The organism is Pseudooceanicola pacificus (assembly GCF_009789075.1).
Taxonomy (GTDB): domain Bacteria; phylum Pseudomonadota; class Alphaproteobacteria; order Rhodobacterales; family Rhodobacteraceae; genus Pseudooceanicola; species Pseudooceanicola pacificus.
In genome coordinates this window covers 112035-226287 of the sequence record NZ_WNXQ01000003.1, presented here as the reverse complement: position 1 = coordinate 226287, position 114253 = coordinate 112035, and the positions used below count along the sequence as shown (strand labels likewise).

Here is a 114253-nt window from a genome sequence, read left to right as displayed (position 1 = left end):
TGTCTTGCCGCCCTTCTGCTGACCCTCGCCCCGCTGGCCGCCCAGGCCGGCGACATCGTGATCGAGGACAGCTATGCCCGCGCCGCCACCCCCATCGCCCGGTCCGGCGCGGCCTATATGGTGATCCGCAACACCGGGTCCGAGGACGACCGCCTGATCGGTGTGAACACCCCGATGGCCGAGGTCGCCCAGTTGCACACCCATGTGATGGAAGGCGGCGGCGTGATGCGCATGCGGCCCGCCCCCGACGGCTTTGCCGTGCCGGCCGGGGGCACCGCGCTGCTGGAACGCGGCGGCGATCACGTGATGCTCATGGGCCTGACCGAGGCGATGCAAGACGGCAGCAGCTTCGAGATGACGCTGACCTTCGAACATGCCGGGCAGATGACCATCGAGGTCCCGGTCGACATGAAGCGCATGCCAGACGGCTGACCGCCCGCCCCGCGCGGCAGCCCGCCCGCAGGGCGTCATCCGGTCGCGCGCGCGCTCCACGACACATGCAAAAGGGCACCGACACCCGCCGGTGCCCTTTGACCTTTCCCCCGGCGGCCGGCTCAGGCGACCGCGTCGAGCCCCCTGCCCTTGAGCAGCGCCTCGACCCCCGGCAGGCGGCCGCGGAAGCGGGTGTAGAGCACATCGGCCTCCTCGGACCCGCCCTTGGACAGGACGTTCTCCTCCAGCGCCCTGGCCGTGGCCGCATCGAAGGCCGATCCCGCCTCCTCGAAGGCGGCAAAGGCGTCGGCATCCATCACCTCGGACCACATGTAGCTGTAATAGCCCGAGGAATAGCCGTCGCCCGAGAAGACATGCGCGAAATGCGGCGTGGCGTGGCGCATCACGATGGCCTTGGGCATGCCCAGCCCGGCCAGCACCTCGGCCTGCATGGCCATCGGGTCGGCCGGCGCGGCGCCGTCGTGGAATTCCAGATCCACCAGCGCCGAGGCGACATATTCCACAGTCTGGAACCCCATGTCGAAATTCGCGGCCTGCAGCACCTTGTCCAGCATCTCCTGCGGCATGGCCTCGCCGGTCTCGGCATGGGTGGCGAACCGGGTCAGCACCTCGGGCACCTCCAGCCAGTGCTCGTAGAGCTGGCTGGGCAGTTCGACGAAATCGCGTGCGACCGAGGTGCCGGAGTAGCGTTCGTATTCGACATCCGACAGCATCTGATGCAGCGCATGGCCGAATTCGTGGAACAGGGTGCGCGCGTCGTCATAGCTCAGCAGCGCCTCCTGCCCCTTGGGCGGCTTGGCGAAGTTGCAGACGTTGATCACGATGGCCGCCTGCTCTTCGGGCGCATGGGCCTGGCTCTGCATGGCAGAGCACCAGGCGCCGGAGCGCTTGGACCCGCGGGCGAAATAGTCGCCGATGAAGACCGCGACATGCTCACCGCCGCGCGTCACCTCCCAGGCCCGGCAGTCGGGGTGATAGAGCGGCAGGTCGAGCGGCCGGAACTCCAGCCCGAACAGCCGGTGCGCGCAGTCAAAGGCGGCCTCGATCATCTTTTCCAGCCGCAGGTAGGGTTTCAGCGCGGTTTCGTCGAGGTCATGTTCGGCCTTGCGGCGCTTCTCGGCATAGTAGCGCCAGTCCCAGGGGGCCAGGTCGCCGTTCACACCGTCGGCATGCATCATCTCTTCCAGCACCGCCTGGTCGGCCAGGGCCTGGGCCTTGGCGGGCTCCCACACCGCGTGCAGCAGTTCGCGCACCCGGGCGGGGGTGCCGGCCATCTCGGTTTCCAGCTTGTATTCGGCGAAATTGCCATAGCCCAGCAGGTGGGCGCGTTCCTCGCGCAGCTTGAGGATCTCGGCGGCGATGGCGGTGTTGTCGGTCTGCCCGCCATTTTCGCCACGCATCGACCAGGCCCGCCAGGCGGTTTCGCGCAGGTCCCGGCGGGGCGAGAACTGCAGGAACGGCGTGATCAGCGAGCGTGACAGGGTGATGACCGGCCCGTCCTGCCCCTTTTCCTCTCCGGCTGCGCGGGCGCCGTCGATCACGAATTGCGGCAGGCCCTCCAGATCGGCCTCGGTGAGGGGCATGAACCAGCTGCGCTCATCCGCCAGCAGGTTCTGGGTGAACTCGGTCCCCAGCACGGCCAGACGGGATTTGACGGCCTTCATCCGCTCTGCCGCCTCGCCCTCCAGCGCGGCACCGGCGCGGACGAACCCGCGATGGGACAGGAACAGCAGGCGCTCCTGCGCGGGGGTCAGGTCCAGGCTGTCGCGCCGGTCCCACAGTGCCGCCACGCGGGCAAAGAGCGCGGCGTTGGCGCTGATCGCGGACCAGTGGGCCGCCAGCCTGGGCGAGAAGTCGCGCTGCAGCGCCTCGCGCTCGGGGTTGGAGTCGGCGCCCGCCACGGTGAAGAAGACCGACAGCACCTTGTCCAGCGCCTTGCCCGAGGTTTCCAGCGCCTCGACCGTGTTGGCGAAAGTCGGGGCCTCGGGGTTCCCGGCGATGGCGTCGATCTCGGCATCATGGGCGTTCAGCGCCGCATCCAGCGCGGGGGTGAAATCGCTGTCGGAAATCCTGTCGAAGGGCGCCAGGCCATGCGGCGTGGTCCAGTCGGCGAGAAGCGGGTTGGTCATTGGCATCTCCTTTGCACCGAACCTATGCCCGGGGGCCGGGGCTTTCCAGAGGCTTGCGGCGTCAGGGCGCGCGGGCGGCTCAGTGCCCGCCGCAGACCGGGCAGTCGGCGCGCCGTTTCAGACCGATCTTGCGCGTCTCGGACCAGAGCGCGTCATAGATCAGCATCTCGCCCCTGAGCGGCGCGCCCGCCCCGGCGATCAGCTTGACCGCCTCGACCGCCATCATGGCGCCGACCACGCCGGGCAACGGGCCCAGCACCCCGGCTTCGGCACAGCTGGGCGCCAGCCCCGGCGCGGGGGCCTCGGGGAAAATGCACTGATAGCAGGGCGCGCCATTGGCCGGGTCGAAGACGCTGATCTGCCCCTCCCACTGCGACAGGGCGCCCGAAATCAGCGGCTTGCCCTGCGCCACGGCGGTGCGGTTGGCCAGATAGCGGGTGGCGAAATTGTCGGTGCCGTCGAGGATCAGGTCATAATCGGCAAAGAGATCCGCCGCGACCGCCTCGTCCAGCCGCCGCCGATAGGGGCGCACGGTCACATGCGGGTTCTGCGCCAGGATCGCCTGTTCGGCGGAAAACACCTTGGGCATGCCGATGTCGCCGTCGCGGTGGATCACCTGCCGCTGCAGGTTGGCGTTTTCGACCGTGTCGTCATCGACGATGCCGATGGTCCCCACCCCCGCCGCGCCGAGGTAGAGCAGCGCAGGCGCGCCCAGCCCGCCGGCGCCGATGACCAGCACCCTGGCCTGTTTGAGCTTTTTCTGCCCCGGCCCGCCCAGTTCGCGCAGGACGATGTGGCGGGCGTAACGCTCCAGTTCCGTGGCCGAGAAGGTCCCGGCGGGCGTCTCTTCCGCCGTCGGGGCGGCCCTGGCATCGGCCCGCTCCTTGAGGTGGCCCAGCCCGTAGCGGTAGGCCAGCACCAGCGCCACGGCCAGTGCCAGCAACGCCCAGGCGGCCAGCGATCCGCCGGTCGCCTCGCGCAGGGCATGGCCGTCGGGCAGCACCACATGGGTCAGCAGCACCATGCCGAAGAGCAGCGCCAGCAGCACGCCGCGCTTGCGCCTGTCGACCTTGAGAAAATGCCCGGCGATCCAGATGACCGCCGCCAGAAGCAGAACCGCCAGCATCGCCTAGCCCCGCCCGGTGGAGCCGAAACCGCCCGCGCCGCGCGCGGTCTCGTCCAGGGTTTCGACCTCGTCCATCCGGGCCTGCACCACGGGGGCCAGCACCATCTGGGCGATGCGGTCGCCATGCGCGATGTGGAACGGCTCCTGCCCCGCATTCATCACGATGATGCCAAGCGGGCCGCGATAGTCGCTGTCGATTGTCCCGGGGCTGTTGGGCAGGGTGATCCCGTGTTTCAGCGCCAGGCCAGAACGGGGGCGGATCTGCACCTCGAACCCTTCGGGCACGGCCAGGGCCAGCCCGGTCGGCACCAGCACGCGCGCGCCGGGGTCCAGCGTCACGCCCGCGCCATCGGGGAAATTGGCCCGCAGGTCGGCCCCCGCCGCCCCCGCCGTGGCATAGGAGGGCAAGGCGACATCCCGGTCGAACCCGTCAAGGCGCAGGACGGCAAGGCGCACAGGGTCCTTCATCGGGCCAGAACGCTCCCGCCGAGGGCCAGATCGTCAGACCAGCGCATCGGCCACCCTTTGCGCAAGCCGTTCGGCGACCGCGTCCTTGGCCATCCTCGGCCATTCCTCGGCCCCTGCATCCGAGATCAGGACCACCGCGTTGTCGGTTCCGCCCATGATGCCGGTGGCGGGGCTGACGTCATTGGCCAGGATCCAGTCGCAGCCCTTGCGCTGCCGCTTGGCGGTGGCATGGGCGACCACATCGTCGGTCTCGGCGGCAAAGCCCACCACGAGGGCGGGCCGCCCCGCGCCCATCTGCGAGACGGTGGCCAGGATGTCGGGGTTTTCGGCAAATTCCAGCACCGGCAGGGCACCGGCCTTTTTCTTGATCTTCGAACCCGAGGCCGAGGCGACGCGCCAGTCGGCCACCGCCGCGGCAAAGATCGCCGCATCCGCGGGCAGCGCGGCCTGCACCGCTTGCATCATCTGGGCCGCGGTTTCCACCTGCACCAGACGCACGCCCGCGGGCGGGGCGACGCTGGCCGGGCCGCTGACAAATGTCACCTCGGCCCCAAGCGCCACCAGCGCCCGGGCGATCGCCGTGCCCTGCGCGCCGGACGACCGGTTGGCGATATAGCGCACCGGGTCGATGGGTTCATGCGTGGGGCCCGAGGTCACCACGACATGCCGCCCCCTGAGCGGGCCATCGGCAAAATGCGCCTCGATCGCCGCGACGACAGCGGCGGGTTCGCTCATCCGCCCGGCGCCGTATTCGCCGCAGGCCATGTCGCCCTCGTCCGGGCCGACAACGCTCACGCCATCGGCGCGCAGGGTCGCAAGGTTGCGCTGCGTGGCCGGGTGCCACCACATCCGCACGTTCATGGCCGGCGCGATCATCACCGGCGTGTCCGTCGCCAGCAGCAGGGTCGAGGCCAGGTCATCCGCATGCCCCTGCGCCATCTTGGCCATCAGGTCCGCGGTGGCCGGGGCAACCAGCACCAGATCGGCCGAGCGCGAGAGCTGGATATGCCCCATCTCGGCCTCGGAGGTCAGATCGAACAGCTGGTCATGCACCTTTTCCCCCGCCACGGCGGCCAGGGCCAGCGGGGCCACGAATTCGCCCGCCGCGCGGGTCATCACCGGGGTCACCGCCGCGCCTGCGGCCCGCAGCTTGCGGATCAGGTCGGGCGTCTTGTAGGCCGCGATACCGCCGCCGACGATCAGGAGAATTCGTTTGTCTGCCAGCATCCCGGATCCGTCCAGCTTGTCCCGGGCGACACTAGGACAGGCCCGGGGGACAGGCAATGGCAGGTGATGCGCCGGCCGGGGGCCATGCCGACCCCGCAGCCCCCGCGCGGCGCGCGGGGCGGAACCGGATGGCCGACAGGAAAACGCCGCCCCGGGGGCGGCGTCTTTCAGTGCAGCAGGGCCTCGGCCTCGGGCCCCTGTTCGGACAGGCGGCGGCGCATCTTCTTGAAGGCGGCGGCCTCCAGCTGGCGGACACGCTCCTTGGACAGGCCAAGCTCCTGCCCCAGGCTTTCCAGCGTGCGCGGGTCGTCGCGCAGCTTGCGCTCGCGCACGATCAGGCGTTCGCGGTCGTTCAGTGCGGCCATCGCCGCGGCCAGCCAGTGGCGCAGGGCGCTGCGGTCGTGATCGTCGGCGACGATCTCGGCCGCCTGCGCCCCGTCGTCCTCCAGCGCCTCGATCCACTCGCGGCCCTCGTCCTCGGACGACTGGGTGGCGTTGAGCGAGAAATCAGAGCCGGACAGCCGGCCCTCCATCATCTCGACATCGCGCAGCGGCACGCCGACCTCGGTGGCGATCATCTGGCGCAGCTGGTGGCCGTCCAGTTCCTCGCCACGCCCCATCGCCTCGCGCTCCAGCCGGGCCTGGACGCGGCGCATGTTGAAGAACAGGGATTTCTGGGAAGAGGTCGAACCGGTGCGCACCATCGACCAGTTGCGCATCACGTAATCCTGGATCGAGGCCTTGATCCACCACACCGCATAGGTCGAGAAGCGCACCCCGCGATCGGGATCGAACTTGTCGGCCGCCTTCATCAGGCCCAGCCCGGCCTCCTGGATCAGGTCGTTCATCGGGGCGCCGTACCGCCGGTATTTCGAGGCCATCGAGATCGCCAGCCGCATATAGGCCGTCACAAGCCTGTGCAGCGCGGCCTCGTCCCGGTCGTCTCGCCAGGCATGGGCGAGCCGCAATTCGGTTTCGGCATCCAGCAATTCCGCCTTCATCGCGCGACGCGATAGGGACATGTCGTTTGCAGCATCAAGTGCCATTTTCACCCCCTGTCGGATGGTGCATCTCGTACACCTCTTCTCTAGTCTCCCACCGAGACATACGCATGAACACCCGTTTGGGTTCACTGGAAGGTAAAGAAAAAATGTCTGGACCTTTGACGCTGGTCATCGGCGGCGCGGCCTCGGGCAAGTCGGCCTATGCTGAGGATCTGGTGATAAACTCAGGTCTTCCAATGGTTTACATCGCCACGGCCGAGGCCGGAGACGGCGAAATGACCGAACGGATCGCGATTCACAGGGCCCGGCGTGGCATCGGGTGGGAGACGCGCGAAAATCCGCTGACCCCGGGGGAGGAGCTGGCGGCCTTGCCCCCTGATCGCGCCGTCCTGCTGGACTGCGCCACAATGTGGCTGACCAACCAGATGATGCGCGGAGACGATCCGGCAAGGGCCGAGGACGAATTCCTGGCAGCACTGGCCGCTTGCCGCGCCGAGGTCGTGGTGGTCACCAACGAGGTGGGCCAGGGCATCGTGCCCGAACACGCCCTGTCGCGCCGGTTCCGCGAGGCGCAGGGCCGGCTGAACATCCGGCTGGCCGCCCAGGCGGATCGCGTGGTGCAGGTGGTGGCCGGGCTGCCGCTGGTGCTGAAGGGGGGCGCGGGATGAGCCGGTTCTGGTGGGTCCGCCACGGGCCGACGCATTACAAGGGCATGGTCGGCTGGTCCGACCTGCCCGCGCATCTGGACGACACTGCACAGATCGCCCGGCTGCACGACTTCCTGCCCGAAGACGCGCTTGTGATCTCGTCGGACCTGTCGCGGGCCGTGGCCACCGCCGATGCGATTGCCGGCGCGCGCGACCGCCTGCCCCATGATGCGGGCCTGCGCGAGATGCATTTCGGCGACTGGGAGCTGAAGACCAGCGCCGAGATCATGCAGAGCCATCCCGCGCTCAGCCGCGCCTTCTGGACCGACCCGGGCGCGGTCTGCCCGCCGGGCGGGGAATCCTGGGACGATGTCACCCGCCGGACCGGCCAGGTGGTGGAGCGGCTGATGGCCGCCCATCCCGGACGCGACATCGTGGCGGTGGCCCATATCGGCGTGATCCTGACACGGGTCGGCGCGGCGACCGGCGAGCCGGGCCGCGTGGTGATCGGGCAGACGATCGACAACCTGTCGGTGACCCGGATCGACCATACGTCGGGGGGCTGGCGCGTGGAACTGGTGAACCACCTGCCCTGAACGCCACCCCGCCGGATCACGATCCGTGATGCGCAACCGCGCGATTTGTCGTTTCCGGCGGCGGGAGAGGCCGGTGTAGCCTGCGCGAAACCCGTCTCAACCCCGTTCCAAGGCACCGGAGACCCGCATGACCTACGATCTTTTCATCGGCGACCAGACGTTTTCCAGCTGGTCCCTGCGCGGCTGGCTGATGTTCGAAAAATTCGGCATTCCGGTGCGGGTCAACATGGTCGGGCTCTACGCGGGCACCATGGCCGCCGATCTCGCCCCGCTTGCCCCGGCCCGGCTGGTGCCGGTGATGCGCCTGCCCGACGGCGTGGTGGTGGGCGACACGCTGGCCATGGCCGAGACCCTGGCGGAGCGGCACCCGCAGGCCGGGCTCTGGCCCGCCGATCCGGCGGCCCGCGCGCTGGCCCGCTGGATGGTGGCCGAGATGCATTCCGGCTATGGCGCGCTGCGCGCAGCCTGCCCGATGCAGCTGCTGCACCGCTACGAGGGATTTGCGCCCCCGGCCGAGGTGCTGGCGGATCTGGCCCGGATCGAGGAGATGTGGACGCTGGCGCGGGACCGTCACGGGGCGGATGGCCCCTGGCTCTTTGGCGCCTATTCGCTGGCCGATGTGTTCTTTGCCCCGGTGGCGGCGCGGATCGCCGGCTATGGCCTGCCGGTCGGCCCCGGGGCGGCGGCCTATGTCGCGCAGGTGCTGGAGGAGACGGCGTTCCGCCAGTGGCGGGCGCAGGGGCTGGTGACGCGCTATGACCCGGTGCCCTATGCGATGGACCTGCCTGTCGCGCCCTGGCCCGGCCCGGTGCCGCTGGAGGCGCGGGCGGTCGCGGGGACCGAGGCCGAGAATGCGGCCTGCCCCTATTCCGGCAAGCCGGTGACGGATGTGCTGGAGATCGGCGGGCGGCGGATCGGGTTCTGCAACCCGGGGTGCCGGGACAAGACGGTGAACGACCCCGGGGCCTGGCCGAAATTCATGGCGCTGCTCGGATGACCCGGGGATGCGCCGGCTGAGCCGTCGCGCCGCGGGGGCTGTCTGCCCCCGCACCCCCGAGGATATTTCCGGCCAGAGGAAGCAGGGGAACCAAGCGGTTGAGGGCCGGGTCCTGCGCCTGGCCGGAGGGGATCGGATCGCCTGCGCGATCCGACCGGGCGGGGGCTGGCCCCTTGGGACCTGCCGGGGTTTGCCGGCGCGAAGCGGCTTGGTGGCGGGGAGTCCCGAGACGGCGCCCCCGCCGCATCGGGCTGCGGCGGGCGGTGGCCTCGGGTCCCCGGTCCCGGGTCAGCGGCGGGCGGCGTTCAGCGCCTCCCAGACGCGGCCGGGGGTGGCGGGCATGGCGAACTGGCTGACGCCGGCCTGGGCCAGGGCATCGCAGACAGCGTTCATGCCCGCGGCAAGGCCCCCGACCGAACCGGCCTCGCCCACGCCCTTGACGCCGAGGGGGTTCTTGGCGGTCTGCACCTCGTAGAAATCGCAGTTCAGCATCGGCAGGTCGGCCGCGCGGGGCATGGCGTAATCCATGAACGATCCGGTCAGCAGCTGGCCGTCACCGGCGCTGTAGCGCATCTCCTCCAGGAAGATCTGGCCAAGCGCCTGGACCACGCCGCCGTGGATCTGCCCCTCGGCCATCTGCGGCTGGATCACCCGGCCGATATCCTCGATTGCCGAGTAGCGTTCGATGGTGGTGCGGCCGGTCTCGGGGTCGATCTCGACCTCGCAGGTGTGGCAGCCGTTGGGGAAGGTCGGGCCATCGGTGACGAACTCGCCCTTGGCCATGAGCGGGGTGCCGCGGTCCGCGGCGATGCGGGCGATCTCGGTGATCTCGACCTCGCGGTCGGTGCCGACGATGCGGAAGGTGCCGCCGGAATATTCGATATCGGCGGCGTCGGCCTCCAGCGTCTCGGAGGCCAGCTCCCTGGCCTGGGCCAGCACCTTGGTCACGCCGTCGCGCACGGCCGAGCCGACCTTGATCGTCGCGCCCGAGCCGCCCATGCCGCCGCCGCGCTCCATCTCGTCGGTGTCGCCCTGGACATAGGAGACCCGGTCGACGGGCAGTTCCAGCCCCTCGGCGGCGAGGTCCGAGAGCAGGGTTTCCAGCCCCTGCCCCGCCGAGAAGCCGCCGCCGCCCAGGCGGATCGTGCCGTCGGCCTTCATCTCGACATCGGCGAAATCGCGGCCAGGCTGCCCCCAGAGCCCACCCGCCGTCTCGATGCAGAGCGCGAGGCCGAAACCGCGCAGCCTGCCCGCCGCCTCGGAGGCGGCCTTGCGGGCCGGGTAGCCGGCAAAATCGGCCTTGGCGAGGCCCGCGTCGAGCACCTTTTCGAAGGCGCCGCAGTCGTAGTCGAAAATGAAGGGCGACGTCCACGGCATCGCCTCTTCGGGGATCAGGTTGCGGCGGCGCAGCGCGACCGGGTCCATGCCCAGTTCCCGCGCCGCCATGTCGATGGCCTGTTCGATGGCAAATGTCGCCTCGGGCCGGCCCGCACCGCGATAGGGGGCGACGGGGATCGTGTGGGTCAGCCAGCCCTCGATCCGGCCGGCGATCAGGGGCGTGCGGTAAACCCCCGCCACGCCGCCGAAATTCAGCACCGGCGGCAGCGAGCGGGCCGAGGCATAGCCGCCGACATTCAGCTTCATCGTGACCGCCTGGGCGAGGAACATGCCCTCGGCGTCAAGGCCCAGCTCGACCTCGATCTCCATGTCGCGGCCCGCCTCGTCGGAGAGGAAATCCTCGGACCGGTCGGCGCGCCAGCGCACGGCGCGGTTCAGCCGGCGCGCGGCCCAGAAGACCATCGTCTCTTCGCGCAGCGGACCGGATTTCATGCCGAAGGCACCGCCGACATCCCCCGCGACGCAGCGGATCAGGGCCGCGTCCATCTGCATGAAATGCGCCAGAGAGGCCCGCATGGCGACCGGGTTCTGGTGGCTGGCATAGAGGCAGAAACGCGCGCCCTCGGGCCGGGCCAGGGCATTGCGCGGCTCCATCGCCACGGCAGTGACGCGGGTCACGGGGACATTGACCCGGATGTGATGCGCCGCACCGGACAGGGCCGCGCGTACCGCGGGCCAGTCGCCCTTTTCCCACAGCGCGGCCAGGTTGCCGGGGCGGTCGTCATGCACCAGCGGGGCGCCCTCGGCCGTGGCCTCTGCAATCGTGGTGATGGCGTCGCGCTCGTCGAATTCGGCCTCGATGGCCTCGGCCGCATCCATCGCCTGGGCGCGGGTCTCGGCGATCACCATCGCCACCGGCTCTCCCAGGTGGCGGACATGGGTTTCGACCAGCAGGGGGCGCGGCGTGGCGGTCCAGAGATGCTTGTCGGGGCCTTCCAGCTTCATCGGGGTGATGACCGAACCGATGCCGTCATCGGCCAGATCGGCATGGGTCAGGATGGCCACGACACCGGGCATCGCGGCCGCGGCGGCGGTGTCGAGCGAGGTCAGCGTCGCCGCCGCATGGGGCGCGCGGAAGAAGACAGCGGTCAGGGCCGAGGGATCGGCCATGTCATCGGCATAGCGGCCCGCGCCGGTGATCAGCCGGCGGTCCTCGATCCGGCCCTTGCGCACAGTCTCGTTCATCTCGGCACCTCTCTGGCCGTCGCGCGGACGGCTTTCACGTCATCAGCCCATCGGGCGGGACACCCGGATCGCCGCAGCGCCGCCCCGTCCCGCCGCACCACGCCGCCCGTGCGATGTGGCAGATGCAGAAAGCCACCCTGCCGGCCGGATTGCAACCGCTGCCACGCAGCATGCAGATATCTGTCCGAGCGCGGGGTGGCGCGGCCGGATTTCCCCGACCCGCGCGCCCCCGGCCAGGTCGGTGCAACTGGCCAGCCCCTCGCGAAAGGCCCCGGGGGGTGTCGCAGATCCTGGGCGTGATGCAGGCCACCGCCCCGGCCCCGCGCGCAGGCCGCGACAAAGGCGATTGCGAATGGCCCGTCATCCCGTCGACGCACAGCGGATGGCGAGGCCCAATACCTCGGCCAGGCGGGTGCGGAAGTCCGCCGGATGCACCTCAGCGCCCCTTGAACACCGGCTTGCGCTTCTCGACGAAGGCCTTCATCCCCTCGGTCCGGTCCTCGCTGTCCAGCACGATGGCGGCGTTCAGCCGTTCGTATTGCAGCCCTTCCTCGATGCCGACATTGATGCCCGCGTTCACCGCGGCCTTGATGAAGCTGACCGACAGCGGCGGCTTGGCCGCGATGGTGTCGGCCAGGGCGCGGGCGGTGGCCATCAGATCGGCCATCGGGACAACCTGGTTGACCAGCCCGCGCTGCAGCGCCTCGGCGGCGTCCATGTGGCGGCCGGTGAACATCAGCTCCTTGGCGGCGGGCACACCGATCAGGCGGGGCATCCGCTGGGTGCCGCCGGCGGCGGGAAAGGCGCCCAGGTTGACCTCGGGCAGGCCGAATTTGGCATGATCGGCCGCGATGCGGATATCGGCGCAGAGCGCGATTTCCATGCCCCCGCCCAGGGCATAGCCGTTGATCGCACCGATCACCGGCCGCTCGAAGGTTTCGATCAGCCGGGTCAGGTCATGGGTCGCCTTCTGCTTGGCGTAGTATTCGGCGGCGGGCAGGCGGTTGCCGGCGCGTTCCTTGATATCGGCCCCGGCGCAGAACGCCTTGTCCCCCGCCCCGGTCAGGATCACGCAGCGGATGTCACGGTCGAACAGCATCTCGCGGCCGAAGACATCGGTCAGGTCGGGCTTCATCGTGCCGCCGAGCGTGTTCATCCGGTCGGGCCGGTTCAGGGTGACAACCGCCACCCCGTTGTCGTGTTTCTCGTAGAGAAGCGTTTCGTACTGCGGCATCTCAATCCCTCTGGAAGATATGGGCAATGGCAATGGTGCCCAGCCCGATCATGTGGGCCATCGCCGTTTTCGCGTCGGGCTGCTGGCGCGGCCCGTTCTCGTGGCGCAGCTGGTGCACGATCTCGTGGATCTGGCCGATCCCGGTCGGCCCCAGCGGATGACCCTGCGCGATCAGCCCGCCCGAAGAGTTCACGCAGCACTTCCCGCCGATGGCCGACCCGCCGTCGCGCAGGAACAGCTGCCCCTCGCCCTTGGGCGCCAGGCCGAAGGTCTCGGTGTACAGGATCTCCTCGATGGCGAATGCGTCGTGCAGTTCCACCACATCCAGCTGGTCCGAGGTGATCCCCGCCTCGGCATAGGCCTTGTCCGCCACGGTCTGCGCCACGGTGACCGAAGGCAGTTCGCGCCCGACCTGCGGCTTTTCCGACTGCAGGACGGAGGACAGCACCCGGATCGGCTTGCCCCCCGCGATGCCGAGCCGCCTGATCCCTTCCTCGGAACAGACGATGGCCGCCGCCGCGCCCTCGCCCCGCGGGGTGCACATGAGCGAGGTCGTGCTGCCCGCCACCAGGGTCGAGGCCAGGATCTGCTCCACCGTGCGCGGTTTCTGGAACTGGGCGAAAGGGTTGGTCGCGGCATTGGTGTGGTTCTTGGAGGCGACCAGCGCCAGGTCCTCCTGCGTCAGGCCCTTGGCCTTCTTCAGGTGCTCGGCCATGATCGCGTAGCGGATCAGCGGGATATTGGCCGTGTCCGACAGCTTGCCCACGCCTTCCTTCCCCGCCGCGCGGACCTGGTCGCCGTATTTGTCGACGCCAACCGCGATGGCACAGTCACGCAGGCCCGCCGCGACCTCGAAACAGGCCAGCTGGAACGCCGATGAGCCGGAGGCCGAGGCGTTTTCCACCTGCGTCACCGCCAGCCCGGTGGACCCGATGTGGTTGAACATGATCCGCCCGGCGGCCAGCCCGATGCCGGTGCAGCCGACATAGGCGCTTTCCACCGCGTCAAAGGCAATGCCCGCATCGGCCAGCGCGCCGCGCGTGGCGGTCAGGCCCATGTCGATGTAATTGGTATCGCTGGCGAACTGGTAGCGGTGCATGCCGACACCGACGACATAGACGGGGCGCAGGTCCCTGAGAACGGCCATCACGACACCTCCGTCGCGGGAACGAAGCGGCAGCCGATCACGGGGCCGTCCTTACGCGCCAGTTCGACAGGCACGGCGACGATCTCCATGTCGTCGGCAAAACGCTCCTCGCCGCCCTCCAGCATGATCTCCTGGATCGCGCCATTGGCCAGCCGTGCCTCGCCCACCACGCAGGGCGCGGTGATCGTCGGCACCAGCTTCTGATGGATGGTGATGAAGGTCAGCAGCTGCGCCGCGCCGGCCATCGCCTCTTCGCGCACTCGGTCGGCGGGGGCGCCGCAGGCGGTGCAGCCATAGGGCGAGATTGGAAAGGTCAGCGCGTCGCAGGCACCGCAGCGCGCGGCGCGCAGCACCAGGGTGCGGCCATCCTCCGCCAGCCTGTAAAGATCAGGTTTCTCAAGCTGCAAAACGGTCTCCTCCGTTGTCGTGCCGCCGGCCAGAGGACCGGATTTTTACCGAAGAGTAGAATTTACACCCCGCAATCGCAATCGAATTGATTGCGATTTTCAGGGGTCCGTGCCAATTTCCTGTCCAACGAGTAAGTTTCCGAGACGGGAGGACAAGATGGATCTGGGATTGACGGGCCGCGTGGCGGCGGTCACCGGCGGCGGCGGCGCGATCGGGCGCACCACGGCGAAACTTCTGGCAGCCGAGGGCGCATCCGTCGCGCTGCTGGACCTCAGCGACGAGGCCGCCACGGCGGCGCGCGCCGAGATCGAGGCCGAGGTGCCCGGCGCAACCGTCTTCGCCACCACCTGCGACGTGGGCGACAAGGACAGCGTGACAGGGGCCTTTGCGGCGGTGGAGGCGGCGCTTGGCCCGGTGGACGTGCTGGTCAACAACGCCGGTTTCTCGCGCGACAAGTACCTGACGAAGATGTCCGAGGACGACTGGGACGACGTGCATCAGGTCGTGCTGAAGGGCACGTTCCATTGCTGCCGCGCCGTGCTGCCCGGGATGATGGAGCGGAACTGGGGCCGGATCGTGAACACCTCGTCGATGGCCTATCTCGGCAACCGGGGGCAGACGAACTATTCCTCGGCCAAGGCCGGGCTGATCGGCATGACCAACGCGTTGGCGCGCGAGGCGGGGCCATTCAACATCACCTGCAACGCGGTGGCGCCGGGGCTGATCGCCACGCCGCGCCTGCGCGCCCGGCCGGATTTCGGCAAGCTGGAACAGCGCTCCCTTGCGCTGACCCCCCTGCCCCGGCTGGGCACAGTCGAGGACGTGGCCAAGACGATCCTCTACTTCACCTCGGCCCTGGCGGATTTCATCACCGCGCAGACGATCCACGTCAGCGGCGGACGCTAGGCGCTGCCGCCCCCCGGCCCTGCGCCGGGGGCTCACCGGCCCGATGCGCCGCGCGACGCGTTCAGTTCGGGCACCGGCGCCGTGATCCGGCGCATGCCATTCAGGCGCACCGGAAAGGGCGTGATCGGTCCGGCGGGGCTGTCCTCGATCAGGCCGCGGGCGGCAAAATGATCCGACGCGGCGGCCTCGGCCGGCGACAGGACCGGCGAGGCCGGAACGTCACCCGCTTCGAACCGGGCCAGCAGATCGGCCAGCGGCTGCCGCGCCACCTGGTCGGCGATGCGGGCGTTGATCGCCCCGGCCTCCTCGCGCCGGGCCGCGGCGGCGGCATAGGCCGGATCGTCGAACCGCCCCATGTCGAGCGTCGCGCAGACCGCGCGCCAGAAATGATCCTCCAGCGCCGCGATGGAAACCGCGCCGTCGGCGCAGGCAAAGACCCCGTAGGCCGGGCGCACCAGGGCGATGCGGCGCTGTCCGGGCAGGTCCTCGACCCCGGCGGCGTCATAGACCGCGCGGCGGGTGTTGACCCAATGCGCCAGGCAGTCGGTCAGCGACAGGTCGATGAACTGCCCCTCGCCCGTCCGGTCGCGCTGGATCACCGCCGCCAGTACCGAGCTGAGCCCGTAGAGCGCCCCGCCCAGATCCGCCACCGGCAGGCCAAAGCTGTGTTCCGGCGGCCCGTCCGGGCGGCCGCAGAGCGCCGTCACCCCGGCCAGCGCCAGGTAGTTCAGGTCATGCCCCGGCGCCCCGGCCATCGGCCCCGTGGCGCCATAGCCGTACATGCCGATATAGATCAGGCGCGGGTTCACCGCGCGGCAGGCGGCATAGCCCACGCCAAGGCGGTCCATCACCCCGGGGCGGAAGCCGTCGATCATCACATCCATCCCGCTGACCAGGTCGAGCGCCGCCGCACGGCCGGCGTCGTCTTTCAGGTTCAGCGCCACCGAGCCCTTGCCGCGATTGACCAGCCGGAACAGGCCGGGGGAGGCGCGGCGCAGCCCGTCGCCATGTGGCGGACGCTCGACCTTGGTCACCTCTGCCCCCAGCTCCACCAGCGCCATGCTGAGGAACGGGCCGGGCAGAAGTTCCGAGAAATCGGCAACTTTCAGGCCGTCGAGCGGTGCGCTCATGCGCGCACCACGATCACGGCGTCCAGCGCCAGCGCGCCCTCGCCCTCGGCGCCGACCCAGACCGGATTGATGTCCATCTCCTCGATCCGTTCGGCATGCGCCACCACGTGATCGGACACCCTGGCCACCAGCAGGGCCAGGGCCTCCAGATCACGTGGCGGCTGTCCGCGATAACCGGTGAGCAGCTTCGCGGATTTCAGACGGCCGATCATCTCCATCGCCTGCGCCTGCGAGACGGGGAGCATGGCGCGGGTCACATCCTTGAACATCTCGACATAGATGCCCCCCAGTCCAAAGGTCATGACATGGCCGAAAACCGGGTCGCGGGCGACGCCGACAAAGGCCTCGACCCCGCCGGGGCGGGCCATCGGCTCCAGCAACACGCCGTCGAGCGGCGCATCGGGGACGGCCTGCCCGGCATTGGCCATGATGGTGTCGAAGGCCGCGGCGGCGTCCGCGGGGGCCACGTTCAGCATCACCCCGCCAATATCGGACTTGTGGGTGATCCGGGCCGAAACGATCTTCATCGCCAGCGCGCCGCCCATGCGGGCCGCGATCTCGCCAGCCTCGGCGGCGCTGGTGGCGACCTCGGGCGCGGTCACCGGCACGCCCGAGGCAGCCAGTTCGCGTTTGCCCTCGGCCTCGGTCAGGGTGCGGGTGCCGGTGGCGGGCGCCGCCACGCCCTGATCGACGATGAGCGGGGTCCAGGCCATGTCGAATCCCGACCGCCACGTGCCCCAGTCGATCCAGCGCCGCACCGCCTTGCCCATGTTCCTGAGCGAGCGGAACGGAACCAGCCCGCCCTCGGCCAGAGTGTGGTAGCCCTCGCCGGTGCGCTCGGAGAACCAGATCGGCACGATTGGCGTGTCCGTCGTCTTCTGCGCCTCCAGCATGGATTGGGCCCCGCGCGCGGTGTAGATCCCGTAGTCCATCGGCATCGGTGCCAGCACGATATCGGTGTTGGGGTCATTCGCGCAGGCGATGATCGCATCGAGGAAGGCCTGCGGCTGCGAAATCGAGATCGAGGTCGTGTCGATCGGGTTCGAGATCGCGGCGTAGGAGGGCAGCACCTCGCCCAGCCGGGCCAGCGTCTCGGGCGCGAAGTCCGACAGGGTCAGCCCCGCCGTGCCCACGTTGTCGGCGCAGAGCGAGGCCGCACCGCCGGAAGAGGCGAAGACGGCGACCTTTTCGTCCCCCCTGGGGATGGCGCGGGTGAAGAGCATGGCGACATCCATCGCCTCGTCCAGGTCGTCGACCTCGATCACGCCCAGCTGGGCGAAGACGGTGGAATTCACCTCGGCCGAGCCGGTGATCGAGGCGGTGTGCGACTGCGCCGCCGCCGCGCCATAGGCAGAGCGCCCCACCTTGAGCCCGATGACCGGCTTGCCCATCTCGGCCGCGCGTTTGGCGGCGGCGGCAAAGCGGGGGCCGTCCTTGAAACCCTCGACCAGGATGCAGATGACCTTCACCTCGGGGTCGCCGGCCATGTAATGCACGAAATCGGCGACCTGCAGGTCGCATTCGTTGCCCGAGGACGACCAGATCGAAAAGCCCATGCCGCGCGCGTTGTGCTGCAGCATGTTGCGCCCCAGCCCGCCGCCCTGCGTCGCCAGCGCTACCGAACCGGGGACCAGATCGTCCTTGTAGGCGGGCGAAAAGCTCATGCCGAGGGGGATGTTCAGGTTCACCAGCCCGGGGCAGTTCGGCCCGTAGATGCGGATGCCGGTGCGCTTGGAGATCTCGACCAGCGCCGCCTCTTCCGCGCGGCCCCAGTCGTCGGCCTCGGAAAAACCGCTGGTCAGGATCACGGCAAAGCCGCAGCCCTTTTCACCCGCCTGTTCGATGGTGCTCTTCACGAACTGCGCGGGCACCACGACGATCACCACGTCGACCGCTTCGGGCAGCGAGGCCATGTCGGGATAGGCCTTGTGGCCCATCACCATGTCCTGCTTGGGGTTCACCGGGTAGATCGTCCCGGCGAATCTGGAATGCTCCACGATGTTCTTCATCGTGTGATTGCCGATGGAATGTTCCTTCTCCGACGCGCCGACCACGGCGATGCTTTTCGGATTGAACAGCGGCGTCAGGTCCTGGAACCGGTAAGGTTCGAACATGTCCTTCATCGCCTGTCTCCCTACTTGAATGCCGAAAGGCCGAGGATCTCGCGGCCCGCGATCAGCGTCTGAACCTCGACCGTGCCCTCGGGGATCATGCCGCCCTTGGTGTCGCGAAAGATCCGTTCGATCGGGTATCCCACGGCGTAGCCCAGCCCGCCGTGGACCTGCATGGCCATGTCCGCGACCTCGAACGCCGCCTGGGTGGAATAGAGCTTGGCGATGGAGCAATCCTCGCGCGCCTCTTCGCCCCTATCCAGCCGCTGTGCGGCGGTATACGATAATGCGCGGGCCGCTTTTACCCGGATCGTCATGTCCACGATATACTTCTGGACGAGCTGGAATTCCCCGATCAGCCGCCCGAACTGCTCACGCGTCTTGACGTAGCCGGTCGAGATATCCAGCGCGGATTGCGCAGCGCCCACAGCGCCCATGGCGATGTTGACCCGGGCGGTGTTCAGCCCGGCCAGGGTGCCCGACAGGGCCTTGCCCTCGGGCCCGACCATATGGTCGAGCGGGACCTTGACGTTGTCGAAACTCAACTCGGACGTGCCGGTGGGGCGCAGCACCATCTTCTCGACACGCCGGGCCGCATACCCCGGTGTGCCGTCTTCCACGACAAATGTAGACAGCTCTCCGTCGCAGGTATCGGAATAGGTGCGCGCGACGATCAGGGCGATGTCGGCATTGATGCCGTTGGTGATCCACAGCTTGGAGCCGTTGATCAGCCAGTGGTCGTCCTTCTTTTCGGCCCGGCATTCGATGCCGCGCACATTGGACCCGACATTGGGTTCGGACAGGCCGGTGCAGCAGCGCAGCTTGTTCTGCAACAGGGGCTGAAGCCAGCGTTCCTTTTGCTCGGGCGTACCGAAGCGGCTGAGCTTCTGGATCGAACCGTTGGTGATGTTCACCATCGTGCGCAGCGAGCCCCAGCAATAGCCTGCGCTTTCCATCAGCGCCCCCCAGGTGACATAGGGCAGGTCGAACCCGCCGTCCGCCTCGGGGATCTTGCCGCCCAGATAGCCGAAGTCCTTGAGGTCGTCGAAGATTTCGAAGGGAAAGGTGCAGTCCCGCTCGTGCTTGTCGATGATCGGGGTGACGTTGGCTGCCAGCCACTTGTCGACCTGGTCCTTCAGCATCTGTTGTTCGGCGTCGAGATAGGCGTGCATCAGATCATGGCCTCGTAGAGCTTGGTGATGGCAGCCGCATCCAGCGGGCGGCCATTGCGATGCGTGGCCTGGCTGAGCAGGGCCATGTCCGTCAGGCGCGGGATGGCCTCGGCGTCCAGCTTGTAGGCCGCGATGGACTCGGGGCAGCTGGTCAGGGCCTGCAACCTCATCGCCGCGTCGAACATCGCCTTGCAGGCGGTGGCATCGTCGGCGCTGGCGGTCAGGCCCAGGCGGCGGGCGGCGGTGGCGTAGCGCGCGCCCAGGGTTTCCATGTTGAAGCGCAGCATATGCGGCAGGATCGTCCCCAGCACATGGCCATGCACGGCGGCGTGCAGGCTTTCGATCGGGGTGCAGAGCCCGTGGATCCCGTCGACCCCCTTCTGCCCGATGCAGAAGCCGCCAAGGTAGGAGGACATCATCACCCCCGCCCGCGCCTCAAGATCGGACCCGTCGGTGACCGCGCGTTCCAGGAAGTCGATGGCATAGCGCATCGAAGCCAGCGCCAGCTCGTCCGCAATCGGGTTCACCTGGTTGTTCGCATAGGCCCCGATGGCATGGCAGAAGGCGTCGAACCCGGTCGCTGCGGTCATCGCCGGCGGCAGCGACAGGGTCAGCTCGGGGTCCATCACCACGGTCGCGGGCTGCAGCAGCCGGCCGCGGATGACAAATTTCCGCTCGGGCGATTTCAGCACCGCCCCCAGCGAGGATTCCGATCCCGTGCCGCTGGTGGTCGGCAGGGCATAGAACGGCGGCACCGGCACGTCGGATGTGTCGACGTCCTTGCCGAAGCTGGCAAAGCTGTCCGTGCCGGTCAGGATCTCGGCCAGCGCGCCCTTGGCGGTGTCGATGGAGGACCCGCCGCCAAGCGCGATCAGCGCGTCGTAGCGGCCCGCCTGCCAGGCCTGGCGCGCGGCGGTGACATTGGCGGTGGTCGGGTTGGGGCTGACCTCGGCATAGGCCGCGTGGCTCACCCCTGCCCTGTCCAGCGCGGCCTCGATCCGCCCCAGCACCCCGGCCTGTTTCAGGCCGGGGTCGGTGACGATCAGCGCGCTGGTCTGTCCCCGCGCCGCAAGCAGCTCTCCCAGCCCGTCGCATCTGCCGGCGCCAAACAGGGCGTCGCCGGGCCAGTTGAGGGTGAAAGCTGCGGCGAGGGTCATTGTCATGGCTCCTAGTTGTAGAAGAGGTTCGGCAGGTAGAGCGCGATCCCCGGGAAGAGCACGATCAGGAACACGCCGACCAGCGTGACGATCACGTAGGGGATCACCGAGGTGTAGATGTCGCCCATCGTCACGCCCTTGGGCGCCACCCCCTTCAGGTAGAAGAGGTTGAAGCCGAATGGCGGCGTCATGTAGCCGACCTCCATCATGATGATGAAGAGGATCCCGAACCAGATCGGGTCGAACCCCGCGGCCTGCACCACCGGCAGGAAGACCGGCAGCGTGATCAGCATGATGCCGACGGGGTCGAGCACCATCCCGAACAGGAACAGGATCAGCAGCATGAAGATCAGCGAGCCCCATTTCCCGCCCGGGATATAGGTCATCAGGTCCTGGATCAGGCTCTGCGCGCCAAGCGCCGTATAGGCGGTGCTGAAGGCATGCGCGGCAAACAGGATCCACATGATCAGCGCCGTCAGCTTGAGCGTCGAGAGCGAGGCATCGTGGATCACCTTCCACGACAGCTGCCGGTTGACGGTGGTCGCGAACATGGCGCCGAAGACGCCGATGGCCGCGGCCTCGGTCGGGGTGGCGAAGCCGCCGAAGATGGCGCCCAGCACGATCACCACGATGGCGATCGGCAGGATCACCGCCTTGAGCGAGCGGAATTTCGGCCCCCAGCCGGCGCGTTCCTCCTTGGGCAGGGCCGGTCCCAGCTCGGGCTGGATGAAGCAGCGTACCCCGATGTAGATCGACACCAGGACAAAGAGCAGCAGCCCCGGCCCCACGCCCGCGGCGAAAAGGCGGCCGACCGAGACCTCGGTCAGCAGGGCATAGAGAACCATCAGGATCGACGGCGGGATCAGGATGCCCCAGCCCCCGCCGGCGTTGATGGCCCCGAGCGCTAGCTTCTTGTCGTACCCCCGCTCTAGCATCTTGGGCAGGGCGATGGTGCCCATGGTCACCACGGCCGCGCCGGAAATGCCGGACATGGCGGCAAAGATCACGCAGATCAGCACCGTGCCGATGGCCAGACCGCCACGCAGGCCGCCCCACCAGACGTGCATCATGTCGTACAAGTCATTGGCCACGCCTGACTTTTCCAACAATATCGCCATGAAGACGAATAACGGGATCGCCATCAGCGTGGGGTTCGCCATCGACTCCCACATCTTCGAGGCCAGCAGGTAGAACCCGATGGACCCCATTTCGAAGTAAAGGAAGATGACCGAGACGCCGCCAAGGACGAAGGCCAGCGGCGTGCCGAGCAGGACAAAGACCAGCAGCGCGCCAAAGAACAGAAGGGTCAGGAGTTCGACGCTCACAGCTGCACCCCGCCCGCTTCGCTTTCATCCGGGATCTGGACGCCAAAGGTTTCCTCGTCCACCGGCAGGCCCATCAGGATGCGCACATCGGCCCAGAGGCGGATCAGCCCCTGCAGCAGCAGCAGCGTCGCCGCCACCGGGATGAACGACTTGGTCGGCCAGAGCGGCGCCTTCCAGACGGAGTTCGACCGCTCCATGTCCTCGATCGCCTCTTTCGCGATGTCAAAGCCCTGCCACAGCAGGACACAGACGAAGAGCGCGAAAAGCGGCCAGGTCACGATGTCGATCAGCGCCTTCCGCTTCTGCGAGAAGGAGCCGTAGATGATGTCGACGTTCACATGGCCGCGCTCGGCCAGAAGGAAGCCGCCGCCGATGATGGCGTAGACGCCAAAGATCAGCGTGGCCAGTTCGGCGGTCCAGATCGCCGGGCTGCCGACGAGATACCGCATCACCACATCGGCGAGCAGCAGGACAAAGATGATAAGGACGGCCAGGCACACCCACCGTCCTATGAAGCGGTTGAACCGCGTGATGGCCCTTGCGAGGTTCTGCATGGTCCGGGACCCCTTGTTACGGCAGGACTCAGCCGTCCCGTTCCCCGCTCACCGGGGTCCGGGCGGCCGCGCCGCCGTGCGTTTGCTGGTAAAGGGGCCGCGGCGGCCTGTGCGGACGCCGCGGCCCAAGGGCATCGGCCCGGATCAGGTGTAGCCGAGGTCTTTCATCAGACCGGTGTAGACATCGGCGGCCTTGGTCGCGATCTCGCCCCTCTCGGCTTCGGTCGCCAGGATGTTGCTGGAGGCTTCGGCCAGCATGGCCAGCACGTCGTCCGGCAGGGTGATCACCTGAACGTTTTCGTTGGCGATGCCCTCGGAAAGCGCGATGGCCTCCTTGTGCATGTACTCGGCCGAGCGGCGGAAGAAGCGGATTTCCATCAGGTCGGTGATCGCCGACTTCATGTCGTCATCCAGGTCTTCCAGCTGATCGACGTTCACGATGAACGCGTCGATGGTGAAGCCGAGCGCGGGTTTGCAGTGGTATTTGCAGACCTCCCACAGCGACATCGACTGTGCGCCGACCGCCGCACCCCAATGCGCGCCGTCCACCACGCCCGAGCTGAGCGACTGGTAGAGCTCGGAGCCGGGGATGTACTGCGGCGCCGCGCCGGCGGCGGCGAGGTAGTCCAGCATGGTGCCCGACGAGCGGATCTTGAGGCCCTGGAAATCGGCCGCCGACTTGATGTCCTTGGACACCACCATTTCGGTCGGATAGGCCTTTTCCGACATCAGCAGCACGCCATCGGGGATCAGCTCTTCGTTGACCATGGCTTCCAGCCCGAGGTTCTTGGCCGCATGCTGTGCTTCCCAGCTTTCGCGGAAGGTGCCCGGAATACCGTAGAGGAAGCTGGCCGCCTGTGCCTTGTCCTGGATGTAGGACGGGCTGAGCGTGCCCATCGGCACAACGCCCTTGCGGACCAGGTTGTAGATGTCCGGCCCCTTGGCGAATTCGCCCGCGCCGAACAGTTCCAGTTTGAACGCGCCGTCGGTGCGCTCTTCCAGGGCGGCGGCAAGCACACCCAGGCTGTCGGTGAACGAGCTGGACGCTTTCGGCCAGTGCGACTGCACCCGCCAGTTGACGGCACCCGCTGCGATACCCTTGCCGATGATGGCCGGGGTGGCGACGGTTGCAATCGCCGCGCCACGCAGCATCGAACGACGGTTAATGTTCTTGATCGTGGTCATGAAATCCTCCCTGACGAATGACCTGACCCGGATTCTGCGATGCCGTGGCCACAAGTTGCAAGGAGTTACGACCTCTCGACGGGCCGGCCTCCCCTCCGCAAGACTTAAGAGAACATAGTTGTACTGACGCGTCAATAAACGGCGTCGCAGAGATCGCATCAGGTCCTCGACACAGATCTGTTGCAGGACCCCGCCACGCGCCCTGAAAATGTTTGCTCATCCAAGCGCAGGCGGCGCAAACCACAGTCAGACAAGGCCGATCGCACCCCTGGCCACTGTCTTGGCATGAGCAAACACTTACTCATCAGTAAACAAAACTTGCCCCTGGTGAAAAACGATCACCCCGTCGTGATCGGACGCCAGAACCCGGATGCCGCGGCGCGGCTTTCGGGATACGGGTATTTCTGACTGGCAAAATCATCTGCCGCTTCTCGGAAATAGCTTTCCGATTCGCGCCGCCGCCGTGGATGCCTGGCTCAGGTTGTGGCGCCCGGCGGACCTGCGGCAAGCCGATCGCGGTGGCATGTGACGCAAGGTCAGGCCCGCTATTCGCCCGCCGGAGCGATTTCCCTTTGCCGTCCCGTCAGCACATCCTTTTACTGGGCCGTAACCAACGGCCCGGAAAATTGCTTTGGGCCGGAGATGGCGGAGTGGTTGCATATTGGTGCTGCAGTCGCATACATTCCGCACAGTGGAAAATGGACGCTTCATGGCTAGCTGGAACGGCGCTGTCGCCTCGCGCGAGGAAATTCGGGAACTGAAACGGCGGGCCGCGCTGCGGGTCGCCGCGCGTATCTTCAACGAGAAGGGCTATCACGCCACCTCGCTGGACGAGATCGCGGATGAGATCGGGGTCACCAAGACCGCGCTCTATTACTATTTCAAGAACAAGGAACAGCTGCTCTACGAGTGCCTCAAGCTGACCTATGACTGCGGCCAGAACGCCCGGCTAGAGGCCGAAAAGCTGGACGGTTCCTCCTTCGACAAGCTGCGCGCGCTCTACCGCCGGTTCATGGAGAACCTGATGGAGGAACGCGGCGCCTATACCACGATGGCCAATATCCGCGCCCTCCCGCCCGAGCATCAGGCCGAGCTGCTGGAACGCCGCCGCCACCTGGACCGCTATTCCCGCATGCTGCTGGAAAAGGCGATCGAGGAAGGGTCGGTGCGCTCCGTCGATGTGCGGCTGACCTCGAACTTCTTCCTGGGCGCGGTGAACTGGATCCTGCGCTGGCATACCGAGGATGACGCGATGAAGCCCTCGGATGTGGCGAACCACTTCCTCGACCTCTTCATGAACGGCATCGCCGAAAAGGGCTGAGGCTCAGCCCCCCGACGGGATGGTGTCGATCTCGAACTGCAGGAAGACGGGCACCGGGTCCGCCTTCTTCTTTCGGCTCGACAGGCTGACCGCGCCGCGCGTGGTCTGGCCGAACCCGGCCTCGTCCAGCAGACCGCGGATGCCCTCCTGCGCCCCGGCGTCGCGGGATATCTCCAGCGGGTTCTGCTCCAGGAACGACAGGTCCTCGACGTCGGACTGGGGCGCGGCGGGGGACAGGATGACAATCAGCCGGTCGCGGCCGAAACTGTCGTCGGTCACCAGCACGTAGTCGTCATCCAGCGTCGAGCCCGGCTGCAGCCGGCCATTGCCCATGAAGGTGATCGCGTAGTCGGAGCCGACGTAGAGCAGGTTGAAATCCACCGGATCGGTGCCCGAATTGGTCAGCCGCACTCCGATCACGTCGTCGGGCACCATGCGCGGGACCTCGGCCCCCGCCACCGGGATCCGGCTGTCGGCGACGACCTCCTCGGCCTGCGGGTCGAAACGGCCGGTGACCAACGCGGCCTCGACCGGCAGGCTGGCGGATGCGGTGGCGGCGCCGACCTTCAGCAGGTTCAGCGCCTTGGCGATGGTGGCGAAACTGTCGGCCATCAGCGCCGAAAGCTCCTCTGCCGAGCGTCCCCCGGTTCCGATCGAGGGCGTGTCAGCGTAATGCGCCGGGTCGACCAGCCCGGTTGCGGGCAGGATCCAGATCGCATCGGGGCGCGGGCTGTCGGGGATCACGGCGAGGCGCAGGTCGGCCTCCTCGGCCCCCGCCGGAACGAAGGAGATGCGCGCGGCCACCGCCGGTTCGCGCATCATCTCGGCCATCGCCGCCTGCAGGGCCTGTGCCGGGGCGCTGCCTTCGGGCGGCAGGGCGACGGTCAGGGAAAAGTCGATGCCTGCCGAGATCTTGCGCAGCACCGCGCCCGGCGGCACCTCGGGCGCCGTGCCTTCGGGCAGCGCTTCGGCGCGGAAGGTTGTCGCGCTCTCGACCCTGTAGGTGGCCAGCGCCGCCTCGTCCGGATCGGCCGGCGAGGCAAGCAGCGCCAGCTCGGTTCCCGGGGTCAGCCCGTGCAGCGTGCCCGCCGGAACCGACAGGCCGGCATTGCGCCGCTCGGCCACCCATTGCAGCACGCGCCCCGCCCCGCCGGCGCCAAAAACCGGCTGGTCCAGGTCCCCCTCGAACAGCGGGGTCGAACGGGCGAGGTTCAGCACGGCATATTTGCGCAGCACCTCCTGCGCCAGCTGGCGGTAGGTGATGCCGGGGCGTTCGGCCATCGTTTCGAACAGCGTATAGGTGAACACCCCCTGCGGGCGCCGCCCGGGCTGGCCGCGCGGCATGTTCTTTTCGGGCGTCGTCTCGTTGGTCTGCGCGGCGAAAAAGGCAACCAGCCGCCCGGGTTCGCCCCCGGCGGGGGCCTGCGCCTCGACCGGGGCGGCGGGGCGGTCGCGCGGATCGGCGGGAACGGTGACCTCGGCCCGGGCCATCGCCGCCTCGGGGATGCCCAGGGCGGCGGGCAGCAGCTTGCGCTCGCGCACATCGTCCCCGCCCGTGGGTGCGGCGCGGGTGGCGGTGCCGGAATGGCAGCTGTCGAAGACCACCCAGACATCGGCCCCGGTGGCGCGGATGGCGTCGATCATGCGCCCGATCTCGTCATCCACCAGCCCGTTTTCCACCGTGCCCACGGTGTCGTTCCAGGGCCCGATATCGACCGGCAGAAACAGCTCGTCCAGGCCGTCCAGCTCGCTCGCCGGATCCAGCGCCGGGGCCTGGGTGCCGTGGCCCGAGAAATGCAGATAGACAAAATCCCCGGGGCCCGACACCGCGGCCAGCGCGGCCATCCGGTCGCGGATCGCCTTGAGGGTCGCGGGCTCTGCGCCCTCCAGCCCGTCGGCCAGGACATGGATATTGGCGGGGGCAAAGCTCAGCACCGGATTGGCGGTCAGATAGCTTCGCACCAGGTCGACATCGTTGCGCGGGCCGTTCAGCCAGGCGCCCTTGTCCAGGTTCACGTACTCCGACGCGCCGATCAGCAGCGCCCGCGCCTCGCCCGCCCGTCCGGGCAGGCCCGGCAGCAGGGCAACCCCGGCCAGCAGCAGGGCCGCCACGCCCCGGCGCGGCCCGGTCATCGCGAATGTCATCATCTCTCCCCCCTCGCCCGGTTCAGTTGGTGATAAGAGTGTAGGACGTGACGGTCGCCCCCCTGTTCAGGATCACGACCGAGAACACCTCTTGGGTCGCCGGACGCCAGCCGCAATAGGCGATGGCGCTGATATCCGTGTCGGTGCAGACCACCCGCCCGGCACTGTCATAGACCATCAGGTTGAGGTCCACGCCGGACTGCCCCTCGACATAGACCTCGGCATAGCTGTTGCCTTCGTATTCCAGCGGGCGATAGGTGTCGCGCCCGCCCGCGCGGATGCGGCTGATGGAATAGACCTGCCCCGAGACGACGCCCTTGGTGCGCATGGCGCGCTGATCCTCGACCAGCCCCGCGATCAGCGGATCGCCGGGGGCAAGCGCCAGGGCGGTGTCGAGCATGTCCTCGGCGCTGACCGGGCCGGCGGGGGCGGCGTCCTGGGTCGCCGCCTCGTCCGCCGGGGCGGGGGACGCGCCGGTCATCGCTCCCTCACCGGCCTTGGCCGAAGGGGCGTCGCCCTGCCCGGCCTGCGGGGCGGGCGCGGTGCCCTCCCCCGGTGCCGCCTCGGCCATCGGGTCCGCCATGCGTGACGCCGCACCCGCCCCGGGCGCAAGCGCGGCCATCGGGGGGGCGTCACGCTCGGGCTCGCGCGCGATCCGCTGGCCGAACAGCTCTCCGCGGATGCGGGCGGCGGCGATGGCCAGCAGCGGGTCGCGGTCCTCCAGCGCCAGCTCGTAGAGGCGGGCGGACAGTTCGGCGCGGCGGGCGGCGCTGTCCTGCGCGGCGGCGGGCAGCGGAAGGATGGCCAGCGCCAGACAGGCGATCAGGATGCGGGTCATGCGGGTCTCTCCTCGGAACTCCACCCCGATAATGCGGGGCGCGGCGGCCATCATCAAAGCGTTTTTCGCCCCGAATTCAAAGATGAACGGACTTGTCATGTGATCCGCGCCGCGCCCGCCGCTATCACCGGGAACGGCTCTTGCGAAAGGATACGCCATGACACCGACCCTGACCGGACTGCGCAGAACCCTGCGCCGCGCGCCGCTGGTGGCGCTGATCCCGCTGGCCGCGCTGATGCTGCTGCTGGCCACCGGCCCCGGCCCCCTGCGCGCCGCCGCCGCGCCTGAAACGGTGCTGAACCGCGGGCTGGACGCCACGCTGGTGGTGCTGAGCGACGATGACGACGCGGCCTTCCTGGGCTCGGCCGTGCTGTGGGGCGACGGGACGGTGATCGTGACCGCCGACCATGTGCTCAAGGGCCGCCGCCGGGTGCTGGTGCAGGACCGGCACGGGCGCTTTGTCAGCGCCGAGGTCACCGCCCGCGACCCGGTGCGCGACATCGCCATCCTGCGGATCGACGAGCCGGTCTTTGGCAAGGGCCTGACGCCCGCCGACGTGCTGCCCGGGCTGGGGGACGAGGTCTATGCCATCGGCGCGCCGCTGGAGATCGAATACACCGTCACGCGCGGCATCGTCTCGGCCACCGCCCGCCAGGTCGAGGCGCATGTGCCCGTGCTGCTGATCCAGCACGACGCGGCGATGAACCCCGGTTCTTCGGGCGGGGCGCTGATCGGGTCCGACGGGCGGCTTTACGGGATCAACACGCGGATCGCCGACGGATCGCGCCTGTTCGCCGGGATCTCCTACGCCATCCCCGCGCAGGTCATCGCCCGTTTCATCGCGGGCGAGCTGGCTCCGGTGCGCGACCTGGGCCTGACGGTGCGCCCGGTGACGGCGCGGATCGCCCGGGCGCTTGGCCTGGACACCGCCGCCGGCGTGCTGGTCGACGACGTGGCCCAGGGCGGGCGCGGCTGGCGCTCGGGGGTCGAGGCGGGGGATGTGCTGATCTCGCTCGACGGGCAGCCGATCCGCCGGCCGGGCGACCTGTCGCTGCTGCTGGCCGGGGTTTCGGGCGACAAGGCGCAGCTGGTGATCCGCCGCGACGGTGTCGAGGTCTCGCTCCTGCTCGACCTGACCGACACCACGCCGCGCCTGTCGCTCTCGGACGGGGCGCGCATGGCCGCCAAGGTCGATCATTACACATGGGAAAAGCTGGGCATCTTCCTTGACGACGCCGGGCGCCGCGTGGTGCGCGTCAGCCGCTCCAGCCCCGCCTATCGCGCCGGGCTGGCCGACGGGGACGAGATCGTGGCAGTCAACGGCGAGCCGGTGCGCGAGGGCGTGATGCCCGACACCCGCATCGACGGCCCGGTGCTGCTGCTGGTGCGTCGCAACGGCGGGCGCACGATGCATGTGATGGTCGACCCCTGGACCAACGTGTTGCCCGATGTGCCGCTCGGGGGCGCGAATGCGCTTGACCCGGCGGTGTCGGTGTTCTGATCTCGGACCCGAGGAGACCCCCATGACCGACCAGCCCCCCCGCATCCTGATTGTCGAGGACGATGCCGAGGCCGCCGAGGCGCTTGCCGCCGCGGCGCGCGAGCTGGGCGCGCAGCCCGAGGTCGTCACCACCTATGACGCCGGGCTGATCGCGGCGGCGGGGACCGATTACGCGGTGGTCGTCTTTGACCGGATGCTGCCGGGGGGCGACGGGATCGACGCCATCGCCCGGATCCGGGCCGCCGGGTCGACCGCGCTGGTGCTGGTCGTCTCGGCCCTGGGCCGGGCCGCGAACAAGATCGAGGGGCTGGAAAAGGGCGCCGACGACTACCTCGCCAAACCCTTCGACCCCGACGAGCTGCGCGCCCGGCTGCGCGCGCTGCTCAGGCGGCAGGCGATGCAGGTGCTCGACAACGACATGGTGGTGCTGGGCCCGGTGCAGATCCGGATGAAGGCGCGCACCGTGCATGTCGGCAACCAGCACGTGCCCGTCAGCCCCAAGGAGTTCGAACTGATCGCCTATTTCGCCCGCAACGCAGGCGAGACGGTGACCCGCACGCAGCTGCTGGAAAACGTCTGGAACCTGCATTTCGACCCCCAGACCAATGTGGTGGATGTGCATGTCGGGCGGCTGCGGCGCAAGCTGGAACAGGCGGCGGGGCGCGGGGTGATTCACACCGACCGGGGCGCGGGCTATGTCTTCGACCCGCAGCGCGCCCCGCAGCCCGCCGATGACGGGGACGCGGGGTGAGGCCACGCCTCCCCCTTCTCGGGTCGGCGGCGCTCAGGGTCACGCTGGGCGTGGCGGCGGGCATCATCCTGCTGTCGGTCGGGGCGATGGCGGTGCAATACCGCATCACCGCCAGCGCGCTGGAGGACCGCCAGGGCGAGCTGATGGCCGCCGAACTGGCCGGCTTTGCCCAGTTCTACGAACAGCGCCGCATCCCCGGCCTGCGCGAGGCGATCGAGGCCCGCGCCACGGTCACCGGGCCGGACGAGGCGCTTTACCTCCTGCAGGATCGCAACGGGCAGCGGCTCGCGGGCAATATCGCCAGCTGGCCCGAGGGGGTGGTGCCCTCGGGCAGCCTGTTCGCCGCCGCGCCGATGGTCGAGGTTCCGGGCCCCGCCGGCGCCTATCGTGGCGTCGCGCGCGAGCTGCCGGGCGGCTTCCCCCTGCTGGCCGCCCGCGCGATGACCCCGGTGACCGAGACGCTGCGCGAGCTGCGCGGCACCATCCTGCGCGTCGCGGCGGGGCTGTCGGCGCTGGCGCTGCTGGCGGGCTGGCTGGTGGCGCGTGCCGTGGTGGGCCGGATCGGGCGGCTGAACGCCCTGGCCGACCGCGTGGCCGGGGGCGAGCTGTCCGCCCGCCTGCCCGGCCCCCGCACGCGCGATGAATTCGGCGCGCTGGAGACCCATTTCCACGCCATGCTCGACCGGATCGAGGCGCTGAACCGGGCCACGCACCGCCTGTCGGACACCATCGCGCACGAGCTGCGCACCCCCCTGAACCGCATCCGCCAGCGCCTGGGGCGGATCGAGGGGCAGGCCGACGAGATCGCGGCGCTGCAGGCCGAGATCGCGGGCACGGTGCGCATCTTCGACAGCCTGCTCGACATTTCCAGCGCCGAGGCGGCCTCGGGCCAGCGACCCGGCCTGGTGCCGGTGGATTTCTCGACCCTCGCGGCCGAGGTCTTCGACCTGTACGCCCCGCTGGCCGAGGACCGGGGCCTGCAGGCCGCCGCCCGCATCGCGCCCGACTGCTGGGTGCTGGGAGAGCGCAACCTGCTGGCGCAGTTGGTGTCGAACCTGCTGGACAATGCGATCAAGTTCACCGCGCCCGGCGACCGGGTCGAACTGACGCTGGCGCCCGAGGCCGACCGGCACCTGCTGGTGGTCAGCGACACCGGCCCCGGCCTGCCGGAGGAGCTGCGCGGCGAGGCCTTCGACCGTTTCACCCGGGCGGACCGAGATCGCGACCGGCAGGGCCACGGGCTGGGGCTGGCGCTGGTGCAGGCGATCGCCGCCCGCCACGGCGCACGTCCCACCCTGCCCCCGGTTCGAAGGGGTTTCAGAATCGAGATCGCATGGCCTAAGCTCTCCCGACCCTGAGGGGGGACGGGGACGAGATGAAGCTGCTGATGTCGCTGGCGATTGCCGCCGGTCTTGCCGGGTGCGGTGTGCTGAACACGCCGCGCAATGCGCCGCTTACGGCCGGGGCCAACGCGCCGCTGGTCACGCCGCTCGCCGGCGACGAGGATGGCGAAATCTACGTCGGCCTGGCGTTTTCCGGCGGCGGCATGCGCGCCTCGGCCTTTGCCCACGGGATGCTGCTGGCGATGCGCGAGGCCACGGCCAGCGCGGGCGATCCCGACGGAATGCTTTCGGATGTGCGGCTGGTCACCGGGGTTTCGGGCGGGTCGGTCACCGCCGCCTATTTCGGGCTGACCGGGCCCGCGGGCGTCATCGGCTATCGCGACAGATACCTGATCAGGGATGCCGAGCGCTACATGGCGACCTCGGTCTTCAACCCACTGACGCTGATCAACGGGCTGTCGGGCGGCGCCAACGGGCGCGCCACATTCGGCCGGTTCCTTGACGAAACGCTGTTTCACGGCGCCACCTTCGGCGATCTGCGCAAACGCTCGCGTGTCCGCACCTGGATCAATGCCAGCGACGTGGCGAACCAGACGACGTTCCTGTTCTCGCCCGAAACCTTCGATGCGCTGTGCTCCGACCTTGCCTCCTATCCGATATCGGATGCGGTGGCGGCCTCGGCGGCCTATCCGCTGGTCTTTGCCCCGATCACGCTTGAGACCCATCGCGGCAAATGCACCTATCGCGAACCCGACTGGCTGACCGCCGCGCGCTACAACCCCGAGGCCTCGGGCGCGATGAAGGCCCATGCCGCCGCGCTGGAAAGCTATGCCGGCGCGCCCGACGTGCGTTACGTCAAGCTGCTGGACGGCGGGATCACCGACAATTTCGGCACCACCGGGCTGGCCGTGGAACGCGCCCGCGCCCAGGTGCCCTATGCCCCCCTGACCGAGGTCGAGGCCGTGCGCCTGCGCCGCCTGCTGTTCCTGGTCGCCAATGCCGGGGTGCAGAAGGATTATTCCTGGACGCAGAAGCTGCGCGGCCCCGGCGGGGTGCAGTTGGCGACCTCGATCGCCAGTTCGGCGATGGCCGCCGCCTCGCGCACCGGATATGACGCGATGCGCCTGCAACTCGACAAGTGGCAGGCCGATCTGGTGGAATACCGCTGCGCCCTGCCCGCCGCCACGGTGCGCCGCCTGCGCGGAACGCTGGCGGGCTGGGAGTGCCGCGATCTGAAGTTCTTTGTCGGCGAGGTCTCGTTCCGCGCCCTGCCCGGCCCGATGCAGGACCGGCTGGACCGAATCCCCACCCGACTCAGGCTGGACGAGTCGCAGGTCGACCTGGCCATCGAGGCCGGACGCCGCGCGACGCTGGACAACGCCGAGTTGAACGGCTTCCTCCGGGCAACCAATCGCTATGGGGGCAACCCCCTGATCGCGGGGGCGCGGGGCGGTATTTCGGGGGCCAGACGGATCACGCCCGTCAAGAACTGATGACAAATCCGGTCATCTGGCCGTTTCACTTGATCGGGGGCCAACCCCCTGCAATCATTGAAACCTGGAGGAGCCGGAGAGGCCAGATGACCCGTTTAGACCCACGCATTGCGCGGCTTGTCGCCGTCGCGCTGACCCTGACTTTCGCCCCCCAGCCGGGGCTGGCGAAGGTGCTGGGCCTGGTGGTCGGCGTGTCGGATTACGAATATCTGGACGCCGATCTGCGCGGCCCCGCCAACGATGTCGGACTGGTCGCGCGGATGCTGCTGGCGCGCGGCGCCGCCCCGGCGGACGTCACCGTGCTGGCCGCCCCCGACGCGCCGCTGCCCGGGGGCCTGGCCCCTGCCGCCCAGCCCCGGCGCGCGGCCATTGTCGCGGCGCTGGAAGGGCTGGCGGCGACCGCCCGGCCGGGGGATACGGTGGTGTTCTACTTCTCGGGCCACGGTTCGCAGATGCCCGATGCCTCGGGGGACGAGGCGGGCGGGTATGACGAGATCCTGCTGCCCTCGGACGCGCGCGACTGGAAAGGCGCGATCGGCGCGGTGGAAAATGCCCTGGTCGACGACGAGCTGGGCGTGATGATGCAGGCGATCCTCGACACCGGGGCCGAGCTTGTCGCCATCCTCGACGCCTGCCATTCCGCCACCGGGTTCCGCGATATCGCGGGCAATGGCGCCGCGCGCTATGTCGACCCGGCCCTGCTGGGCGTGCCCGATGCGCAGGCCGGCGATGCCGAGGCCGGACAGGTCGCGCCACCGCTGAACGGGCGGTTCGTCTTCCTCTATTCCTCGCAATCCGACCAGCGGAGTTTCGAATATCCCCTGGGCGATGCCGGGGATCCGGCCAGCTGGTACGGCGATTTCACCGGCGCGCTGATGCCGGTGCTGACCGCCGGACAGGGGCTGAGCTGGGCGCAGGCGCTGATGGCGGCGACGGATGGCATGTCGCGCAGCGGGCCTGCCGCGCAGACGCCCGATGCCGAGGGCACGCTGCTGGAGGCCCCCGTTTTCGGCACCGGCACCGGGCAGGCGCTGTGGCGGACGGAGGGGCGCAGGGTCGCCGCCGGGCTGCTCGCCGGGCTGGGCGCAGGGGCGCAACTGGCAGTCTACGCGGATGCCGCCGCAAGCGGGACCCCCGTGCTGGCCGAGGTGGCCGAACTGCGGGCCGACAGCGCCATGCTGGCCGGGGGCGAGGGGCTGCCCGCGCAGGGCTATGCGCGCCTGAACCGCCCCGCACCGCCCGCGCCGCTGGCGCTGGCCGCCCCGGTGGCGGCGGATGGCGGGGATTACGCCGCGCTGGCCGCGACGCTGGCCGAGGTCACGGCCAATCTCGACGGGATCGCCCCGGCGGACGCGGGCCGGGCCGCTATGACCCCCTATTTCACCGGCGGCACCCTGGCGCTGGCCGGGCGCGACGGCGTGCTGGACGGGGCCGGCCCGGGATCGAGCCCGCGCCTGTCCGGCGGCGAGACCGGGCCGCAGGCCGTGGCGGCCTTCCTCGACCGGGCGGCGCGGGCCCATGCCCTGCGCACCGCGCTCGGCATGGCCGAGGGCGGCGGCCTGTCGGCCTTTGCCCTGCCGGGCGTGGGATTGCAGGTGGCGCTGACGCAGGTCGGCGGCGGCGCAGAGTGCGACGGCTCGGGCGCGGAAACCCCGGTCACCGGCGCCGCCACGGTCCAGGATTGCGATCAGCTGTGGCTGAGCGTCACCAACGGCTCGCGCACCGCGCGCGACATCACCGTGCTCTACCTCGACCGCGACCTGGCGGTCACCGCGCTCTGGCCCGAGGGCGGGCTGTCCAACCGGCTCGGCTTTGGCGAGACGCAGGAGATCGGGCTGCAGATCACCAACCCTTCGGACCTGCCCGGCAGCGAAGAGTTGATCGTCCTGTCGGCCCCCGCCGTCCAGGGCGCCCCCCGCACCGTGCTGACCGCGCTGGCCGATCCGGTGCAGATGCGCGCCGCCGCACCCGAATCCGGGCCGTTGGCGCAGTACCTGATGGCCGCCGCCGACCCGTCGGCGCAACAGCGCAACCTGCCGATGCCGGGTGCCGTGCCCCGGCTGGAGGTCACCCGTTTCCGTATTTCGCTGGCCCCTGCCGGCATCCGCTGACTTCACCATGTCATTGCAACAAAGGACGATCCAACGATGACCTTTCTGAAACAACTGACCCTTCCCGCGATTGCGGCGCTGGCCCTGAGCGGACCCCTGGCGGCGCAGTCGTTCGAGGCGCCGATGGCCGACCCTGCCGTCGCCTCGCCCTTTGCCTTTGCCGACAGCGCGAAAAAGGCCGAACAGGCCAAGGAGCAGCGCGAGGCGGCCGCCTCGGCCGGGGGCCGCGTGATCGGCGGCGAAGTGGCCGCAAACGGCGCCTGGCCCTGGCAGGTCGGGCTGGTGATCGCGGGCCGCGACGTGGGCCCCGAATCGCATTTCTGCGGCGGCTCGCTGGTGCTGGACACCTGGGTGCTGACCGCCGCGCATTGCGTCTACATGCAGGACGACAAGGGCTATTTCCAGCTCGACCCGCGCCAGCTGAACGTGGTCGTGGGCACCAACAAGCTGGCCCCCGGCATGGGCGACGTGATCCCCGTGGCGGGCGTCTTCCGCAACACCGCCTACAATCCCGACGGGTTCGACAGCGACATCGCCCTGATCAAGCTGCAGCGCGCGCCCAATGTGCCCTACAGGACGATCAAGGTGCCGGATGCGGATTTCGGCAACCAGATCGACGTGTCGGGCGTGCCCACCGTGGTCACCGGCTGGGGCCTGATCAACGGGGGCGAACATCCCTCGGACATGTATCAGGCGGAAATCCAGATCCTCGGGCGTGACCAGTGCAACGGCGCGCTGATGGAGGCACGCGCCCAGGGCGCGGTGCAGCCCTTCGTGCAGGCGCTGGAAATCTTCAACATCAAGGGCGACGATGCCCAGGCCGCATGGTCGGAACTGGTGAAACGCGCGCCCCTGCCGATGACTGAGAACATGCTGTGTTCGGGCACCTACGAGGGCGGCAAGACCTCGTGCCAGGGCGACAGCGGCGGGCCGCTGGTGGTGCCGATGAACGACGGCTCTTACGTGCAGGCCGGTGTGGTCAGCTGGGGCCTCGCCTCGGGGCCCAAGATGACCTGCGTCGAAACCGCCCTCTTCTCGGCTTACACCAAGGTGTCGAACTTTGTCGGCTGGATGGAACAGACAATCGCCGCGAACTGAGCGGGGCCAACGGGCGGGGGCCGGACAGCCCCTGCCCTGCCCTGTTGCAGCAGCCGGGCCGCGGGATCGTTCCGCGGGCCGGCTGCGCCGCGTCGCGCGCCGGTGGCCCGCCTGCCCCGGGGCGCTGCACCGCCTGCTGGTCGCGGCGGCCCTTGTGCTGGCCCTGTGCCCGGCGATAGTCCCCGGTCCGCTCCGCGCGCAGGACGACCCCGCGCCCCTGACGGAGGACGAGATCCTCGACCTGTCGGACGAGGGGCTGGACCTGGCCGAAGCGGGCGATCTGGACGGCGCCTACACGCTGATCGCGCGCGCCAACGCGGCCACGTTCAAGGGCGACTATCCCCCGCTGGTCACGCATTACCCCAACGTCGCCTTTGCCCGGTACTACTACATCCGCGAGAACTGGTCCGAGGTGCAGCGCTTTGCCGCCTCGGTCGCCTCGGTCCTGGACAAGCCCGAGACCGAGAACCACCCATACCGGATCGAGGCGACGATCCTTCAGGGTGTCGCGCTCTACGAGACCGGACGCACCGGCGAGGCCGAGGTGCTGTTGCGCGGCGCGATGGCCGACAGCGCGGACACCCCCGAAATCGACGACCTGAACGAGCTGGCGCATTACTTCCTGGCCCTGGCCGCCAGCCGGAACGACTCCGCCGATGCCTCGGACCTGCGCGAAAGTTTCATGGACCGCTACACCGAGGGGCAGCTGGTCACGCCGTCGCAGTTCCTCTATCTGCTCTACGTCGCGCTCGACAAGGTCGCCGTGGCGATGGAGGATCCGACCCAGCTGCTGACCCAGTCGGGCCAGATCATCGCCCTGGCCGACGTGACCGAAGGGGTGAGCGAGGGCTATCGCACCTTCTACCGGGCCTATCACGCCCGCCTGCTCTACCGCGTCGGCCGGTACGAGGAAGCCCTGCCCTATTTCGAGGAACGCCAGGCCTATCTTGAGGGCAACGACAACATCGCGCTGGATTACGCGATCAACACGATCCGCATGGCCAACACCATGTCCCGGGTGAAAGGGGTCGAGGCCGCCGCCGAATTCCTGGCCCCGATGCCGGAAAAGCTGCGCAGCCACGGCCGCGCGCCCGGTTACATGATCGCCGATATCCTGACCCAGCTGGGGCTGTTCGCCCAGTGGCAGGACGACACGGCGCTGGCGCAGGATTATTACCGGCAGGGCTATGCCGAGGCGCGCCGCACCGCCCGGGTGACCGACAACCGGGTCGCCGCGATTGCCGAGCTGATCGACCGCGACGACCCCGGCATGGCCGATTTCCCCCTCGCCGCCGAACTGGGGGTGATCGCGGATGGCGATTTCACCCTCTCGGGCCGCGGAGAGGACGCGATCCGCATGTTCCTGGCGGGCGATTACGTCGGGCTGGAGCGCATGCTGGATGCCTATGTCACCGCCGGCAAGGACAGCTCGCCCGAATTCCTGGTGAACCTCGCGATCTACAAGGCGATGCTGGGTGCCCATGACGAAAGCCAGGAGGCGCTGAGCGCGGCGCGGCGCAAGGCCCGCACCACCATCGGCAGCACGATCCCCGCCAACGATCCGATCTTTGACATCATCGACCTGATCGCCAAGGTCTGGGGGTCGAGCCACGCGCCCGAAAAGGCCGCCGACGCCATCGCCCGGCTGAAGGCGCGCGAAAGCACCCTGCCCCCGGATCTGCTGAGCCTCTACCTCGCGCTGGCCGCCAATGCGAGTTACCAGGCCAGCCAGATGACCGGGCTGAAGGCCGAGGTGCAGCGCTGGATGGACCTCCAGCCCGCCGACCGCACCAAGCCGCTGAGCCTTTACGAGGAGTGGGCCTTTGCGATCATGGCCGAGGTGATCTACACCGTCATCGGCCCCGAGGAAGGCGACGCCTGGCTGAACGACGCCCTGCTGCGGGTGGACGAAAGCCGGGGTCTGAGTCTGATCCGCGACACGCTGTTGTTCACCCGGATCTTCAACTCCACCGCCTATAACGGCGCGGACGAGGCGGCCTCGGAACTCGGCGGGCTGGCCGGAGAGATCGCAACCCTGGTGCCGCCCTATCACACCATCGTCGCGGGCACGCAGTTCAACACCGCCAATGCCTTTGCCGTGCGCGGGCAGATGGACACCGCGCTGCGCTGGATGCAGGCGGCGACCGACACCTGGCGCCAGCATCCCTTTCACCGCAAGGACACGCTGGCCTTCCTCGTGGCGCAGCAGGCGAACCTGCTGATGAACATGGGCCAGGCCAACCTTGCCGCCACCCTCGCGCGCGAGGCCTATGACATGATCGACCCGATGGAGGCGCGGGCCGATCTCTCCGCCGGGGTGATCACCACCTATGCCTATGCGCTGCGCACCCGCAACGAAGACAGCCGGGCCGCCGCGGCGGTGCTGCAGACCTATGTCGAGGACCCCGCCTTCATGAACCGGCTGGAGCCGAAGGACGTGATCCGCATCCACACCGCCTATGCCGACATGCTGTCGAATTTCGCCGGGCTGGAGGAGGTGCTGGTCCAGCTGGACCTGGCCGAGGCGGCGGTGCCAGACGACGGTTTCGACTGGCGCCAGGATCGCGCGCAGATCGCGATGACACGGGCGATCTCGCTCTACTGGGGCGAGCGGCGCGAAGAGGCGTGGGAGGACATGAAACGCTCCAACGACCTGAAATCCGGCTGGCGCCGCGACGTGGTGGCCGATGGCGAGGGCGAGACGCTGAACACCTCGGACGTGGTCAACCGCGCGGTGTGGGAGGCGCTGATCGGCTGGGACACCGCGCAGGGCCTGCCGGAATGAACGGCCCGGGCTGACGGCGGGCGGCGCGCGTCGTGCCGCAGGCCAGGCGTTTGAGCAGAGCCGCCAGCCCCGGCCCTGGGTCTTGTCGCACGACGGCCAGAGGCATGAAGCGGCCTGTCCGGACCCGCCCGAGGCGTTCCGGCAGGACCTCGTCAGCCCATTCCGGCACGGGACCGGGGCCACAGCTGATCCAGTGGCGGGCGGGGTACATCGGCCCGTCCAGCGACGGACCGGGGCGATACCTCATTCAAAGTTCAACCGGGGCGTCGGCCCGTCCCCCGGCGGATCGGAGCATCGTCCGATCCAGCGTGGAACCGGGGGCGTCAGCCCATCCAGCGGCGGACGGGGGCGTTGGCCTCTTCCAGCGGCTGGGTGACCACGTCGACCAGCGTCGGGCCGTCATGGGCGACCGCCTCGCGCAGCACGCGCTCCAGTTCCGCCGGATCCTCGACCCGCCAGGATTTCACGCCATAGGCGGCGGCGACGGCGGCCTGATCCACGCGGTTGAAATCGACGTTGTAGTAGCGCGACCCCTTGTCGGCCATCTGGCTGGCCTTGATCCAGCCGAAGTTGGAATTCGAGAACACCACGAAGGTGATCGGCGCCTTGGCCCGGCAGACGGTTTCCAGCTCGCCCACGGTGAACCCGAAGGAGCCGTCGCCCATCAGCGCAACCGTCTTGCCCGCCGGCCGCCCGTGCCATGCGCCAAGCGAGGCCGCCATCGAATAGCCAAGCGCCCCGTGCGCGCGGTTGGTGATGAAATACCGCCCCGCCAGCTGCTGCTGGTAATAGGCCGAATAATAGGGGCAGGAGGTGCCCGGGTCGGACACCACGGTGGCGTCGGGCGGCAGCACCTTCATCAGGTCCGAGATCACCCGTTCGGGCCGGATCGGGCGGTCGTCGCCGGCGGCGATCCGGTCGAAAATCTCGAACTTGCGGCGCTTGATGTCGGCCACGGCGGCGGCGCCCCCGAATGTCGAAAGGCCCTGCCCGCGGCGGTCCAGCTCGGCGTTGACCATTTCCAGCGACATGCGCAGGTCGCCCACCACGCCGACCTCGGTGGGCAGGTTGGCGCCGATCACCATCGGATCGACGTCGAAATGCACGATACGCGTGCCGACGCTGGGGGCCTCCCACCGCGCGGTGGTGGTGGACCCGGCGCGGCAGCCCATGAAGACGATCAGATCGGCCTGCTGCATCATCTCCCATGTCTGGTCGGTGCCGCCGTTCGACCCGACCACGCCAAGCGCGTTGGGATGGCTGTCGGCCAGCGAGCCCTGCCCCGAGATCGAGGTCGCGACCGCGATGTCCAGCCGCGCGGCGATCCGGTCGAGTTCCGCCATCGCGCCCGAGACGACCACCCCGCCGCCGCAAACGATCAGAGGCGTCTTCGCCGACAGGATCGCATCCACCGCCGCCTCGACCGATCCGGCGTCAGGGCCGGTGGGATAGGCGGGGTAACTGGCGGTCCGGGGATCGGCCCAGATGTCGGTGGGGTCCACGCTGTCGTACTGGATGTCATAGGGCAGCCCCAGATGGGCCGAGCCCGAGCGCCCGGTGGTCATCGCGCGAAAGGCCGCGCGGACCATGCGGGGGATATGGGCGGATTGCCGGATCACCGTGTTCCATTTGGTCAGGGGCCGCATCAGCGCCTCCTGATCCACCTCGGTCAGGGGATATTTGCCATAGGTCGACACCGAAATGTCGGTGGTGATCGCAAGGATCGCGTAAGAGCTTTCCGAGGCCTCGATCAGCCCCGGCAGGATATAGGTCGCCCCGCCGCCCGAAGGCCCCTCGCAGACGCCGGGCTTGCCGGTGACCCGGGAATAGCCGTCGGCCATATAGGCCGCGCTGCGTTCGTCGCGGGTCAGCACGTGATTGATCTTGTGATCCAGCAGGTGCATCGCGTCATAGAAGGGCAGCGTGGTGTCGCCGCATAGGCCAAAGATATGATCCACGCCCTGCGCTTCGAGCATCCGCACCATGGCTTCGGCGCCGTTCAGCGTGTTTTCCATGACAATGTCTCCCTGTCCTGCGCGGATCATGCGCCCGGGCGGGCGCGTTTGTATTTAAATTTGTATACAGATGCGTCGACATTGCGCAATGCCCGAAATGCCCCCGGGCGCGGTTCGGCGGCGACCGCCGCAGCGCCGGCGGGGATCAGAGCGTCAGGCCGCCGTTCACATGCAGGCACTGGCCGGTGACATAGCCCGCCGGTTCCGACAGCAGAAAGGCCGCGGTGGCCGCGACCTCGGCGGCCTGGCCCAGCCGGGCCATCGGGATGGTCTGCGTGACCTCGCCCCATTGCGCGGGCGTCAGCGAGGATGGCGTGCCCGCCTCCTTGGCGATGAACCCGGGCACCACCGCGTTCACGGTGATCCCGCGCGGGGCGAGATTGGCGGCAAAGACCCGCACCTGCGCCTCCAGCGCGGCCTTGGCCGGGGCCGTGGGGGCATAGCTGTGGGTCTTGGCCCGGTGCGCGCCGAATGCGCTGACACACAGGATGCGGCCCCGGCCATCGGCCAGCTTGGGCGCGACAAGCGTGCAGAGGGACTGGAAGGCCACCGGCATCGCGTTCAGCGCCGCGCGCAGCGTGGCCGGGTCCGTCGACTCGACCGTGCCCAGCCGGGCGTATCCGGCGGCAAAGGCAAAGCCCGCCAGCCCGTCGCGCGGCAGCGGGTCGCGCGGCAGCGGGTCGAGCCAGGCGGCCACCCGGTCCAGCAGGGCGGCATCCTCGGTCATGCCGAGGCAGGTCGACACGCGCGCGCCCGCCTTTTCGCAGGCCGCGGCGACACGGGCCAGGCGTTCCTCGTTCGACCCGGTGTGCAGCAGCAGCTCGATGCCGGGCGCTGCCAGATGCCGGGCCAGCGCCGCGCCGATGCCGGATCCGGCGCCGATGATGATGTACCGGGTCATCGCAGGTCTTTCAGGGTTGCGTCCCCACGGCCGGACCCGTCACCGGATCAGGCAGAGGACAGGGTGTAGACATGGCCATAGGCCGCCTTGATCGCCTGCAGGATATCCTCCTTGCGGTGCAGGATATGCCCGCGCATGCCGGCGATGGCCGCGGCGGTGTCGCCGGCCCGGATATGGTCGAGGATCTCGCGGTGCTGGCTCTGGGTGCGCTCACGCCGCCCCTCCATCGCGACCCAGCGGACCAGGTGAATGCGGTCGTTGAGGTTCGACAGCATCTGCCGCAGCACCTTGTTGCCGGACAGCTCGGCAATGGTGTCGTGAAACCGGATGTCCAGTTCGATCAGCCGGTCGACCGAGGCATCTGGGGATTCCGACATGCTTTCGTCGAGGAAGGCCGACAGCGCGTCCAGCTCCGCGGGCCCGGCCAGTTCGCAGGCCATCCGGACGGTGGCGCATTCGATCTCGACCCGCGCCTGGAACAGGTCGAAGACCACTTCGGGTTCCAGCCCCGGCACGGAAAATCCACGCTCGCGATCCAGCAGCAGGCCCTCGGCCACCAGCCGGTTCAGCGCCTCGCGCAGGGGGGTGCGGCTGATCTCCAGCTCGTTGGCCAGCGAGACCTCGTTGATCTTCTGACCGGGCAGGAACTTCGAGCGCAGAAGCTGTTCGCGCAGCTGCGCATGGGCCCGGTGGGACGAGGACATATGCGGGGTTGCTGCGGCGGGCTTCTTGTCTTTGTTCATCAAGTGGAGCCTCGGATCGAACTATGTATGCCGGATTGTATGCATTGATGCGGCAGAGCGTCAACGGACACACTGCCTCAGGCATCCGGGGCCTGGGCCAGCACCGCCGCAAGCGCCGAGACATCGGGCGCGTGGTACAGCCCCTCGGCCGCTTCGGCCAGGGCCGCGCGCCGCACGGGTGAGCAGACGGTGGCGGTGACATCGTCGAATTTTTGGGCCAGGTCCGCTTCGCTCAGCGGCTGTTCCGGGTAGCCCCGCGCGACTTTCGAGGTGGCCGAGAGGGTGCGCCCGTCGGCCAGGGTCAGGATGATCTCGCCCATGTAGAACTCGGGAAAGGCGTCGTTGAACGCGCCGTGGTCGCGGATCACCTCGGCACTGGCGGCCAGGCGGGCGACCTCGGGATCGCTCTCGCGCCGGTCGACGAAGAGGTCGAGGAAGGACAGCCGCCCCAGAGCCGCCCGCACCGGCAGGATATATTGCGCGGAATGCCCCTTGAGCGGGTTGTCGTCGACGCAATGCGCACCCGAGTCGGCAAACCGCAGCCCGATTTTGGCGATCTGCCCGGGCGTCAGCGCGTGCTCTTCCAGCAGCGCGACCAGCGCGTCGAGCGCCGGATGCAGGAACGAGACCGAGGCATAGGGCTTGATCGCCAGCTCCATCACCCCGTCCCATGCCACACCCAGATCCGCGATCAGCGGCGCGGGCGAGGCGACGGCGGTATAGGCATCCAGCACCACATGGCCGCCGTCGAAGATCCGGTCGGGCGCGCCAAAGCCGCGTTTGGCCAGCATCGCCGACATCACGCCGTTGCGCGCGGCCAGGCCCATCTGGAACGGGCGGGCATCCTCGCGCGGGTCGTCCTGCCAGGCCAGCAGGCCCGAGGTCTGTAACCCGGCGAGGCCCAGGGCGCGCACCGTCTGCTCGGCGTCCAGCCCCAGCAGATAGGCCGAGGCGGCGGCAGAGCCGAAGCTGCCCACGATGGCCGAGGGGTGGAAGCCCCGGTCGTAAAGGGCGCGCGGGTTCATCGCCATCGACACGCGATAGGTCACCTCGCAGCCCAGGGCGATGGCGGCCAGCGCCTCGGCCCCGGTGCGGTTCTGCGCCTCGGACAGCGCGATCGCGGTCGGCAGCATCACGGCGATCGGATGCAGGATCGCCTCGGGGTGATGCGGTTCGAAATCGGCGGCATAGCCCAGCGTGCCATTGGCCAGCGCCGCGGTCACCGGGTCCACCTTGCGGCCGCGTCCGATCAGCGTGCAGGGGCCCTGGCCCGCGACCTCCTCGGCGAAATCGCCGATGCCCTGGGCCGCTGTCACGCTGCGATGCGTCGCGGCGCAGAGCACCCCGATCCCGTCCTTGGCCAGCTTGCGGGTATAGGCCATGACCTCGTCGGGCAGCGCGGCGGGCGTGAACCCCGATATGAAGGCCGCAAGACTACGGGTGACGGGGGCACGGTCGCTCATGGCTGGTCCTTCGGGCTCGGCGCGGAGTTTTCGTTTGCATATTTTTCTGTATACATGACAGAGTACAGCAACCAGTCAAGACAATCGTGGGATGGCAGGGGCATGGCAGGCGTGACGCGGATCGTACTGGGCGGATTTGGCAACGTGGGGCAGCAGATCGCCGCGCGGGTCGCCTCTGGCCAGGCCGATACGCTGGAAATCGTCGCCATCGCGGCGCGGGACACGGCGCGCGCCGCCGAAAACGCAGCCCGCTACGGGCTGGACGTGCCCGTCATCTCGGCCAACGAGGCACCGCGATACGAGGCGATCCTGGTCGAATGCGCAACCTATGACGGATTCCGCGACGTGGTCGAACCGACCCTGCGCGCGGGCGGTCACGTGGTGGCGGTCAGCGTCGGCGCCCTGGCGGTGAACCTGGACCTGATCGACATCGCCGAGGCCGCGGGCGGCACCTTGCAGATCGCGGGCGGCACGCTGCCGGGTCTCGACATCATCCGCGCGGCCCACGAGGACGAGATCGCCTCTGTCATCCTGACATCGCATATCAACCCGGCCTCCTTCGCCCATGAGAGCTATATCCACGACAACGGAATCGACCTGGCTCCCGCCGCCCACGGCCCGGTACCGGTCTTCGAGGGATCGGCGCGTGCGGCGGCGGGGCATTTCCCGCGCCATTTCAACGTCGCCGTGACGCTGGGGCTGGCCGGTATCGGGCTGGACCGCACGCAGGTCAGGATCATGGCCGACGGCACCCTGCCCGGCGCCCGCCATACGCTGACGGTAGAAGCCAGCTCGGTCTCGCTCGAAATGACGTCGCAGAACTACCCCTCGCCGCAGAACAACCGCACCAGCATGGTGGTCGCGCTCAGCATCCTGGCCGCGCTGCGGCGCGAGACCGCCACGCTCAGGATCGGAAGCTGACCGATGAAGCTGTCGGACCGCGATCTTGCCCTGCTCGACGGTGCCGAAGGCGGGGCCGCGCGGCAGGCGATGGCGGCGCTGGTCCAGCTGGGCGAGGCCTATGACGCCCCCGACATGGTGGATATCGGCTATGCCCATGTCCATGCGGGCATGGCGCTCTACAAGGGCGATGTCGAGCTGATCGAGGCCACCGCGGACCAGGGCGCGCGCATGGTGGTGCCCGTTTCGACCAATATCGCCAATGCGGACATGGGCAACTGGCAGGCCACCGGCGCGCCCGAGTCGCTGGGCCTGCTGCAGAAACGGGCCGAGGTGGCGCATCGCCTGATGGGCAGCGCGACCTCCTTCACCTGCACGCCCTACTGGGCCGGGCACTGGCCGACCTGGAACATGCATATCGCCTCGATCGAAAGCGGGGTCACGGTCTTTGCCAATTCCGTGCTGGGCGCGCGGTCCAACCGCGACGGGTTCTTCGCGGTCTATGCCGGGATGACCGGGCGCTATCCCCGCTTCGGCCTGCACCTGGATCGCAACCGCCAGCCCACGCATCGCGTCACCGTGACCGCGCGGCCCCGGGGCACGGCGGATTTCACCGCGCTTGGCTATGTCATCGGCACGGCGGTCGGCAGCGGGGTCCCGTTGATCCGGGGGCTGCAGGCCCGCCCCTCGCCGGACGAGCTGGATGCCTTGGGTGTCGGCATGGCGACCTCGGGCGGGGTGGCGATGTTCGTGGTGCCGGGCGTGACACCGCCCTATCCGGACGAGGCCGACGCCCCCGGCCTGCCCGAGGCCGAGGTGGGCGAGGCCGACATCGCCGGGGTCTTCGACGCCTTCTGCACCGGGGCCGAGACCGGGTTCGATCTGGTGCATCTGGGCTGCCCGCATGCCTCCTTCGAAGAGATGAAACATTACGCCGCCCTGCTCTCGGGCCGCCGCGTCGCACCGGGGGTCGAGCTCTGGGTCACCACCAGCCGGGCGGTGCGCCGGATGGCGCAGGATGCGGGCCTGATCGCGCCGATGGTCGCGGCCGGGGCGCGGGTGGTCAGCGACACCTGCCCGATCTCGTGCCATTTCGCCTGCAGCTGCTCGCCCGATCCCAAGCTGGGCGTGGTGCCGCCCAGGCTGCGCACCATCGTCGTCGACAGCGCCAAGCAGGCCCATTACGTGCGCGACATGATCCAGTGCCCGACCCTGTTCACCACCAGCGAACTGGCGGTGGAAACGGCGGTCACCGGGCAGTTCCAACCCCGGAGACGGCACAATGGCTGAGGCCTCCTGGCAGGCGCGTGGCGTGGTGAAGGGACAGGCGACCGGGGCCGCCATGATCTCGCGCACGGCGCTGTCGTTCCTGGGCGATCTCGACATCCGGTCGGGCAAGGTGGTCGGGCGCTCCAGCGACCTGCTGGGCGACTGCGTGGCCGGGCGGGTGCTGGTCCTGCCCGCCAGCCGGGGCTCGGCCGGGGCCTGGCGGTTTCTCTACCAGCTCAAGGTGCACGGCACCCATCCGGCGGCGCTGATCCTGAAAGAGCTGCCGGACCCCTCGGTCACCCAGGGCGCGATCCTGGCCGGGGTGCCGATCGTGGTGGAGCCCGCGGCGGCCTTCTGGGACGAGCTGACCAACGGAGACATCGTGCAGGTGGACGGAGACAGCGGATGCATCACGCGGCGCTGAGGCGCGGGCCCGGCATGGCGGGCCGCGCCCGGAACAGATTGGCGGGAGAGGCGGAATGAAGGCAGACGTGACCGTCATCGGTGCGGGTATCATCGGGGTCCAGACGGCGGTGCAACTGGCCGAACGCGGGCTGAAGGTCGTGCTGGTCGATCCCGGCCCCTCGGGCGGGCAGCAGGCCGCGAGCTATGGCAATGCCGCCTGGCTGTCGTCGCATTCGGTCACCCCGCCCTCTGCCCCGGGGGTCTGGAAACAGGTTCCGAAATGGCTGCGCGATCCGCTGGGCCCGCTGAGCCTGCGGCCCGCCTACCTGCCCCGCGTGCTGCCCTGGCTGCTGCGCTACCTTGCCGCCGGCAGCACCGAGGCCAAGCTGCGCCAGATCGCCGCCGACCTGCGCACGCTGCTGGCCGACGCGCCCCGGCTGCATGCCGAGGTGGCCGCGCGCGCCGGTGTGCCCGGGCTGATCGACGCAGAGAGCGGGCTGATGCATGTTTATCGCAGCCGGGCGGCCTATGAGGCCGAGGCCCTGGGCTGGCGCATCCGCCGCGACCTGGGGATCGAATGCCAGGAGATCGAGGGCGACGCCCTTGCCCTGCGCCAGCCGGACCTGTCGAGGGACTACCGCTTTGGCGTCTTCGTCCCCGAGGCGGGCCAGTGCCTGGACCCCGGCGCCTATTGCGCGGCGCTGCTGGCCCATGCCGTGACGATGCGGGCCCGCCACCTCGCCGCGCGGGCGACCGGGTTCCGGGCCGAGGGCGGCAAGCTGGCGGGCGTGCTCACCTCGCAGGGGGAAATCGCCTGCCCGGCCGCCGTGATCGCCAGCGGCGCGCACTCGGCCCCGCTGGCGAAACAGGCCGGCGACCGGCTGCCGCTGGAAAGCGAGCGCGGCTACCACGTGACGGTCGAGGGCGGCTCGAACCTGCCGGGGCCCACGACCTCGGTCATGGTGAGCGACCGCAAGGTGGTGGTCTCGCGGCTGGCCACCGGCGTGCGCTGCGCCGGGCAGGTCGAGATCGCCGGCACCGATGCCGCCCCCGACTGGCGCCGGGCCGAGATCATGCGCACCCATCTGGGCGCGCTCTTCCCCGGGCTGGATGTCAGCGAGGCGCAGGTCTGGATGGGCCACCGGCCCAGCATGCCCGACGGCAAGCCGGTGATCGCCCCTGCCGGGGGGATCTCGGGCGTGGTGCATTGCTTTGGCCACGGGCATGTGGGCCTCGTCTCCTCGGCCCGCAGCGGGCGGCTGGCGGCGCAGCTGGTGACCGGGGAGGCGCCCGAGATCGACCTTGCCCCCTTTGCCGCGACGCGGTTCCGGTGATGGGCGATCCGCTCCGCCCCTTCGGCGCCCCGGGCGAACATGTGGCGCGCGGCGGCAAGGCGCTTTACGGCGCACCGCTGGGTATCCTGATGCTTGAGGCGCGGTTCGCCCGGATTCATGGCGAGATGGGCCATGCCGGGACATGGCCCTTCCCGGTGATCTACCGCATCGTCCGGGGCGCCAGCCCCGACCGGGTGGTCTGCGACAGGGCGCGCGGGCTGCTGGACGACTTCATCGCCGCCGCACGCGACCTGATCGACCTGGGGGCCGAGGCGATCACCACCAACTGCGGCTTCCTGTCGATCTACCAGCGCGAACTGGCGGCGGCGTTGCAGGTGCCGGTGGCGACCTCGTCCATGATGCAGGTGCCCTGGGTGCAGGCGACCCTGCCGCCGGGCCGGCGCCCCGGGATCGTGACGATCAACGCCGCCGGGCTGACGCCTGCGCATCTGGACGGGATCGGCGTGCCCCGCGACACGCCGGTGACCGGCACGGAAGGCGGGACCGAGTTCTTCCGCACCATCATCAAGGCCGAAAAGGACGACCTGGACCCGGCACTGGCCTGCGCCGATGTGGTCGCGGCAGCGCAGGCGCTGGTGGCCCGGCACCCCGAGGTCGGCGCCATCGTGCTGGAATGCACCAATATGTCGCCCTACAGCGCGGCGGTGCAGGCGGCGACGGGGCTGCCGGTCTATGACATCTATTCGCTGATCACCTGGTTCCACGCCGGGTTGCGGCCACGCCGGTTCGCACCGGAGCGCTAGCCGCGGGCGGGCTGGAACAGCCAGACCCCGGGGCCGAGCGCGGGGCCGAAGGGCACCACCAGCGCGCCGTCGGCCCGATGCCCCCCGATCCCGTCGGGCAGGTCCGCAAGATCCGCCATGCCGATCCGCAGGCCGACGAAACACGGGCGGCCCGGATCGACCGCCTCGCCCACCAGGGCCGTTGCCGCGTCCTCGGGCAGGAACTCCAGCGCACCCCGGTCCAGCGCGATCCGCAGCCCGCTGCCATGCGCCCGTGCCGGCCGGCCGAGGAACCGCGCGAAACGCGCGGCGCTTTCGGCCGGGTCGGGTGCCGAGAGGACAATCGCGTCGAGCGCGCGCGCCCCGTTGGCATGGGTCGTCCAGCGCGGCTGCCAGAGGGCGCTTTCAGTGTGATGGGTCAGGCATTGCACCCGCCCCTCGGGCATCTCGCCCGCCGCGATGCGCGCGACGGTAAAGGCCGCCGTCTCGACGCCGGTCTCTGTCCCGACCTCACGCGAGAAATGCACCAGCGGCCGCATGTCGAGCCCCGTCGCCACCAGCTCTGCATGCCGCGCCCGGGTATCGGCCAGCCCGAAGGCGGCAAGGTGCAGCCCGGCGCGCCGGTCCAGCGCCGCCTGGAACTCGCGCCCGATGGCGGTGTCGGCGGTATGGACCAGAACCTCCAGATAGCCCTGCGGCAGCATAACGCAGATATTGCCGGTGCCGGTCAGCCGCATCTGCCCGGTCGCCGGGTCCGGCTGCACCTGGGCCGAAAACGGCGTGACGGTGAACCCCAGCCGGTCCAGCGCCTCCCGTGCGGCATCGGCGTCCGCCACGAAATGCCCGCAGTGATCCAGAACGACCTCGCCGGTGCCTGGCAGATTGCCTGTTTTCATGGTCGTTCTCCCGTCATTCATCGCCGCCCACAATGGGCTGAGGGAAAAACCGTTGCAATGCACTCCAACCTGCATATTGTTCTGTATACAAACTGGAGGCTGCTCCGGCAGGCACTCCACACCACGGCGGGCCCGGGTTTTTCGGGACCTGCCACATGCAACAGAGAGGTCCCACCATGACTTTCGCAAAGGGTCTTCGCAGCGCCTTGACCGGCGTCGCGATCATCGTCACCGGCACTCTGGCCGCGGGCGCGCAGGATTTTCCCGGCAAGGATATCACGCATATCATGCCCTGGAGCGCGGGCGGCGGCACCGACACCGTGATGCGCACCTTTCTGCAATATGCCGAGAAACCGCTTGGCGTCGGGGTGCGCACCCAGAACGTGACCGGCGCGCAGTCGGGCGTCGGCACGCTGCGCCTGATGAAGTCGCGCCCCGATGGCTATACCATCGGCACGCTGACCTGGGACAGCATGATCACCGTGCCCTACAAGGCCCTCGTGCCGGGCTATGACACCTCGACGCTCAGCTATCTGGCCAATGTCACGCTCTACCCGACCGTGCTGGCGGTGAATGCCGATACCGGCTGGACCACGCTGGACGATTTCATCGCCGCGGCCAAGGCCGCCCCGGGCGAGGTCACCGTGTCGGATTCGGGCATCGGCGGCATCTGGCACCTGCATGCGCTGGACATGGCCGACCAGTTGGGCGTGACGCTGAACCACGTGCCCTTCCCCAACGGCTCGGCCGAACAGCGCGAGGCGCTGATCTCGGGCGAGAACGACGCGGCGAGCCTCAGCTACGCCACCGTCGCCTCGGCCGCCGAAGCGGGCCAGGTCAAGGTGCTGGCGGTGATGGGTTCCGAACGCGATCCCAGCCTGCCGGATGTGCCGACATTCACCGAACTGGGCTATGACGTGATCTGGGGCGGCATGCGCGTGCTGGCCGTGCCCGCGGACACCCCGCAAGAGGTCAAGGATACCCTGATCACCGCGCTCAAGGCCGCCTTTGACGATCCCGAGTTCCAGGAAAAGGCCGCCGCAACCGGCATGAACGCCTACTGGATGGATGGCGAACAGACCGAAGCCTATGTCGAGCGCACCCAGACCCGCGCGCTGAAACTGCTCGACAAGCTCAAGGCCGAGGGCGTGCTGGAATAGGCCGACCCACGGAGCGACAAGGACAAGCAGCCCGGCCGTGGTCGACGGCCGGGCTGCCCCGTAACGGAACGACCCGAAAGAGGCGTGTCCCTTGACGATGAATCGCCAGGCGCTGTTTGCGCTGCTGATCCTCGCGCTTGACGCGGCCTATCTGCAGCAGGCCCTGCTGCTGCCCCTGCCCTTTGCCCGTGGCGAACCCGGCCCGTCGCTGATGCCGCTGGTCCTTGTCGCGGCGCTTGCCATCGGCGCCCTGGGCGTGCTGGTGCAGGAACTGCGCGGCACCGCGCATCATGAGGATGACGAGGATGCCCGGTTCGGCCTGCGCACCATCGCCCTGATCGTGCTGACCGGCGCCTTTGCCTGGGCGTTCGAACCGCTGGGCTATGTCTATGCGACGCTGGGCTATGCCTTTGGCGTGGCCTGGCTGTTCGAGCAGGAGCGGCTTGGCCCGCTGAAGGCGGTGCTGTCTTCGGCCCTGATCTCGGCAGGGATCACGGGGGTCGGCTGGCTGTTCTTCGTGACGCTGTTCGATCTGTTCCTGCCCTCGGGGAATTTCTGATGCTCGCCGATCTGCTGGGCGGTTTCGCCGCCCTCGCCAACCCCGAGACGTTCCTTTACCTCGTCGGCGGCTTCCTGATGGGCCTCGTCTTCGGCGCCATCCCCGGCCTGACCGCGACGCTGGCCATCGCGCTGCTGCTGCCCTTTACCTTCGCGATGGAGCTGACCAATGCGCTGGTGATGGTCATGGCGATCTTCATGTCCGGCATCTATGCGGGATCGGTCACCGGCATCACGGTGAACATCCCCGGCGCCGCCTCGGGCGCGATCACCACGATGGAGGGTTATGCGCTGATGAAGCGCGGGCACGGGGCCAAGGCGCTCAGCCTCGACGCGCTGGCCTCCTCCATCGGCGGTGTGCTGGGCGCGGCGGTACTGATGTTCGTCGCCGTCCCGATGAGCCAGTTCGCCCTGATGTTCCGCACGCCGGACAAGTTCGCGCTGGTCTTCATGGCCGTGGTGACGGTGGTGATCGTGGCCAAGGGGTCGATCTGGAAAAGCCTGGTGACCGTCACGCTGGGGCTTATGATCTCGACCGTCGGCTTTGACAACATGGTGGCGCAGGGGCGGTTCGATTTCGGCAGCGCCAACCTGATCGAGGGGGTGCAGCTGCTGCCCGCCGTCATCGGCCTGTTCGCGATCTGCGAACTGCTGCTGCAGGGCGGAGCGAAAGCCCGCGCCGCCGCCGACAGGCCCGCCTTCAAGGTGCGGCACCGGGATTTCTGGCCCGACTGGAAAGACGTGCGCGACATCGGCTTCTGGACCTATGTCAAAAGCTCGGTCATCGGCGTGCTGATCGGGATGCTGCCGGGCGGCGGGGCCTCGATGGCCTCTTTCGTGGCCTATGCCGAGGCCAAGCGCGTCAGCAAGAAGCCCGAGGAATACGGCAATGGCTCGCACGAGGGGCTGGCGGCGGCAGAAACCGCCAACAACGCCATGTGCGGCGGGGCGGTGGTGCCGCTGCTGACCCTGGGCATCCCGGGCGACTCGGTCACCGCGATCATCTTCGGCGTGCTGCTGATCCACGGGCTGGTGCCCGGCCCCGGCCTGCTGACGAACGAGATGGCCACGATTGCGCCGATGTTCGCGGCGCTGATGGTCGCCGCCGTCTTCGTCTTCCTGTCGGTGCTGATCTTTGGCCCCTATTACATCTGGCTGTCCCGGATGAACCGCGGGGTGCTTTATGCCTTCATCGGGATGATCGCGATGGTGGGCACCTATGCCTCCACCTATTCGGTGTTCCAGATGTGGATGGCGCTGGCGATCGGCATTTTCGCCTGGTTGCTGCGGCTGATGGCCTATCCGCTGGTGCCCATGCTGATGGGCATCATCCTGGGGCCGTATCTGGAGCTTTACATGCGGCGGACGCTGATCACCGCGAACGGTGACGCGATGGCCTTTGTCACCAACCCGATCAGCATCGGGCTCTATGCGATGACCGCGCTCTTCATCTACTTCCTGCGCATCAAGGCGCCCAAGGTCGCCTGACCCGCCCGGGCCGGGCCGGGCCGCCCGCCCCAGCCCATGCAGATGCCGGGGCCGCAACAAAAAAGGCCGCACCCCCGGGGTGCGGCCTTTCGATTTCGTATCCGGCGCAGGATCAGTTCTGCGCGTAGAATTCGATGACGAGGTGCGGTTCCATCATGACCGGGTAGGGCACGTCCGACAGGGCCGGGGTGCGCACGAAGGCGGCGGTCATCTTCGAATGGTCCACTTCCAGATAGTCCGGCACGTCGCGCTCGGGCAGGCCGGCGGCTTCCAGCACCAGGGCCATCTGCTTGGACTTTTCGCGGACCTCGACGACATCGCCTTCCTTGACGCGGTAGGAGGGGATGTTCACCCGCTTGCCGTTCACCAGCACATGGCCGTGGTTCACGAACTGACGGGCGGCAAAGACGGTCGGCACGAACTTGGCGCGGTAGACGACGGCGTCCAGGCGGCGCTCCAGCAGGCCGATCAGGTTCTCACCGGTGTCGCCCTTGACCCGCTCGGCCTCGGCGAAGATGCGGCGGAACTGCTTTTCGGTCATGTCGCCGTAATAGCCCTTGAGCTTCTGCTTGGCGCGCAGCTGCAGGCCGAAGTCGGAAATCTTCTGCTTGCGGCGCTGGCCGTGCTGGCCGGGGCCGTATTCGCGGCGGTTGACCGGGGATTTCGGACGACCCCAGATGTTTTCGCCCATCCGGCGGTCGATTTTGTACTTGGCAGAGGTGCGTTTGGTCACCGTCTGATCTCCTTCAGGTATGTGGCCGCAGACATGCGGCGATGAAGGGCGTTGTCCTCTGTACCGGTATGAACCGGCACTGACAGGCATCCCCTTGCGGGGGCCACCAACACCAATGAAGGCGCGCTTATACGGGGGCGGGGCGCAGAGTCAATGCCCGGCGGCACCGGAACGCGCCGCTCAGAGCTTTTCCCCCGGCAGGCGGGCGGCCTGCCGCAGCCAGTCGGCAAACTGGTCTTGGTCCAGAACGCCGTCCTCGCCCACATGCAGATACCGCACCTCGGGATGTTTCGAGCCGACGGGCGGAACCGGATCCAGCCGCGCGCCCCGGAAGAACGAGACCTTCACATAGCGGGTCAGGCAGTGGAACCCCATGATCCACTCGCCCTCGGTCACGCCATAGAAGGGCGTGTTCCATTTCACCATCCTGCGCAGGTCCGGCAGGGTCGCGCCGGCGATATCGTCGATCCGGCGGCCGACGTCCCGTTTCCATCCGGGCATGGCGGCGATGTAGTCCTGCACCGGGCCCTCGCCCATGCCCTTGGGGATCTGCGGGTTGCCGCCCGACAGCAGCCGGGGGCCATCTGCGTTATCGCTGCTGCCGGTCATCTGACTGCTCCTCCGCTGGCCCGCAGGGTGGCGCCGTTTCAGCGCGGGTTCAAGCCTGCGGCGCCAGGCGTGCCCGCCCGCCGGTCAGGCCGCGTCGCGCAGCAGGATCGCCGCCTCGGGCGCGCTGAGGTTGCGGCGCGCAAAGCCGCCGTAGCTGGCCGGATCGCGCCCCAGCGACGGCATGCCCGACAGCAGCCGCGCGCGGTCGCCCGCGCCAAGCTGGTCGAGCGCGGCATTGGCGGGGTGAAAGCTTTCCGTCTCGATCCCGTTGGCCCAGATGATCTGATGGGCGGGCAGCAGCAGGTGGATATAGGTCACCTCGGGCAGGGTCATGTCGCGGGCGACGGCGCTGCCCTGCAACAGGTCGCGCGCGGCCACCAGCACCTCGGAGGTGTTGAAGAGCGCGCGTGCCACCGGCCCCTGCACCAGCAGCCGGTGTTCGGGCGAGACCATGAACGCCCGGTCGGGCCGCGCCACGCCAAAGGCCCCGGCAGAGATGCGGATCGGGCGCAGCCAGGGCATGGCATGCAGCCGCGCGCCGGTCAGCCGGCGGCTGCCGGTCCACAGCACCGGCTGCGCGCCGCAGTCCTTGGTGTCGACGTAATCGCCCTCCTGCAGCGCCTCGACCGGGCGCAGGCCCATCGGGGTGCGGATCAGCGTGCCGGGGGTGAAGCAGATGAACCCGCCCTGCCCCGCATGGTCGGGCTCGGGACGGCGGCGGCCCAGCATGGTGCGCACGACCCACAGCTCGGCATTGCGCGGCGGCAACTGGTCCAGGAACATCAGCAAGGGCGGCAGGCCGCGCCCCAGCTCGATCATCGTGGCAAAGAAGCTCTGCGGGCCGTTGGTCAGCAGGAAGCCCCGCTCGCGCACCGTGGAATCGTCGGGCAGATCCTCCAGCCGATGCGCCTGGCCCAGGGCCTGCCCCGCCAGCCGCCGCACCTTGGATGCCGCGCGTTGCCTGATTTCGGTCACTTCGTCCGACTGTCCCAGCTGCAGCAGATCCGACGGCCCGTCGATCCGCACCGCCTCGCCCGACCAGGCCCAGCTTGCGCCCGCGGCGAGCACATCCAGCGGTGCGCCCTGTAAACCGTCAACTTCTGTCTGCGACCAGGAGATGACGAACGTGCCGCGAAAGCCCGTTCCCATGCCTGCCTCGTGCTACTGCTCTGCCGGCGGTTCTGTCCCGCCTGTTCTGGCGACAGGGTACCAGATGCGATTCCCCTGGGGAAGCCCCGCCAGCCCGATCAGAAGTCGATGTTCAGACGGACCGATCCGACAAGCTGCCCTGTGCGCTGGCCGGTGAATTCCGGGCCCAGCCAGGTCAGGCCGTAAAAGCCCCGGGCGCGGCCGGTGTCCCAGTGAAATCCCGCACGCAGGCGGCTGCGGGTGTCGCGCGGCGTGACGGCCCCGGGCAGGAAGATGCTGTCCGACACCATCGCCACATCGCCGCCCAGCACAAAGGCCGTGCCGCGCGCGGGCTGGCGCACCGTGCGATAGCGCTGGCCGGTCACGGCGTCGCGCACCAGCAGCTCCCCGGTCCCGATGCGGCCGATGGTCAGGTCGGCCCCGGCGCGGATCAGATCCTCGACCCCGTAGCGCCCTTCGACAAAGGGGCGCAGGGTCACCGCCTCTCCCAGGTGCAGGCTGTGGGCCGCCTCGATCACCATGCGGGCGTGCAGCCCGTCGCCGATGGCCCGGGCGCGCACGGCGCGCGACGGCCCGGCGATGCCAAGCGCGTCGTGCAGGTTGTCCTGCAGCCAGGTCAGCCCGGTCTGTTCGCCTGTCATCACCAGATCGGCCCCCGCCGCGACCTCGATCCCGCGGAACTGGTAGTGCGTGTGCAGGCCCGCCGAGAGCGCGTTGGCATAGGGCCGGTCGCCGCGCGCCGGGCGGGTCAGGCTTTCGGGCGCGATGACCTGGCCCTGCAGGCGCAGTTCCAGCAGCGGGCCGGGACGGTCGGGGGCGGTGCCGGTCCAGGCCGGGCCCCAGACCCGGCTGGACTGGATCGACCCGGTCTGCCAGCGGTCCTGCCCGTCGCCCAGAACATCGTTGGTGATCAGGCGGCCATAGCCCAGTTTCTGCCGCTCCTGCGCGGCGGCGGGCAGGCCCAGACACAGGCAGAGGAACAGGCTGAACAGACGATGCATCGTTACGCTCCGGATTAACGGGGCGTGCTTATCCGGTTCGCGATCCCCGATCCAGCAATCCCTGCGCAAAGCGGTGCCCCGGGCACGCAAATCGCCCGGGCGCGGCAGAACTGTCACGCCGGCAGGGATCGGTCCGCCTCGGCCTCCAGCCCGGGATATTTCCACATCAGGGTCGCGCCCCGGGCGATGAACGAGATATGGAAGGCCAGCCACAGCCCGTGATTGCCCAGCAGGGGCAACAGCGCCAGCACGGCGGCAAAATAGACCAGCGCCGAGATCACCATCATGTTGCGCATGTCGCGCGAGCGGGTGGCGCCGATGAAAATGCCGTCGAGCATCCAGCTTGCCACCCCGGTCAGTGGCGCGGCAACCATCCACGGCAGATACTCGCGCGAGACCGCGCGCACGTCCGGCGCGGTGGTCATCAGGTCGATGATCGCCCCGCCCCAGATGGCAAAGGCCAGCGCCATCACGATGCAGGACAGCCCGCCCCAGGCCGAGGTCAGCACCGATGCCCGCCTGAGCGCCCCGCGCGAGCGCGCGCCAAGCGCCTGGCCGACCAGCGCCTCGGCCGCGAAGGCAAACCCGTCGAGCGCATAGGCCGTGATGTTCAGAAACTGCAGCAGCACCTGGTTCGACGCCAGCGTCACGTCGCCGAAGCGCGCGCCGAACAGCATGAACGAGGTGAAGATCGACAGCAGCAAAAGCGAGCGGATCAGGATGTCGCTGTTCACCAGCGCCATGCGTTTCAGCCGCTGGCGGTCGAAGACGCGCGCCCAGTCCTTCCAGGCCGGGGTGCGGAAGACGTCACGGCAGAACCAGATGCCCACGGCGGCACCCACCCATTCCGACAGGAAGGTGGCAAAGGCCACCCCGGTGACACCCCAGTCGAGCCCCAGCACGAACCACAGGTCCAGCACGATGTTCATGCCGTTCATCACGACCTGGATCACCAGCACGGCCCGCGTGCGCTCCTGTGCGATCAGCCAGCCGGTCAGACCGTAGACGGCGATGGCGGCGGGGGCCGAATAGATGCGCACCCGCATGTAGTCGCGGGCGAGCGATTCCACCTCGTCCGACGCGGGCGAGAGGGCGAAGCCGCCCCAGAAGATCAGCCCCTGGAGCGAGATCAGCAACAGCCCGGCCACGGCGGCGATCATCAGCGCGCGCATCAGCAGGGCGGCGACCTCGGCCCGGTCGCGCGCGCCGAGCGCCTGGCTGGTCAGCCCGGTGGTGCCCATGCGCAGGAAGCCGAAAACCCAGTAGATGGATGTCAGGATGATGGCCCCGATGCCCACCGCGCCGATGGGTTCGGGCAGGCCCAGCTGGCCGACCACGCCGGTATCCACGGCCCCCAGGATCGGCACTGTCGCGTTCGACAGCACGATGGGGATCGAAATCCGCAGCACGCGGCGATGCGTCAGGGGACCCGCGGCGGCAAGGTCCATGATCTGGGCGTCGGGCTGGCTCATGTCTTGTGCGGATCCTGCGGCATGACGAAATGGCCGGTGCCCTGGGCGATCGGACGGGCGCGGTTGTCCTGCCAGGCCTCGGCCCGGACACTGGCATAGCGGCGGCCCGACCGCGTGACGATGGCGCGGGCATAGGCGTCGCGCGGCAGGCCGGTGCGCAGGAAGTCGACGGTGAAATCTGCGGTGCGCGGCAGACGCAGGGTATCCGGGCCAAAGGTGCCGCTGTCGGGGCCGAAATGTTCGATCCCCTCCCACAACAGGGTCCAGCTCAGCCCGACAATGGCCGTGACCTCAAGGAAGGCCGCCGTGGCCCCGCCATGCAGGGCCGGCAGATGCGGATTGCCGATCAGCACGGGCCGGTAGGGCAGCACCGCCGTCAGCTCGTCCCCGCGCCGCTCGAAGGTCACGCCGAGGAAGCCGATGAACGGCACCCGCGCCACCAGCCCGGCCAGGGCACTGTCGCGCCGCTGCTTGACGACCTGCACGGGTTCGGGGGGCCGATGCGTCATTCCCCGTCCACCGTGAAGGCCCCGTTGGCCATCGCGACAGGCGAGGTGCTGTCCTCGTCCGTTGCGACGGTGCGCACGAAGGCGACCGAGCGTGTCACGTGGTGGCAGGTCGATACGGCGGTGATCCTCTGGCCCGGGGTCGCCGGGCGCATGTAGTCGATGCGCAGGTCCAGCGTGGCCGTGCTGCGCCCGCCCGCCGGATGGCTCATCACCGCGGCGCCCGAGCAGGTGTCGAGCAGCGCCGACACCGCCCCGCCGTGGATCACCCCGGTGGCCGGATCCCCGATCAGGCGGGTGTCGTAGGGCATGGACATGGTGGCCTGGCCCGGCAGCAGGTCGTCCATGCGGATCGACAGCTCCTTGCCGTAGGGCAGCCCGGCAAAGAAGCCGCGCACCAATTCCAATCGTTCCGCCTGATCCATTCCGCCTCGCTTTCTCCGGCATTTCACCCGCATTGCCCGCCAGCCGCAAGACCATGATCGCCGCCACATGCCCCCGCGCTGGACAGTTGCCCGCAACGCGACATATGCCTAACCTCGGGTCAAGAACAGGGAGGGCCTGGCATGACCGACAAGCTGACCTTCAAGGAGATGTGCGACCACTTCGACGTGACGCCGCGCACGCTGCGCTACTACGAGTACATCGAACTGCTGCAGCCGGAACGCCAGGGCCGGGCCCGCCACTACGGCAAGCGCGAGATCGCGCGGATGAAGCTGATCCTGCGCGGGCGCAAGTTCGGCTTTCCCCTGGAAGACATCCGGCAGTGGCTGATGATCTACGACCAGGAGGGCAACGAGGCGCAGATGCGGGTCTGGATCGAACAGGCCGACGCCCAGCTGTCGGAACTGCGCACCCGGCGGCACCAGATCGACGAGGCGATCGAGGAACTGCGCAACCTGCGCAACGACGCGGCGCAAAGCCTGGGCATGGAAACCGTCGGGGACTGATTCCCCGGGTTGCCCTTGCGGCATGACCCAGGGGCACTCACGCTGCCTCACCCGCGCTCACGAATTCGTTTGTGTGCTAACAAAATTTCAAATTCCCCTAGGGCAACTTGCTTTATCTTACGTCACCGCCGAAGTGACGTGACGTAGCGGTTACGTCAACTTGGTTTTCCGTTGTATCCATAGGTCAACGAGGGCATTTCCGACCAACCGGTAAAAATTTGACCAAATGGTCCGCCGGGTTCTGAACGAGTGAGTGGAACGAGGAAATGACCCAGGACACCATGACTATCCGCGAGATGTGCGACCTCTTCGAGGTGACCCCGCGCACCCTGCGGTTCTACGAAGCAAAGGAGCTGCTGTTCCCGATACGCGAAGGCCAGAAGCGGCTGTTCACCCGGAGCGACCGGGCCCGACTGAAGCTGATCCTGCGCGGCAAGCGCTTCGGTTTCAGCCTTGAGGAAATCCGCCAGCTTCTCGACCTCTACAACATGGGCGACCAGCAGCAGACGCAGCTGCGCAAGACCTACGAAATCGCCGAGAAGCGCCTGGCCGACATGGAACGCCAGCGCGACGAGCTGGACGAGGCCATTGCCGAGCTGAAGGAACAGATGACCTGGGGCGCGCAGATGATCGCCTCGGTGAACGAAAGAAAGAACGCGGCCGAGTAATCCGCCCGGCCGCTGCCATGAGCAAGCACTTCGGGAGAGAGACATGCCCAGCTATACAGCCCCTGTGAAGGACATGCAGTTCATCCTGCACGATGTTCTGAAAGCCTCGGAAAGCGACATCCCGGGGTATGACGAGCTGGACCGCGATTTCACCGCCGCGATCCTCGAAGAGGCCGGCAAGATCTCCTCCGAAGTGCTCGCGCCGCTGAACGCGGTCGGCGATGTCGAGGGCTGCCGCCTGGAAAACGGCGTGGTCTATACGCCCACCGGGTTCAAGGAAGCCTTCGAGCAGATGCGCGAGGGCGGCTGGACCGGCCTGGACTGCGATCCCGACTACGGCGGCCAGGGCATGCCCTATGTGCTGGGCGTGGCGACCGGAGAGATGTTCACCGCCGCCAACATGGCCTTTACCATGTACCAGGGCCTGACCCACGGCGCCTATTCCGCCATCCATGCCCACGGATCGGATGCGCAGAAACAGACCTATCTGCCCAAGATGGTGACCTGCGAATGGACCGGCACCATGAACCTGACGGAGCCGCATTGCGGCACCGACCTGGGCCTGATGCGCACCAAGGCCGAACCGCAGGACGACGGGTCCTACAGGATCACGGGGCAGAAGATCTTCATCTCGGCCGGTGATCACGACATGTCCGAGAACGTGATCCATCTGGTGCTGGCCAAGATCCCCGGCGGCCCCGACGGGATCAAGGGCGTCTCGCTCTTCATCGTGCCCAAGTCCATCGTCAGGGAGGACGGCACCCCGGGCGAGCGCAACGGCGTCTCGGTCGGCAAGATCGAAGAAAAGATGGGCATCCACGGCAACGCCACCTGCGTGATGAACTACGACGGGGCGACCGGCTGGCTCCTCGGCGAGGCGCACAAGGGCATGCGCGCCATGTTCACCATGATGAACGAGGCCCGCCTGGGCGTCGGCATGCAGGGACTGGCCGTGGCCGAGGCCGCCTATCAGAACGGCCTGTCCTATGCCCGGGAACGCCTGCAGGGCCGTGCCGTCACCGGCGCCGAGAACAAGGACGGCCCCGCCGATCCGCTGATCGTGCACCCCGACATCCGCCGGTCGCTGATGGACCAGAAGAGCTTTACCGAGGGCGCGCGCGCCTTCGTTCTCTGGGGCGCGCAGATGATCGACCAGGCCCACCGGATGGATGACAAGACCGCCGAGGGCGCGATTTCCCTGCTGACCCCGGTGCTCAAGGGCTTCCTGACCGATCAGGGGTTCGACATGGCGGTGCTGGCCCAGCAGATCTGGGGCGGGCATGGCTATATCGAGGAACAGGGCATGTCCCAGTTCGCCCGCGACGCCCGGATCGCGATGATCTACGAAGGCGCCAACGGCGTGCAGGCGCTGGATCTGGTGGGCCGCAAGCTGGCCGCCGAGGGCGGCAAGCCGGCGATGGCCTTCTTCGAGATGATCAAGGGCTTCTGCAAGGAGAACGCGGGCGACGAGGCCTTTGCCAGGGACTTCGTCGAGCCGCTGAAGACCGCGTCGAAGCACCTGCAGGAGGCCGCCATGTTCTTCATGCAGAACGGCATGAAGAACCCCAACCACGCGCTGGCCGGGTCCTATGACTTCATGCACCTCTTCGGGCATGTCTGCCTTGGCCTGATGTGGTCGAAGATGGCGCTGGCGGCCCAGGCGAAGCTGGCCGAAGGCGATGGCGACACCGCCTTCTACGAAACCAAGATCGCGACGGGGCGCTATTACATGGCCCGCCGCCTGCCTGCGACGGCCATGCACCTCGCCCGGATCACCTCCGGCGCGGATACGGTGATGGCGCTGGACGCGGCCAACTTCTGAGCCCGGGATCAACCCGGGCCTTGAACGACCGACAGGGTGGGCCTTACATCGGCCCCACTCACGGATTGGCGGCCTGTGCGGGGATGCACGGGCCGCCAGACCCGCCGGGTGACACCGGCACGCGGCGCCCCACGGGGCGGCCCGCAGGACGGAGAGGAGGAGTCATGAGCACCGACTGGCGCGACAGACCCGAGGCCACAGGCGGCTGCCAGTGCGGCGCCGTGCGCTACCTCATCGCCGCGGGCCCCGCCCGGGAGACCGTCTGCGGCTGCCGCATGTGCCAGCGGGCCAGCGGCAACTTCACCTCCGCCTTCTACGAGGTCGACGCGGCGCGCGTCACCTGGACCGCTGCCCCGCCCGCCACCTGGGCCTCCTCCGACGTGGCCGACCGGGGGTTCTGCGCCCGCTGCGGCACACCGATCTTCTTCCGCGCGAACGGCTCCGGCACGATCGAACTGCTCGCCGCCACCCTGGCCACCGGCACGCCATTCGAGCCGGTCTTTCAGGTCCGCCCCGAAGGCGCGCCCGGCTGGGCCATGCATCTGGCCGACATGCCCGTCCGCCCCGCCGAGGGCCGCGGCCCCACCCGCAGCAACCAGGCACCGGAGGTCTGAGATGCCGAAACGATTCCGCCTGACCCGCCGCCTGCCGGTCGCCATGACCGAGGACGCCTACCGCCGCCTGAAACGCTTCGCCCAGGAAGCGGGGCTGGACGAAGGCGAGGCGCTGTCCTTCCTGTTCGAGAATTTCGACAGCGTCACGCATGAGGACAACCTCACCCACCGGCTGCGGCTGTTCAACTCCGAGCTGGACGCGAGAAAGCGGTGAGACTGGCACCCGCAAGCCCCGGCCGCGCGGCGGCGGCACAGGTCCAACGCCTCCGGCGGGAGTATTTTGGACGAGATGAAGCCGGGGTACGCGAGAGATCCACCCCGTCCCGCGCCACCGGATTGGCTACCGGATATGTCGAGACGGGGCTTCACCTCGTACGTCCATCGGCTCTCCAGCCTGTAACGCGGGGCCAGCCTAGGCGCGTTAACCTTAATGCGGGGTGAAGATCATCTTCATCTCGTCAAAAATACTCCACGGGGGTCCGGGGGTGTGAAACCCCCGGTCCGGCACCAGCAACGAGGACCGACATGACCGCACAACTCTACTGCTTCGGCGAAAGCGGCAATGCCTACAAGGCGGCGCTGACGATGGAACTCTCGGGTTATGACTGGGAGCCCGTCTGGGTCGATTTCTTCGGCGGCGCGCAGCGCAAGCCCGAGTTCCTGGCGATCAACGAGATGGGCGAGGCGCCGGTCATGGTCGAGGGCGATCTGACGCTCACCCAGTCCAGCGTGATCATGCTGCATGTCGCCGGGAAGACCGGCAAGTTCCTCGACGGGGACCGCAACGAGATCCTGCGCTGGCTGTTCTGGGACGGACAGAAGGGCACCGGCCAGCAGGGAGCGCTGCGCTTCCTGATGAATTTCATCCCCGCCGAGAAGCGCCCGCAGGAGGCCATCGGCTTTCTCAACGGCCGGGTGCAGGCCGCGCTGAAGACGCTGGAGGCGCATCTTGCGGGCCGCAGCTGGATGGTGGGCGAGACCACGACCCTCGCCGACCTCGCCTGCTGCGGTTACCTCTATTATCCCGAACCTTTCGGCTTTGACCGCAAGGATTTCCCCGCCATCGACGCCTGGCTCGACCGCATCGCGGCCCTGCCCGGCTGGAAACACCCCTATGACCTGATGCCCGGCCGTCCTTCGGACCGCGGGCTCTGAGCGAAAGGAGCAGTCATGACCGACGCTTACATCTACGACGCCGTGCGCAGCCCGCGCGGCAAGGGCCGCCCGGACGGCTCGCTGCACGAAGTCACCGCCGTCTCGCTCGGCAAGCAGATGCTGAACGCGCTGAAGGACCGCAACGGGCTGGAAGGCCACGCGGTGGAGGATGTGATCTGGGGCAATGCCACCCAGGCGATGGAACAGGGCGGCTGCCTGGCGCGGACAACCGTGCTGGCCTCCGAGCTCGACGAGTCGATCCCGGGCCTGTCGATCAACCGGTTCTGCGCCTCAGGCATGGAGGCGGTGAACCTCGCCGCCAACCAGGTGCGCGGCGGCGCGGGCCAGGCCTATATCGCCGGCGGGGTCGAGATGATGTCGCGCGTGCCCATGGGCAGCGACGGCGCCGCGGTGGCGGTGGATCCGACCGTGGCGCTTGACCGCTATTTCGTGCCGCAGGGCATCAGCGCCGATATCATCGCGACCGAATACGGTATCACCCGCGATCAGGCCGACGAATTTGCCGTGCGCTCGCAGAAGCTGGCCAAGCAGGCCTGGGACGAGGGCCGGTTCGCGAAATCCATCGTCACCGTGCGGGACGTGAACGGGCTGCCGATCCTGGCCTATGACGAATTCATCCGCCCCGGGACCGACATGCAGACGCTTGGCGCGCTCAAGCCCAGCTTCAAGGACATGGGCGAGGGCATGCCCGGCTTCGACAAGGTGGCCCGGCTGAAGTACCCGCATCTGGAGCGGATCAACCACATCCACCATGCCGGGAACTCCTCGGGCATCGTCGACGGCTCGGCCGCCGTGCTGGTCGGGTCCAGGGAATTCGGCGAGGCGCATGGGCTGAAGCCCCGTGCCCGCATCCGCGCCACGGCCAAGATCGGCACCGATCCCACGATCATGCTGACCGGCCCGGTGCCCGCCACGCAGAAGATCCTGGCCGAGAGCGGGATGCAGATCGGCGATATCGACCTGTTCGAGGTGAACGAGGCGTTTTCCTCGGTTGTCCTGCGCTTCCTGCAGGCCTTTGACGCCGATATCGACAAGCTGAACGTGAACGGCGGCGCGATCGCCATGGGCCACCCGCTGGGGGCCTCGGGCGCGATCATCATCGGCACCCTGCTCGACGAGCTGGAGCGTTCGGACAAGGAGGTCGGCCTGGCCACCCTCTGCGTCGCCTCCGGCATGGGCGCGGCCACGATCATCGAGCGGGTGTGACACCGCCCCGCCCTGCCCCGGCGCCCCGGCGGCGCGCGGCCCCACTCCCCGCACCGGGGACGGGGTTGGGGACAGGGCGGCGGACACCCCGCGCCCGCGCCACCAGTGGCGCGACAGATATCACCCCTGCGGAAAGGGAAGAGAAATGACCGATTTCACGATGGACAAGGGCGCCGACGGCGTCGCCGTGATCACCTGGGACCTGCCCGGGAAAAGCATGAACGTGCTCACCATGACCGGCGCGCAAGAGCTGTCGGACCTGATCGACGATGCGCTGGCCGATGATGCGGTCAAAGGCATCGTCATCACCTCGGGCAAGGAGACGATGGCCGGCGGCATGGACCTGAACGTCCTGCAGGGCATGAAGGCCGAGGGCGCCCAGGGCGTGTTCGACGGGGTGATGACCCTGCACGGCCTGCTGCGCAAGATCGAGCGCGCGGGCATGGAGCCCAAGACCAACAAGGGCGGCAAGCCGATCGCCGCCGCCGTGCCCGGCACCGCCATGGGCATCGGCTTCGAGCTGCCGCTCGCCTGCCACCGCATCTTTGTCGCCGACAATCCCAAGGCCAAGATCGGCCTGCCGGAAATCCAGGTCGGCATCTTCCCCGGCGCGGGCGGCACCACCCGCCTGGTGCGCAAGCTGGGCGTGATGATGGCCGCCCCCTACCTGCTGCAGGCGCAGATGAGCGACCCGCACAAGGCGCAGAAGGCCGGGCTGGTGGACGAGGTCGTGGCCGATCCGGTCGCCGCCGCAAAGGCGTGGGTCCTGTCCGAGCCCAAAATCGTCAAGCCCTGGGACGACAAGGGCTTCAAGCTGCCCGGCGGCGCGCCCTATCACCCGGCGGGCTTCCAGACCTTCGTGGGCGCCAACGCGATGATCAACGGCCAGACCTGGGGTGCCTTCCCGGCGGCCAAGGCGCTGCTTTCGGCGGTTTACGAGGGCACGCAGGTGCCCTTTGACACCGCGCTGAAGATCGAGGCGCGCTGGTTCACCAGCGTGATCATGAACCCCTCGTCGGGCGCGATGATACGTTCGCTCTTCCTGAACAAGGAGGCGCTGGAAAAGGGCGCGAACCGCCCCGAGGCCCCCGACCAGAGGGTCAGGAAGCTGGGCGTCATGGGTGCCGGCATGATGGGCGCGGGCATCGCGCTGGTCAGCGCGCAGGCGGGCATCGAGGTGGTGCTGATCGACCAGAAGCAGGAGGCCGCCGACAAGGGCCGCGCCTATACCGAAAGCTACCTGGACGAGGGCATCAAGCGCAAGAAGACCACCCCCGAGAAGAAGGACGAGATCCTCGGCCGCATCACCGCGACCACGGATTACAGCGCGCTGTCCGACGCCGATCTGATCATCGAGGCGGTGTTCGAGGATCCGGGCGTGAAGGCCGAGGTGACGAAGAATGTCGAGGCGGTGATCCCCGCCGACTGCATCTTTGCCTCCAACACCTCGACCCTGCCGATCACCGGGCTGGCCAAGGCCTCCTCGCGCCCCGAGCAGTTCATCGGCATCCACTTCTTCTCGCCCGTGGAAAAGATGCTGCTGGTCGAAATCATCAAGGGCAAGCAGACCGGGGACCGGGCCGTGGCCAAGGCGCTCGACTACGTGCGCCAGATCCGCAAGACGCCCATCGTGGTGAATGACGCGCGGTTCTTCTACGCCAACCGCTGCATCATCCCCTACCTCAACGAAGGCGCCCGGATGGTGGCCGAGGGCGTGGCCCCTGCCCTGGTGGACAATGCCGCACGCATGCTGGGGATGCCGGTCGGGCCGCTGCAGCTGATCGACGAGACCTCGATCGACCTGGCGGTCAAGATCGCCAAGGCCACGAAAGAGGCCTTGGGCGATGCCTATCCGAGCGATGCCAAGCCGACCGACGAGCTGATGTTCTGGCTCTATGACGAGGGCCGTCTGGGCCGGAAATCCAAGGCGGGCTTTTACAGCTACGACGAAAAGGGCAAGCGCACCGGCCTGTGGGAGGGGCTGGAGGCCCGCTATCCCCACAAGGTGCCGCAACCCGATGTCGACACGGTGCAGGACCGCCTGATGTTCGCCCAGGTGCTGGAGGCCGTCCGCGCGCTGGAGGAAGGCGTGCTGGAGGACATCCGCGAAGGCGACGTCGGCGCGATCCTGGGCTGGGGCTTTGCGCCCTGGTCGGGCGGGCCATTCTCGTGGCTCGACATCATCGGAGCGGACGAGGCGGTGAAACGCTGCGACGCGCTGACGGCGGAGTATGGCGTGCGCTTCACCACGCCGAAGCTGCTGCGCGAGATGGCCGCGAAGGGCGACACCTTCTATGGCCGTTTCGGCAAGGCGGCGGCCTGAGGACCGCGCCCCGGGGTCCGCGCGCGGGCCCCGGACCCCGCAAGCCATGCAAAAGGCCCCGCCCAGGGGGCCCGGACGAAAAACAGCCGCGCTCGGCGTCCCGAAGCGCGGCTGAAAAGGAAAGACCGGGTCGGATGCGTCTCACGACCCGGGCAAAGTTGACTCAGGCAGCTCCTCCAAGCACACCTTCGTCACAGTCGTTCATCCAGGTCTCCTCGATCTCCTCACGGATTGAATTGATGAGCTCACGGTCGATATCTTCCGAGAGCATATGATAATCCCGGTCCGCCGCGTCCCAGGACACGCGGGCCAGGATGTCGCCGACCGCAGGGCACACGCACAGCGCGCCGTGGGCGGTGAACACGATCTGGTCTTCGTCGAATTGCAGCAGGTAGACATTTGTCGGCATCGTCGGTTCGGACCGACGGATACCGCAGATGCCCACGAGGGACTCGGCCCGGACCAGGGCAAAGGGATCGCCGGTATGTGACTCGGCGAGATCGCTTTCGATCAGCACGCCCTGGCGCGGCAAAAGGGTCATCGCATGGCTGTTGCCCAGCACGCCCTGCGGCACATGTACCGGGCGGAAATGCGCCGGGCAGCGCCCCACGCCCGCCCACATCGGCGCACACTTGATCGCACGCACCGTGCGCAGGCCGGCATCGAAGGTCAGCACCGCGTCTCCGGCGGCGATCCGTTCAATGGCAATCCAGCCGACAGAGGTGGCAACCCGCGTACCGGCAACGATACCCGTCGTCGCGCCGCTGGATTGGTCATCCAGCATCTCCGCCATCAGATCGGCGTATTGCGCGCGTTCCCAGTCGTTCGCAATCTCATCGAGCATCTTAGAAATCCCGTGTTTTGACCCATGAACACGCATTCAACGTGTTTCAGTAACAATAAGAGGCCCGAGCACCGCGACGCTGACGGGCCGAAAATGCGGCAGACTGGAGGCAATTAACTATTTTTTCGAAACAGCGGCCAAATTCTGCGGAATTTAGGCACCATTCGGTGGCGAATTTTCCGATCAGAAAATATATCGGAATTTCTTGATATCTTCGGCGCAATCCTGCGCGATCAACTCGGCGTCACTATCGCTATAGTAGCGCCGAAAGTCGTCGCTCCTTGGCGACACGTTGACGCGATCCAGCGACAACCGAAAGCCGAGATGTCGCCAAAGAGGTTCAGCATCTGATTCGTGCGATTCGAGCCTTATGAAAAGGTTGCATAAATCCTCTCCTCCGGGGCCACAAACATAACTGCTGGCCGGCCCGGCCCTGAATGCGGCGCGGGTCTGCGGGTGGCGGATGAAATCGGCGAACGACAACGTACGGGCGAGTGCTACGGCCGGGTGGTCGAACCGCTGCAGTTGCAACCAGTGATAGTAACTCACGGCCCGGTCCCAGGGATTGCGGACAAGTGTAAAAACGAAAAATTGCCGCATCTCGTCAATTGTGGCGAGGCCCGCCACATCTGCCAGGCGGGAGTGTTTCCATAACCGACCCAGTGCCGCCGATGTATCGACCTTGCCGCGGCGGCGTTTCGCCTTGGGCGTGTCGCCCAGCATGATGTCGTCCTTCATGGCGCGGCTTTCCAGCGCCAGCGCCATTGCGGTGCCGCCCGTCTTGGGGATGTGAATGAAGATGTAGCGCCGGCCGCGTGACAGGATCATGGCGCCAGATTACCCGGAACCAAAGGGCCCGCAAGGCGCGCATCGCCGCGCGGCTCCGTTCCCTGTTTCCCTTGCCGCGCGCGCTGCTATAACCACGGCACGACGGCACATCATTCGGGAGGGATCACATGGGCTGGCTGGCAGACGAGACCGGGTTGGACAAGAACGCGGCCAACCATGTACCGCTGACACCCCTGTCGAACCTGACACGCGCCGCGCGCATCTGGCCCGACCGGCTGGCCGTGGTCTATGGCCCGCACCGCAAGACCTATGCCCAGTATTTCGAACGCGTGACCCGCCTCGCCTCGGCGCTGTCCAGGCTGGGCGTGGAACCGGGCGACGTGGTCGCCACGCTGATCCCCAACCTGCCCCCCCAGGCCGAGGCGCATTTCGGTGTGCCCGCCTGCGGCGCGATCCTCAACACGATCAACACGCGGCTTGAGCCGGACACCGTGGCCTATATCTTTGACCACGGCGGGGCGAAGGTGGTCCTGGTCGACCCGCAGTTCCTGCCCGTCGTGGCCGAGGCCGTCGAGCGGATGGAAGGCCCCGCCCCCAAGATCATCGAGGTGCCCGACGACCATGCCGGGGTGCATGCCAGCGGCCACCACATGACCTACGAGGCGCTGCTGGCCACCGGCGATCCCAAATTCGCCTGGATCCTGCCGCAGGACGAATGGGAAAGCATCGCGCTCAACTATACCTCGGGCACCACCGGGCGGCCCAAGGGCGTGGTCTATCACCACCGGGGCGCGCATCTGAACGCCATGGGGCAGATCCTGTCCTGGCGGATGCAGCTTTATCCCCGCTACCTGACCATCGTGCCGCTGTTTCACTGCAACGGCTGGTGCCACACCTGGATGATCCCCCTGCTGGGCGGCACGGTCGTGTGCTGCCGCGACATCGCCGCCAAGCCGATGTTCGACGCCATCGCGGACGAGAAGGTGACCCATTTCGGCGGCGCGCCCATCGTGCTGAACATGCTGGTGAACGCCCCCGACGACCAGAGGCGCGACTTCGACCATGTGGTCGAGGTGTTCACCGCCGGGGCGCCGCCTGCCCCCTCCACCCTCGCGGCGATCGAGCCGATGGGCTTCAACGTCACCCAGGTCTACGGCCTGACCGAGACTTACGGCCCCGCCACCGAATGCACCTGGGACGACGACCTCTGGGGCGACCTGCAGGGCGAGGCGCGCGCCGCGATCAAGGCGCGCCAGGGTGTCGCCATGCCCGCCTATGAGCACATCACCGTCATGCAGGCCGATGACATGACCCAGACCCCGATGGACGGCAAGACGCAGGGCGAGATCATGATGCGCGGCAACGGCGTCATGAAGGGCTACCTGAAGAACCCAAAGGCGACCGAGGACGCGTTCCGCGGCGGCTATTTCCACACCGGCGACATCGCGGTGCAGCACCCGGACGGCTATGTGCAGATCCAGGACCGGGCCAAGGACATCATCATCTCGGGTGGCGAGAATATCTCCTCCGTCGAGGTCGAGGGCGTGCTGATGGCCCATCCCGACGTGCTGCTCTGCGCCGTGGTGGCCAAGCCGGACGACAAATGGGGCGAGGTGCCCTGCGCCTTTGTCGAGCTCAAGGACGGGCGGACCGGGGACGCGGACGCGCTGGTCGCCTTTGCCCGCCAAAGGCTGGCCGGGTTCAAGACGCCCAAGACGGTGGTGTTCTGCGAATTGCCCAAGACCTCGACCGGGAAAATCCAGAAATTCGAACTGCGCAACACCGCCCGCACCCTGTGATCCGCCTGCCGCTGCGGCAGCCTTGACCTTGCGGAATTGCCGCCGCGAGTCGCGGAGTGTATACTCCTGGCAAAAGAGCCAGGCAGGCCACGGGCAGGAATGACCGCACTCAGCGAATATCAGCGCCTAGAGGCGACCGGCCTGTGGTCCGCGTCGCCCGATGCGCAACGGCGCGAAGTCGTGGTTTCGCTGGGCGACGCCTCGCTCACCATGTCCGACATGCAAAGCCGTGCGCTGGCGCATTGGTCGCTGGCCGCCGTGCAACGGATGAACCCGGGCGAGCTGCCAGCGATCTACACCCCCGACGGCATGATGGACGAGGTGCTGGAACTCGACGCATCCGAGGCCGAGATGATCGCCGCCATCGAACGCATCCGCGGCGCGGTGGAACGCCAGCGGCCAAGGCGCGGGCGGCTCAGGTGGACGCTGCTGCTGGCCTCGGCACTGGGGGTTGCGGCGCTTGGCTTCTTCTGGCTGCCCGGGGCGCTGCAGCGCCAGGCGCTGGCCGTGGTGCCCGATGTGCAGCGCGTCACGATCGGCGAGGCCCTGCTGAACGAGATCGAGCGCGTCACCGGCCCGCCCTGCGGCGATCCGCAGGGGCTGGCCGCGCTGGACCGGCTGGCGCAACGCCTGCCCGGTGTCGACGGGCCGCCCCGCCTGCATGTGATGCGCGAGGGGGTGCGCGGCGCGGTGCACCTGCCCGGCGGGATCATCCTGCTGAGCCGCACCGTGGTCGAGGATGTCGAAGAACCGGATGTGGTGGCCGGCTACGTCATTTCGGAACAGCTGCGTGCCAGGGCGCAGGATCCGCTGGCGCTGCTGCTGCGTGCTGCCGGGCCTGCCGCCACCTTCCGCCTGCTGACCACCGGCAGCCTGCCGGACGGCGCGCTGGACGACTATGCCGAAACGCTGCTGACCCGCCCCCGGGGCCGGCTGGACGACGCCACCCTGCTGCCCGGTTTCCGCGCCAGCGGCGTGCGCTCGACCCCCTATGCCTATGCACTGGATGTCACCGGCGAAAGCGTGCTGGGCCTGATCGAGGCCGATCCGTTCCGCACCGACGCCCCCTCGCCCGTGCTGCGCGATGCCGACTGGCTGCGGCTGCAGGCGATCTGCGGCGGCTGATCCCCCGGCGGCACGCCCGTGCCGGGCCGCGACCCCGGCGGCGCGGGTCCCGTTCGCTGGCACACGATCCTGCGGCGCAGGCCCTCAGGGCGGGGCAGGCTCCGGGCCGCACGCCGGCAAGCCACCCTACGATTGCGACCCACTGGGCCACGGCGCCTCCGCCGTCACTTCCAGATATGACAACGCCCCCGCAGGGTGCTGCGGGGGCGTTGCGATGTGGTAACCGGCGCATCGGCCTGCCAGGGGGCGGTTCAGCCCCCGATCAGCGCGTGAACGCGTCGCGGAAGCCCGAGCGGCGGGCCGTGTTCAGCGCGCTGGACAGGGCGCCCGCATCGTTGAAGGGGCCGGCCAGGATGATCTGGTACTCTTTCCCGCCCTTGGTATAGCGCGACTTCGCCACCGGCAGACCCGAGGCCTGGAGCCGGGCCACCGTCTTGTTCGCATTGTCCGCCACGCCGAAGGTGCCGACCTGCACGTAGCGATGACCGCTCGGCGCCGCCCGGGGGGCCGGGGCCGCCGTCGGGGTCGCCGCCGGGGCCCTGGGCTTGGCCGCAGGCGCGGCGCGGAAGGCCTTGCGCGTTGCACTGCCCGACGATGCCGCCTTGGGCACGGCGCCGCTGCTGGAGACGGTCGGCGGCACGAGGTTCGCGATCATCGCGGTCACGTCCTGCCCGGTGTCGCGCCGCACCAGGCGGCGCGGCACGGTGTTGGTCCAGATCAGCTCGGTCTGGGCGATGCCCTGCATGGTCATCTCGGCCCGGTGCGGGTTCAGTCGGTCATCCTTGAACGCCCGGCGATAGCCCTTGGGAATGCTGTTGCCGACGCGGGTGTTCTGGCGGTTCTCGTAGACATGCTTGGGCAGCACGCGGGCGACCTGATCCAGGCTGCCCAGACGGGTCGCGACCATCGAGCCATCGGGCTGCGCGGCAAAGCGGAACACCTGCTCGCCCACGGCATAGCCGATCAGGGCGCCATCGCCAGCACGGCGCACCGGGCGCACCGAGGGCGGTTCCGCCTGCGGGCCGCAGCGCACGGGATAGGAATCCTTGGACTGCACATATTGCTGGCCCACGGCCGACAGACCCGGGCAGGCCACCCCGCCGGTCGCCGCCGGGCGGCCGCCCTGACGGTTCGGCTCATCCGTGATGATCGTGGGCATGGGACGCACCACCTGGCGCGGCGCGGGGGCCGGGGCGGCCCGGACCACACGCTGCGTCGTCCGCGGCTTGGGCTTGGGCGCGACCACGGTGCGCTGCACGGGTTTCGGTGCGGGCTTGGGCGCGGCCTTGGGCGCCGTCACCACACGCTGCGCCGGTTTCGCGGCAGGCTTGGGCTTGGGCGCGGGCGCGACCGCCGCGGCCTTGGGCGCGGTCTGCTTGGGGACCTCGGCGGGCTGGATCTGCACCACGCTCTTGTCCAGGGGCTTTTGCACCTCGGTGGGGGGCGCCTCGGCAAAGGTCGGCTGGAAGCCGCAGACCACCTGGCGGTTGCGCGCCACATGCGGCACCCAGGTCACCTGCCCGCCCACACCCGCGCGGATGTAGACACAGCCCCGGCTGTCGACATATTGCGTGCCCTTGAACGACGCAGGCGGGAATTCCGCCGGCCCGTCGTTCTTCTTCAACGTCTGCGCTTGTAGTCCGGGTGCCGCCAACACCAAGGTGATGGCAGCCACCGCAATAAGTCTGCTCAACATGGATCTGTCCCCACAGGATGTTGCGGGACAGTCTGCCCTAGCTGTGCCCCCGAGTAAACCGGGTAGATCGGCTATTTTGTGCCGAACATCCGGTCACCCGCATCCCCTAGTCCGGGTACAATATATCCATGGTCATTCAGGTGCTTGTCTACCGCTGCTGTGACAATCGGCACATCGGGATGGGCCTCCTTCATCCGCTGGATGCCCTCGGGCGCGGCCAGCAGGCAGAGGAATCGGATATTCGTGGCGCCTGCCTCCTTCAGCAGGTCGACCGCCGCAGCCGAGGAATTGCCGGTGGCCAGCATCGGGTCCACCGCGATCACCAGCCGGTCCGACAGGTCCTCGGGCACCTTGAAATAGTACTGGATCGGCTGCAGCGTGCGTTCGTCGCGGTACAGCCCGATGAAGCCGACGCGCGCCGCCGGCACCAGTTCCAGCACCCCGTCCAGCAGCCCGTTGCCCGCCCTGAGGATCGAGATCAGCGCCAGCTTCTTGCCGTCCAGAACCGGCGCATCCATCGGCTCCAGCGGGGTTTCGATCCGCTTGGTGGTCATCGGCAGCTCGCGGGTGATCTCATAGGCCAGAAGCTGGCTGATCTCGCGCAGGAGTTGGCGGAAGGACTTGGTCGAGGTCTCCTTGTCCCGCATGATCGACAGCTTGTGCTGCACCAGCGGGTGGTCCACGACGGTCAGATGTTGGCTCATGTCAGCTCCATATCCTTGGCGATCCGGTCCCGTGTAGCCGTATCGCAGAAGGCCGCGTCAAGGGCGTTGCGGTGAATTTCGGCAAAGATTGCCTCGTCCCAGCCGAAAGCGCGCTCCAGTTCCTCGTATTCCCGGGTCATCGTGGTGTGAAAGAACGGCGGGTCGTCGGTCGAGACGGTGACCTTCAGCCCCCGCTCGCGCAGGGTCTCGATCGGGTGCTTGCGCCACGCCGGGTAGAGGCCAAGCGCGACATTCGATCCCGGGCAGACCTCCAGCGTGATGGCGCGTTCGCCCAGCTCGTCGACCAGGGCCAGGTCCTCGATCGCGCGCACGCCGTGGCCGATGCGCTCGACGCCCAGATCGCGCACCGCGTCGCGCACCGATTGCGGCCCGCCCCATTCCCCGGCATGGGCGGTCAGGCGCAGCCCGGCCTCGCGCGCGCAGTCGAAGGACCAGAGGTAATCCCCGGGCTTGCCGATCCCCTCGTCCCCCGCGATGCCGAAGCCGGTGATGAAATCGCCCGCCGTCTCGGCGGCGCAGAGCGCGCTGGCGCGGGCCTTGTCGGGGCCGAAATGGCGGATGCAGGTGACGATGCCGCGGGCGGTGATGCCCAACTTTGCCTCGGCCTCGGCGGCGGTGGATTGCAGAGCCGCCAGGTAGTCGCGCCAGGCCGCCACGTCCGAGCCGCCGCAGAAATCGGGCGAAACGAAGAGCTCGGTGTAGATCACGCCGTGTTCGGCGCTTTCCTGCAGCACAGCCTGCAGCAGGCGGGCGTAGTCCTCGGGCGTCTGCAGGACCGAGGTCGCGGCCTCGTACACCTGCAGGAAATGCACGAAATCGCGATAGGCATAATGGCCGCGCTCGTCAAAGGCCCGGTGGATGTCGATCTTCTTCTCGGCGGCGAGGCCCCTGATGAAGGCGGGGGGCGCGGCGCCTTCGAGATGCAGGTGCAGCTCGATCTTCTTCATCTGCTTCAGGCTCATGCGAAGGCCCTCCCCGGCCCCTGAGAGGGCACGCCCAGGTGCCGTGCCACGGTGGCGGCCACATCGGCAAAGGCCACGACGCCCGCAGTGCCCTGCCCCTTGCCGGCGATCAGGACAGGCACCCGCTCGCGTGTATGGTCGGTGCCGGTCCAGGTCGGATCGTTGCCGTGATCGGCGGTGATCACCAGCAGGTCGTCGGGGCGCAGCATCGGCAGCAGGCGTGACAATTGCGCGTCGAACCATTCCAGCGCCCGGGCATAGCCCGAAACATCGCGACGATGGCCGTAGAGGCTGTCGAACTCCACGAAGTTTGCAAATGTCAGGGACAGGTCCTTTGCAAACTCCACATGGTGCAGCAGTGCCTCCATCAGATCGGCATCCGCCCCCTTGGCCACGTCGTCGATCCCCCGCATCGAGAAGATGTCGCCGATTTTCCCAACCGCGTGAACACCTTGCCCGGCATCCTTCACCCAGTCGCACAGCGTGGGGGACGGCGGGGCGATGGCATAGTCGTGCCGGTTGGTGGTGCGGGTGAAGCCCTTTTCGACCGACCCGACAAAGGGCCGTGCGATGACGCGGCCGACCTTCATCTTATGCAAACCGGGGGCCACGGCTTTGCAAAGATCCAGCAAAGCGTCGAGGCCGAAATGTTCCTCATGCGCGGCGATCTGAAAGACGCTGTCGGCCGAGGTGTAGCAGATCGGCCAGCCGGTGCGGATATGCTCGGCCCCCAGCCGGTTCACGATCACGGTGCCCGGGGCGTGGCAATTGCCGAGGATCCCCTCCGTCCCGGCGGCGCGGCAGACCTCGGCGATGAGATCGGGGGGGAAGCTGTCGGTCTTGTCGGGGAAATAGGTCCAGTCCCAGGGCACCGGCACGCCCGCCAGTTCCCAGTGGCCCGAGGGCGTGTCCTTGCCCGGGCTGACCTCTTGCGCCGCGGCCCAGAAGCCCGTCGGCTCGGCCTCCAGCCCCGGGGTCGCATCGCCCGCGGCGCAGCGCATCGCCGCCCCCAGACCAAGCGCATCCATGTTCGTCAGGCGCAGCGGGCCAGAGCGCCCCTCTTCGGCCCGGCCATCGGCGCAGGCCTGGGCGATATGGGCCAGGGTATTGGCCCCGGTATCGGGCGTCGTGCCGTTGAAGAAGCGATCGGCATCCGGCGCACCGCCACAGCCGACGCTGTCGATCACCACAAGGAAGGCGCGCGGCATCAGTCGATCCTTTCGCGGATCAGCGCGGGCACCTGCGGCGCGGTGCCTGCGATGTTCACCGCCGCCAGCACCGCCCGCGCCGCCTTGTCCGCCGCCTCGATCCGCGAGGCATGGACGCGCGCCAGGGGCTGGCCCTTTTCGACCCGGGTGCCAAGCGGCAGGATGTCCGACAGGCCGACCGCCGGGTCGATCACGTCGCCCTCCACCTGCCGCCCGCCGCCGAGGTCCACCACCGCCAGGCCAAGCGCCTCGCCGTCGAAGCCCGCAACAAACCCCGCCTCGGGCGCGGCGATCTCGCGGATCACGGTGGCCTCGGGCAGGAAGCGGGCCCATGTCTCGACAAATTGCACCGGGCCGCCCATGGCCGCGACCATCAGGCCAAACCGCTCTGCCGCCGCGCCCGAGGCGATGGCCTGCGCGATCGCCGCCTCCCCCGCCCCGGCATCCGCCGCCAGGCCGCCGTTTGCCAGCAGCACCCCGCCCAGGGTCACGCAGATCCCCGCCAGCGGGCCCGAAGCCTCGCCGGTCAGCACGCGCATCGCCTCGGCCACCTCCAGCGCGTTGCCAAGCGCGGGGGCAAGCGGCTGGTTCATGTCGGTCAGCACCGCCGAGGTCGGGCAGCCGGCGGCATTGGCGGTCGAGACGAGCGCCTCGGCCAGCGACTTGGCCTCGGCCTCGGACTTCATGAAGGCGCCCGAGCCGGTCTTGACGTCCAGCACCAGCCCGTCGAGCCCCGCCGCCAGCTTCTTGGACAGGATCGAGGCGGTGATCAGGTCCATGCTTTCCACCGTCGCCGTCACGTCGCGCACGGCATAAAGCCTGCGGTCGGCCGGCGCGATATCGGCGGTGGCCGAGACGATGGCGCAGCCGGCGCGTTCCACCACGGCGCGAAACCGGGCTTCGTCCAGCGCGGTGGTGACGCCGGGAATCGCCTCCATCTTGTCGAGCGTTCCGCCGGTGTGGCCCAGCCCCCGGCCCGAGATCATCGGCACATAGGCCCCGCAGGCCGCCAGCGCCGGGGCCAGGACCAGCGACACGCAGTCGCCCACCCCGCCGGTCGAATGTTTGTCGAGCACCGGGCCGCCGAGGTCCCAGGCCAATGTCCGCCCGCTGTCGCGCATGGCCAGCGTCAGGGCGACTCGGCCCTGTTCGCTGAGCCCGTTCAGCAGGGCCGCCATGGCAAAGGCCCCCGCCTGGGCGTCGGTCACCGTCTGATCCGCCAGGCCCCGGGCGAACCAGCCGAGTTCCTCGGAGGATGGCGTCGCGCCGTCGCGCAGCCGGGCGATGATCCTGCGGGCATTCATCGGATCAGGCGCGGTCCATGTGGCTGGCGTCGAACCGGCCCGGCAGCAGCTCGGCAAAGGTCATCGACTGGCTGGCGCCGTCGGTGGTGTACATCGTCAACACCGCGTCCCCGCCGCCGAATTCCACCAGTTTCTGCCGGCAGCCGCCGCAAGGCGGCACGGGCGCCGGGCTGTCGGCGATCACGGCGACCTCGGTCAGGCGGGTTTCCCCGGCGGCGACCATGGCGGCAATGGCCCCGGCCTCGGCGCAGGTGCCTTCGGGATAGGCCACGTTCTCGACATTGCAGCCCGCGTAGATCGCGCCCGAGGCGCCGCGCACGGCGGCCCCGACCTTGAACCGCGAATAGGGCACATAGGCGTTTTCGCGCACGGCGGTGGCGGCTTGCAACAGGTCCATGACGTCGGTCCCCCTCTGGCGTATCCCGCAGCATCGTCCCCGCGCGCCCGAGTTTCAAGCCCGCAGCGACGGCCCGCACCCGACGTCAAAGCGTCGTGCGGATTTCCGGCGCGCCGTGTTAGACAAGCTTTGCACGCGCCGCCTTCCAGCGCGCGGAAAAATAGTTTAACGCTAAACCAAATGATTTGAGGGGAGGCATCGGCCGATGTCGAACACGACCAACGACACGCTGCGGCAGGCCGCACTGGCCTATCACGAGAACCAGAAGCCCGGGAAGCTGGAGATCAGGGCCACCAAGCCGCTGGCCAATGGCCGCGACCTGAGTCTGGCCTATTCCCCCGGGGTGGCCGAGGCCTGCCTGGAGATCGTGGCCGATCCGGCCAATGCCAGCCGCTACACCGCGCGCGGCAACCTTGTGGCGGTGGTGTCCAATGGCACCGCGGTGCTGGGGCTGGGCAATATCGGCGCGCTGGCTTCGAAGCCGGTGATGGAGGGCAAGGCGGTCCTGTTCAAGAAATTCGCCGGGATCGACTGTTTCGATATCGAGCTGAACGAGAGCGACCCGGAAAAGCTGGCCGATATCGTCTGCGCGCTGGAGCCGACCTTTGGCGCGATCAACCTTGAGGACATCAAGGCGCCCGACTGCTTCGTGGTGGAAAAGCTCTGCCGCGAGCGGATGAACATCCCGGTCTTCCACGACGACCAGCACGGCACCGCCATCGTGGTGGGCGCGGCGGCGACCAATGCGCTGCGGGTCGCGGGCAAGCGGTTCGAGGATATCAAGATCGTCAGCACCGGCGGCGGGGCGGCGGGCATCGCCTGCCTGAACATGCTGCTCAAGCTGGGGGTGAAGCAGGAAAACGTCTGGCTCTGCGACATCCACGGGCTGGTGTACGAGGGCCGCGAGGTCGACATGAACCCGCAGAAGGCGTTCTATGCCCAGCCCTCGGACAAGCGCAAACTGGACGATGTGATCGAGGGCGCGGATCTGTTCCTGGGCCTCTCGGGGCCAAATGTTCTGAAGCCCGAGATGGTCGCCAAGATGGCAAAACGGCCGATCATCTTTGCCCTGGCCAACCCCAATCCCGAGATCATGCCGGACGAGGCGCGCGCCGTCGCCCCCGATGCGATCATCGCCACCGGGCGGTCGGATTTCCCGAACCAGGTGAACAACGTCCTGTGTTTCCCCTTCATCTTCCGCGGTGCGCTGGATGTGGGCGCGACCGAGATCAACGACCAGATGCAGATCGCCTGCATCGAGGGGATCGCCGCGCTGGCCCGCGCCACCACCAGCGCCGAGGCCGCCGCCGCCTATCAGGGCGAACAGCTGACATTCGGCGCCGACTACCTGATCCCCAAGCCCTTCGACCCGCGCCTGTCGGGCGTGGTGTCGACCGCCGTGGCCAAGGCCGCGATGGAAAGCGGCGCGGCCACCCGGCCGATCGACGATTTCGTGGCCTACCGGCAGAAACTCAACAGCTCGGTCTTCAAATCGGCGCTGCTGATGCGCCCGGTGTTCGAGGCCGCCGCCACCGCCTCGCGCAAGATCGTCTATTGCGAGGGCGAGGACGAGCGCGTGCTGCGCGCCGCCCAGGCGATCCTTGAGGAAACCACCGAGCAGCCGATCCTGATCGGCCGCCCCGATGTGATCGAGGCACGCTGCGAACGCGCCGGGCTGACGATCCGCCCCGGCGTCGATTTCTCGGTCGTGAACCCCGAGAACGACCCCCGCTACCGCGACTACTGGGGCACGTATCACGAGCTGATGGCCCGGCGCGGCGTGACGCCCGACCTGGCCAAGGCGATCATGCGCACCAACACCACCGCCATCGGCGCGGTCATGGTCCACCGCGAAGAGGCCGACAGCATGATCTGCGGCACCTTCGGCGAATACCGCTGGCATCTGAACTATGTCACCCAGGTGCTCGGCTCGCCCAAGATGCACCCGCATGGCGCCCTGTCGCTGATGATCCTGGAGGACGGCCCTCTCTTCCTTGCCGACACGCATGTCTATTCGGACCCGACGCCCGAACAGATCGCCGAGGCCGCCATCGGCGCCGCGCGGCATGTGAAACGCTTTGGCCTGATGCCCAATGTGGCGCTGATCGGCCGCTCGCAGTTCGGCAACCAGGACACCGAAACCGCCCGCCGCCTGCGCGATGCGATGGCGATCCTCGACAGTGCTCCGCGCGACTTCTGCTACGAGGGCGAGATGAACATCGACACCGCGCTGGATTCCCCGCTGCGCGAGCGCATCTTCCCGGGCAACCGCATGGAAGGCGCGGCCAATGTGCTGATCTTTGCCCATGCCGACGCCGCCTCGGGCGTGCGCAACATCCTCAGGATCAAGGCCAACGGGCTGGAGGTCGGGCCGATCCTGATGGGGATGGGCAACAAGGCGCATATCGTGTCGAACGCGATCACCACGCGCGGGCTGCTGAACATGGCCGCCATCGCGGGCACGCCGGTGGCGCATTACGGCTAGGCCGCAGGCCGGCGCCGCTGTTCGCGGGAACGGCGGCGCGGCCCCTCCCCCGGCCGTCCCGCGCCGCGCCGGGTTTCGACGGCCCGGCTGTCTTGCCGTTTAGTTCCCGCAACCCTGGGTCCGGACCGTCGCGGTGGCGTCCCGACCGGACGCCCGGCGCCAGTGCCGTGCGGTTTTCCTGTACAGCCTGCACTGCAGCGCCGGAGGCGGCAGCCCCCTGCCCGGGGCCGGAACCAGGCGAAGCGCGTCAAGAAATTTTCCAACGTTTGCAATAAATGTAAATTGCTTAACCTCCCCCTGGGAAAAGCCGATGTTAGCGCAATTCGCCGCAGCTGCGGGCACTGCCACCGCTTGCGCGACCGGGCCGGACCCCGCTAACACGATGCAAATGGGCGACCACGCGGGATGGAGGATAACGCGGATGAGCTATGCTGACGTCTACCAGTCATGGAAGTCGGACCCGGATGCCTTCTGGATGCAGCAGGCCGAGGCGATCGACTGGGTCGAGAAACCGTCAAAGGCCCTGTTCGACGAGACTGCACCGCTCTACGAATGGTTCGTGGACGGCAAGCTGAACGGCTGCTGGAACGCGGTGGACCGCCATGTCGAGGCCGGGCGCGGATCGCAGGTCGCCATCATCCACGACAGCCCGGTCACCGGCACGGTGCAAAAGATCACCTATGCCGAACTGCGCAACCGGGTCGCGCTGCTGGCCGGGGCGCTCAGGGCGCGCGGCGTGGAAAAGGGCGACCGGGTGATCATCTACATGCCGATGGTGCCGCAGGCGCTGGAGGCGATGCTGGCCTGTGCCCGGCTCGGCGCGATCCATTCCGTCGTCTTCGGCGGCTTTGCCGCGCATGAGCTGGCGGTGCGGATCGACGACGCGCAGCCCAAGGCGATCATCGCGGGGTCCTGCGGGATCGAACCGGGGCGCGTGGTGCAGTACAAGCCCCTGCTGGACGCCGCCATCGAACAATCCGCCCACAAGCCCGAATTCTGCGTGATCTTCCAGCGCGAGCAGGAGGTCGCCAGGCTGATCGAGGGCCGCGATTACGACTGGCACGCCTTCCAGTACGGCGTCGCGCCGGCGGAGTGCGTCCCGGTCGAGGGCAATCATCCGGCCTATATCCTTTACACCTCGGGCACGACGGGGCAGCCCAAGGGCGTGGTGCGTCCCACCGCCGGGCACCTCGTCGCGCTGAACTGGTCGATGAAGAACGTCTATAACGTCGATCCGGGCGATGTGTTCTGGGCCGCCTCGGATGTCGGCTGGGTCGTGGGGCACAGCTACATCTGCTACGCGCCGCTGGTGCATGGCAACACCACCATCGTGTTCGAGGGCAAGCCCGTGGGAACCCCCGACGCCGGGACCTTCTGGCGGGTGATGCAGGATCACAAGGTGCGCAGCTTCTTCACCGCGCCGACCGCCTTTCGCGCGGTGAAGCGCGAGGATCCGGACGGGCTGCTGCTCAAGACCTACGATCTGAGCGCGCTGGAGACGGTCTACCTGGCGGGCGAGCGCGCCGACCCGGACACGATCCACTGGGCGCAGCGGATGCTGGACAAGCCGATCATCGACCACTGGTGGCAGACGGAAACCGGCTGGCCCATCGCCGCGAACCCGGTCGGGGTGGAACTGCTGGACGTCAAGGTCGGCTCGCCCTCGGTCGCCATGCCCGGATATGACGTGCAGGTGCTGGACGAGGCAGGCCATCCGGTGAAGCCGGGCGAGCTTGGCGCCATCGCGGTCAAGCTGCCCCTGCCCCCGGGCACCCTGCCGGGCCTGTGGAATGCCGAGGCGCGGTTCCGCAAGTCCTACCTGGACCATTTCCCCGGCTTTTACGAAACCGGCGATGCCGGGATGATCGACGAGGACGGATACCTCTGGATCATGGCCCGCACCGATGACGTGATCAACGTCGCCGGGCACCGCCTGTCGACCGGCGCGATGGAGGAGGTGCTGGCCAATCACCCAGACGTGGCCGAAACCGCCGTGATCGGCGTGTCGGACCCGCTGAAGGGCCAGATGCCGGTGGGATTCGTCTGCCTTACCAAGGGCGTGAACCGCGCCCATGACGAGATCACCCGCGAATGCGTGGCCATGGTGCGCGACCAGATCGGGCCGGTGGCCGCCTTCAAGCTGGCCGTGGTGGTGGACCGCCTGCCCAAGACCCGCTCGGGCAAGATCCTGCGGGCAACGATGGTCAAGATCGCGGATGGCGAGGCCTTCAAGATGCCGGCCACCATCGACGACCCGGTCATCCTCGACGAGATTCGCACCGCCCTGCAGACCGTGGGGCTGGCCAGGGAAACCGCCTGATCGCGCTCTGCGGCGCCGCCCGTGGCGATGCGCAGCGGGCGGTTGGACACCCGGCCCGGGGGCAGCCCCGGGCGGGGAATCGATCCCCGGAACGCCCGTGCCAGTGACGGCATGACCGGCTCTGCGCGCGCCAAGCGGCCCCCGGCGCGGCCCGCGTTGCCCTGGACACCCCCATCAAGTGACCCAGGCTTAGCCTATCGCGCCGCCGGATGCGGCACGGGTCACGCCCGGGGGCCAGTTGCGGCACCGGCGGCGCTTGCGCATCCGCGCGCCGGCAAAGACATTCGGCTGCGCAGACCATCGTCCCGGCCTGCGGCCAGAGCCCGGCAGCGCCCCGGGCCCCTGCGGCCATGTCGATGCTGCGATGGCACCTCCATGCCCCTGACGGGCACGGGAGGGCAACGGGGCCGGGCCACTGAACCCGGACGACAGACTGGAAGAGGGAGACCAAGGCATGGTGACGGATCTGGCAGCCTTTGCGGCGGAACGGAGGGTCAGATATTTCATGATCTCCTACACCGACCTGTTTGGCGGGCAGCGGGCCAAGCTGGTGCCCGCACAGGCCATCGCGGGCATGCAGGAGGACGGCGCGGGGTTTGCCGGTTTTGCCACCTGGCTGGACATGACGCCCGCCGATGCCGATGTGCTGGCCGTGCCTGACCCGGCCTCGGTGGTGCAGCTGCCGTGGAAGCCCGAGGTCGCCTGGGTTGCCGCCAATTGCACGATGAACGGCGAGGAGGTCGAACAGGCCCCGCGCAACGTGCTGCGCAAGCTGGTGGATGACGCGGCGGCGCAGGGGCTGCGGGTCAAGACCGGGGTGGAATGCGAATTCTTCCTGCTGGAGGCCGACGGGTCGGACATCTCGGACGTCTTCGATACGGCGGAAAAGCCCTGCTACGATCAGCAGGCGCTGATGCGGCGCTATGACGTGATTTCCGAGATCTGCGATTACATGCTCGACCTCGGCTGGGGCCCCTACCAGAACGACCACGAGGATGCGAACGGGCAGTTCGAGATGAACTGGGATTTCGCCGATGCGCTGGTGACGGCGGACCGGCATTCCTTCTTCAAGTTCATGGTCAAGTCGGTGGCAGAGGCGCACGGGCTTAGGGCCACCTTCATGCCCAAGCCGCTGGCCCGGCTGACGGGCAATGGCTGCCACGCCCATATCTCGGTCTGGGACAGCAAGGGCAAGGTCAACGTCTTTGCCGACGCGGACGACGAGCTGGGCCTGTCGGCGCAGGGCATGGCCTTTCTCGGCGGGATCATCGCCCATGCGCAGGGGATGACCGCCCTGACCAACCCGGTGGTGAATTCCTACAAGCGGATCAACGCGCCGGTGACGGCCTCGGGCGCGACCTGGGCGCCGAACACGGTGACCTGGAGCGGCAACAACCGCACCCACATGGTGCGCGTTCCCGGGCCGGGGCGGTTCGAACTGCGCCTGCCCGACGGGGCGGCCAATCCCTATCTACTGCAGGCGGCGATCATCGCGGCGGGGCTGTCGGGGATCGCGACCGGAGCCGACCCGGGCCCGCGGCTGGACATCGACATGTACGCCGAGGGGCACAGGGTGAAGGATGCGCCCCGCTTGCCGCTGAACCTGCTGGACGCGATCCGCGCCTTCGAGGCGGACAAGGTGCTGACCGGGGCGCTCGGGGCCGGGTTCTCGGCCGCCTTCGCCAAGCTCAAACGCCGGGAATGGGACAGCTACATGGCCCATTTTTCGGCATGGGAGCGGGCGACGACGCTGGATATCTGAGGGGTCTTGCGCGGCCTGCCAGCATCGCCCGGGCGTTGAACCGGGTCTCCGAATGACACGCTGCCGCCAAGGCGGTCAGGGGCGACGACAGCCGGAATACGCCCGTGTCAGGCGCGCGGAGCGGGATGCGGCCGGGGACCGATACCCGACCCGGCAAGCCCCGGCAAAACACCCGTGTCGAGCCCTGCCACCGGGCGATCCGGCATGAATGGCCGACCCCCTCCATTTTCGGAAGCACCGGGGAGGTCCTGCAGATTGCCACCCAATGGATTTGATCCTGCAGCACCGAGCGCCCCGATACCGGCAGCGGTGAATGCCCCCAGCAGAGACCGAGAATGGCCACGTAGATTCTGCACCCGGTCCGCGCAAAAAGGGGAACCGCCCCGCAAGGGGCGATTCAGTGTCGGGGAGCAATGCAGGCACCAATCCGGCTGAATACATTCCGGGCCGGATTGGTGCCCCAATCGATATTACCGGAACATATCCATTTCGACCTGCGCAGCCGCAAAAAGACGATCGCGCGAGGCAACCAGTTCTTCGCGGAGTTTCGGCACATCGGCATCCAGCAATTGACCTTGCCATTTCCGCAGTTTTCCGGCCACAAAAACCGTATCCACGTTGCTCCGGTCCATCAGGGCCACGACAGATCCGGCCGCATTGTTCAGCGGCGCGGTGTTAATCGCCTCGGCGTCAAGCAAGACGATGTCGGCCTCCTTGCCGGGCGTGAGCGAACCGGTCTTGTGGTCCATGCCCAAAGCCGTGGCCCCGACGATGGTCGCGAACTCCAGCACATCGCGGGCTGTCAGCAAGCGCACCTCTTCCGGGGTTTTCCGGCCTTCTATCACCGCCTCGTTTGCAAAAGCACGCTGCAAGGTCATCGCGCCGCGCATCTGGCTGAACAGGTCCGCCGTCATCGTGGTTTCCACATCCGTTGACAGCGACGGCTTCATACCCAGGTCGAGCATTTTCTGGATCGGCGGCATACCGTGCCGCATGGTCATTTCGATCGGTACAGACAGCGAGACCCGGGCGCCGGAATTGTGAACCGCGTCCCAGATCGCGTCTGTCATCCCGGTCATATGGATAAGCACCGCGTCAGGTCCAAAAACACCTTCGTCGGCAAAGGCTTTCATCCGGTCCCGCGTCGAGTCGGAGCCGACGACATGTGCCGCGATGCGAAGCCCCAGCTCACGCGCCAGCGCCCAATTCTCTCTGAAATCGGGCAGGTACATGTCACCCCCCATCGTCAAATTGCGCAGGCCCTCGCCCGAACTGCCATAGGCCTTGGCGGCGCGCCGCGCGCCTTCGGGAGTGCCGCTGAAATATCCAACCGAGACACGTTGCCCGGACCGGGCGAAAGCCTCGAACGCGGCGTCGGTATGGTCCGGCGTGAAGTGAATTTGAGAAATATCCTGTACCGTTGTCACGCCGGCGTCGAGCTGGCTGAGGGAGCCGAAGAGGTCATTGATCATCACATCTTCGGCTGTGTATTTCGGGCCGACCTGTGCCAGGACGAAATTGATGTAGTTGAGAGAGTTTTCCGGCTGGCCGTCGTCGCGAAGGATCGCATCCGGCAGGGTTGCCCGCAATGCCGTTTCATAAAGATGATGGTGGGTGTCTATGAAACCCGGAATAACAATCTTGCCCTGAGCCTCGACCACGATGGCATCGCCGGCCTCGATCTGCGGCGCAATCTCAAGAATCTTGCTGCCCTCGATCAGGATATCCGCACGTTCGAAATCTCCGACTGCCGGATCCATCGACAGGATGGTGCCGCCGCGAATAACGGTACGAATACCCGGGGCTCCTGTGTTGCCAGGTGTTTGGGCTCTCGCCAGGGATGCGGCGCCAAATGGCATGACCGAGGTCAACAGGCCCGCGACAGAGGCGGACTTGACAAACCCGCGCCGTGACATGTTTTGGAACGTGGAATTCGTTGTTGTTTTCATTTGTATTCTCCTCCCCGATCTTTTCGAAGGATCGGCAATTGATAGTCATTCGACCCCGGCTCCGGCGCATGCGCACTCGGCCAGGTCGCCCTGGACGCTTCCCAAGCCGTCAGAGCATGGCGCTTGACCTTGGGAACACAATGACTGATGCTCTCCAATCCATGACGTTCCGTGTCGTTCTTCAGGAAGGTGTATCGCCATGGAGATTCTGACGAACTGGCTGGCCCCTGCGATCGGGCGGTTGCTTCGCGTCCATCACGCACGGACAGGTGGCGAGTGGGGTGTCGAAATCACCTCTCGTCAGACCGTCATGCTGCGCTTCATGCTTGCCGGAGGATGCTGGGTCACGCCGGACAAACAAGAGCCGTTCAGATTCGAAGCCGGCGACGTCTTGATCGTCAGGGCTATTCCTCACTGCCTTTCCAGCGCAGTTGGTTTTGCGGGCCAGTCGGTCGAAGCGTTCAACAGCAGCCAGCTTGGCTATGACGGCCCCATCACGGACGAATTCATCTGTGCGGCCTTCGATACGGATTATGCGCAAGCCACCTTTCCGCCCCTGCGGCCCATAATCTACGTTCCGGCGGCACAGATTGCAGAGTCAAAGCGCTTTGCCAGCATCATCAACGCGGTCCGGGAGGAATGCCAGTCGCCAGAGGTCGCCAGCGAGGTGATGCTGAAGCACCTGATGGAAGCCTTGTTGCTTTGCACCCTGCGCAGCTATTTCGAGCGGGCGGGCAACGAAGAGTGGATTGCTTCGATGATCGATCCTCTTGTCGTGAAGGCATTGCAGATGATGCATGACGATTTCGGCAGGCGTTGGACCGTCGAATCCCTGGCGTCGAGTGTCGGATCGTCCCGCGCGGTCTTTGCGCGGCGATTTGCGCAGGAAGTTGGCATGCCTCCGCTGACATACCTTTCGGACATGAGAATGAAAATCGCCGCGCGCAGCCTGGCGAACCGAAGCGAGGCGCTGTCCAAGGTCGCTCTCTCGGTGGGCTACGAATCCGAAGCGGCCTTTAGCCGGGCATTCAAGAGAGTGTTCGGCCTGCCACCTGACGAGTTCCGCCGGCTCGACAGGGACACCATAAAGCGCGCGGACGGAACTTCGGGCCTGGAGACCAAACCCGGCGATCCGCTCGCATAGTTCTTGATTGGCTCAACCCGGTCAAATCCGCCTTTGCGGCGGTCGGCGCGCCAATGCGCCACCGGCATCGAACCGGGACTGGTCCAAACCGTCCGATCAGCGCCGCGCGCCGCAGCGCCACCACTGCCCGGAACTTATGGATGTTCCGCCCGACACGCGGGTCGGGATTGCGACGCAATCCTCCTGCGTCGTGACCAGGTTGCCGGTGGCCAAGCATTACAGCCCCTTGTCGCTGCCGATCGAGGGCAACCGCGCGGATCGTTTGCCTTTTTGCGCCATAACCCGGACTTATCCCGATCATCCCAAACCGTCTTGGGAAGCGCTGTCGCGACATGGTGTGATGCGGGCACGGAATGTGCGGCCCGACAATCGGGGCCACCAGCCAACTGACACAGGTACGCGACATGAAGACCTTCGTTTCCGCCGCCCAGCTGATCGACGGAACGGGCGCGGCCCCGGTTCGTAACCCCCTGCTTGAAATCGAGAATGGCCGCATCGTGAAAACCCATGCCGAAGGGGCTGGCCGCCCGGCTCCTTCCGAGGGCCGGATCCTCGATTATCCCGGCGCAACCATCCTGCCCGGCCTGATCGATACGCATGTGCACCTCAACCTGCCCGGCACCGGTCCCACGCTGGAAGAGGCGATGCGCGAAGGCCATGAGGTCATGACCGCAACCTCGATGGGCAGTGCCGCCCAGGCGCTCGGCGCCGGGATCACCACCGTGCGCGACCTCGGCGCCTTCGGCACCACGAGCTTTGCCGCCCGGCGGGCCCTGCAGCTGGGTTATGGCAAAGGCGCAAAGGTCATCGCCTGCGGTCAGCCCATTACGATCACCGGCGGACACTGCTGGCAGATGGGCGGCGAGGCAGACGGCGTGGAAAACCTGCGCCGCAAGGTTCGGGAACTCTGCCGTGACACTGCCGACTTCATCAAGGTGATGGGATCCGGCGGTGGCACCATCGGCACCAAGTCGTGGTTACCCTCCTTCACCCTGGAAGAGATGCGCGCAATCGTCGACGAGGCGCATCGCAACGGCCGCCGCGTGACGGTCCACTGCCTCTGCGCGCAGTCTATCACCATCGCGATCGAGGCAGGGGCCGACCAGATCGAACATGCGAACTTCCTTGTCGATGCCGCGGGACGGCAGGAATACGAGCCGAAGATCGTCGACCGCCTGGCCGAGGCCGGGATTCCGGTGACCACGACCCTCGTGGTCTATGTGGCATCCGTGTTCCACTATCGCAGCCTTCAGCGGGATCTCACGCCAAGCGAGCAGGCCGCGATAGACCGCTGGACGATCCGCGCGGATGAGACTGTCGACTATCTCGAACGCATGACCCGCGCGGGCGTGCGCTTCGTGGCCGGCACAGACGCGGGCTGGCGCTTCACGCCCTTCGATACCCTGATCCTGGAACTGGAGATCATGGCCAAGGGCGGCCACAGCGGGCTGGCCGCGATTGCCGCCGCAACGGGCGTGGCCGCCGAGGTGATCGGCGCCGATGACATCGGCACCCTTGCCCCGGGTCGCGCCGCCGATGTGCTGGTGGTCAAGGGCGACCCCCTGACCGACCTCGACGCGCTGCGCGATCCTCTCTTGATCCTTCAGGACGGTCGCCCGCAACATATCACCGGGCGCGAGAACCTCTCTCCGACGGCCCGGGCGAAACCTCTCTGACACACTCGGGACGAGCACATGACACAGACACCGCTGAACGTTGCCATCATCGGCATGGGCAAGTGGGGCCAGACACTGGTGAACTCCGTTCAGGGGCTGAGCGAGTCGATCCGCTTCGTGGCCGGCGCCACGCGCACCGTGTCCAAAGCCGCCGCCTTTGCCGAACGGCAGGGGATCGAAATCCTGCCCGACCTCGCCGCGGTTCTGGCGCGCGACGACATTCAGGGCGTCGTGCTTGCCACGCCGCACAGCCAGCACCGCGAACAGATCGAAGCCGCCGCCGCCGCCGGCAAACATATCTTTTCGGAAAAACCCCTGACCCTGACCGGACCTGACGCGGTGGCCGCCTATGCCGCTGCGGAAAAGGCAGGCGTGGTGCTGGCGCTTGGCCATAACCGCCGCTTCCTGCCTGCCTATGCCAAGTTCTCGCATCTGGTACGGGAAGAGATCGGATCCCTGCGTCAGCTCATCGGCAACTTCTCGTCCGGTGTGGCGGGCTACGCCGCAGACAGCTGGCGCAGCGATCCGGCAGAAAGCCCGGCAGGCGGAATGACCGGGCTGGGAATCCACGTCGTCGACGCGATGATCGGGCTGGGGCTGCAGGCATCAGAGGTCACGGTGGTCAACCGTCGCAAGGCCGATCATGGCATGGCCGACACGGTGACCGCCCTGATCGAAACGGTGGATGGGCCTGTCGCAGTGCTGACCACAGTCGCCGGGCCGGGCCGTTACTGGCGGATCGAAGCCTTCGGATCGAACGGTTGGGCCACAATGAACGGCGAACACTCGGTGACCTTCGGCCGCGCCGGAGCGCCCGAGCAGATCTGGAATTTCGCCTGGACGGATATGGAGCGCGCGGAGCTGGAAGCCTTTGCGGATGCGGTCAGCGGCACGGCCCCCTACCCGATAGACGCTGAACAGGGCGTGCGTGGCGTGCGCCTGTTCGAAGCGATCTGCAGAGCCGCGCTTGATGCGCCCGGTGGACGGGCAAGCCGCGAGGTCGCTCAGGGCTGAGCGCTATCGGAGCCGACCGACAGGAAACGCCCGGGTAAGCACTCGGGCGTTTTCCGTTTCGATGTCGCGATGCTCGGCGGCACTCAATCGAAAAAGGCCCGGACCGCAGCCGCAACTTCCGCGATCTGGCCAAGGTCCAGATGCGGGCCGATCGGTAGGCTCAGGATGCGCCTGCAGACCCGTTCGGTCACCGGCAGATCTCTGGGTTCATGGCCCGGTTCCGCATAGACCGGCTGTGCGTGCATCCCCGGCGAGTAGAGCGCATTGCTGCCGATCCCCCGTTCCGCAAGAAAAGCGTGCACGGCGGCGCGGTCGTCAAACTCCGGCGTGTAGTTCCGCCAGGCGTGACGGCAGCCGGGTCTTTGCGCCGGCAGCGTGATTGGCAGATCCGCCAGCAATTCGCGATAGATGCGCGCCTGCGTCCGGCGCAGCGTCAGGGTCTCAGAGAGGCGCGGCAGCTTGACCCGCAGGATCGCGGCCTGGATCTCGTGAAGCCGGGCATTCTCGCCATCTGTGACATGGTGCAGCGCCAGCGGGCGGGGCTGCGCATAGTGATGCGCCCTGTCCTGCCCGTCCGAGGAAAACTTGCGGATCAGATCGGCGAGTCGAGGATCGTTGGTCGCACAGGCCCCGCCAGACCCGAAGGCGCCCAGATGCTTGCCTGCGGAGAAGCTGAAACAGGTGATCTCGGCAAGGGACCCGATCATCGTGCCATCCACTTCCGCACCAAGCGAGAGGCAGGAGTCCTGCACAATCGGCAGACCGTGGGCGTCGGCGATCTTGCGCAGCGCCCGCATGTCGGCCGGATGGCCAAACATGTCCACGGGCAGGATGGCCCTGGTGCGCGGGGTAATCGCAGCCTCGACAAGCGCCGGATCAATGCAGCGGGTGTCAGCCTCGATATCGACCCAGACAATCTTTGCACCGACCATGCGGATCGAGGCAGGCCCACCCAGATCGGTATTGGAGACGGTAATAACCTCGTCCCCCGGCCCGATGCCAAGGGCCCGCAATGCCGCGCGCAGGGCGGCAGAGCCCGATCCGACGCCGACCACGTGATCGACCCCCAGCCAGGCGGCGAATTCCGCCTCAAAGCCAGGCAGTTCCGCGCCCCAGTCGATCCTGCCGCTTTCCAGCACACGCAGGATGGCGGCATCGAACTCCGCCTTCTGCGCGTGATAGAGCGCGACGGGATCGTACATCGGAATGGTCACGACAGCGTCTCTTGGCGTGGAGCGTAAATGATGATCTCGACCTCCATCCGGATTTCCGGAAAGCCAAGCGCCGCGACAATCGTGCCGGTGTGGGGCGGGCGAAGGTCGCCGAAATACTCCAGCCGCACGGCAGTCACCGGATCCTTGTCGTTCCAGTCCACGAGGATCGTGTTGACCTTGACGATATCCGCCTTGCTTGCCCCGACATGGGCCAGGACACGGTCGATATTGGCATAGACGGCGCGGGCCTGTTCGGTGGGGCCACCCTCGACCCAGTTGCCCTCAGGATCCTTCGCGATCTGCCCGGCAACAAAGACAAAGTCTCCGGCGCGGGCCACATGATCGTAGGTCAGGCCGCGGGCCACGTCGGGCGGATTGGAGATCTCTACCTTGGACATTCTGTTCCTGTTCTGGCTGTCAATGAACCGGCTCGGGCGCCGGTTGATCCTGGAAGCGGGTGACCGAAAAGTCCCCGATCGGAGTGTTTGTTTGTCCCGTGGCGATCAATTCGGCCATGACGTCGCCGACGCCGGGACCCAGCTGGAACCCGTGGCCACAAAACCCAAAGGCGTAATGCAGCCCCGGAACCTTGCCGCTCGGCCCCATGACGGGAAGCGAGTCGGACAGATAGCCTTCGGGTCCGGACCAGGTGCGGATGACCTGCACATGGGCCAGCGCCGGGCAGAGGCGGACGAGATGCGGCAGTTGCACCGCCAGAAGCTGCGGGTCGGTCTTGGCAAAGCCCGTCTCCCACGGCACCTCCACGCGGCGCCCGCCACCAAATACCACGTTGCCGCGCTCGACCTGACGGAAATAGACGCCTGCATCGTGGTTGCGCGCCCACACGCCGACAACAGGCAGGATCCGGTGCGGCAATGGCTCGGTGACAGCCATCTGTGGGCCGTTCAGGCGCAGCGGCACCGGCTCGTCGAACGCGGCGGCCATCTTTGCCCCCCAGGCCCCGGCCGTGACCAAGAGCTGGTCGGACTCGAAAATGCCCTGGCAGGTCTCGACCGCAAAGCCGGAAGCGCGCCGTTCTATCCGGGTAACTTCGGCCTGTTCGACGATCCGCGCACCGGCGCGGGCAGCGGCCCGAGCGAAAGCGGGTGCCATCAGACGGGGGTTCGCCGATCCGTCCTCGGGCGAGAACGACGCGCCGATCGCATCCGGGCCCAGGCCCGGAAAGCGCCGGCGTATTTCGGCGGGTTCCAGCATCTCAAGGTCAAGGCCCCAGGGCTTTGCAGCCTTGGCAAAGGCCTGCATGTCCTCCATGCCGTCCTGATCGTGAATCAGCCGCAAATGGCCGGTCGCGCGGAATTCCACATCCTCACCCAGCAGGCTGTCGATCTCGCCCCAGAGCGCGCGGGACCGGTGAGCCAGCGGAAGCTGCGGCAGATAGCGCCCCTGCCGCCGGATATTGCCGAAACTGGCCACGGTCGCACCCTGGCCGACAAAACGGCGCTCCAACAGCGTGACGCGCAGGCCGCGGCGGCTCAGGAAAAAAGCGGCGGCCGTCCCCATCAGGCCGCCCCCGACCACAATGATATCCATCGACATCTCCGGTTGATCGGATTCAGTCTTTCACGCCCCGGTTCAGCGGTCCAATATAGGCTATTGGGAAGGTCATAAGCTGGACCTCTGGACGAAGGAAGACGGGATGCGCGCACGACAATTGGAAGTTTTCTGTGCGGTGATGCGCGCAGGCACCGTCACGGCGGCCGCGCGCGACCTGAATATTTCGCAACCCGCGCTCAGCCAGATCCTGCTGCATACCGAAGACGAACTGGGCCTGACCCTCTTTGAGCGGATCAAGGGCCGTCTGCACGCCACTGAAATCGCACATGAGCTCTACCCCGAGGCGGAACGCGTCTTTGCCGGCCTGGAGGCGCTGCGCCGCCATGCAATCGACTTGCGCGACGGGCGTGTGGGCCTGGTGCGGATGGCGGCCTCTGCCCCGCCCGCGATGAGCTTCCTGCCCGACGCCATCGCCGAATTCCGCCAAGACTACAGCTCTGTCGCGCTGCGGTCGCACATCGCGCCCGTGGCGAGCATGACCCAGATGGTGCTGAGCGGAGACATCTCCATCGCCGTGTCGCTGAGCGACGCGGCACACCCCAGCCTGAACATCGAAAAGCTGGGCGAGGTGCCGATGGTATGTATCCTGAACGAGGGACACAGGCTGACCGCGCACAAAGAGATGACGCTCAGCGATCTGGCCGACGAAACCCTGATCTCATATCGCGCGAACACCCTGCCGGGCCACAGGCTCATGCGCGTCGCCCAAAAGGAAGGGATTGAATTCTCACCGGAAATCGAGGTCGACGCCTCCATCTCGGTGCTGCCTTTCGTGCAGAATGGCCTTGGCGTTGCGGTTGTTGACGGGCTGATGCCCTGGCACAGTTTCCCCGGTATCGCCGTCCGCCGGTTCCTGCCGGAGACCCAGTTGCCCGTCACCATCCTGACCAACAGGGAACACCAGTTGTCGCCTGCCCACGAAGGGCTTTTGGCGGCAATCCGCAAGTCCTTCAAGAACAAGGTCGCACAGCTCTGAGGCCAAAGTATAGGCACGGCTTATGGCCACGCCCATACTCCGACTTGGCGCAGACCCGTTTCTTCGTGCCAGGTTGCCGGGGACCAAAGCAACGTGGTGCCGGCATGAGCTGGAAGATCGGCGTCAAGATCGGTGGTGCAGTCATCGACTTCTGCGCGCTCGACACGCGGAAAAATGAAGTGAACAGTTTGAAGGTTCTGACCACACCGGACGACCCCGGATCGGAGCTGCGACAGGGGCCTGCGCGTCTGGCAAAACGCCACGGCCTGGGCCCGGCGCAGGTGGAAACCTTCGTGCATCAGGCAACCCTTGGCAACGACACGGTCATCCAGCGCAGGGACGCGAGGCCGGCCCCGGTGACGCATGCCGGGTTCGACACGATGTTCGCCGAAAACTGTCCACGGCATCCGCAGATCCCGCTGCCTGGCCTGCGAACGGACGAGACCCAACAATTTGAGGAGCGCGCCGCGTGACAGCCGCAGCCGGTTTCCGTCGTCTCTATCAGGGCAGCCGACCCAAGATCCGGTTCCGGATCGACGGCCGGCCGGCCGAAGCACTGTCAGGCGACACGGTGCTGACCGCGCTGCGTCTGAACGGGGCGGTCGCACGGACAAGCGAATTCGGCGACGGGCCACGAGCGGGATTCTGCCTTATGGGCGCCTGCCAGGATTGCTGGATCAGCATGGGCGACGGCCGCCGGGTCCGCGCCTGCGAGACACCTGTGGAAGACGGAATGGACCTGATCACCACCCTGCCGGGAGAGAGCCAATGGCCCGGCGCGTAGTGATCATCGGGGCCGGCCCGGCCGGAACACGCGCCGCCGAGACGCTGGTCGCAGCCGGTATCGAAACCACCGTCATCGACCGCGAAACCGCCTCCGGTGGCCAGATTTATCGCCGGCCCGCCAAGGGGGTGGAGCGTCCCGCCCCCAAACTCTATGGCGACGACGCGCCGAAAGCCGTTGCACTGCATGCGACTTTCGACGCCCTCAAGTCAAAGATCGACTACCGCCCGGGGACGGAAGTTTTCGGAATATCCGATCGCCTGCTGCATCTGCACGACAGCACGGCGATGTCCGAACTGGGCTTCGATGCCCTGATCCTCGCCACCGGCGCCACCGACCGCGTGACACCTCTGCCCGGCTGGACCCAGCCGGGGGTGCATTCCCTTGGCGGGGCGCAGATCGCGCTCAAGGCACAGGGATGCGCCATCGGCCACCGTGTGGTTTTTGTCGGCAGCGGACCGCTTCTGACGCTTGTCGCCGCGCAATATGCCGAAGCCGGAGCCGATGTCGCCGCGGTTCTCGATACCTCGTCCCAGAGCGATCTGATGCGTGGTGCGCCCCTGATGACCGCACGCCCGGGTCTCATGTTCCGTGGGCTGAAACTCCGCCGCGTGTTGCGTCGGCACAGGATTCCCTATGTGACCGGCGTCCGCGACATCCGGATAGACGGCGACGGAACGCAAGTCACCGGTATTCGCTGGACTGCAGGGAACCGCGAGACACAGCTTGCCTGCGACGGCGTCGGCATGGGCTGGCACCTGCGATCCGAAAACCAGCTGGCCCAGATGGCGGGATGCGATTTCGACTGGGATCCCGTGGCGCGCCAGATGGCACCCCGTATCGACGAGATGGGCCGCTCCACCCGCAACGGCATCTATCTTGCCGGCGATGGCACGCGGATACTTGGCGCCGACGGGGCCGAAATCGCCGGACAACTCGCCGCCATCGCATGTCTTGAGGATTTGGGCCGGCAGGGTCGACACCCTGTCGACTCTCTGCTGAAGCGGCAGAAAAGGATGCGCCGGTTCGCGCGCGGCCTGTCTCTCGCCTTTCCGTTTCCCGACGATCTTTGCACGTCGCTGCCCGACGACGCCCTGCTCTGTCGGTGCGAGGCAATCACCGCAGGCGAATATCGCGCGACCATCGACAGGTCACATGCGATCGAGCCGAACCGCGCCAAGTCCCTGTCCCGCGTCGGGATGGGCCGGTGTCAGGGGCGCTACTGTGGTGCAGCCGCCGCGCGTATACTTGCGGCCAGCGGCGGGCTGCCGCTCGACGAACAGCCGGGCCTCAGGCCGCAGGCTCCGGTCCGTCCACTGCCGCTCGGACTGAAGACCCCCGGCGGCGCAGCCGAATGATCGCATCCGGTCCCGCCGAGCGCCTGACACGTCAGGGTCAAGCCGGTGACACCGGGACCGGGCGCGATATCGGGGCCACCACGCAGGCAGGCCGCTTCGGCCACCGTGTGAAAACCGCATCCGGTCAAGACCTCCGGACAGGCCCCCGCAGGACGCGCCGTATCCGGACAGGGGAGATCTCAAAGACGTCCGGCGATGAACGGCGCCGCCCGCGCGATGGCGGTCTTGTCACTCTCTGCCGCCGTCGGCCCGACGACAAGGCCGCGCCCGTGTTCGATCAGGGCGGCAAGGTCGCGGCGGCGGTACGCCCGGCACATGCTGACCGTCAACGCATGCAAGGGCGGCATGCCGTCCGGTCCAGTCGGACGCGCTGTCGGCGACGTTGTGCCCATCGTCATGTCATGATCGATCGGTACGTCACCTTCGCGCCTTCACCTGTCCCTTGTGACACGGCGTACCGCTCGCCAGGTTGCCGCGCCTGCGGTGACGACGGAACGATCTGTCGATCTGCGGCCCGGTTTCCCGATTTTCGTGCATCCAACCGAAAAGACACCTGTCAGCGCCACATCGGTCTCTGACCAATCGTCCAGCAAGGAGGCTCTCTTGAACACGCACAAGACACCAACCGAACTCTGGGCCATGTCCGCCGTAGATCTTGCCGCGGGCATCGCAGCCGGCAAATTTTCCAGCCGCGAAGCGACGGAAAGCGCGCTCCAACGGCTCGACGCGGTCAACCATCAGATCAACGCTGTGGTGGAACAGACCCGTGACGAGGCTCTTGCCGCAGCAGATCGCGCGGACCAAGCCGTCCGTCGCGGCGACAAGACCGGCGTGTTGAACGGCGTCCCGATCACCATCAAGATGAACGTCGACTGGACCGGCCATGCCCGCAACAACGCGATCCGCGAGATGCAGGGCAATATTGCCGATGACGACAGCCCGGTGACGGCGAACCTTCTGAAATCCGGTGCCGTGATCCTGGGCCAGACCAACACGCCCGCCTTTTGCGCGCGGTCTTTCACCTCGAACGAACTCTACGGCTACACCCTGAACCCGTGGGACCCCGAGATCACACCCGGCGGTTCGTCCGGCGGCGGTTCGGCGGCCGTGGCCGCGGGCATCGGCGCGATTGCGCATGGCAACGATCTTGGCGGGTCGGTTCGCCAGCCAGCCCATTGCTGCGGCATCGTCGGCCTGCGCTCGACCCCAAGCCGGATTCCCAACTACAATCCCTCTGTCGCGCTTGACAGGCCCTATGTCCATCAGAGCACGACGTCGCAGGGCCCGATGGCCCGCTCGGTCGCCGATGCCTACCTCGGGTTCCGGGCGATGGCGCAGCGCGACTATCGCGACCCGTGGTGGTCGCCGCGCCTGCCGGAAGAGGATCAGGCCCCCTTCCCCTGCAAGGTCGCCCTTTTCTACGCCGATGACGAGATCGAACCCGAAGTTCGTGCCTCCCTCCAGCGCGCCGCAAAAATGCTGGAAGACGCCGGTTGCACCATCGAGGACGTCGCGCCACCGCGCTATGACGAAGCCTGGGGCCTGCACCAGTCGCTCCTGCAGGCGGAACGTGCCACTGGCCTGCTGAAAAACATCGCGACTTACGGTGACACCTTCCTGCGCACCAAGTTCGACTTCATCGGCCAGTGGGACCTCATCGAGCCGATCGAGACGCGTGATGACTATATCGCCAAGGTCGCAATGCGGACGACGATCCTGCGGGAGTGGATGAAGTTCTTTGAAACCTATCCGCTGATCCTGATGCCCAATATGCATATGCAGGCGCTGCCCAGGGATTTCGACCAGGGCGATCACGCACAGGTGCTGCGGGCCATCAAGGCCTGCAAGCCGCACCATGTCACCGCGCTTCTGGCGCTGCCGGGCCTGTCGGTGCCCACCGGCATGACAAATGGCATCGTGGACGGCGTTCAGCTGGTGGCGAACCGGATGCAGGACGAATTCCTGTTCCGTGCCGGGGCCGCGATCGAAGCGCGGGCCGGGACCTTCACACCTATCGATCCGCGCGGCGCCACCTGATCAATTGTCCTTCTTGCTGCGCCCGCAGCCCATGCGCGGCCCGCCCGGTCCGGCCTGTTCACCCCGAAACCCGTGACTTGTTGGACGGTCACGGCAAAAGGCCTGGTAAATTGCCGTGGCAGAGAGCAACCCGGCAGCGGCTGGAGACACCATAAGCTAGACTTATCGACTCCCGATGAATCCGTATTTCTGCACATGCGAAGCGCATGGTTCAATGCCTTAATTGCAACGGGAAAAGCGTCCTGGGGTGCTTTTCAAGAAGGGCCGGTCAAAGGCCCGGCCCGCTCAACAACATGGGACGACTATGGCGCACTCCACCGAGACGATGGATGGCCCGTCGATGGCAAGACAGCTTGCTGCACGGTTTATCAATCTGAAATTCATCGAGATCCTGATGAACCGCCTGATCGGCATGATCGTCATGGCCTTTTCCATCAGCGTGCTGGTCTTTCTGCTGATCCGCCTCGTCCCCGGGGACCCGGTGATCGAGATGCTCGGCTCCCAAGCCGCAAGCGAGGAACTGGCGGCCCGTCTGCGTGGGCAGCTAGGCCTCGATAAGTCTCTGCCAGAGCAATACTGGAACTGGATCACCGGCGTCATGCATGGCGATTTCGGCTACTCCTACGGTTACCAGCGCCCGATCTCGGATCTCGTGGCGCTGAACATGCCCGCCTCCATTCAGTTGACGGCATCGGCGCTGTTCATCTCCGTTGCCCTCGGGCTGCTGATCGGGGCCTGGGCCGCTGTCGCACGCAACCGGGCACCGGACACGATCGGGATGGGAATTGCCATAACGTTCATGTCCATCCCCTCGTTCTGGCTTGGCCTGCTTTTCATCCTGCTGTTCGCGGTGCAGCTTCAGTGGTTTCCCGTCGTCGGCGGCACCTCTCTTGCGGGGCTGGTTCTGCCCGCGCTGACGCTCGGCATCGGCACGATGGGGTTCAATGCCCGGTTCGTCAGGTCGAGCCTGATTTCGACCATGGGGCAAAACCACGTCATGACCGCAAGGGCCAAGGGCCTGTCCCGCCCCAAGGTCTTTTTCCGGCACGTGATGCGCAATTCGATGCTCCCGGTGCTGACGGTTGTCGGTCTGCAACTCGGCAACCTGCTGTCGGGTACCGTGGTGGTGGAAACCGTCTTTTCCCGGCCCGGTCTTGGGAGGCTGCTGGTCGATGCGATCATGGCCAAGGACTACCTGACGGTGCAGGCCTGCGTGCTGATCATCGCGCTGATCTACGCCCTGTCGAACCTCCTCGTCGACCTGATGTACCCGATCCTCGATCCCCGCATCGCGCGGCGCTGAGGACATGGCCATGAACGATTTGTCCCGGGACACCGCATACACCACCGAACCTGCAGAGGATCATTCGCTTGCCCCGCGGCGCAATCCGGTCCTGCGCGCCTTTCGCCACCGCAGTCTCCTCGCCGGAACGGTGATCTGTGCGATCCTTATCCTTTTGGTCGCCGCCGCCCCGCTGCTGACCTCTGCCGATCCGAACAAGCAAAGCCCGATGACGATCTTCCAGCCGCCTTCGGTCGACTATCCCATGGGAACGGATGCCTTCGGGCGCGATCTGCTGGCGCGCGTTCTCTACGGCGGACGTGTCAGCATGTTGTCCAGCGCGGCCGTCGTGATGATCGGAGCCTTCTTCGGCACCCTGATGGGCCTGGTCGCGGGCTACTTTGGCGGCCGCCCGGGCTTTGTCATCATGAGGGTCGTCGATCTGCTGCTCGCCTTCCCCGGGATCCTGCTGGCGCTGGCCATTACCGCGATCCTTGGGCCGGGGCTGGTGAACGGGATCATCGCGATCTCGATCATCCTGATCCCGGTCTATGCCCGTCTTGTCGAAGGCGCCACGACCGAGGTTCGCGCCCTGCCCTTCGTCGACGCCGCCGTGACACTGGGCGCCGGACCGTGGCGCATCATCGCGACCCATATCGTCCCGAATGTCATGCCCTCGATCATCGTCATGACGACGACATGGCTTGGCATCGCGCTGCTGTGGATCACCGCGCTCGGCTTTATCGGGCTGGGTGTGCAGCCCCCCAATGCCGAATGGGGCGCAATCCTCAACGATGGCCAGCAATTCATAACGCTTGCCTGGTGGATGACCGTCTTTCCCGGCCTTTTCCTTTCGCTCTTCGTGGTCGGGGTGAACCTGATCGGTGACGGGCTGCGGGACGAACTCGACCCCAAGGTCGCGAACTAAACAATAAAACCCAACAGGAGAAACCAATGAATACCTTGACCAAATCCCTTGCAGGTACGGCGTTTGCGGCCCTGATGGCGTCTGCCGCGCTACCTGCACATGCCCAGAACACCTCCGAACTGGTCATCGGATGGGGCGAACCGATCGACACGCTGAACCCCGGCACCTCGTCCAAGCGGATCGCCGGGCCGATCATGGTCGCCATCTTCGACAACCTGATCTACCTGAACAAGAATTTCGAACTCGAACCGATGCTGGCGACGGAATGGTCCGCCTCCGACGATGGCCTCGTCTATACGTTCAAGCTGCGCGATGACGTCACCTTCCATGACGGCACACCCTTCAACGCCGCCGCAGTCGTCGCCAACTTTGCCTACATCACAGCCGAGACCACGGAATCCAAATCCGCGATCTCTGCGCTTGGTGATTGCACCTCTGCCAAGGCCACCGGCGAATTCGAAGTGCAGATCACCTGCACGCAGCCGTCCGTTCCCTTCCTGTCGCAACTCGGCTCGCCCTTCCTTGGAATGCAGTCGCCAAAGGCGATCGAGACCTATGGCGCCGACCTCGGCCAGCACCCGGTCGGTACAGGCCCCTTCAAGATCGCCGAATGGGCCCCGAACCAGAAAATCGTTCTGGAACGCAACGACGACTACAACCATTTCCCCGCGTCGCTGGGGATCGAAGGCCCCTCGGCCCTGTCCAAGATCACCTTCACCATCGTGCCGAATGTGCAGGCGCGGATCAGCCAGTTCCAGTCCGGTGAAAGCCAGCTGATGAACCAGACGCCAGGTCTTTACTGGAAAAGCCTCGGTGCCTCCGGTCAATACAAGCAGACCGAAGTACCGATCAGCGGCCTGGGCATCTTTGCCCCGATCAACACCCAGTCGGGCCCGACCGCCGATATCGCGGTCCGCAAGGCGATGATCCACGCCATCGACCGCGAAGGCGTGGCGCAGCTTTCCGATGCAGGCGTCTATCCGGCGAACTACACGCTGCTGAGCGAAGGGATGGTCGGCTATGCCCCCGAGGTGAAGGAGATGTATCCCTACGATCCCGCGAAATCCGCCGAGCTTCTGGAAGCGGCCGGCTGGACCAAGGGAGATGACGGCATCTGGGCCAAGGACGGCGAAAAGCTCAAGGTCACCCTGACTGCGATCTCCACCCGCGCCGCCTATATGGCGATCGCCCAGGCGTTCCAGGGCTACCTGACCGAAGCCGGGTTCGACGTTTCGCTTGAGCCGATGACCTCTCCTGCCTGGTGGTCCGCGAACAAGACCGGGGCCTTCTCGATGACCCAGACCCAGTTCACCGACGTGGACCCCGATGCCCTGCGCATCTTCACGCCGGGTCAGCTGATGAACCTGCCGGGCATAGACTACGCGCGGGTGAACGAACTGGTGTCGCTTGGCCGGGCCGAACAGGACCGTGCAAAGCGCAGCGCGCTCTATCAGGAACTGCAGATGATCCTGGCCGAAAATGCCGTGGTGATGCCCGTGCGTCAGAACCTCGACCTCGTGATGACCGCGAAAAACGTGTCTGACCTGACCTGGATCGCGGGCGGCTACCCCTATTTCGCCGCTCTCAGACTGGATGCCGAGTGATCCCGACTCGATCCTTGCCGTAAAGTCCGAGGGGCGCCGCAACGCGCCCCTCGGACACCCCACCTCAGCTTCCAGGGAAGACCGCCGATGAGCAGCGCGCAGACCACTGCCAGGACCGAGGCCTCGGATGCCGAAAGCGTTCTATCCGTTCGCGATCTCCAGACGTCGTATTTCACACCTGCGGGCATCGTGCGTGCCGTCGATGGCGTCAGCTTCGACCTGACCCAAGGGCAGACACTTGGCATCGTTGGTGAATCCGGCTCGGGCAAAAGCGTTACGTCGCTGTCCGTGATGGGTCTGATCGACCCGCCGGGCCGCGTTACCGCAGGGTCGATCAAGTTTCGCGGACGCGAACTTGTCGGCATGAAGGAAGCCGAGCGCCGCCAGTTGCGCGGCCGCGACCTTTGCCTTGTCTTTCAGGATCCGATGTCCGCCCTGAACCCGGTCTACAGGATCGGCACGCAGGTCGTCGAAGCGATCCAGGTGCATTCCGACATGTCCGGCCGCGACGCGCATGCCCTTGGGGTCGAGCTTCTGCGCCAGGTGGGCATCCCCGATCCGGACAGGCGGATGCAGGACTATCCCCACAACCTCAGCGGCGGCCTGCGCCAGCGTGTCACCATTGCAATGGCGATGGCCAACGGACCCGACCTGCTGATCCTCGACGAACCGACAACTGCACTGGACGTGACGATCCAGGCGCAGATCCTCGAACTGATCAAGGGTCTGAAGGAAACCACCGTCATGCTGATCACCCATGACATCGGCGTCGTGCGCGAGATGTGCGACCATGTCGTGGTGATGTACGGCGGCCGCGTCATGGAACATGGCACGGTCGACCAGATAACCCGCGCGCCGAAACATCCCTATACCAGGGGCCTTCTTGCCTCGATCCCTTCGGCGCGGATGCGGGGCAAGCCCCTGCACGCAATCCCCGGATCGGTCCCAAGCCCGCTGGCGATGCCGCCTGGCTGCCCCTTCGCCCCGCGCTGTGCAAGCGCGATGCCCCGCTGTGCCCGGAAACCGCCCCTCTCAACCCTCGAAGACGGGCGCCGGATCGCCTGCTGGCTCGAAGTGCCGGACCAGTCCGGGGCAATGCAAGGAACCCGTGAACATGCGTGACATGGACGACACCTCTACGACGCTGGTTCAGGTCAACGGACTCAAGGTCCACTTCGCGGGCGAGCGCAGCCTGTTTCGGGACACCCCGCCGCTGCGTGCGGTTGACGGGGTGGACCTGAAGATCCAGGCCGGTGAAACGCTCGGCCTTGTCGGGGAATCCGGTTGCGGCAAGTCCACGCTCGGCCGCGCATTGATGCGCCTTGAAGAGCCCGTCAGTGGCTCGATCTGGTTCGACGACAAGAACCTGAGCGACATGAACGGGACCGAGCTGCGCAAAATGCGCCGCGACATGCAGATGATCTTTCAGGATCCGCTGTCCAGTCTCGATCCCCGCATGAAAGTGCGCCGCATCATTGGCGAGGGCCTTGCCATCGCCGGTGTCTCCAGGGCCGAGCGTGACGCGCAGGTCGAAGAGCTCATCGTCAAGGTCGGTCTGCGGACCGAACACCTTAACCGCTATCCGCACGAATTCTCGGGCGGCCAGCGCCAGCGCATCGGCATCGCCCGGGCCCTTGCAACCCGGCCCAGGTTCATCGTGGCGGATGAACCCGTCTCGGCGCTCGACGTGTCGATCCAGAGCCAGATCATCAACCTGATGAAAGACCTCCAGCGCGAATTCGGGCTGACCTACCTGTTCATCGCCCATGACCTTGGCGTGGTCGAATATATCTCGGACCGGGTCGGCGTGATGTACCTCGGACGGATCGTCGAACTGGCCGACGCAGACGACCTCTATGCCGATCCGCGCATGCCCTACACGCAGGCGCTGCTATCGGCTGTGCCCGGCGGGGCGGAAGAGGGCCGTGAACGGATCATCCTTCAGGGCGATGTTCCCAGCCCCCGCAATCCGCCGTCCGGTTGTGCATTCCGGACGCGCTGCTGGCGGGCCGAGGAGCGCTGTTCCGCCGAACGCCCGCAGCTGCGCGAAGTCAAACCGCGCCACTGGGCGGCCTGCCATTTCGCCGACTGACCGGGCCGCGGGCCCGCTCTGACGACCACGAAAAAGGCCCGGCAGCTTGCCGGGCCTTCGCTTTGTCGAAAGGCCGGATCAGCCCGGCACGACGATCGTGTCCTCGACATGCATCTTCAGGCGGATGCGATGACCGAGTTCGGGCACGCTCCTCAGGTTGTAGTGATGCGACGCGATCCGGCAGGCAATGGCCGTACCATCGTCCAGAACCACGTCCGCTTTCAGGCTTTCGCCCTGATAGACGAGGTCCCGAACCGTCCCGTTCAAATAGTTGCTATCCGCGTCGTCCTCGGCATCGTCGCACAGCAGGATCGTGTCCGCCTGCAGCGCCACGAACAGCTTGCCGTCCGTGGTGACGTCGGGTGTGCGCAGCGTGGCACCGCCCAGCCCGATTTGCCGGTCGCCCAGCCTGGTGACCGGCAGCAGGGTCGCCTCGCCGACAAAGCTGGCGACGAAATGGTCGGCCGGCGCGCGGTACAGCGCCTTGGGCTGATCGATCTGAACCAATTTTCCCTTGTTCATCACGGCAATCCGGTCCGACATCGTCAACGCCTCACGCTGGTCATGCGTCACGTAGATGATCGTCGCATTGAGGTTCTTGTGCAGGTTGCGCAGTTCCAGCTGCATCGCTTCGCGCAGGTTCTTGTCAAGCGCCGAGAGCGGTTCATCCATCAGGATCAGCCGCGGCTCGAAAACGATCGCCCGGGCCAGCGCCACCCGCTGTTTCTGGCCACCCGACAGCTTGGCAATCGGCCGGTCGCCAAAGCCTTCCATGTCGACGGTCCGCAATGCCTGCGCGACCCGCTCCTCGCAGTCCGCGCGCCCGACCCGTCGCGCCTTGAGGGGGAAGGCAATGTTTTCGGCCACCGTCAGGTGCGGAAACAGGGCGTAGTTCTGGAACACCACGCCAATCTCGCGCTTCTGCGGCGGCAGGTTGGTGACGTCGGTATCGCCGAAATAGACTTTGCCGCTGGTCGGGCCGGTAAAGCCGCCTATGACCTGCAACAATGTCGTCTTGCCGGACCCGGACGGCCCGAGGATGGACAGGAATTCGCCAGCCGCGATATCGAGCGAGACGTCGCTCAGCGCGTCGAACGTGTGATAGGTCTTGACCAGGTTCCGAACGCTCACGGACTCGAAATGGGATGCGGGCATGATCTTCTCCGATGGACGGGACGGCGTCAGCCGTTGGCTTTCTTGGGGCTGCGCAGCGACATCAGGATCACCAGCGCAAAGGAGACCGAGATCAGTACCGTGCTGATCGAGGCAATGGTCGGGTCGATCTCGTCGTTCAGGCTCATGAACATGCGGCTTGGCAGAGTCTGGTTTTCTCCGCCCGCGATGAAGATCGAAATCACGGTTTCGTCCAACGCCCCAATGAAGGCGAAGAGCGCTCCGGTCATGACCGACGGCCGGATCTGCGGCAGCGTGACTTTCATGAAGGCCGCAAGGCGGCTCACGCCAAGGCTGCGCGCCACGTCCTCCTGCGCCATATCGTAAGACCGCAGGCCCGCGAGGACCGAGATGAAGACATAGGGCAGGTTCATCGTGGCGAAGGCCAGCACCAGCCCCAGCTTGGTCGCCAGCAGGCCGACCTGCGCATAAACCATGTAGAGCCCGGCCGCGATAATGATCACGGGCACGATCACCGGCGACAGCAACAGCAGTTGCATGTGCCGCATGATCGCCATCTTGCACATATGCGCCCCGTAAGCCGCCGCCGTACCCACCGGAACCACCAGGATGGTTGTCAGGATCGCGAGAACAAAGCTGTTCCTGGTCGCCCGCATCCAGGCCGGATCGAGGAAGTAGGATTCGTACCACCGCAGGGAAAAGACCTTGGGCGGGAACGTCAGAAAGCGCGAGTCCGAGAAGGACATGATCACCACCACGATGATCGGGAACACCAGGAAGAACAGGATCGCAAAGACAACGCCGTAGAGCGGCAGATTCTGAAGCTTTTTCATCTGCACCTGCCTCACTTGACGCCTATGATCTTCTCGACCGGCAGGACACGGTCCACGACCCAGAAGATCGCAAGCACGATGACCAGCAGGCTGAGAGCGACCGAACTGGCCGCGCCAAAGCGCGAATATTGCTCGATGTTCCGCTCGACCAGCGAGGAAACCATGATCGTCTTGCCACCGCCCAGCAGTTCGGGCGTCAGGTAGAACCCAAGCGACAGAACGAAGACCAGCACCGCCCCCGCCAGCAGCCCCGGCGCCGACAGCGGCAGGATCACCCGGCGGAACACATAGCTGCGGGTGCCGCCAAGACTGTTCCCGGCCTGCGCGAGTTCGGGCGGAATCTTTGACAGGGCGGCATATAGCGGGAAGACGATGAAGGGCACCATCACATGCACCATGCCGATGAGGACAGCGGTGTAGTTGTGCGACAGCTCAAGCGGTTTGCTGATGATGCCAAGGTCCATCAGCGTCGTGTTCACGATGCCCCGGCGTTGCAGGATGACCAGCCAGCCATAGGTGCGCACAAGGACCGACGTCCAAAACGGCAGCATCACCATGGCGAGGATCAGCCCCGTCCACAACCGCGACGCGCGCGCCGCGGCGTAGGCCACAGGATAGCCCAGCAGGGCGGACAGCGCGGTGACCGCAAGCGACACCTCAAGCGTATCCACAAAGATCGACCAGTAGATCCGCTCGGTCACGATCCGCTTGTAATGGACGAGAGAGAATGCCCCCTCGTCCTGAAAGGACTGCACGACCAGCTTGCCAAGCGGGGCAAAGATGATCAGGGCGACCAGGATCAGGGCGGGCAGGAACAGCAGCAGAAAGCTCCGCTGTTCCGTCCGTTCGATGGCCGAGAGTTTCGGCATGTCAGTCATATCGGTGAAACTCCCGTTCGGACCATCCCATCAGCTTTACTGCTGCATGAACTCCAGCCAGCGGCGCTCGGCCTCTTCACCGGCTTCCGACGCCCACCACGCATTGTTCAGGGGGATCCCGATTGCGAGGTTTTCGGGCGCAGACGGAAGTTCCTTCAGGCGCTCCGGGTCCATGAACTCGGCGAAATTGGTGTTCAGCGGACCGGTGGCATAGTTGCTGGCCCACTTGGCCTGTCCCTCCGGGTTCAGCATCTCGTTGATGACCTTCATGGTCACCTCGGGGTGCGACGACCCTTTCGGAATGGCGAAGACCGCGTATTCCACGATGGCGTTGTTCCAGACGAACACGGCAGGTGCGCCTTCGTTGATCGCGTTCTTTGCGCGGCCGTCCCAGATCTGCATCAGGTCGACTTCCTGATCGTACAGCAGCTGGGTCGTTTCGGCGCCCGAACTCCACCAGACGTCGATGTGCGGCTTGATCTCGGCCATCTTGTCATAGGCGCGCTCCACGTCGAGCGGGTACAGGTCCTCGGGTGCGACGCCATCGGCGAGCAGGGCCAGTTCCAGTGCCGGGCGCGGCCCGTTGCGCATGGCGCGGCGGCCGGGGAACGCCTCGACATCCCAGAAGTCGGCCCAGGTCTGGGGCGGGTTGTCGGGGAAGGCTTCGGTGCTGTAGCCCAGTCCGGTTGCATAGGCGGTCGACCCTACGGTGTAGTCATCCTTGTAGGCATCCGGCACGCCCGCGGCGTTCGGGATCAGGGAATAGTCCAGCTTTTCCAGAAGGTCCTCGTTTTGAGACCGGATGCCGTAGCCCGCGGAGAAATCGATCAGGTTCCACGTCGGCTTGCCCGACAGCACCTGTGCCTTGAAGGGGGCGAAGCGGCTGGTCATGGCATCGACCACCACGTCCACACCCAGCTTCTCCTCTGCCGGTCCGATCAGGTATTCCTGTTTGACGTCGAGGATCGTGCCGCCGTCCGTCGCGTAGTTGACAACATCCTGCGCCATTGCCGGAGCCGCGAGGGACAGGGCCGTCCCTAGGGCTATCTTATTGAACAGTTTCATATTCAGCAGTCCCTGTTGTGATTGGTTGCTCTTGAACCGAGGCAAGGACAGGCAGGACAAGCGACCATGACCCACCTGCGCCATTGTGGCAGTGACGCGCCCGCGGCCAAGCAGCCGACATGCGCCAGTCAGGATGAGAAACAGGTGTCTCGGCATCTGCACCTTCCGTTGCTTCGTAACGGGATTGTTGGGGGGAATTGACAAGGCCGCAATTAATGTGTCTTACAGGACCCATTAACCACAGCTTAATGCCATCCGCCCAAATCTTCGGCAGGTCCTGGCAGCAGAGACTGCGGGATTTCCCATATAGATTAGCACATTATGGGGAATATCCTGTTTACAGGCCTGCCAGGGCCACAATTGCCTACCCAAGTGACTTGTTGCCGGTCGCACTAAAGCCTTAGCTTCACTCGAAACCTTGGATTGATAAGGCCAGAATTAATGCTCTCGTCCGAAGACATCAGCTTCTTCTGCGTCGTCGCGCGGTCCCGTTCGCTTGCCCAGGCTGCCCGGAAAATGAACGTGACCGCCCCGGCGGTAACCCAACGCCTGCGCGCGCTCGAAACCCGCGTCGGCGTCCGCCTTCTGGACCGGTCGCTGAACGGGATCACGCTGACCGACGAGGGGGAGCTTGTACTGGCCGAGGGTCAGACCATCATCGACGCGGTCGAGAACCTGACCGACCAGCTGAGCGACCGGACCAACACGGTGCGCGGCCATCTCCAGATCGTCGCGCCCTACGGCTTCGGCCGCCGCCATATCGCGCCCATCGTCGATGCCTTCTCCCGCGAGTATCACGAGGCGACGGTGACGTTGCACCTGTCCGATACGCCAACGCGGATGGTGAACGACAACTGGGACATCATCGTTCATATCGGAGAGCTGAACTCTCCCGGACGGCTGATGACGACCCTGGCGCCGAACCGGCGGTTCCTCGTCGCCTCACGCGACTACCTGAAGGGCAAGCCGCCCTTGCGTCACCCGCATGACCTGGCCGATCACCGCTGCCTCGCCTTGCGCGAGAATGACGAAGACGTCACGCTCTGGCGCTTTGCCACGGCCGGGGAGGAACAGGCGACCATCCGCATCGCACCGGCCATGTCGACCAACGACGGAGAGATCCTGCGGGACTGGACACTGGCCGGTCTGGGCCTGGCCGTGCGGTCGGAATGGGACGTGGCCGCGCATCTGGCAAGCGGCGCGCTGGTCCGGGTTCTGCCGCAGTGGAACCTGCCCGAGACCAACATCGTCGCCTTCCTGAACACGCGGCACAACCGGTCCAAGCGGACCAGCAAGATGCTTGAAATGCTGCGAAAGGGCCTGAAGCCGACCCCGTGGCTTCAGGCCGAGTGACTGGCCCGTATCAGGCGTCGAAATATCCAAGGATTGCACGGGTTTCGAGGTATTCCTCCAGCCCGAAGACACCGTATTCGCGCCCGTTTCCTGACTGCTTGTACCCGCCGAAGGGTGCCATCGGATCCCCGGCCGGGAAGTTGATATGCACCTGGCCCGACCGGATCTGAAGCGCCACCCTCCGCGCCCGCTCGGGCGAGGTGGACTGCACCTGCGCACCAAGGCCATAGACGCTGTCATTGGCGATCTCGACCGCCTCGGCCTCGTCCTCATAAGGTATGATGCAAAGCACGGGCCCAAAGATCTCCTGCTGGGCAATCGCCATTTTTGTGCCGACATCGGAAAACACCGTGGGCCGCACGAAGAAGCCGGTTTCCATCCCCTCCGGACGGCCGGGCCCTCCGCAGATCATCCGTGCGCCTTCGTCGATACCCGTCCGGATCATCGACTGTACGCGGTCGAACTGCGCCTTGTTGGCGACAGGTCCCAGAACGGTATCCGGGCGCGTCGGGTCGCCTACGGTCATGGTCTCGACCACCCTCAGCACCGCCTCTTCGGCCTCGGCCAACCGGCTGCGCGGTACGATCAGCCGCGTCGGGGCACTGCAGGACTGGCCCATGTTGCGAAAGGCGTTCTGCACGCTTGGCGGCATGGCCTTGTCGAAATCCGCATCGTCCAGCACCACGTTCGGAGACTTGCCGCCCAGCTCCTGCGTCACCCGCTTGATCGTTGGTGCGGCAGCGCGTGCCACGGCGGCCCCCGCGCGGGTCGAGCCGGTGATCGACACCATGTCGATTCCCGGATGCGCCGACATCGCCTCGCCCACAACCTCGCCTCGGCCGTAAATCATGTTGAAGACACCGGCGGGTGTGCCCGCGGCCTCGATGATTTCGGCCATGATCTGAGAGCTGTAGGGCGACAGCTCGCTCGGCTTCAGAACGATGGTGCAGCCGGCAGCAAGTGCCGGGCCGACCTTGGCGGTAATCTGGTGCAACGGCCAGTTCCACGGGGTGATCAGACCGCACACGCCGATCGGGTCGCGGTTGATTGCGGTTTGGCCCTGCTGGCGAATGAACGGGTAATCCTGCACGGCGCGGACCGCCACCCTGATGTTGGACGCGCCGACCGGCACCTGCCGTTCCTTCGCAAAGGTCGTGGCACAGCCCATCTCCATCGTGATCGCCTCGGCGATCTCATCCGCCCGCGCGTCGATCAGGTCACCGATCCGGGTCAGCAGGGCGACCCTCTCGTCCACCGTTGTCGTCGAAAAGGCCGGGAAAGCTTTGCGCGCGGCGGCAACTGCTGCATCCACATCTGCTGCGGTGCCCGCGGGGATCGACCCGATCTGCGTTTCCGTAGCGGGGTTCCACGTGGCGATGCGCTCGTCCGAGGAGGGCGCGATCCATTCGCCGCCGATGTAGAACGTGTCGAGGTCAAACTGAGTCATAAGCCGTTCCTTGGTCTTTCAGGTGCCTTTGGCACACATGCTAGTGGTCCGCAGGCCGACCGCCATTAACGGCATGTGCAGGCCGCAGTAAGTCTGCGCTGAAGGGGATGGCGAACCCGTCCACCTTGAGGGGGCACTTCGATGACGCGCCACCCGCAGACCAGGCGCGACACCTGCATATGGCACCGTCCTGGCCTGATGTCACTGGCGCCCGGCTGATCCGGTCAGAAGCGGGCGACCTTGGCGCGGCCCTTGTGCAGCCGCGCCAGCTCCAGCCCGGCGCGGGGAATTGCGCTGTCCTGCCCCAGCACGATATCGGCGACCAGCCGGCCCGTGCCCGGCCCTGTGCCGAAACCCTGCCCGGAGAAACCCGTCGCCAGGACCAGCCCTTCCGGCCCCGCATCCGGGTCGATCACCGGCAGACCGTCGGGGGTGCTGTCGATATAGCCGGACCAGCTTGTCTGAACCCCGAGTGACGCGAGTTCGGGGATGAAGCGATGCGCCCGTTCGAGGATGAGCGCAACCACACCCGGTTCCGGGCGCGGATCGAGCGTGCGGATACGCTCCATCGGCGTCGGCCGGTCTAGCGCCCACTTCCGCAGGCTCTCCTGCCCGTTGAACAGGGCGCGCAAGTCGCCAAACGACAGAACATCGCTCCGCGCCATGAACATGGGCAGGAAGTGGCGCGCATAACGCAGGCTCTGCGGCGTCGGGTCGACCCGGGCCAGTTGCGATATGGCCAGGGTGATGCCGCCATCCCTGCGCCGCGTGATGGTTGCACCCTTGGAGTGAAACGCATGCGGAATATCCGGACCGCCCGGCAGCGTCGATATGGCGGTCGACCGGATCGTGGCCTGGGGAAAGGATATGCCCAGCTGACGGCAAAAGGATGAACTCCACGCCCCGCCCGCCAGGATCACGCGCGAGGTTCGGATTGTCCCGGCCTCGGTCACGACTCCGGTCACCTTCCCTGCCGAGGTTTCCAGCCCCCTGGCCGCGCAAAACTGGTGTACCGTGCCGCCACGCGACAAGAGTCCGCGTGCGATGCGCGGTGCTGCGCTCGACGTGTCGGCTATCCCGTCTGACGGCGCGCTCACCCCGCCCTTCCAGGCCTTGCCGGTCGACCGGGCCAGCTCCGTTGCCTCTTTGGCCGTCAGCATGTGGTTCTCGACCCCCTGGTCGTTTCCGAACACGCTCCAATCGCGCCAATTCGCCAGCTCTGCCTCGTCATCGGAAACATAAAGCAGGCCGGTGCGGCGAAAGCCCAGATCCTCGCCCAGATCCTCCGCGATCTCTTCCCAGCAGCTCAGGCTCGCCGTCGCCAGTGGCAGCAACCGCTGATCGCGGTTCTGCTGACGACACCACCCCCAGTTCCGGCTGGACTGTTCGCATCCGACCCGGCCCTTTTCGATCAGCGCCACCCGCATTCCGCCCTTGGCAAGGTACCAGGCGGCGCAGGCCCCGACGATCCCGCCGCCGATCACGACCGCGTCGCACTCTTTCGGCAGCTCAGGCGAGGACGGAATGACCATGAGAGGCGCTGGCATAGGTGTCTCCCGGACTCAGGGCTGCGCGACCACAGCGGCGACCGCGTCGATTTCGATCAGGGCGCCGAAGTGCAGTTCCGGAACCGGCACGACCGACCGGGCGGGCCGCGCCGCGCCCAAGCGGGCGGCGTAAAGCGCATCGAAGGCGGGCCAGTTTCCGATGTCCCGGATATAGACCGTCACCTTGCACAAGTCGGCAGGTGCGCCCCCCGCGGATGCGAGAACCGCAAGCATGTTGTCCAGCGCAAGCGCCGCCTGTTCCTCAAAAGGCGCATCGACCAGCTTTTCGCCGTTTGCCCGGATGGGCAGCTGGCCTGAAATCCACACCAGCCCGTTGTGGACGATCGCCTGGGAATAGTGGCCGCCGGGGGCGGCGGCCAGGTCGGTCCGGATGGCTCGGGGCTGGTTCACCGCGCTCACCATCCCATGAAACGCGATACGGTGCGCGTAACCTGGCCGTCCCCGCCGTCCACGAAGTGGTAGCGATCATGCTGCGCGGCGGTTGAACAGGCGTGGTTCGGCAAGATTCGGACAAGATCGCCGATCTCCAGCTCAGGCAGCGCCGCGGCCGATCCCGGCCGGATCGCAACCACACCGTGTTCCTGGTTCGCGCTGATCAGGACGAGATCCTCATAGGGTCGCCCCTCGGCATCGCAAACCAGGCCATATCCCTGGTCAACCGGCAGTTTCGATGTGCCCCTGTCGCGCGACATGGCCATCCAGCCCGCGTCGATCAGAATCCAACCCTTGTCTTTCTGATGACCGATCACCGTGCTCAGAACAGAAAGGGCGATGTCGTCTATCGTGCAGGCCCCGATCCCCGCCATCACCAGATCGAAAAACGAATAGACCCCCGCGCGCAGTTCCGTGACCCCGGTCAGGTCGGTCGCCGCGAGCGAGGTCGGCGTCGATCCGACACTGACAATCCGGCAGGGGAAATCCGCATCCGCCAGCAGGGCCGCGGCAATGACGACCGCGTCCCGTTCTTCCTCGGCAGCCCGCCGCTGAGCGTCCTTTCCGAGGGCGGCATAGCTTTCCCCCGCATGGGTCAGCACGCCCCGGAAATCCGCGCCGCCATCGCAAAGGGTCCGCGCGATGGCCAGAAGCGTCTCGGCATCGCCCGGCGCGACGCCGCTGCGATGACCGTCACAGTCGATTTCGATCAATGCCGGGATAGCCACGTTCCCGGCGCGAGAGGCCGCGGCGACCTCTTCGGCCTGCGCAACGCTGTCGAGAACCAGTTTCAGATCGCATCCGCCCCGGATCAGCTCGATCACATCGGGCAGCTTGCCAGGAGCGATCCCGACCGCGTAGATCAGATCGTTGAACCCGGCACCCGCAAAAATGCGCGCCTCCTTGAGGGTGGAGACGGTCGCGGCATGGTCCGGCCCGACAGTCAATTCAGCGGCCAGTTCCGTCGATTTCGTGGTCTTGAGATGCGGTCGCAGCATGACCCCCAGAGCCTTTGCCCTGTCTTTCATCCGTGCCACGTTCCGATCGTAAATCGGCCCGTCGACGATGAGGCAGGGCGTCTCGAGAGCCTCAAGGCTCTCGCCCTGCGGCTCTGCTACTTCGATTGCGATCGCGCTTGTTGCTGTCATCACGGGCTCCGTCGACTTCGACACGGGCCATGACTCGCCCGACAGCACCCGGAACGCAATAAAGGGCTTCTCCCTTCGTCATTAAGGGCTGGCTTAATGCCTGCCACCGGGATCGCGCCGAGCCGGTGGCACGAAGACGCCTTTCGCAGGTCGCGATCAGCAACACCGCCGCACCTTGCCCTGGGGTCAGGGCCGCTTCATCCCGCCCCTCGGCGCCAAATCCGCGAAAGACCGGGGATTGGCGCGCACAGGGAATGCCGGGGCTATGTCCGGGCGGTCCAAGCCCCTGAGACAAAG

Annotated in this window: 99 protein-coding genes (1 of these 99 running past the window's edge); 48 read left to right on the top strand and 51 right to left on the bottom strand. The window is 67.2% G+C overall.

Annotated elements, in window-relative coordinates; genetic code table 11:
- A protein-coding gene (locus GLS40_RS06745; protein WP_160381985.1) for a copper chaperone PCu(A)C crosses the window boundary here: on the top strand, nt 1–432 show its 3' portion. 12 nt of this gene lie to the left of the window's left edge; the window shows 432 of its 444 coding nt (coding positions 13–444); its start codon lies off the left edge, out of view; it ends in the stop codon at nt 430–432.
- A gap of 122 nt (nt 433–554) precedes the next feature.
- On the opposite strand, the gene GLS40_RS06740 is transcribed toward GLS40_RS06745, so the two are convergent.
- The 5 genes from GLS40_RS06740 to GLS40_RS06720 form a co-directional block, all read right to left on the bottom strand.
- On the bottom strand, nt 555–2582 hold the full coding sequence (locus GLS40_RS06740; RefSeq protein WP_160381984.1) for a M3 family metallopeptidase: 2028 nt from the start codon (nt 2580–2582) through the stop codon (nt 555–557).
- A 79-nt stretch (nt 2583–2661) separates the two neighbouring features.
- On the bottom strand, nt 2662–3708 hold the full coding sequence (locus tag GLS40_RS06735) for a HesA/MoeB/ThiF family protein (RefSeq protein WP_160381983.1): 1047 nt from the start codon (nt 3706–3708) through the stop codon (nt 2662–2664).
- A 3-nt stretch (nt 3709–3711) separates the two neighbouring features.
- Nucleotides 3712–4176 carry a dUTP diphosphatase gene (gene dut / locus GLS40_RS06730; protein WP_160381982.1) on the bottom strand — a complete coding sequence of 155 codons (465 nt, stop codon included), beginning with the start codon at nt 4174–4176 and terminating at the stop codon, nt 3712–3714.
- A 33-nt stretch (nt 4177–4209) separates the two neighbouring features.
- Nucleotides 4210–5403 (bottom strand): bifunctional phosphopantothenoylcysteine decarboxylase/phosphopantothenate--cysteine ligase CoaBC, encoded by a 1194-nt coding sequence (gene coaBC, locus GLS40_RS06725; RefSeq protein ID WP_160381981.1) that lies wholly within the window; start codon nt 5401–5403, stop codon nt 4210–4212.
- Nucleotides 5404–5570: 167 nt separating this feature from the next.
- Nucleotides 5571–6449 carry an RNA polymerase factor sigma-32 gene (locus GLS40_RS06720; protein ID WP_160381980.1) on the bottom strand — a complete coding sequence of 293 codons (879 nt, stop codon included), beginning with the start codon at nt 6447–6449 and terminating at the stop codon, nt 5571–5573.
- Between the two features lie 104 nt (nt 6450–6553).
- On the opposite strand from GLS40_RS06720, the gene cobU reads away from it, so the two are divergent.
- The 3 genes from cobU (at nt 6554) to GLS40_RS06705 (ending at nt 8647) form a co-directional block, all read left to right on the top strand.
- Nucleotides 6554–7075 (top strand): bifunctional adenosylcobinamide kinase/adenosylcobinamide-phosphate guanylyltransferase, encoded by a 522-nt coding sequence (gene cobU / locus GLS40_RS06715; protein WP_160381979.1) that lies wholly within the window; start codon nt 6554–6556, stop codon nt 7073–7075.
- Nucleotides 7072–7650: a histidine phosphatase family protein gene (locus GLS40_RS06710; protein ID WP_160381978.1), complete on the top strand. Its 579-nt coding sequence runs from the start codon at nt 7072–7074 to the stop codon at nt 7648–7650. Before cobU ends, GLS40_RS06710 begins: the two co-directional genes overlap by 4 nt.
- A gap of 127 nt (nt 7651–7777) precedes the next feature.
- The gene (locus GLS40_RS06705; RefSeq protein ID WP_160381977.1) at nt 7778–8647 is read left to right on the top strand and encodes a glutathione S-transferase; all 870 of its coding nucleotides are present in this window, start codon (nt 7778–7780) and stop codon (nt 8645–8647) included.
- Between the two features lie 288 nt (nt 8648–8935).
- On the opposite strand, the gene GLS40_RS06700 is transcribed toward GLS40_RS06705, so the two are convergent.
- The 4 genes from GLS40_RS06700 to GLS40_RS06685 form a co-directional block, all read right to left on the bottom strand.
- Nucleotides 8936–11230 (bottom strand): xanthine dehydrogenase family protein molybdopterin-binding subunit, encoded by a 2295-nt coding sequence (locus GLS40_RS06700; protein ID WP_160381976.1) that lies wholly within the window; start codon nt 11228–11230, stop codon nt 8936–8938.
- 436 nt (nt 11231–11666) lie between these two features.
- Nucleotides 11667–12464 carry an enoyl-CoA hydratase/isomerase family protein gene (locus GLS40_RS06695; RefSeq protein WP_160381975.1) on the bottom strand — a complete coding sequence of 266 codons (798 nt, stop codon included), beginning with the start codon at nt 12462–12464 and terminating at the stop codon, nt 11667–11669.
- 1 nt (nt 12465) lies between these two features.
- Nucleotides 12466–13611, bottom strand: a complete 1146-nt coding sequence (locus GLS40_RS06690; RefSeq protein WP_160381974.1) for a thiolase family protein — start codon at nt 13609–13611, stop codon at nt 12466–12468.
- Nucleotides 13611–14018 (bottom strand): zinc ribbon domain-containing protein, encoded by a 408-nt coding sequence (locus GLS40_RS06685; RefSeq protein WP_160381973.1) that lies wholly within the window; start codon nt 14016–14018, stop codon nt 13611–13613. The genes GLS40_RS06690 and GLS40_RS06685 overlap by 1 nt, the downstream gene beginning before the upstream one ends.
- A gap of 157 nt (nt 14019–14175) precedes the next feature.
- Between GLS40_RS06685 and fabG the strand changes: the two genes are divergently transcribed.
- Nucleotides 14176–14925 (top strand): 3-oxoacyl-ACP reductase FabG, encoded by a 750-nt coding sequence (gene fabG, locus GLS40_RS06680; RefSeq protein ID WP_160381972.1) that lies wholly within the window; start codon nt 14176–14178, stop codon nt 14923–14925.
- A 32-nt stretch (nt 14926–14957) separates the two neighbouring features.
- Here the strand turns inward: fabG and GLS40_RS06675 are convergent, their stop codons facing one another.
- From GLS40_RS06675 to dctP, 7 genes are all read right to left on the bottom strand, one after another.
- A complete protein-coding gene (locus GLS40_RS06675) occupies nt 14958–16055 on the bottom strand; it encodes a CaiB/BaiF CoA transferase family protein (protein ID WP_160381971.1) in 1098 nt (365 codons plus the stop codon).
- On the bottom strand, nt 16052–18178 hold the full coding sequence (locus GLS40_RS06670; protein ID WP_202075978.1) for an acetate--CoA ligase family protein: 2127 nt from the start codon (nt 18176–18178) through the stop codon (nt 16052–16054). The genes GLS40_RS06675 and GLS40_RS06670 overlap by 4 nt, the downstream gene beginning before the upstream one ends.
- Nucleotides 18179–18189: 11 nt before the next feature.
- On the bottom strand, nt 18190–19338 hold the full coding sequence (locus tag GLS40_RS06665) for an acyl-CoA dehydrogenase family protein (protein ID WP_202075976.1): 1149 nt from the start codon (nt 19336–19338) through the stop codon (nt 18190–18192).
- Entirely contained in the window at nt 19338–20495 is a 1158-nt protein-coding gene (locus tag GLS40_RS06660) for an iron-containing alcohol dehydrogenase family protein (RefSeq protein WP_160381970.1), read from the bottom strand. The genes GLS40_RS06665 and GLS40_RS06660 overlap by 1 nt, the downstream gene beginning before the upstream one ends.
- A gap of 11 nt (nt 20496–20506) precedes the next feature.
- Nucleotides 20507–21820, bottom strand: a complete 1314-nt coding sequence (locus GLS40_RS06655) for a TRAP transporter large permease (RefSeq protein WP_160381969.1) — start codon at nt 21818–21820, stop codon at nt 20507–20509.
- The gene (locus GLS40_RS06650) at nt 21817–22374 is read right to left on the bottom strand and encodes a TRAP transporter small permease subunit (protein WP_160381968.1); all 558 of its coding nucleotides are present in this window, start codon (nt 22372–22374) and stop codon (nt 21817–21819) included. The genes GLS40_RS06655 and GLS40_RS06650 overlap by 4 nt, the downstream gene beginning before the upstream one ends.
- A 144-nt stretch (nt 22375–22518) precedes the next feature.
- Complete coding sequence (gene dctP, locus GLS40_RS06645) at nt 22519–23559, bottom strand: TRAP transporter substrate-binding protein DctP (RefSeq protein ID WP_160381967.1); 1041 nt, start codon at nt 23557–23559, stop codon at nt 22519–22521.
- 709 nt (nt 23560–24268) lie between these two features.
- Here dctP and GLS40_RS06640 point away from each other — a divergent pair.
- A complete protein-coding gene (locus tag GLS40_RS06640; RefSeq protein WP_160381966.1) occupies nt 24269–24880 on the top strand; it encodes a TetR/AcrR family transcriptional regulator in 612 nt (203 codons plus the stop codon).
- A 3-nt stretch (nt 24881–24883) separates the two neighbouring features.
- Here the strand turns inward: GLS40_RS06640 and GLS40_RS06635 are convergent, their stop codons facing one another.
- Nucleotides 24884–27028, bottom strand: a complete 2145-nt coding sequence (locus tag GLS40_RS06635) for a caspase family protein (RefSeq protein WP_160381965.1) — start codon at nt 27026–27028, stop codon at nt 24884–24886.
- 19 nt (nt 27029–27047) lie between these two features.
- Nucleotides 27048–27863, bottom strand: coding sequence for a hypothetical protein (locus GLS40_RS06630; protein ID WP_160381964.1), 816 nt, complete (start codon nt 27861–27863; stop codon nt 27048–27050).
- A gap of 157 nt (nt 27864–28020) precedes the next feature.
- Here GLS40_RS06630 and GLS40_RS06625 point away from each other — a divergent pair, with 157 nt between their 5' ends.
- From GLS40_RS06625 to GLS40_RS06595, 7 genes are all read left to right on the top strand, one after another.
- Nucleotides 28021–29364, top strand: a complete 1344-nt coding sequence (locus GLS40_RS06625) for a S1C family serine protease (protein ID WP_160381963.1) — start codon at nt 28021–28023, stop codon at nt 29362–29364.
- Nucleotides 29365–29386: 22 nt separating this feature from the next.
- Nucleotides 29387–30115 (top strand): response regulator transcription factor, encoded by a 729-nt coding sequence (locus tag GLS40_RS06620; RefSeq protein WP_160381962.1) that lies wholly within the window; start codon nt 29387–29389, stop codon nt 30113–30115.
- Nucleotides 30112–31473: a sensor histidine kinase gene (locus tag GLS40_RS06615; protein WP_160381961.1), complete on the top strand. Its 1362-nt coding sequence runs from the start codon at nt 30112–30114 to the stop codon at nt 31471–31473. The genes GLS40_RS06620 and GLS40_RS06615 overlap by 4 nt, the downstream gene beginning before the upstream one ends.
- A 17-nt stretch (nt 31474–31490) precedes the next feature.
- Nucleotides 31491–32951, top strand: a complete 1461-nt coding sequence (locus GLS40_RS06610; RefSeq protein ID WP_160381960.1) for a patatin-like phospholipase family protein — start codon at nt 31491–31493, stop codon at nt 32949–32951.
- Between the two features lie 86 nt (nt 32952–33037).
- Entirely contained in the window at nt 33038–35062 is a 2025-nt protein-coding gene (locus GLS40_RS06605; protein ID WP_160381959.1) for a caspase family protein, read from the top strand.
- 36 nt (nt 35063–35098) lie between these two features.
- Nucleotides 35099–36160 (top strand): S1 family serine peptidase, encoded by a 1062-nt coding sequence (locus GLS40_RS06600; protein ID WP_160381958.1) that lies wholly within the window; start codon nt 35099–35101, stop codon nt 36158–36160.
- 154 nt (nt 36161–36314) lie between these two features.
- Nucleotides 36315–38945, top strand: a complete 2631-nt coding sequence (locus GLS40_RS06595) for a hypothetical protein (protein ID WP_160381957.1) — start codon at nt 36315–36317, stop codon at nt 38943–38945.
- Nucleotides 38946–39268: 323 nt separating this feature from the next.
- On the opposite strand, the gene GLS40_RS06590 is transcribed toward GLS40_RS06595, so the two are convergent.
- The 4 genes from GLS40_RS06590 to GLS40_RS06575 all read right to left on the bottom strand — a co-directional run bounded on the left by GLS40_RS06590 (nt 39269) and on the right by GLS40_RS06575 (nt 44067).
- A complete protein-coding gene (locus GLS40_RS06590) occupies nt 39269–40960 on the bottom strand; it encodes a thiamine pyrophosphate-binding protein (RefSeq protein ID WP_160381956.1) in 1692 nt (563 codons plus the stop codon).
- 145 nt (nt 40961–41105) lie between these two features.
- The gene (locus GLS40_RS06585; RefSeq protein ID WP_160381955.1) at nt 41106–41861 is read right to left on the bottom strand and encodes an SDR family NAD(P)-dependent oxidoreductase; all 756 of its coding nucleotides are present in this window, start codon (nt 41859–41861) and stop codon (nt 41106–41108) included.
- 47 nt (nt 41862–41908) lie between these two features.
- Nucleotides 41909–42604 carry a GntR family transcriptional regulator gene (locus tag GLS40_RS06580; RefSeq protein WP_160381954.1) on the bottom strand — a complete coding sequence of 232 codons (696 nt, stop codon included), beginning with the start codon at nt 42602–42604 and terminating at the stop codon, nt 41909–41911.
- A 77-nt stretch (nt 42605–42681) separates the two neighbouring features.
- Complete coding sequence (locus GLS40_RS06575) at nt 42682–44067, bottom strand: MmgE/PrpD family protein (RefSeq protein ID WP_160381953.1); 1386 nt, start codon at nt 44065–44067, stop codon at nt 42682–42684.
- Between the two features lie 102 nt (nt 44068–44169).
- On the opposite strand from GLS40_RS06575, the gene GLS40_RS06570 reads away from it, so the two are divergent.
- The 5 genes from GLS40_RS06570 to GLS40_RS06550 are packed head-to-tail and all read left to right on the top strand — an operon-like array spanning nt 44170 to nt 48739.
- Nucleotides 44170–44988 (top strand): aspartate dehydrogenase domain-containing protein, encoded by an 819-nt coding sequence (locus GLS40_RS06570; protein ID WP_160381952.1) that lies wholly within the window; start codon nt 44170–44172, stop codon nt 44986–44988.
- Nucleotides 44989–44991: 3 nt separating this feature from the next.
- Complete coding sequence (locus tag GLS40_RS06565) at nt 44992–46257, top strand: aconitase X catalytic domain-containing protein (RefSeq protein WP_160381951.1); 1266 nt, start codon at nt 44992–44994, stop codon at nt 46255–46257.
- Nucleotides 46250–46660 carry an aconitase X swivel domain-containing protein gene (locus GLS40_RS06560; protein WP_160381950.1) on the top strand — a complete coding sequence of 137 codons (411 nt, stop codon included), beginning with the start codon at nt 46250–46252 and terminating at the stop codon, nt 46658–46660. The genes GLS40_RS06565 and GLS40_RS06560 overlap by 8 nt, the downstream gene beginning before the upstream one ends.
- Nucleotides 46661–46715: 55 nt before the next feature.
- Nucleotides 46716–47975, top strand: a complete 1260-nt coding sequence (locus GLS40_RS06555; RefSeq protein WP_160381949.1) for an NAD(P)/FAD-dependent oxidoreductase — start codon at nt 46716–46718, stop codon at nt 47973–47975.
- Nucleotides 47975–48739, top strand: coding sequence for an aspartate/glutamate racemase family protein (locus GLS40_RS06550; protein WP_160381948.1), 765 nt, complete (start codon nt 47975–47977; stop codon nt 48737–48739). Before GLS40_RS06555 ends, GLS40_RS06550 begins: the two co-directional genes overlap by 1 nt.
- On the opposite strand, the gene GLS40_RS06545 is transcribed toward GLS40_RS06550, so the two are convergent.
- Nucleotides 48736–49614, bottom strand: coding sequence for a VOC family protein (locus GLS40_RS06545; RefSeq protein ID WP_160381947.1), 879 nt, complete (start codon nt 49612–49614; stop codon nt 48736–48738). The genes GLS40_RS06550 and GLS40_RS06545 overlap by 4 nt on opposite strands.
- A 176-nt stretch (nt 49615–49790) precedes the next feature.
- Between GLS40_RS06545 and GLS40_RS06540 the strand changes: the two genes are divergently transcribed.
- The 3 genes from GLS40_RS06540 to GLS40_RS06530 all read left to right on the top strand — a co-directional run bounded on the left by GLS40_RS06540 (nt 49791) and on the right by GLS40_RS06530 (nt 52820).
- Nucleotides 49791–50774, top strand: a complete 984-nt coding sequence (locus tag GLS40_RS06540; RefSeq protein ID WP_160381946.1) for a Bug family tripartite tricarboxylate transporter substrate binding protein — start codon at nt 49791–49793, stop codon at nt 50772–50774.
- Between the two features lie 97 nt (nt 50775–50871).
- Nucleotides 50872–51333: a tripartite tricarboxylate transporter TctB family protein gene (locus tag GLS40_RS06535; RefSeq protein WP_235905827.1), complete on the top strand. Its 462-nt coding sequence runs from the start codon at nt 50872–50874 to the stop codon at nt 51331–51333.
- Nucleotides 51333–52820, top strand: a complete 1488-nt coding sequence (locus tag GLS40_RS06530) for a tripartite tricarboxylate transporter permease (protein ID WP_160381944.1) — start codon at nt 51333–51335, stop codon at nt 52818–52820. The genes GLS40_RS06535 and GLS40_RS06530 overlap by 1 nt, the downstream gene beginning before the upstream one ends.
- 112 nt (nt 52821–52932) lie before the next feature.
- Here the strand turns inward: GLS40_RS06530 and rpsD are convergent, their stop codons facing one another.
- From rpsD to GLS40_RS06495, 7 genes are all read right to left on the bottom strand, one after another.
- Entirely contained in the window at nt 52933–53553 is a 621-nt protein-coding gene (rpsD, locus tag GLS40_RS06525) for a 30S ribosomal protein S4 (protein ID WP_160381943.1), read from the bottom strand.
- Between the two features lie 180 nt (nt 53554–53733).
- The gene (locus tag GLS40_RS06520) at nt 53734–54162 is read right to left on the bottom strand and encodes a DUF1801 domain-containing protein (RefSeq protein WP_160381942.1); all 429 of its coding nucleotides are present in this window, start codon (nt 54160–54162) and stop codon (nt 53734–53736) included.
- An 84-nt stretch (nt 54163–54246) separates the two neighbouring features.
- Nucleotides 54247–55311 carry a Hint domain-containing protein gene (locus GLS40_RS06515; protein ID WP_160381941.1) on the bottom strand — a complete coding sequence of 355 codons (1065 nt, stop codon included), beginning with the start codon at nt 55309–55311 and terminating at the stop codon, nt 54247–54249.
- A gap of 98 nt (nt 55312–55409) precedes the next feature.
- Nucleotides 55410–56312, bottom strand: coding sequence for a lipid A-modifier LpxR family protein (locus GLS40_RS06510; protein WP_160381940.1), 903 nt, complete (start codon nt 56310–56312; stop codon nt 55410–55412).
- A 113-nt stretch (nt 56313–56425) separates the two neighbouring features.
- Nucleotides 56426–57784, bottom strand: coding sequence for an MATE family efflux transporter (locus GLS40_RS06505; protein WP_160381939.1), 1359 nt, complete (start codon nt 57782–57784; stop codon nt 56426–56428).
- Nucleotides 57781–58293, bottom strand: coding sequence for a PaaI family thioesterase (locus tag GLS40_RS06500; protein ID WP_160381938.1), 513 nt, complete (start codon nt 58291–58293; stop codon nt 57781–57783). The genes GLS40_RS06505 and GLS40_RS06500 overlap by 4 nt, the downstream gene beginning before the upstream one ends.
- Entirely contained in the window at nt 58290–58715 is a 426-nt protein-coding gene (locus tag GLS40_RS06495; protein ID WP_160381937.1) for a PaaI family thioesterase, read from the bottom strand. The genes GLS40_RS06500 and GLS40_RS06495 overlap by 4 nt, the downstream gene beginning before the upstream one ends.
- A gap of 141 nt (nt 58716–58856) precedes the next feature.
- Here GLS40_RS06495 and GLS40_RS06490 point away from each other — a divergent pair, with 141 nt between their 5' ends.
- From GLS40_RS06490 to GLS40_RS06455, 8 genes are all read left to right on the top strand, one after another.
- Nucleotides 58857–59240, top strand: coding sequence for a MerR family transcriptional regulator (locus tag GLS40_RS06490; protein ID WP_160381936.1), 384 nt, complete (start codon nt 58857–58859; stop codon nt 59238–59240).
- A 266-nt stretch (nt 59241–59506) separates the two neighbouring features.
- Nucleotides 59507–59908 carry a MerR family transcriptional regulator gene (locus tag GLS40_RS06485; RefSeq protein WP_160381935.1) on the top strand — a complete coding sequence of 134 codons (402 nt, stop codon included), beginning with the start codon at nt 59507–59509 and terminating at the stop codon, nt 59906–59908.
- A 43-nt stretch (nt 59909–59951) separates the two neighbouring features.
- Nucleotides 59952–61730 (top strand): acyl-CoA dehydrogenase C-terminal domain-containing protein, encoded by a 1779-nt coding sequence (locus tag GLS40_RS06480; protein ID WP_160381934.1) that lies wholly within the window; start codon nt 59952–59954, stop codon nt 61728–61730.
- A 164-nt stretch (nt 61731–61894) separates the two neighbouring features.
- Complete coding sequence (locus GLS40_RS06475) at nt 61895–62344, top strand: GFA family protein (protein WP_160381933.1); 450 nt, start codon at nt 61895–61897, stop codon at nt 62342–62344.
- Nucleotide 62345: 1 nt separating this feature from the next.
- Nucleotides 62346–62558, top strand: a complete 213-nt coding sequence (locus GLS40_RS06470; RefSeq protein ID WP_160381932.1) for a hypothetical protein — start codon at nt 62346–62348, stop codon at nt 62556–62558.
- A gap of 311 nt (nt 62559–62869) precedes the next feature.
- Nucleotides 62870–63499, top strand: a complete 630-nt coding sequence (locus GLS40_RS06465; RefSeq protein WP_160381931.1) for a glutathione S-transferase family protein — start codon at nt 62870–62872, stop codon at nt 63497–63499.
- A gap of 15 nt (nt 63500–63514) precedes the next feature.
- Entirely contained in the window at nt 63515–64726 is a 1212-nt protein-coding gene (locus GLS40_RS06460) for an acetyl-CoA C-acetyltransferase (RefSeq protein ID WP_160381930.1), read from the top strand.
- Nucleotides 64727–64871: 145 nt separating this feature from the next.
- The gene (locus tag GLS40_RS06455; RefSeq protein ID WP_160381929.1) at nt 64872–67049 is read left to right on the top strand and encodes a 3-hydroxyacyl-CoA dehydrogenase NAD-binding domain-containing protein; all 2178 of its coding nucleotides are present in this window, start codon (nt 64872–64874) and stop codon (nt 67047–67049) included.
- Between the two features lie 163 nt (nt 67050–67212).
- Here GLS40_RS06455 and GLS40_RS06450 read toward each other — a convergent pair whose 3' ends face one another.
- Both GLS40_RS06450 and GLS40_RS06445 read right to left on the bottom strand, forming a co-directional pair.
- Nucleotides 67213–67929 carry a Hint domain-containing protein gene (locus tag GLS40_RS06450; RefSeq protein ID WP_160381928.1) on the bottom strand — a complete coding sequence of 239 codons (717 nt, stop codon included), beginning with the start codon at nt 67927–67929 and terminating at the stop codon, nt 67213–67215.
- A gap of 147 nt (nt 67930–68076) precedes the next feature.
- Entirely contained in the window at nt 68077–68721 is a 645-nt protein-coding gene (locus tag GLS40_RS06445) for a sulfotransferase family 2 domain-containing protein (RefSeq protein ID WP_160381927.1), read from the bottom strand.
- A 128-nt stretch (nt 68722–68849) separates the two neighbouring features.
- On the opposite strand from GLS40_RS06445, the gene GLS40_RS06440 reads away from it, so the two are divergent.
- On the top strand, nt 68850–70481 hold the full coding sequence (locus GLS40_RS06440; RefSeq protein WP_160381926.1) for an AMP-binding protein: 1632 nt from the start codon (nt 68850–68852) through the stop codon (nt 70479–70481).
- Between the two features lie 99 nt (nt 70482–70580).
- Nucleotides 70581–71606, top strand: a complete 1026-nt coding sequence (locus GLS40_RS06435) for a hypothetical protein (RefSeq protein ID WP_160381925.1) — start codon at nt 70581–70583, stop codon at nt 71604–71606.
- Between the two features lie 262 nt (nt 71607–71868).
- Here GLS40_RS06435 and GLS40_RS06430 read toward each other — a convergent pair whose 3' ends face one another.
- The 6 genes from GLS40_RS06430 to GLS40_RS06405 all read right to left on the bottom strand — a co-directional run bounded on the left by GLS40_RS06430 (nt 71869) and on the right by GLS40_RS06405 (nt 77898).
- A complete protein-coding gene (locus GLS40_RS06430) occupies nt 71869–73302 on the bottom strand; it encodes an SPOR domain-containing protein (protein ID WP_160381924.1) in 1434 nt (477 codons plus the stop codon).
- Between the two features lie 71 nt (nt 73303–73373).
- Entirely contained in the window at nt 73374–74006 is a 633-nt protein-coding gene (gene upp, locus GLS40_RS06425; RefSeq protein ID WP_160381923.1) for a uracil phosphoribosyltransferase, read from the bottom strand.
- Nucleotides 74003–74989, bottom strand: a complete 987-nt coding sequence (locus GLS40_RS06420) for an adenosine deaminase (protein WP_160381922.1) — start codon at nt 74987–74989, stop codon at nt 74003–74005. The genes upp and GLS40_RS06420 overlap by 4 nt, the downstream gene beginning before the upstream one ends.
- Entirely contained in the window at nt 74986–76197 is a 1212-nt protein-coding gene (locus tag GLS40_RS06415) for a phosphopentomutase (RefSeq protein WP_160381921.1), read from the bottom strand. Before GLS40_RS06415 ends, GLS40_RS06420 begins: the two co-directional genes overlap by 4 nt.
- A complete protein-coding gene (locus GLS40_RS06410) occupies nt 76197–77501 on the bottom strand; it encodes a thymidine phosphorylase (RefSeq protein WP_160381920.1) in 1305 nt (434 codons plus the stop codon). Before GLS40_RS06410 ends, GLS40_RS06415 begins: the two co-directional genes overlap by 1 nt.
- A gap of 4 nt (nt 77502–77505) precedes the next feature.
- On the bottom strand, nt 77506–77898 hold the full coding sequence (locus GLS40_RS06405) for a cytidine deaminase (RefSeq protein WP_160381919.1): 393 nt from the start codon (nt 77896–77898) through the stop codon (nt 77506–77508).
- Between the two features lie 205 nt (nt 77899–78103).
- Here GLS40_RS06405 and GLS40_RS06400 point away from each other — a divergent pair, with 205 nt between their 5' ends.
- From GLS40_RS06400 to glnT, 3 genes are all read left to right on the top strand, one after another.
- Complete coding sequence (locus tag GLS40_RS06400; protein ID WP_160381918.1) at nt 78104–80383, top strand: NADP-dependent malic enzyme; 2280 nt, start codon at nt 78104–78106, stop codon at nt 80381–80383.
- 421 nt (nt 80384–80804) lie between these two features.
- The gene (gene prpE, locus GLS40_RS06395) at nt 80805–82703 is read left to right on the top strand and encodes a propionate-CoA ligase PrpE (RefSeq protein WP_160381917.1); all 1899 of its coding nucleotides are present in this window, start codon (nt 80805–80807) and stop codon (nt 82701–82703) included.
- A 454-nt stretch (nt 82704–83157) separates the two neighbouring features.
- Nucleotides 83158–84465, top strand: coding sequence for a type III glutamate--ammonia ligase (glnT, locus tag GLS40_RS06390; protein WP_160381916.1), 1308 nt, complete (start codon nt 83158–83160; stop codon nt 84463–84465).
- 470 nt (nt 84466–84935) lie between these two features.
- On the opposite strand, the gene GLS40_RS06385 is transcribed toward glnT, so the two are convergent.
- Nucleotides 84936–86414, bottom strand: a complete 1479-nt coding sequence (locus GLS40_RS06385; protein ID WP_202075970.1) for an amidohydrolase family protein — start codon at nt 86412–86414, stop codon at nt 84936–84938.
- A gap of 199 nt (nt 86415–86613) precedes the next feature.
- Between GLS40_RS06385 and GLS40_RS06380 the strand changes: the two genes are divergently transcribed.
- The 3 genes from GLS40_RS06380 (at nt 86614) to GLS40_RS06370 (ending at nt 90248) form a co-directional block, all read left to right on the top strand.
- Nucleotides 86614–87558: an AraC family transcriptional regulator gene (locus tag GLS40_RS06380; protein WP_160381915.1), complete on the top strand. Its 945-nt coding sequence runs from the start codon at nt 86614–86616 to the stop codon at nt 87556–87558.
- Between the two features lie 404 nt (nt 87559–87962).
- Nucleotides 87963–89234, top strand: a complete 1272-nt coding sequence (locus GLS40_RS06375) for a metal-dependent hydrolase family protein (RefSeq protein WP_160381914.1) — start codon at nt 87963–87965, stop codon at nt 89232–89234.
- A gap of 18 nt (nt 89235–89252) precedes the next feature.
- A complete protein-coding gene (locus GLS40_RS06370) occupies nt 89253–90248 on the top strand; it encodes a Gfo/Idh/MocA family protein (RefSeq protein ID WP_160381913.1) in 996 nt (331 codons plus the stop codon).
- Between the two features lie 83 nt (nt 90249–90331).
- Here the strand turns inward: GLS40_RS06370 and GLS40_RS06365 are convergent, their stop codons facing one another.
- From GLS40_RS06365 to GLS40_RS06355, 3 genes are read right to left on the bottom strand one after another with little or no spacing between them, the layout of a single operon-like run.
- Nucleotides 90332–91462, bottom strand: coding sequence for a DegT/DnrJ/EryC1/StrS family aminotransferase (locus tag GLS40_RS06365; RefSeq protein ID WP_160381912.1), 1131 nt, complete (start codon nt 91460–91462; stop codon nt 90332–90334).
- Entirely contained in the window at nt 91459–91860 is a 402-nt protein-coding gene (locus GLS40_RS06360; RefSeq protein WP_160381911.1) for a RidA family protein, read from the bottom strand. The genes GLS40_RS06365 and GLS40_RS06360 overlap by 4 nt, the downstream gene beginning before the upstream one ends.
- 19 nt (nt 91861–91879) lie before the next feature.
- The gene (locus GLS40_RS06355) at nt 91880–93013 is read right to left on the bottom strand and encodes an NAD(P)/FAD-dependent oxidoreductase (RefSeq protein WP_160381910.1); all 1134 of its coding nucleotides are present in this window, start codon (nt 93011–93013) and stop codon (nt 91880–91882) included.
- A gap of 106 nt (nt 93014–93119) precedes the next feature.
- On the opposite strand from GLS40_RS06355, the gene GLS40_RS06350 reads away from it, so the two are divergent.
- The 4 genes from GLS40_RS06350 (at nt 93120) to GLS40_RS06335 (ending at nt 96155) form a co-directional block, all read left to right on the top strand.
- A complete protein-coding gene (locus tag GLS40_RS06350; RefSeq protein ID WP_160381909.1) occupies nt 93120–94013 on the top strand; it encodes a LysR family transcriptional regulator in 894 nt (297 codons plus the stop codon).
- A gap of 104 nt (nt 94014–94117) precedes the next feature.
- Nucleotides 94118–94486 (top strand): hydantoinase/oxoprolinase N-terminal domain-containing protein, encoded by a 369-nt coding sequence (locus GLS40_RS06345; protein ID WP_160381908.1) that lies wholly within the window; start codon nt 94118–94120, stop codon nt 94484–94486.
- Nucleotides 94483–94797, top strand: a complete 315-nt coding sequence (locus GLS40_RS06340; protein ID WP_202075966.1) for a (2Fe-2S)-binding protein — start codon at nt 94483–94485, stop codon at nt 94795–94797. The genes GLS40_RS06345 and GLS40_RS06340 overlap by 4 nt, the downstream gene beginning before the upstream one ends.
- Complete coding sequence (locus GLS40_RS06335; RefSeq protein WP_160381907.1) at nt 94782–96155, top strand: FAD/NAD(P)-dependent oxidoreductase; 1374 nt, start codon at nt 94782–94784, stop codon at nt 96153–96155. Before GLS40_RS06340 ends, GLS40_RS06335 begins: the two co-directional genes overlap by 16 nt.
- Before the next feature lie 179 nt (nt 96156–96334).
- Here the strand turns inward: GLS40_RS06335 and GLS40_RS06330 are convergent, their stop codons facing one another.
- Complete coding sequence (locus GLS40_RS06330; protein ID WP_160381906.1) at nt 96335–96502, bottom strand: hypothetical protein; 168 nt, start codon at nt 96500–96502, stop codon at nt 96335–96337.
- A 256-nt stretch (nt 96503–96758) separates the two neighbouring features.
- Here GLS40_RS06330 and GLS40_RS06325 point away from each other — a divergent pair, with 256 nt between their 5' ends.
- The 6 genes from GLS40_RS06325 to GLS40_RS06300 all read left to right on the top strand — a co-directional run bounded on the left by GLS40_RS06325 (nt 96759) and on the right by GLS40_RS06300 (nt 104098).
- The gene (locus GLS40_RS06325) at nt 96759–98192 is read left to right on the top strand and encodes an amidase (RefSeq protein ID WP_202075965.1); all 1434 of its coding nucleotides are present in this window, start codon (nt 96759–96761) and stop codon (nt 98190–98192) included.
- Between the two features lie 304 nt (nt 98193–98496).
- Entirely contained in the window at nt 98497–99495 is a 999-nt protein-coding gene (locus tag GLS40_RS06320) for an ABC transporter permease (protein ID WP_160381905.1), read from the top strand.
- Between the two features lie 10 nt (nt 99496–99505).
- Nucleotides 99506–100402, top strand: a complete 897-nt coding sequence (locus GLS40_RS06315) for an ABC transporter permease (RefSeq protein WP_160381904.1) — start codon at nt 99506–99508, stop codon at nt 100400–100402.
- Nucleotides 100403–100428: 26 nt separating this feature from the next.
- A complete protein-coding gene (locus GLS40_RS06310; protein WP_160381903.1) occupies nt 100429–102006 on the top strand; it encodes an ABC transporter substrate-binding protein in 1578 nt (525 codons plus the stop codon).
- A gap of 87 nt (nt 102007–102093) precedes the next feature.
- Nucleotides 102094–103128: an ABC transporter ATP-binding protein gene (locus tag GLS40_RS06305; protein ID WP_160381902.1), complete on the top strand. Its 1035-nt coding sequence runs from the start codon at nt 102094–102096 to the stop codon at nt 103126–103128.
- Nucleotides 103121–104098: an ABC transporter ATP-binding protein gene (locus GLS40_RS06300; protein WP_328598881.1), complete on the top strand. Its 978-nt coding sequence runs from the start codon at nt 103121–103123 to the stop codon at nt 104096–104098. Before GLS40_RS06305 ends, GLS40_RS06300 begins: the two co-directional genes overlap by 8 nt.
- Before the next feature lie 78 nt (nt 104099–104176).
- Here GLS40_RS06300 and GLS40_RS06295 read toward each other — a convergent pair whose 3' ends face one another.
- Genes GLS40_RS06295 through GLS40_RS06280 form a run of 4 tightly spaced genes read right to left on the bottom strand, consistent with a single transcriptional unit; the run spans nt 104177 to nt 107951 of the window.
- Nucleotides 104177–105253 carry an ABC transporter ATP-binding protein gene (locus GLS40_RS06295; RefSeq protein WP_160381901.1) on the bottom strand — a complete coding sequence of 359 codons (1077 nt, stop codon included), beginning with the start codon at nt 105251–105253 and terminating at the stop codon, nt 104177–104179.
- A gap of 26 nt (nt 105254–105279) precedes the next feature.
- Nucleotides 105280–106065: an ABC transporter permease gene (locus GLS40_RS06290; RefSeq protein WP_160381900.1), complete on the bottom strand. Its 786-nt coding sequence runs from the start codon at nt 106063–106065 to the stop codon at nt 105280–105282.
- A gap of 11 nt (nt 106066–106076) precedes the next feature.
- Nucleotides 106077–106943 carry an ABC transporter permease gene (locus tag GLS40_RS06285; RefSeq protein WP_160381899.1) on the bottom strand — a complete coding sequence of 289 codons (867 nt, stop codon included), beginning with the start codon at nt 106941–106943 and terminating at the stop codon, nt 106077–106079.
- Nucleotides 106944–106979: 36 nt separating this feature from the next.
- Nucleotides 106980–107951, bottom strand: a complete 972-nt coding sequence (locus tag GLS40_RS06280; protein ID WP_160381898.1) for an ABC transporter substrate-binding protein — start codon at nt 107949–107951, stop codon at nt 106980–106982.
- Nucleotides 107952–108449: 498 nt separating this feature from the next.
- Here GLS40_RS06280 and GLS40_RS06275 point away from each other — a divergent pair, with 498 nt between their 5' ends.
- Nucleotides 108450–109361, top strand: coding sequence for a LysR family transcriptional regulator (locus tag GLS40_RS06275; protein WP_160381897.1), 912 nt, complete (start codon nt 108450–108452; stop codon nt 109359–109361).
- Between the two features lie 10 nt (nt 109362–109371).
- Here GLS40_RS06275 and GLS40_RS06270 read toward each other — a convergent pair whose 3' ends face one another.
- The 4 genes from GLS40_RS06270 to GLS40_RS06255 form a co-directional block, all read right to left on the bottom strand.
- Nucleotides 109372–110808 (bottom strand): aldehyde dehydrogenase family protein, encoded by a 1437-nt coding sequence (locus GLS40_RS06270; RefSeq protein WP_160381896.1) that lies wholly within the window; start codon nt 110806–110808, stop codon nt 109372–109374.
- Between the two features lie 224 nt (nt 110809–111032).
- Complete coding sequence (locus tag GLS40_RS06265; RefSeq protein WP_160381895.1) at nt 111033–112355, bottom strand: NAD(P)/FAD-dependent oxidoreductase; 1323 nt, start codon at nt 112353–112355, stop codon at nt 111033–111035.
- A gap of 15 nt (nt 112356–112370) precedes the next feature.
- Entirely contained in the window at nt 112371–112766 is a 396-nt protein-coding gene (locus tag GLS40_RS06260) for a RidA family protein (protein WP_328598880.1), read from the bottom strand.
- 5 nt (nt 112767–112771) lie between these two features.
- Complete coding sequence (locus GLS40_RS06255; RefSeq protein ID WP_160381893.1) at nt 112772–113956, bottom strand: alanine racemase; 1185 nt, start codon at nt 113954–113956, stop codon at nt 112772–112774.
- Nucleotides 113957–114253 lie beyond the last annotated feature (297 nt).

What these genes read in the sequence shown, in the direction of transcription:
- GLS40_RS06585 (WP_160381955.1), bottom strand. Translation starts at nt 41,861, where the DNA reads ATGACCCGGTACATCATCATCGGCGCCGGATCCGGCATCGGCGCGGCG.
- GLS40_RS06445 (WP_160381927.1), bottom strand. Translation starts at nt 68,721, where the DNA reads ATGATCCTGTCACGCGGCCGGCGCTACATCTTCATTCACATCCCCAAG.
- GLS40_RS06290 (WP_160381900.1), bottom strand. Translation starts at nt 106,065, where the DNA reads ATGAAAAAGCTTCAGAATCTGCCGCTCTACGGCGTTGTCTTTGCGATC.
- GLS40_RS06555 (WP_160381949.1), top strand. Translation starts at nt 46,716, where the DNA reads ATGAAGGCAGACGTGACCGTCATCGGTGCGGGTATCATCGGGGTCCAG.
- GLS40_RS06490 (WP_160381936.1), top strand. Translation starts at nt 58,857, where the DNA reads ATGACCGACAAGCTGACCTTCAAGGAGATGTGCGACCACTTCGACGTG.
- GLS40_RS06285 (WP_160381899.1), bottom strand. Translation starts at nt 106,943, where the DNA reads ATGACTGACATGCCGAAACTCTCGGCCATCGAACGGACGGAACAGCGG.
- GLS40_RS06435 (WP_160381925.1), top strand. Translation starts at nt 70,581, where the DNA reads ATGACCGCACTCAGCGAATATCAGCGCCTAGAGGCGACCGGCCTGTGG.
- GLS40_RS06330 (WP_160381906.1), bottom strand. Translation starts at nt 96,502, where the DNA reads ATGCCGCCCTTGCATGCGTTGACGGTCAGCATGTGCCGGGCGTACCGC.
- GLS40_RS06560 (WP_160381950.1), top strand. Translation starts at nt 46,250, where the DNA reads ATGGCTGAGGCCTCCTGGCAGGCGCGTGGCGTGGTGAAGGGACAGGCG.
- dctP (WP_160381967.1), bottom strand. Translation starts at nt 23,559, where the DNA reads ATGACCACGATCAAGAACATTAACCGTCGTTCGATGCTGCGTGGCGCG.
- GLS40_RS06430 (WP_160381924.1), bottom strand. Translation starts at nt 73,302, where the DNA reads ATGTTGAGCAGACTTATTGCGGTGGCTGCCATCACCTTGGTGTTGGCG.
- GLS40_RS06600 (WP_160381958.1), top strand. Translation starts at nt 35,099, where the DNA reads ATGACCTTTCTGAAACAACTGACCCTTCCCGCGATTGCGGCGCTGGCC.
- GLS40_RS06305 (WP_160381902.1), top strand. Translation starts at nt 102,094, where the DNA reads ATGAGCAGCGCGCAGACCACTGCCAGGACCGAGGCCTCGGATGCCGAA.
- GLS40_RS06580 (WP_160381954.1), bottom strand. Translation starts at nt 42,604, where the DNA reads ATGAACAAAGACAAGAAGCCCGCCGCAGCAACCCCGCATATGTCCTCG.
- GLS40_RS06705 (WP_160381977.1), top strand. Translation starts at nt 7,778, where the DNA reads ATGACCTACGATCTTTTCATCGGCGACCAGACGTTTTCCAGCTGGTCC.
- GLS40_RS06475 (WP_160381933.1), top strand. Translation starts at nt 61,895, where the DNA reads ATGAGCACCGACTGGCGCGACAGACCCGAGGCCACAGGCGGCTGCCAG.
- GLS40_RS06505 (WP_160381939.1), bottom strand. Translation starts at nt 57,784, where the DNA reads ATGAGCCAGCCCGACGCCCAGATCATGGACCTTGCCGCCGCGGGTCCC.
- GLS40_RS06370 (WP_160381913.1), top strand. Translation starts at nt 89,253, where the DNA reads ATGACACAGACACCGCTGAACGTTGCCATCATCGGCATGGGCAAGTGG.
- GLS40_RS06620 (WP_160381962.1), top strand. Translation starts at nt 29,387, where the DNA reads ATGACCGACCAGCCCCCCCGCATCCTGATTGTCGAGGACGATGCCGAG.
- GLS40_RS06440 (WP_160381926.1), top strand. Translation starts at nt 68,850, where the DNA reads ATGGGCTGGCTGGCAGACGAGACCGGGTTGGACAAGAACGCGGCCAAC.
- GLS40_RS06480 (WP_160381934.1), top strand. Translation starts at nt 59,952, where the DNA reads ATGCCCAGCTATACAGCCCCTGTGAAGGACATGCAGTTCATCCTGCAC.
- GLS40_RS06710 (WP_160381978.1), top strand. Translation starts at nt 7,072, where the DNA reads ATGAGCCGGTTCTGGTGGGTCCGCCACGGGCCGACGCATTACAAGGGC.
- GLS40_RS06720 (WP_160381980.1), bottom strand. Translation starts at nt 6,449, where the DNA reads ATGGCACTTGATGCTGCAAACGACATGTCCCTATCGCGTCGCGCGATG.
- GLS40_RS06385 (WP_202075970.1), bottom strand. Translation starts at nt 86,414, where the DNA reads ATGAAAACAACAACGAATTCCACGTTCCAAAACATGTCACGGCGCGGG.
- GLS40_RS06695 (WP_160381975.1), bottom strand. Translation starts at nt 12,464, where the DNA reads ATGCCGCAGTACGAAACGCTTCTCTACGAGAAACACGACAACGGGGTG.
- GLS40_RS06590 (WP_160381956.1), bottom strand. Translation starts at nt 40,960, where the DNA reads ATGGAAAACACGCTGAACGGCGCCGAAGCCATGGTGCGGATGCTCGAA.
- GLS40_RS06630 (WP_160381964.1), bottom strand. Translation starts at nt 27,863, where the DNA reads ATGACCCGCATCCTGATCGCCTGTCTGGCGCTGGCCATCCTTCCGCTG.
- GLS40_RS06625 (WP_160381963.1), top strand. Translation starts at nt 28,021, where the DNA reads ATGACACCGACCCTGACCGGACTGCGCAGAACCCTGCGCCGCGCGCCG.
- prpE (WP_160381917.1), top strand. Translation starts at nt 80,805, where the DNA reads ATGAGCTATGCTGACGTCTACCAGTCATGGAAGTCGGACCCGGATGCC.
- GLS40_RS06515 (WP_160381941.1), bottom strand. Translation starts at nt 55,311, where the DNA reads ATGGGAACGGGCTTTCGCGGCACGTTCGTCATCTCCTGGTCGCAGACA.
- GLS40_RS06350 (WP_160381909.1), top strand. Translation starts at nt 93,120, where the DNA reads ATGCGCGCACGACAATTGGAAGTTTTCTGTGCGGTGATGCGCGCAGGC.
- GLS40_RS06640 (WP_160381966.1), top strand. Translation starts at nt 24,269, where the DNA reads ATGGCTAGCTGGAACGGCGCTGTCGCCTCGCGCGAGGAAATTCGGGAA.
- GLS40_RS06415 (WP_160381921.1), bottom strand. Translation starts at nt 76,197, where the DNA reads ATGCCGCGCGCCTTCCTTGTGGTGATCGACAGCGTCGGCTGTGGCGGT.
- GLS40_RS06675 (WP_160381971.1), bottom strand. Translation starts at nt 16,055, where the DNA reads ATGAGCGCACCGCTCGACGGCCTGAAAGTTGCCGATTTCTCGGAACTT.
- GLS40_RS06510 (WP_160381940.1), bottom strand. Translation starts at nt 56,312, where the DNA reads ATGCATCGTCTGTTCAGCCTGTTCCTCTGCCTGTGTCTGGGCCTGCCC.
- GLS40_RS06360 (WP_160381911.1), bottom strand. Translation starts at nt 91,860, where the DNA reads ATGTCCAAGGTAGAGATCTCCAATCCGCCCGACGTGGCCCGCGGCCTG.
- GLS40_RS06255 (WP_160381893.1), bottom strand. Translation starts at nt 113,956, where the DNA reads ATGACAGCAACAAGCGCGATCGCAATCGAAGTAGCAGAGCCGCAGGGC.
- GLS40_RS06460 (WP_160381930.1), top strand. Translation starts at nt 63,515, where the DNA reads ATGACCGACGCTTACATCTACGACGCCGTGCGCAGCCCGCGCGGCAAG.
- upp (WP_160381923.1), bottom strand. Translation starts at nt 74,006, where the DNA reads ATGAGCCAACATCTGACCGTCGTGGACCACCCGCTGGTGCAGCACAAG.
- GLS40_RS06500 (WP_160381938.1), bottom strand. Translation starts at nt 58,293, where the DNA reads ATGACGCATCGGCCCCCCGAACCCGTGCAGGTCGTCAAGCAGCGGCGC.
- GLS40_RS06605 (WP_160381959.1), top strand. Translation starts at nt 33,038, where the DNA reads ATGACCCGTTTAGACCCACGCATTGCGCGGCTTGTCGCCGTCGCGCTG.
- GLS40_RS06275 (WP_160381897.1), top strand. Translation starts at nt 108,450, where the DNA reads ATGCTCTCGTCCGAAGACATCAGCTTCTTCTGCGTCGTCGCGCGGTCC.
- GLS40_RS06470 (WP_160381932.1), top strand. Translation starts at nt 62,346, where the DNA reads ATGCCGAAACGATTCCGCCTGACCCGCCGCCTGCCGGTCGCCATGACC.
- GLS40_RS06540 (WP_160381946.1), top strand. Translation starts at nt 49,791, where the DNA reads ATGACTTTCGCAAAGGGTCTTCGCAGCGCCTTGACCGGCGTCGCGATC.
- cobU (WP_160381979.1), top strand. Translation starts at nt 6,554, where the DNA reads ATGTCTGGACCTTTGACGCTGGTCATCGGCGGCGCGGCCTCGGGCAAG.
- GLS40_RS06315 (WP_160381904.1), top strand. Translation starts at nt 99,506, where the DNA reads ATGAACGATTTGTCCCGGGACACCGCATACACCACCGAACCTGCAGAG.
- GLS40_RS06410 (WP_160381920.1), bottom strand. Translation starts at nt 77,501, where the DNA reads ATGAATGCCCGCAGGATCATCGCCCGGCTGCGCGACGGCGCGACGCCA.
- GLS40_RS06740 (WP_160381984.1), bottom strand. Translation starts at nt 2,582, where the DNA reads ATGACCAACCCGCTTCTCGCCGACTGGACCACGCCGCATGGCCTGGCG.
- GLS40_RS06520 (WP_160381942.1), bottom strand. Translation starts at nt 54,162, where the DNA reads ATGACCGGCAGCAGCGATAACGCAGATGGCCCCCGGCTGCTGTCGGGC.
- GLS40_RS06280 (WP_160381898.1), bottom strand. Translation starts at nt 107,951, where the DNA reads ATGGCGCAGGATGTTGTCAACTACGCGACGGACGGCGGCACGATCCTC.
- GLS40_RS06570 (WP_160381952.1), top strand. Translation starts at nt 44,170, where the DNA reads ATGGCAGGCGTGACGCGGATCGTACTGGGCGGATTTGGCAACGTGGGG.
- GLS40_RS06265 (WP_160381895.1), bottom strand. Translation starts at nt 112,355, where the DNA reads ATGCCAGCGCCTCTCATGGTCATTCCGTCCTCGCCTGAGCTGCCGAAA.
- GLS40_RS06380 (WP_160381915.1), top strand. Translation starts at nt 86,614, where the DNA reads ATGGAGATTCTGACGAACTGGCTGGCCCCTGCGATCGGGCGGTTGCTT.
- coaBC (WP_160381981.1), bottom strand. Translation starts at nt 5,403, where the DNA reads ATGCTGGCAGACAAACGAATTCTCCTGATCGTCGGCGGCGGTATCGCG.
- GLS40_RS06400 (WP_160381918.1), top strand. Translation starts at nt 78,104, where the DNA reads ATGTCGAACACGACCAACGACACGCTGCGGCAGGCCGCACTGGCCTAT.
- GLS40_RS06610 (WP_160381960.1), top strand. Translation starts at nt 31,491, where the DNA reads ATGAAGCTGCTGATGTCGCTGGCGATTGCCGCCGGTCTTGCCGGGTGC.
- GLS40_RS06495 (WP_160381937.1), bottom strand. Translation starts at nt 58,715, where the DNA reads ATGGATCAGGCGGAACGATTGGAATTGGTGCGCGGCTTCTTTGCCGGG.
- GLS40_RS06535 (WP_235905827.1), top strand. Translation starts at nt 50,872, where the DNA reads ATGAATCGCCAGGCGCTGTTTGCGCTGCTGATCCTCGCGCTTGACGCG.
- GLS40_RS06465 (WP_160381931.1), top strand. Translation starts at nt 62,870, where the DNA reads ATGACCGCACAACTCTACTGCTTCGGCGAAAGCGGCAATGCCTACAAG.
- dut (WP_160381982.1), bottom strand. Translation starts at nt 4,176, where the DNA reads ATGAAGGACCCTGTGCGCCTTGCCGTCCTGCGCCTTGACGGGTTCGAC.
- GLS40_RS06530 (WP_160381944.1), top strand. Translation starts at nt 51,333, where the DNA reads ATGCTCGCCGATCTGCTGGGCGGTTTCGCCGCCCTCGCCAACCCCGAG.
- GLS40_RS06670 (WP_202075978.1), bottom strand. Translation starts at nt 18,178, where the DNA reads ATGAAGGACATGTTCGAACCTTACCGGTTCCAGGACCTGACGCCGCTG.
- GLS40_RS06375 (WP_160381914.1), top strand. Translation starts at nt 87,963, where the DNA reads ATGAAGACCTTCGTTTCCGCCGCCCAGCTGATCGACGGAACGGGCGCG.
- GLS40_RS06485 (WP_160381935.1), top strand. Translation starts at nt 59,507, where the DNA reads ATGACCCAGGACACCATGACTATCCGCGAGATGTGCGACCTCTTCGAG.
- GLS40_RS06355 (WP_160381910.1), bottom strand. Translation starts at nt 93,013, where the DNA reads ATGGATATCATTGTGGTCGGGGGCGGCCTGATGGGGACGGCCGCCGCT.
- GLS40_RS06650 (WP_160381968.1), bottom strand. Translation starts at nt 22,374, where the DNA reads ATGCAGAACCTCGCAAGGGCCATCACGCGGTTCAACCGCTTCATAGGA.
- GLS40_RS06690 (WP_160381974.1), bottom strand. Translation starts at nt 13,611, where the DNA reads ATGGCCGTTCTCAGGGACCTGCGCCCCGTCTATGTCGTCGGTGTCGGC.
- GLS40_RS06450 (WP_160381928.1), bottom strand. Translation starts at nt 67,929, where the DNA reads ATGCGTGTTCATGGGTCAAAACACGGGATTTCTAAGATGCTCGATGAG.
- GLS40_RS06345 (WP_160381908.1), top strand. Translation starts at nt 94,118, where the DNA reads ATGAGCTGGAAGATCGGCGTCAAGATCGGTGGTGCAGTCATCGACTTC.
- GLS40_RS06565 (WP_160381951.1), top strand. Translation starts at nt 44,992, where the DNA reads ATGAAGCTGTCGGACCGCGATCTTGCCCTGCTCGACGGTGCCGAAGGC.
- GLS40_RS06735 (WP_160381983.1), bottom strand. Translation starts at nt 3,708, where the DNA reads ATGCTGGCGGTTCTGCTTCTGGCGGCGGTCATCTGGATCGCCGGGCAT.
- GLS40_RS06300 (WP_328598881.1), top strand. Translation starts at nt 103,121, where the DNA reads ATGCGTGACATGGACGACACCTCTACGACGCTGGTTCAGGTCAACGGA.
- GLS40_RS06420 (WP_160381922.1), bottom strand. Translation starts at nt 74,989, where the DNA reads ATGAGCCTGAAGCAGATGAAGAAGATCGAGCTGCACCTGCATCTCGAA.
- GLS40_RS06320 (WP_160381905.1), top strand. Translation starts at nt 98,497, where the DNA reads ATGGCGCACTCCACCGAGACGATGGATGGCCCGTCGATGGCAAGACAG.
- GLS40_RS06660 (WP_160381970.1), bottom strand. Translation starts at nt 20,495, where the DNA reads ATGACCCTCGCCGCAGCTTTCACCCTCAACTGGCCCGGCGACGCCCTG.
- fabG (WP_160381972.1), top strand. Translation starts at nt 14,176, where the DNA reads ATGGATCTGGGATTGACGGGCCGCGTGGCGGCGGTCACCGGCGGCGGC.
- GLS40_RS06310 (WP_160381903.1), top strand. Translation starts at nt 100,429, where the DNA reads ATGAATACCTTGACCAAATCCCTTGCAGGTACGGCGTTTGCGGCCCTG.
- GLS40_RS06455 (WP_160381929.1), top strand. Translation starts at nt 64,872, where the DNA reads ATGACCGATTTCACGATGGACAAGGGCGCCGACGGCGTCGCCGTGATC.
- GLS40_RS06405 (WP_160381919.1), bottom strand. Translation starts at nt 77,898, where the DNA reads ATGGACCTGTTGCAAGCCGCCACCGCCGTGCGCGAAAACGCCTATGTG.
- glnT (WP_160381916.1), top strand. Translation starts at nt 83,158, where the DNA reads ATGGTGACGGATCTGGCAGCCTTTGCGGCGGAACGGAGGGTCAGATAT.
- GLS40_RS06270 (WP_160381896.1), bottom strand. Translation starts at nt 110,808, where the DNA reads ATGACTCAGTTTGACCTCGACACGTTCTACATCGGCGGCGAATGGATC.
- GLS40_RS06665 (WP_202075976.1), bottom strand. Translation starts at nt 19,338, where the DNA reads ATGCACGCCTATCTCGACGCCGAACAACAGATGCTGAAGGACCAGGTC.
- GLS40_RS06575 (WP_160381953.1), bottom strand. Translation starts at nt 44,067, where the DNA reads ATGAGCGACCGTGCCCCCGTCACCCGTAGTCTTGCGGCCTTCATATCG.
- GLS40_RS06295 (WP_160381901.1), bottom strand. Translation starts at nt 105,253, where the DNA reads ATGCCCGCATCCCATTTCGAGTCCGTGAGCGTTCGGAACCTGGTCAAG.
- GLS40_RS06635 (WP_160381965.1), bottom strand. Translation starts at nt 27,028, where the DNA reads ATGATGACATTCGCGATGACCGGGCCGCGCCGGGGCGTGGCGGCCCTG.
- GLS40_RS06550 (WP_160381948.1), top strand. Translation starts at nt 47,975, where the DNA reads ATGGGCGATCCGCTCCGCCCCTTCGGCGCCCCGGGCGAACATGTGGCG.
- GLS40_RS06545 (WP_160381947.1), bottom strand. Translation starts at nt 49,614, where the DNA reads ATGAAAACAGGCAATCTGCCAGGCACCGGCGAGGTCGTTCTGGATCAC.
- GLS40_RS06335 (WP_160381907.1), top strand. Translation starts at nt 94,782, where the DNA reads ATGGCCCGGCGCGTAGTGATCATCGGGGCCGGCCCGGCCGGAACACGC.
- GLS40_RS06700 (WP_160381976.1), bottom strand. Translation starts at nt 11,230, where the DNA reads ATGAACGAGACTGTGCGCAAGGGCCGGATCGAGGACCGCCGGCTGATC.